General features: G+C 67.7%; 106 protein-coding genes, 3 tRNA genes and 1 riboswitch (1 of these 110 running past the window's edge). Of the genes, 58 read left to right on the top strand and 51 right to left on the bottom strand.

Going from position 1 to position 114,218, the window contains the following annotated elements; translation table 11 throughout:
• The 5 genes in view from IHE47_RS03045 to IHE47_RS03025 are tightly spaced (at most 50 nt apart) and all read right to left on the bottom strand, a layout consistent with a single transcriptional unit that may run on beyond the window.
• Positions 1-174, bottom strand: the 5' end (the start) of a protein-coding gene (locus IHE47_RS03045; RefSeq protein WP_192104090.1) for a response regulator transcription factor. Its footprint begins 429 nt before the window's first position; 174 of the gene's 603 nt are visible here — the first part of the coding sequence; it begins with the start codon at positions 172-174; its stop codon lies beyond the left edge, outside the window.
• On the bottom strand, positions 171-1,379 hold the full coding sequence (locus tag IHE47_RS03040; protein ID WP_192104088.1) for a sensor histidine kinase: 1,209 nt from the start codon (positions 1,377-1,379) through the stop codon (positions 171-173). Before IHE47_RS03040 ends, IHE47_RS03045 begins: the two co-directional genes overlap by 4 nt.
• Positions 1,376-2,569, bottom strand: a complete 1,194-nt coding sequence (locus tag IHE47_RS03035; protein WP_192104086.1) for a sensor histidine kinase — start codon at positions 2,567-2,569, stop codon at positions 1,376-1,378. The genes IHE47_RS03040 and IHE47_RS03035 overlap by 4 nt, the downstream gene beginning before the upstream one ends.
• A 50-nt stretch (positions 2,570-2,619) precedes the next feature.
• Positions 2,620-3,411 carry an ABC transporter permease gene (locus IHE47_RS03030; RefSeq protein ID WP_192104084.1) on the bottom strand — a complete coding sequence of 264 codons (792 nt, stop codon included), beginning with the start codon at positions 3,409-3,411 and terminating at the stop codon, positions 2,620-2,622.
• Entirely contained in the window at positions 3,411-4,319 is a 909-nt protein-coding gene (locus IHE47_RS03025) for an ABC transporter ATP-binding protein (RefSeq protein ID WP_192104082.1), read from the bottom strand. The genes IHE47_RS03030 and IHE47_RS03025 overlap by 1 nt, the downstream gene beginning before the upstream one ends.
• A gap of 362 nt (positions 4,320-4,681) precedes the next feature.
• On the opposite strand from IHE47_RS03025, the gene IHE47_RS03020 reads away from it, so the two are divergent.
• The 4 genes from IHE47_RS03020 to IHE47_RS03005 all read left to right on the top strand — a co-directional run bounded on the left by IHE47_RS03020 (position 4,682) and on the right by IHE47_RS03005 (position 9,129).
• Complete coding sequence (locus IHE47_RS03020) at positions 4,682-6,178, top strand: aminotransferase class III-fold pyridoxal phosphate-dependent enzyme (RefSeq protein WP_192104080.1); 1,497 nt, start codon at positions 4,682-4,684, stop codon at positions 6,176-6,178.
• Between the two features lie 144 nt (positions 6,179-6,322).
• On the top strand, positions 6,323-6,685 hold the full coding sequence (locus tag IHE47_RS03015) for a PsiF family protein (RefSeq protein WP_192104078.1): 363 nt from the start codon (positions 6,323-6,325) through the stop codon (positions 6,683-6,685).
• A 212-nt stretch (positions 6,686-6,897) separates the two neighbouring features.
• Positions 6,898-7,536 (top strand): uracil phosphoribosyltransferase, encoded by a 639-nt coding sequence (upp, locus tag IHE47_RS03010; RefSeq protein WP_192104077.1) that lies wholly within the window; start codon positions 6,898-6,900, stop codon positions 7,534-7,536.
• Entirely contained in the window at positions 7,537-9,129 is a 1,593-nt protein-coding gene (locus IHE47_RS03005) for an FAD-dependent oxidoreductase (RefSeq protein ID WP_192104075.1), read from the top strand. It abuts the gene before it with no gap.
• 4 nt (positions 9,130-9,133) lie between these two features.
• Here IHE47_RS03005 and pip read toward each other — a convergent pair whose 3' ends face one another.
• Positions 9,134-10,093 (bottom strand): prolyl aminopeptidase, encoded by a 960-nt coding sequence (pip, locus tag IHE47_RS03000; protein ID WP_192104073.1) that lies wholly within the window; start codon positions 10,091-10,093, stop codon positions 9,134-9,136.
• Positions 10,094-10,242: 149 nt separating this feature from the next.
• Between pip and bla the strand changes: the two genes are divergently transcribed.
• Positions 10,243-11,253: a class A beta-lactamase gene (bla, locus tag IHE47_RS02995; protein WP_192104071.1), complete on the top strand. Its 1,011-nt coding sequence runs from the start codon at positions 10,243-10,245 to the stop codon at positions 11,251-11,253.
• Between the two features lie 4 nt (positions 11,254-11,257).
• Here bla and IHE47_RS02990 read toward each other — a convergent pair whose 3' ends face one another.
• Positions 11,258-12,646, bottom strand: a complete 1,389-nt coding sequence (locus tag IHE47_RS02990) for an FAD-binding oxidoreductase (protein WP_192104069.1) — start codon at positions 12,644-12,646, stop codon at positions 11,258-11,260.
• A gap of 109 nt (positions 12,647-12,755) precedes the next feature.
• Between IHE47_RS02990 and serA the strand changes: the two genes are divergently transcribed.
• Positions 12,756-13,988: a phosphoglycerate dehydrogenase gene (gene serA, locus IHE47_RS02985; RefSeq protein WP_192104067.1), complete on the top strand. Its 1,233-nt coding sequence runs from the start codon at positions 12,756-12,758 to the stop codon at positions 13,986-13,988.
• Positions 13,989-14,097: 109 nt separating this feature from the next.
• Positions 14,098-15,699, top strand: coding sequence for a methyl-accepting chemotaxis protein (locus IHE47_RS02980; RefSeq protein WP_192104065.1), 1,602 nt, complete (start codon positions 14,098-14,100; stop codon positions 15,697-15,699).
• A 48-nt stretch (positions 15,700-15,747) separates the two neighbouring features.
• Here the strand turns inward: IHE47_RS02980 and IHE47_RS02975 are convergent, their stop codons facing one another.
• The 10 genes from IHE47_RS02975 to thrS form a co-directional block, all read right to left on the bottom strand.
• Positions 15,748-16,467 carry a hypothetical protein gene (locus IHE47_RS02975; RefSeq protein ID WP_192104063.1) on the bottom strand — a complete coding sequence of 240 codons (720 nt, stop codon included), beginning with the start codon at positions 16,465-16,467 and terminating at the stop codon, positions 15,748-15,750.
• 857 nt (positions 16,468-17,324) lie between these two features.
• Positions 17,325-17,401: transfer RNA gene (locus IHE47_RS02970), tRNA-Pro, on the bottom strand.
• Positions 17,402-17,488: 87 nt separating this feature from the next.
• A complete protein-coding gene (locus IHE47_RS02965; RefSeq protein WP_181301494.1) occupies positions 17,489-17,845 on the bottom strand; it encodes a MerR family transcriptional regulator in 357 nt (118 codons plus the stop codon).
• Positions 17,826-18,125 carry an integration host factor subunit alpha gene (gene ihfA / locus IHE47_RS02960; protein ID WP_077481444.1) on the bottom strand — a complete coding sequence of 100 codons (300 nt, stop codon included), beginning with the start codon at positions 18,123-18,125 and terminating at the stop codon, positions 17,826-17,828. Before ihfA ends, IHE47_RS02965 begins: the two co-directional genes overlap by 20 nt.
• A 1-nt stretch (position 18,126) precedes the next feature.
• Positions 18,127-20,517 (bottom strand): phenylalanine--tRNA ligase subunit beta, encoded by a 2,391-nt coding sequence (pheT, locus tag IHE47_RS02955; protein WP_192104061.1) that lies wholly within the window; start codon positions 20,515-20,517, stop codon positions 18,127-18,129.
• Between the two features lie 100 nt (positions 20,518-20,617).
• Positions 20,618-21,613 carry a phenylalanine--tRNA ligase subunit alpha gene (pheS, locus tag IHE47_RS02950; protein WP_192104059.1) on the bottom strand — a complete coding sequence of 332 codons (996 nt, stop codon included), beginning with the start codon at positions 21,611-21,613 and terminating at the stop codon, positions 20,618-20,620.
• A 145-nt stretch (positions 21,614-21,758) separates the two neighbouring features.
• Positions 21,759-22,118 carry a 50S ribosomal protein L20 gene (gene rplT / locus IHE47_RS02945; RefSeq protein WP_077481450.1) on the bottom strand — a complete coding sequence of 120 codons (360 nt, stop codon included), beginning with the start codon at positions 22,116-22,118 and terminating at the stop codon, positions 21,759-21,761.
• Positions 22,119-22,135: 17 nt separating this feature from the next.
• Entirely contained in the window at positions 22,136-22,333 is a 198-nt protein-coding gene (rpmI, locus tag IHE47_RS02940) for a 50S ribosomal protein L35 (protein WP_019467379.1), read from the bottom strand.
• Positions 22,334-22,558: 225 nt separating this feature from the next.
• Positions 22,559-23,086: a translation initiation factor IF-3 gene (gene infC / locus IHE47_RS02935; protein WP_343227425.1), complete on the bottom strand. Its 528-nt coding sequence runs from the start codon at positions 23,084-23,086 to the stop codon at positions 22,559-22,561.
• Positions 23,087-23,254: 168 nt separating this feature from the next.
• A complete protein-coding gene (gene thrS / locus IHE47_RS02930) occupies positions 23,255-25,156 on the bottom strand; it encodes a threonine--tRNA ligase (RefSeq protein WP_192104057.1) in 1,902 nt (633 codons plus the stop codon).
• 321 nt (positions 25,157-25,477) lie between these two features.
• Between thrS and IHE47_RS02925 the strand changes: the two genes are divergently transcribed.
• Positions 25,478-26,485 (top strand): NAD-dependent epimerase, encoded by a 1,008-nt coding sequence (locus IHE47_RS02925; protein ID WP_192104055.1) that lies wholly within the window; start codon positions 25,478-25,480, stop codon positions 26,483-26,485.
• Between the two features lie 106 nt (positions 26,486-26,591).
• On the opposite strand, the gene IHE47_RS02920 is transcribed toward IHE47_RS02925, so the two are convergent.
• A complete protein-coding gene (locus tag IHE47_RS02920; protein WP_192104053.1) occupies positions 26,592-27,041 on the bottom strand; it encodes a CopD family protein in 450 nt (149 codons plus the stop codon).
• Between the two features lie 298 nt (positions 27,042-27,339).
• On the opposite strand from IHE47_RS02920, the gene IHE47_RS02915 reads away from it, so the two are divergent.
• Entirely contained in the window at positions 27,340-28,389 is a 1,050-nt protein-coding gene (locus tag IHE47_RS02915) for a hypothetical protein (protein ID WP_192104051.1), read from the top strand.
• Between the two features lie 101 nt (positions 28,390-28,490).
• Here the strand turns inward: IHE47_RS02915 and IHE47_RS02910 are convergent.
• Together IHE47_RS02910 and uvrB are read right to left on the bottom strand one after the other, a co-directional pair.
• A tRNA-Val gene (locus tag IHE47_RS02910) sits at positions 28,491-28,565 on the bottom strand.
• Between the two features lie 64 nt (positions 28,566-28,629).
• Positions 28,630-30,645, bottom strand: a complete 2,016-nt coding sequence (gene uvrB, locus IHE47_RS02905) for an excinuclease ABC subunit UvrB (RefSeq protein ID WP_192104049.1) — start codon at positions 30,643-30,645, stop codon at positions 28,630-28,632.
• Between the two features lie 152 nt (positions 30,646-30,797).
• Between uvrB and IHE47_RS02900 the strand changes: the two genes are divergently transcribed.
• Entirely contained in the window at positions 30,798-31,343 is a 546-nt protein-coding gene (locus IHE47_RS02900) for a GspH/FimT family pseudopilin (RefSeq protein ID WP_225561581.1), read from the top strand.
• 62 nt (positions 31,344-31,405) lie between these two features.
• A tRNA-Asn gene (locus IHE47_RS02895) sits at positions 31,406-31,482 on the top strand.
• Positions 31,483-31,542: 60 nt separating this feature from the next.
• Here the strand turns inward: IHE47_RS02895 and ppnN are convergent.
• The 6 genes from ppnN to grxD form a co-directional block, all read right to left on the bottom strand.
• A complete protein-coding gene (gene ppnN / locus IHE47_RS02890) occupies positions 31,543-32,943 on the bottom strand; it encodes a nucleotide 5'-monophosphate nucleosidase PpnN (protein ID WP_192104047.1) in 1,401 nt (466 codons plus the stop codon).
• Between the two features lie 241 nt (positions 32,944-33,184).
• Positions 33,185-36,547, bottom strand: coding sequence for a TonB-dependent receptor (locus IHE47_RS02885; protein ID WP_192104045.1), 3,363 nt, complete (start codon positions 36,545-36,547; stop codon positions 33,185-33,187).
• A gap of 320 nt (positions 36,548-36,867) precedes the next feature.
• Entirely contained in the window at positions 36,868-39,360 is a 2,493-nt protein-coding gene (locus IHE47_RS02880) for a TonB-dependent receptor (protein WP_192104043.1), read from the bottom strand.
• A 282-nt stretch (positions 39,361-39,642) separates the two neighbouring features.
• Complete coding sequence (locus tag IHE47_RS02875) at positions 39,643-40,242, bottom strand: YhgN family NAAT transporter (RefSeq protein ID WP_192104144.1); 600 nt, start codon at positions 40,240-40,242, stop codon at positions 39,643-39,645.
• Between the two features lie 11 nt (positions 40,243-40,253).
• Positions 40,254-41,024, bottom strand: a complete 771-nt coding sequence (locus IHE47_RS02870) for an SDR family NAD(P)-dependent oxidoreductase (RefSeq protein ID WP_192104041.1) — start codon at positions 41,022-41,024, stop codon at positions 40,254-40,256.
• A complete protein-coding gene (grxD, locus tag IHE47_RS02865) occupies positions 41,021-41,347 on the bottom strand; it encodes a Grx4 family monothiol glutaredoxin (protein WP_192104142.1) in 327 nt (108 codons plus the stop codon). The genes IHE47_RS02870 and grxD overlap by 4 nt, the downstream gene beginning before the upstream one ends.
• Before the next feature lie 111 nt (positions 41,348-41,458).
• On the opposite strand from grxD, the gene sodB reads away from it, so the two are divergent.
• The 21 genes from sodB (at position 41,459) to IHE47_RS02760 (ending at position 64,155) form a co-directional block, all read left to right on the top strand.
• Complete coding sequence (gene sodB, locus IHE47_RS02860) at positions 41,459-42,037, top strand: superoxide dismutase [Fe] (protein ID WP_192104039.1); 579 nt, start codon at positions 41,459-41,461, stop codon at positions 42,035-42,037.
• A 136-nt stretch (positions 42,038-42,173) separates the two neighbouring features.
• Complete coding sequence (pyrH, locus tag IHE47_RS02855; RefSeq protein WP_192104037.1) at positions 42,174-42,893, top strand: UMP kinase; 720 nt, start codon at positions 42,174-42,176, stop codon at positions 42,891-42,893.
• 67 nt (positions 42,894-42,960) lie between these two features.
• Complete coding sequence (frr, locus tag IHE47_RS02850; RefSeq protein ID WP_192104035.1) at positions 42,961-43,518, top strand: ribosome recycling factor; 558 nt, start codon at positions 42,961-42,963, stop codon at positions 43,516-43,518.
• Positions 43,519-43,719: 201 nt separating this feature from the next.
• A complete protein-coding gene (gene uppS, locus IHE47_RS02845) occupies positions 43,720-44,457 on the top strand; it encodes a polyprenyl diphosphate synthase (RefSeq protein WP_192104033.1) in 738 nt (245 codons plus the stop codon).
• 2 nt (positions 44,458-44,459) lie between these two features.
• A complete protein-coding gene (locus IHE47_RS02840; protein ID WP_192104031.1) occupies positions 44,460-45,278 on the top strand; it encodes a phosphatidate cytidylyltransferase in 819 nt (272 codons plus the stop codon).
• A gap of 1 nt (position 45,279) precedes the next feature.
• A complete protein-coding gene (locus IHE47_RS02835) occupies positions 45,280-46,455 on the top strand; it encodes a 1-deoxy-D-xylulose-5-phosphate reductoisomerase (protein WP_192104029.1) in 1,176 nt (391 codons plus the stop codon).
• A gap of 45 nt (positions 46,456-46,500) precedes the next feature.
• On the top strand, positions 46,501-47,847 hold the full coding sequence (gene rseP, locus IHE47_RS02830) for an RIP metalloprotease RseP (RefSeq protein ID WP_192104026.1): 1,347 nt from the start codon (positions 46,501-46,503) through the stop codon (positions 47,845-47,847).
• A gap of 143 nt (positions 47,848-47,990) precedes the next feature.
• Positions 47,991-50,429 (top strand): outer membrane protein assembly factor BamA, encoded by a 2,439-nt coding sequence (gene bamA / locus IHE47_RS02825; protein WP_192104024.1) that lies wholly within the window; start codon positions 47,991-47,993, stop codon positions 50,427-50,429.
• A 169-nt stretch (positions 50,430-50,598) separates the two neighbouring features.
• Entirely contained in the window at positions 50,599-51,630 is a 1,032-nt protein-coding gene (gene lpxD, locus IHE47_RS02820; RefSeq protein WP_225561580.1) for a UDP-3-O-(3-hydroxymyristoyl)glucosamine N-acyltransferase, read from the top strand.
• Entirely contained in the window at positions 51,623-52,096 is a 474-nt protein-coding gene (fabZ, locus tag IHE47_RS02815) for a 3-hydroxyacyl-ACP dehydratase FabZ (RefSeq protein WP_225561579.1), read from the top strand. The genes lpxD and fabZ overlap by 8 nt, the downstream gene beginning before the upstream one ends.
• Positions 52,093-52,866 carry an acyl-ACP--UDP-N-acetylglucosamine O-acyltransferase gene (gene lpxA / locus IHE47_RS02810; RefSeq protein ID WP_192104023.1) on the top strand — a complete coding sequence of 258 codons (774 nt, stop codon included), beginning with the start codon at positions 52,093-52,095 and terminating at the stop codon, positions 52,864-52,866. Before fabZ ends, lpxA begins: the two co-directional genes overlap by 4 nt.
• 64 nt (positions 52,867-52,930) lie before the next feature.
• Positions 52,931-54,148, top strand: coding sequence for a lipid-A-disaccharide synthase (gene lpxB, locus IHE47_RS02805; protein WP_192104021.1), 1,218 nt, complete (start codon positions 52,931-52,933; stop codon positions 54,146-54,148).
• 163 nt (positions 54,149-54,311) lie between these two features.
• On the top strand, positions 54,312-54,920 hold the full coding sequence (gene rnhB / locus IHE47_RS02800) for a ribonuclease HII (protein WP_192104019.1): 609 nt from the start codon (positions 54,312-54,314) through the stop codon (positions 54,918-54,920).
• Between the two features lie 249 nt (positions 54,921-55,169).
• Complete coding sequence (locus IHE47_RS02795; RefSeq protein ID WP_192104017.1) at positions 55,170-55,370, top strand: hypothetical protein; 201 nt, start codon at positions 55,170-55,172, stop codon at positions 55,368-55,370.
• A gap of 108 nt (positions 55,371-55,478) precedes the next feature.
• Positions 55,479-56,021, top strand: a complete 543-nt coding sequence (locus tag IHE47_RS02790; RefSeq protein ID WP_225561578.1) for a TlpA disulfide reductase family protein — start codon at positions 55,479-55,481, stop codon at positions 56,019-56,021.
• Positions 56,022-56,129: 108 nt separating this feature from the next.
• Positions 56,130-59,762, top strand: a complete 3,633-nt coding sequence (dnaE, locus tag IHE47_RS02785) for a DNA polymerase III subunit alpha (RefSeq protein ID WP_192104013.1) — start codon at positions 56,130-56,132, stop codon at positions 59,760-59,762.
• A 76-nt stretch (positions 59,763-59,838) separates the two neighbouring features.
• Positions 59,839-60,795 (top strand): acetyl-CoA carboxylase carboxyltransferase subunit alpha, encoded by a 957-nt coding sequence (locus IHE47_RS02780; RefSeq protein ID WP_192104011.1) that lies wholly within the window; start codon positions 59,839-59,841, stop codon positions 60,793-60,795.
• A gap of 86 nt (positions 60,796-60,881) precedes the next feature.
• Positions 60,882-61,619, top strand: coding sequence for an NYN domain-containing protein (locus IHE47_RS02775; protein ID WP_192104009.1), 738 nt, complete (start codon positions 60,882-60,884; stop codon positions 61,617-61,619).
• Positions 61,616-62,920 (top strand): tRNA lysidine(34) synthetase TilS, encoded by a 1,305-nt coding sequence (gene tilS, locus IHE47_RS02770; RefSeq protein ID WP_192104007.1) that lies wholly within the window; start codon positions 61,616-61,618, stop codon positions 62,918-62,920. Before IHE47_RS02775 ends, tilS begins: the two co-directional genes overlap by 4 nt.
• 97 nt (positions 62,921-63,017) lie before the next feature.
• Complete coding sequence (locus IHE47_RS02765) at positions 63,018-63,275, top strand: exodeoxyribonuclease VII small subunit (RefSeq protein WP_192104003.1); 258 nt, start codon at positions 63,018-63,020, stop codon at positions 63,273-63,275.
• Positions 63,259-64,155, top strand: a complete 897-nt coding sequence (locus IHE47_RS02760) for a farnesyl diphosphate synthase (RefSeq protein ID WP_192104001.1) — start codon at positions 63,259-63,261, stop codon at positions 64,153-64,155. The genes IHE47_RS02765 and IHE47_RS02760 overlap by 17 nt, the downstream gene beginning before the upstream one ends.
• Positions 64,156-64,282: 127 nt before the next feature.
• Here IHE47_RS02760 and IHE47_RS02755 read toward each other — a convergent pair whose 3' ends face one another.
• Together IHE47_RS02755 and pmbA are read right to left on the bottom strand one after the other, a co-directional pair.
• Positions 64,283-64,684 (bottom strand): DUF4870 domain-containing protein, encoded by a 402-nt coding sequence (locus tag IHE47_RS02755; protein ID WP_192103999.1) that lies wholly within the window; start codon positions 64,682-64,684, stop codon positions 64,283-64,285.
• Between the two features lie 96 nt (positions 64,685-64,780).
• The gene (gene pmbA / locus IHE47_RS02750) at positions 64,781-66,148 is read right to left on the bottom strand and encodes a metalloprotease PmbA (protein ID WP_192103997.1); all 1,368 of its coding nucleotides are present in this window, start codon (positions 66,146-66,148) and stop codon (positions 64,781-64,783) included.
• Positions 66,149-66,266: 118 nt separating this feature from the next.
• Between pmbA and IHE47_RS02745 the strand changes: the two genes are divergently transcribed.
• Together IHE47_RS02745 and yjgA are read left to right on the top strand one after the other, a co-directional pair.
• Complete coding sequence (locus tag IHE47_RS02745) at positions 66,267-66,521, top strand: DUF1653 domain-containing protein (RefSeq protein WP_192103995.1); 255 nt, start codon at positions 66,267-66,269, stop codon at positions 66,519-66,521.
• Positions 66,518-67,051 carry a ribosome biogenesis factor YjgA gene (yjgA, locus tag IHE47_RS02740; protein ID WP_192103993.1) on the top strand — a complete coding sequence of 178 codons (534 nt, stop codon included), beginning with the start codon at positions 66,518-66,520 and terminating at the stop codon, positions 67,049-67,051. Before IHE47_RS02745 ends, yjgA begins: the two co-directional genes overlap by 4 nt.
• Positions 67,052-67,099: 48 nt before the next feature.
• On the opposite strand, the gene IHE47_RS02735 is transcribed toward yjgA, so the two are convergent.
• The 9 genes from IHE47_RS02735 to IHE47_RS02695 form a co-directional block, all read right to left on the bottom strand.
• Positions 67,100-68,833 (bottom strand): GGDEF domain-containing protein, encoded by a 1,734-nt coding sequence (locus tag IHE47_RS02735; protein ID WP_225561577.1) that lies wholly within the window; start codon positions 68,831-68,833, stop codon positions 67,100-67,102.
• A 63-nt stretch (positions 68,834-68,896) separates the two neighbouring features.
• Positions 68,897-69,214, bottom strand: coding sequence for a hypothetical protein (locus IHE47_RS02730; RefSeq protein WP_192103991.1), 318 nt, complete (start codon positions 69,212-69,214; stop codon positions 68,897-68,899).
• 245 nt (positions 69,215-69,459) lie between these two features.
• On the bottom strand, positions 69,460-71,334 hold the full coding sequence (locus IHE47_RS02725; protein ID WP_225561576.1) for a GGDEF domain-containing protein: 1,875 nt from the start codon (positions 71,332-71,334) through the stop codon (positions 69,460-69,462).
• Positions 71,249-71,659 carry a hypothetical protein gene (locus tag IHE47_RS02720; protein ID WP_225561575.1) on the bottom strand — a complete coding sequence of 137 codons (411 nt, stop codon included), beginning with the start codon at positions 71,657-71,659 and terminating at the stop codon, positions 71,249-71,251. Before IHE47_RS02720 ends, IHE47_RS02725 begins: the two co-directional genes overlap by 86 nt.
• Positions 71,660-71,940: 281 nt before the next feature.
• Positions 71,941-73,713, bottom strand: a complete 1,773-nt coding sequence (locus IHE47_RS02715) for a GGDEF domain-containing protein (RefSeq protein ID WP_343227424.1) — start codon at positions 73,711-73,713, stop codon at positions 71,941-71,943.
• A 14-nt stretch (positions 73,714-73,727) separates the two neighbouring features.
• The gene (locus IHE47_RS02710) at positions 73,728-74,036 is read right to left on the bottom strand and encodes a hypothetical protein (protein WP_192103989.1); all 309 of its coding nucleotides are present in this window, start codon (positions 74,034-74,036) and stop codon (positions 73,728-73,730) included.
• Between the two features lie 65 nt (positions 74,037-74,101).
• Entirely contained in the window at positions 74,102-74,938 is an 837-nt protein-coding gene (locus IHE47_RS02705) for an SAM-dependent methyltransferase (RefSeq protein WP_192103987.1), read from the bottom strand.
• A 77-nt stretch (positions 74,939-75,015) separates the two neighbouring features.
• Complete coding sequence (locus IHE47_RS02700; RefSeq protein WP_192103985.1) at positions 75,016-76,785, bottom strand: GGDEF domain-containing protein; 1,770 nt, start codon at positions 76,783-76,785, stop codon at positions 75,016-75,018.
• 381 nt (positions 76,786-77,166) lie between these two features.
• Positions 77,167-78,936: a GGDEF domain-containing protein gene (locus IHE47_RS02695; protein WP_192103983.1), complete on the bottom strand. Its 1,770-nt coding sequence runs from the start codon at positions 78,934-78,936 to the stop codon at positions 77,167-77,169.
• 256 nt (positions 78,937-79,192) lie between these two features.
• Here IHE47_RS02695 and IHE47_RS02690 point away from each other — a divergent pair, with 256 nt between their 5' ends.
• Positions 79,193-80,695, top strand: coding sequence for a peptidase S10 (locus IHE47_RS02690; protein ID WP_192103981.1), 1,503 nt, complete (start codon positions 79,193-79,195; stop codon positions 80,693-80,695).
• Positions 80,696-80,797: 102 nt separating this feature from the next.
• Positions 80,798-81,247, top strand: a complete 450-nt coding sequence (locus IHE47_RS02685; RefSeq protein WP_192103979.1) for a DUF6491 family protein — start codon at positions 80,798-80,800, stop codon at positions 81,245-81,247.
• A gap of 61 nt (positions 81,248-81,308) precedes the next feature.
• Here IHE47_RS02685 and IHE47_RS02680 read toward each other — a convergent pair whose 3' ends face one another.
• The 3 genes from IHE47_RS02680 to IHE47_RS02670 all read right to left on the bottom strand — a co-directional run bounded on the left by IHE47_RS02680 (position 81,309) and on the right by IHE47_RS02670 (position 84,458).
• A complete protein-coding gene (locus IHE47_RS02680) occupies positions 81,309-81,686 on the bottom strand; it encodes a hypothetical protein (RefSeq protein ID WP_192103977.1) in 378 nt (125 codons plus the stop codon).
• Positions 81,687-81,756: 70 nt separating this feature from the next.
• Complete coding sequence (gene rlmKL, locus IHE47_RS02675; protein ID WP_192103975.1) at positions 81,757-83,943, bottom strand: bifunctional 23S rRNA (guanine(2069)-N(7))-methyltransferase RlmK/23S rRNA (guanine(2445)-N(2))-methyltransferase RlmL; 2,187 nt, start codon at positions 83,941-83,943, stop codon at positions 81,757-81,759.
• Positions 83,940-84,458, bottom strand: coding sequence for an alpha/beta fold hydrolase (locus IHE47_RS02670; RefSeq protein ID WP_192103969.1), 519 nt, complete (start codon positions 84,456-84,458; stop codon positions 83,940-83,942). Before IHE47_RS02670 ends, rlmKL begins: the two co-directional genes overlap by 4 nt.
• Before the next feature lie 74 nt (positions 84,459-84,532).
• Between IHE47_RS02670 and IHE47_RS02665 the strand changes: the two genes are divergently transcribed.
• The 4 genes from IHE47_RS02665 to IHE47_RS02650 all read left to right on the top strand — a co-directional run bounded on the left by IHE47_RS02665 (position 84,533) and on the right by IHE47_RS02650 (position 87,271).
• Positions 84,533-85,126 (top strand): N-acetylmuramoyl-L-alanine amidase, encoded by a 594-nt coding sequence (locus IHE47_RS02665; protein WP_192103967.1) that lies wholly within the window; start codon positions 84,533-84,535, stop codon positions 85,124-85,126.
• Positions 85,127-85,237: 111 nt separating this feature from the next.
• Positions 85,238-86,104, top strand: coding sequence for an acyl-CoA thioesterase II (locus IHE47_RS02660; protein WP_192103965.1), 867 nt, complete (start codon positions 85,238-85,240; stop codon positions 86,102-86,104).
• 11 nt (positions 86,105-86,115) lie between these two features.
• Positions 86,116-86,508, top strand: a complete 393-nt coding sequence (locus IHE47_RS02655; RefSeq protein WP_192103963.1) for a DUF2007 domain-containing protein — start codon at positions 86,116-86,118, stop codon at positions 86,506-86,508.
• Between the two features lie 58 nt (positions 86,509-86,566).
• Positions 86,567-87,271 carry an arginyltransferase gene (locus tag IHE47_RS02650; protein ID WP_192103961.1) on the top strand — a complete coding sequence of 235 codons (705 nt, stop codon included), beginning with the start codon at positions 86,567-86,569 and terminating at the stop codon, positions 87,269-87,271.
• Positions 87,272-87,353: 82 nt separating this feature from the next.
• Here the strand turns inward: IHE47_RS02650 and IHE47_RS02645 are convergent, their stop codons facing one another.
• The 4 genes from IHE47_RS02645 to IHE47_RS02630 form a co-directional block, all read right to left on the bottom strand.
• Entirely contained in the window at positions 87,354-88,862 is a 1,509-nt protein-coding gene (locus IHE47_RS02645) for an FMN-binding glutamate synthase family protein (RefSeq protein ID WP_192103960.1), read from the bottom strand.
• 148 nt (positions 88,863-89,010) lie between these two features.
• Positions 89,011-90,192: a formate-dependent phosphoribosylglycinamide formyltransferase gene (gene purT / locus IHE47_RS02640; protein ID WP_192103958.1), complete on the bottom strand. Its 1,182-nt coding sequence runs from the start codon at positions 90,190-90,192 to the stop codon at positions 89,011-89,013.
• A 71-nt stretch (positions 90,193-90,263) separates the two neighbouring features.
• A complete protein-coding gene (locus tag IHE47_RS02635; protein WP_192103956.1) occupies positions 90,264-90,620 on the bottom strand; it encodes a hypothetical protein in 357 nt (118 codons plus the stop codon).
• Positions 90,621-90,668: 48 nt separating this feature from the next.
• Positions 90,669-91,046 carry a DUF423 domain-containing protein gene (locus tag IHE47_RS02630; RefSeq protein WP_225561586.1) on the bottom strand — a complete coding sequence of 126 codons (378 nt, stop codon included), beginning with the start codon at positions 91,044-91,046 and terminating at the stop codon, positions 90,669-90,671.
• 81 nt (positions 91,047-91,127) lie between these two features.
• Here IHE47_RS02630 and IHE47_RS02625 point away from each other — a divergent pair, with 81 nt between their 5' ends.
• A complete protein-coding gene (locus tag IHE47_RS02625; protein WP_192103952.1) occupies positions 91,128-91,742 on the top strand; it encodes an SCO family protein in 615 nt (204 codons plus the stop codon).
• Entirely contained in the window at positions 91,739-92,191 is a 453-nt protein-coding gene (locus IHE47_RS02620) for a copper chaperone PCu(A)C (RefSeq protein ID WP_192103950.1), read from the top strand. Before IHE47_RS02625 ends, IHE47_RS02620 begins: the two co-directional genes overlap by 4 nt.
• A 69-nt stretch (positions 92,192-92,260) precedes the next feature.
• On the opposite strand, the gene IHE47_RS02615 is transcribed toward IHE47_RS02620, so the two are convergent.
• From IHE47_RS02615 to IHE47_RS02585, 7 genes are all read right to left on the bottom strand, one after another.
• The gene (locus tag IHE47_RS02615; protein WP_192103948.1) at positions 92,261-93,112 is read right to left on the bottom strand and encodes a cytochrome c oxidase assembly protein; all 852 of its coding nucleotides are present in this window, start codon (positions 93,110-93,112) and stop codon (positions 92,261-92,263) included.
• A gap of 67 nt (positions 93,113-93,179) precedes the next feature.
• Positions 93,180-95,099 carry a Gldg family protein gene (locus tag IHE47_RS02610; RefSeq protein WP_192103946.1) on the bottom strand — a complete coding sequence of 640 codons (1,920 nt, stop codon included), beginning with the start codon at positions 95,097-95,099 and terminating at the stop codon, positions 93,180-93,182.
• A 1-nt stretch (position 95,100) separates the two neighbouring features.
• Positions 95,101-95,835: an ABC transporter permease subunit gene (locus IHE47_RS02605; protein WP_192103944.1), complete on the bottom strand. Its 735-nt coding sequence runs from the start codon at positions 95,833-95,835 to the stop codon at positions 95,101-95,103.
• Positions 95,832-96,767: an ABC transporter ATP-binding protein gene (locus IHE47_RS02600; protein ID WP_192103942.1), complete on the bottom strand. Its 936-nt coding sequence runs from the start codon at positions 96,765-96,767 to the stop codon at positions 95,832-95,834. Before IHE47_RS02600 ends, IHE47_RS02605 begins: the two co-directional genes overlap by 4 nt.
• Before the next feature lie 121 nt (positions 96,768-96,888).
• Positions 96,889-98,328, bottom strand: a complete 1,440-nt coding sequence (locus IHE47_RS02595) for a polyketide cyclase (RefSeq protein ID WP_225561574.1) — start codon at positions 98,326-98,328, stop codon at positions 96,889-96,891.
• 265 nt (positions 98,329-98,593) lie between these two features.
• Positions 98,594-99,235, bottom strand: a complete 642-nt coding sequence (locus IHE47_RS02590; RefSeq protein ID WP_192103940.1) for a response regulator transcription factor — start codon at positions 99,233-99,235, stop codon at positions 98,594-98,596.
• Positions 99,236-99,355: 120 nt separating this feature from the next.
• Positions 99,356-100,585, bottom strand: a complete 1,230-nt coding sequence (locus tag IHE47_RS02585) for a sensor histidine kinase (protein WP_192103938.1) — start codon at positions 100,583-100,585, stop codon at positions 99,356-99,358.
• 184 nt (positions 100,586-100,769) lie between these two features.
• Here IHE47_RS02585 and IHE47_RS02580 point away from each other — a divergent pair, with 184 nt between their 5' ends.
• The 16 genes from IHE47_RS02580 (at position 100,770) to IHE47_RS02505 (ending at position 114,094) form a co-directional block, all read left to right on the top strand.
• Positions 100,770-101,387 (top strand): GNAT family N-acetyltransferase, encoded by a 618-nt coding sequence (locus IHE47_RS02580; protein WP_192103937.1) that lies wholly within the window; start codon positions 100,770-100,772, stop codon positions 101,385-101,387.
• Positions 101,384-102,151, top strand: a complete 768-nt coding sequence (gene minC / locus IHE47_RS02575) for a septum site-determining protein MinC (protein WP_192103935.1) — start codon at positions 101,384-101,386, stop codon at positions 102,149-102,151. The genes IHE47_RS02580 and minC overlap by 4 nt, the downstream gene beginning before the upstream one ends.
• Before the next feature lie 59 nt (positions 102,152-102,210).
• Entirely contained in the window at positions 102,211-103,029 is an 819-nt protein-coding gene (gene minD, locus IHE47_RS02570; RefSeq protein WP_225561572.1) for a septum site-determining protein MinD, read from the top strand.
• 4 nt (positions 103,030-103,033) lie between these two features.
• The gene (minE, locus tag IHE47_RS02565) at positions 103,034-103,309 is read left to right on the top strand and encodes a cell division topological specificity factor MinE (protein WP_192103931.1); all 276 of its coding nucleotides are present in this window, start codon (positions 103,034-103,036) and stop codon (positions 103,307-103,309) included.
• Positions 103,310-103,482: 173 nt separating this feature from the next.
• Positions 103,483-103,959, top strand: coding sequence for a hypothetical protein (locus IHE47_RS02560; RefSeq protein ID WP_192103929.1), 477 nt, complete (start codon positions 103,483-103,485; stop codon positions 103,957-103,959).
• A gap of 119 nt (positions 103,960-104,078) precedes the next feature.
• Positions 104,079-105,158 carry a glycosyltransferase family 9 protein gene (locus IHE47_RS17950; protein WP_192103927.1) on the top strand — a complete coding sequence of 360 codons (1,080 nt, stop codon included), beginning with the start codon at positions 104,079-104,081 and terminating at the stop codon, positions 105,156-105,158.
• A gap of 154 nt (positions 105,159-105,312) precedes the next feature.
• Positions 105,313-107,100 (top strand): DUF885 domain-containing protein, encoded by a 1,788-nt coding sequence (locus IHE47_RS02550; protein WP_192103925.1) that lies wholly within the window; start codon positions 105,313-105,315, stop codon positions 107,098-107,100.
• 39 nt (positions 107,101-107,139) lie between these two features.
• Positions 107,140-108,243, top strand: coding sequence for a DUF2235 domain-containing protein (locus IHE47_RS02545; protein WP_225561571.1), 1,104 nt, complete (start codon positions 107,140-107,142; stop codon positions 108,241-108,243).
• Positions 108,244-108,286: 43 nt separating this feature from the next.
• A riboswitch (Fluoride riboswitch) is annotated at positions 108,287-108,388 on the top strand.
• Positions 108,389-108,454: 66 nt separating this feature from the next.
• Positions 108,455-108,838, top strand: a complete 384-nt coding sequence (gene crcB / locus IHE47_RS02540; protein ID WP_192103921.1) for a fluoride efflux transporter CrcB — start codon at positions 108,455-108,457, stop codon at positions 108,836-108,838.
• A 27-nt stretch (positions 108,839-108,865) separates the two neighbouring features.
• The gene (gene crcB / locus IHE47_RS02535; RefSeq protein ID WP_192103919.1) at positions 108,866-109,267 is read left to right on the top strand and encodes a fluoride efflux transporter CrcB; all 402 of its coding nucleotides are present in this window, start codon (positions 108,866-108,868) and stop codon (positions 109,265-109,267) included.
• A 15-nt stretch (positions 109,268-109,282) separates the two neighbouring features.
• Entirely contained in the window at positions 109,283-109,630 is a 348-nt protein-coding gene (locus IHE47_RS02530; protein ID WP_192103917.1) for a DUF190 domain-containing protein, read from the top strand.
• The gene (cfa, locus tag IHE47_RS02525; protein WP_192103915.1) at positions 109,627-110,745 is read left to right on the top strand and encodes a cyclopropane fatty acyl phospholipid synthase; all 1,119 of its coding nucleotides are present in this window, start codon (positions 109,627-109,629) and stop codon (positions 110,743-110,745) included. The genes IHE47_RS02530 and cfa overlap by 4 nt, the downstream gene beginning before the upstream one ends.
• A gap of 677 nt (positions 110,746-111,422) precedes the next feature.
• Positions 111,423-111,842, top strand: a complete 420-nt coding sequence (locus IHE47_RS02520; RefSeq protein WP_192103914.1) for a hypothetical protein — start codon at positions 111,423-111,425, stop codon at positions 111,840-111,842.
• Positions 111,843-112,872: 1,030 nt separating this feature from the next.
• Positions 112,873-113,103 (top strand): hypothetical protein, encoded by a 231-nt coding sequence (locus tag IHE47_RS02515; RefSeq protein WP_192103912.1) that lies wholly within the window; start codon positions 112,873-112,875, stop codon positions 113,101-113,103.
• 69 nt (positions 113,104-113,172) lie between these two features.
• Positions 113,173-113,598: a hypothetical protein gene (locus IHE47_RS02510; protein ID WP_192103910.1), complete on the top strand. Its 426-nt coding sequence runs from the start codon at positions 113,173-113,175 to the stop codon at positions 113,596-113,598.
• A 133-nt stretch (positions 113,599-113,731) separates the two neighbouring features.
• The gene (locus IHE47_RS02505) at positions 113,732-114,094 is read left to right on the top strand and encodes a hypothetical protein (protein WP_192103908.1); all 363 of its coding nucleotides are present in this window, start codon (positions 113,732-113,734) and stop codon (positions 114,092-114,094) included.
• Positions 114,095-114,218: the final 124 nt, after the last annotated feature.

Here is a 114,218-nt window from a genome sequence, read left to right as displayed (position 1 = left end):
GGGCATCTCGATGTCGGTGACCAGCACGTCGGGCTTCAGCCGTTGCAGCTCGCGCCAGGCCGCCTCGCCGTCGCAGGCCGAGCCCAGCACCTCGATGTCGGATTCGAGATTCAGCAGCGCGGACAGCGCGCCGCGCACCATCGCCTGGTCCTCGGCCAGCAGCACGCGGATCATGCGGCGCCCCTCTGGCCGGCCAGCGTCGGTGCCGGACGCGCATCCGCAGCCACGGGCCTGGACAGCGCGCGCAGGGGCACCTCGACGTCGAGCGTGGTACCGCGCCGTGCCGGCGAGGCGATCGCCAGCGTGCCGCCCATCGCGCGCACGCGTTCGCGCATGCCGCTGATGCCGTTGCCGTGGGCGGCGAGGCCGCCGTGCCCGTTGTCGCTGATGCGCATGTGGAACCTTTCCGCTTCGCAGGAGAAAACCACGCGTGCCGCCGTGGCGCGCGCGTGGCGATGGATGTTGGTGACCGCCTCGCGCAGCACCAGCGCCAGCGCAGCCTCGGTTTCCGCCGGCAGGTCGAGCACGGACGGCACGGCGACCTCGAACACGATGTTCGAAGCCTCCAGCATCAGCCTGGCCGAGACCAGCTCTGCCGCCAGGTCGCTGCGCCGCATGCCGGTGACGGCGGCACGCACCTCGACCAGGGCATGGCGCGAGACGCGTTCCACTTCTTCCATCTCGCGCTGCGCGCGCGGCGGGTCGGCCAGGGCAAGCTTGCGCGCCAGCTCGGACTTCAGCGTCACCAGCGACAGAGTGTGGCCGAGCAGATCGTGCAGATCGCGGCCGATGCGCTCGCGCTCGGCCAGCACCGCCAGCCGGCGTATCTCCTCCTGCGACAGGCGCAGCGCGGCGTCCCTTTCCTTGTTGATGCGCTCGACCAGCATGATCACGCTGATTACGATGACCGAGGCCGGCATGATCACCAGGATGCTGATCGCGTAGCCGATCCACCACGCCAGCCCCACCAGCATCACGTTGAGCAGCGCCAGCTGGACCAGTTGGGTCCGCAGGCGCATCCGGCACTGGATCAGCATCACGCAGGCGTAGACGAAATAGCTGAGGCCGCTGGGGTACCAGCGCAGCAACGCGAAGCACAGTGCCGCCATGGCCCAGGCATAGCGGTACGCCGTGCGCTGCGGGGCCAGCTGGATCTTGGCGAACAGCAGCAGGAACAGCGGGTAGGACCCCAGCGTGAACAGCAGCCAGGCCCGGGTATAGCCCTTGATGCCATGGTCGAACAGCGGCGTCACGAAGATCCACACCGACCACAGCAGGTGGACGCTGTCGGCCCACGGCGACTTGCCGCAGCGGATGTCGTCGGCCACGCCGGAATCCGGCGCGGGCACCAGCCAGCGGGCGAGGAAGGCGGGAATCATGTGGCGTGCCGCACCCTGGCGGAGGCCGGCACGGCGGCGCCCGGCAGGCCGCTGCCGGCGCGCACCGCGGCCGTGACCGCCAACGGCACGTGGACGTCCACCCGCGTGCCGCCGCCCGGCGGCGAATCCAGTCGCAACGTGCCGCCCAGCGCCTGCACGCGCTCCCGCATGCCGCGCAGGCCATTGCCGGCGGCATGGATGCCGCCATGGCCGTTGTCCTCGATGCACAGCTGCACGCCATCGCCCGCACCGGTGAGCGACACCCGCGCCAGCGTCGCACGCGCATGCCGCGCGACATTCGTCGTCGCCTCGCGCAGGACCAGCGCCAGCGCGCACTCGACCGCTTCAGGCAAGTTGAATGCCTGCAGGTGCTGGTCGAGCTGCACGCCCGACGTGCGCAGCAGCAGGGCCGCCGAAGCCAACTCGGCGGCGAAGCCCGCGGCGCGGATGCCGGTGACCGCCGAGCGCACTTCCGCCAGCGCATGGCGCGCCACTTCCTCCGCCTCGGCCAGTTCGCGCCGCGCCGTGGCCGGGTCGCGCTCGAACAGCCGGCGCGACAACTCCAGCTTCATCGTGATCAGCGACAGGGTATGGCCCAGCAGGTCGTGCAGGTCGCGGCCGATGCGCTCGCGCTCCGCGGTGGCGGCGAGCTGGCGGATCTGCTCGTGCGACAGGCGCAGCTCGGCGTTCTTGTTACGGTTGATGCGCCCCGCCAGCGCGCCGGCGCCCGTGCTGGTGCACACGCCCATGACGATGGGAAAGGTATACCAGGGCCAGTGCAGGAAGATGCCCTCGAGCACCAGCAGCACCTGGATGGTCGCCATCTTGGCCGCGCTGGCGAACCAGGCGCCCTGGTACGGCACCATCGCGCAGGCGAACACCGCATACGTCCACGCCGCCGGGTTCCACGGTATCGACACGGCGGTCAGCAGCACCAGCGCACCGACGTAGGCGTCCTCGTCGCTGGCCGGCCGCACGCACGCCAGCACGTAGATCAGCAGGAAGAGCGGATAGCCCAGCCCCAGCGACCACCAGAACCCTGCGCCCACCTGGTCGGTGAACAGCGCCCCCATGAACACCCAGAACGACCACAGCAGGTTCCACGCACAAGCCCATGGCGAATGCCCATCGGCCACCATGACCGCCGCCCAGGAGCCCGGTGCCGGGCGCAGCCAGGCGGGCCATCGCATGCGTAGGGAACGGTGGTCCAGATCAGTCATGCCGGCATGCTACCGCCAGTTCAGCCGTACCGGCGCAGGCGACGCGCCGCCAGCAGCAGGAACACCACGGCGAAGGCCAGCAGCGCCAGCACGTGGGGCAGCAGCGGGCCGCTGCGCATCCCCACCGCCGACAGGGCGAGCTGGTCGAGGTGATAGCTGGGCCATGCCGGCGCGATCTGTTGCAGGAACTTCGGCAGCATCGAAAGCGGCAGCCACAGGCCGGACAGGAAGGCCATCGGCAGATAGACCAGTTGCAGCAGGACGGGTGCCCCCTGCCCCTTGATTAGCGTGCCGACGAACATGCCCAGCGCGCAGAACGGCAGCACGCCGAACGGGCCGATCGCCAGCATCGCCAGCATGTGCGGCGGGTCCAGCGACACGCCGCCGAAGCCCAGTCCCAGGGCCAGCAGCAGGATCACCACCACGGTGGCGGTGACCATCGCCATCACCATCTTGCCGATCAGGTAGGCGCCCGGCGGCATCGGCAGCGCGCGTTTCAGGGTAAGCAGGCCACCGTCGCGTTCGATCGCCAGCGACACGCCGAAGCCGAACAGGCCCGGCCCCATCACGCCAAAGGCGGTGTAGCTGGCCAGCATGTAGCGCGCGGCGTCGCTGCCGGGATGGTTCGGCAGCACACCGAACATCAGGTAGAACACCGTGGAGAACAGTGTCACCGGCAGCATGAAGCCCGGCGCACGCAGGTAACGCAGGCACTCGCTGCGCGCCTCGGCGAGATAGGCGCCGAGCACGCGGCGCGGGGGCATGGCGGGGGTGGCGGCCGGCGATGCGGCGACTACGGCAACGGTGTCCATCAGGCGGCCTCCTGCTCGGCGGCGGTTTCGCGGGTGAGTTCGGTGAAGGCTTCGGCGAGGCCGGCGCGCTGCACCTCCAGTTCGCTGAGGGCGGGATCGGCATCGAGCAGCCGGCGCACCACCGTCTCGGCCCTGGCGGTGGCGATTCGCAGGTGGCCGTTCTCGCGCGTGGCGGACACCACGGCCGGCCAGGCGGCGATCGCCTCCGCGTCGAGGTCGCTCGCGCAGCGGATGCGGGTGAGCGCCACGCGCCTGCGCAGCTCGTCCACGCTGCCCTCGCTGAGCACGCGGCCCTGGCCCAGCACCACCACGCGCTGCGCCAGCGCCTCGGCCTCCTCGAGGTAATGCGTGGTGAGCACCACGGCGCAGCCTTCGGCGACCAGCGCGCGGATCGCCGCCCACAGCTTCTGCCGTGCCTCGATGTCCATGCCCACGGTGGGTTCGTCGAGGAACAGCAGCTCGGGCCTTCCGCACATCGCCAGCGCGAACTGCACGCGGCGCTGCTGGCCGCCGGAGAGCTTGCCGTAGGGCCGCTTCAGCAGGTCGGCAATGCCGGCCAGCGCGACGGTTTCGTCGTAGCCGCGCGGATCCGGGTAGTAGCTCATGGTGAGGCGCAACAGTTCGCCCACGCGCAAGGTGGGTGGCAGGTTGGCCGATTGCAGCATCACGCCGATGCGTCTGCGCGCCTCGATGCGCTGCGGGTCGAACCCGAACAGTTCGGCGCGGCCCGCGTCGGGGCGGACCAGCCCCAGCAGCAGGCCGATGCTGGTGCTCTTGCCGGCGCCGTTGGGGCCGAGCAGGGCCAGCAGTTCGCCGCGCCGCACGGCGAGGTCCACGCCGTCCAGCGCGGTCAGTGGGCCGTAGCGTTTCGCGGCGGCGGCGAGTCGGGCAACGATGGTGTCGGTCATGGGGTTTCCTCCGTGCAGCGCAGGTTAGGCGGCGCGCCGCGCCGGCCCCAATCGCCACCGTCAGGCATCGGACATGACAAGCGTCACTCGCCCGCATGGGTGCCCCTGGTTTTGCCCGTCATCCCGGCGCGGCGCTTTTCAACAGCCGCAGATCGGCGAATCGGACCTCCCCTAAAGTGTTGCAGTGCAAGGCGTTTTGGCGACCCAGGGGGTACCGGGCAGCCCGCCCCGCGGGTTATCCTTGCGGTTCGTGGATGCGCGCCACCCGCCAAGCCGGGCCACCCCGCCGCACGCGCCACGCAAAACACGTCGGCCTGCTTCGCGCTGGGTGCGAGGCGCCGGCGGATTTCGAGGAGAACACCATGGGTTTGATCGATCAGCTGCGCGAACTGCGCGAATTCGGCGGCAAGCCGCGCACCACCGGCCTGGACGATGCCAGCATCGAACGCATGGCCGCGACCGACACCATGCTCGGTGAAGCCGTGGCCGCTGCGGTGGCGCGCCATCGCGAACTGCGTGCCGAACTGGGCGACTTCCTGAAGCTGGACGAATCCGAACAGCTGGCGCAGGCGCAGGTCGGCTTCGTCAACTTCTACCCCGACGACGCGATCAACCCCTACCTGCCGGCGGCCGCGCGCGGCCCGTGGGTCGTCACGCTGAAGGGCGCGGTGGTGCACGACAACGGCGGCTACGGCATGCTGGGCTTCGGCCACAACCACCCGGCCATCGAGGCCGCGCTGGCGCGTCCGCAGGTGATGGCCAACGTGATGACGCCCAGCATTGCGCAACTGCGCCTGGTGCAGGCGCTGAACCGCGAGCTGGGCCACCACCGCGGCAGCAATCCGTATGCGCACTACCTGTGCCTCAACTCCGGCTCCGAGTCGGTGTCGCTGGCCTGCCGCATCGCCGACGTCAACGCCAAGCTGATGACCGACGCCAGCGGCCGCTACGCCGGCCGCAGCATCAAGCGCCTCGCGGTGAAGGGCGCGTTCCACGGCCGCACCGACAAGCCGGCGCTGTATTCCGATTCCTCGCGCAAGACCTACCAACAGCACCTCGCCAGCTATCGCCACGAGGACAGCCTGCTCACCGTCGAGCCGTACAACGTGGCCCAGCTGGAAGCCGCCTTCGCCGACGCCGACAGGCACGGCTGGTTCATCGAGGCGATGTTCCTGGAGCCGGTGATGGGCGAAGGCGACCCGGGCCGCGCGGTGACGCCGGAGTTCTACGCCGCCGCGCGCAAGCTCACCGAGGCGCACGGCAGCCTGCTGCTGGTCGACTCGATCCAGGCCGGCCTGCGCGCGCACGGCGTGCTGTCGATCACCGACTACCCCGGCTTCGAGAAGCTGCCCGCGCCGGACATGGAGACCTTCTCCAAGGCGCTCAACGCCGGCCAGTACCCGCTGTCGGTGCTGGCCGTGAGCGAGCGTGCCGGCAACCTGTACCGCAAGGGCATCTACGGCAACACCATGACCGCGAACCCCCGTGCGCTGGACGTGGCGCTGGCCACGCTGGGCGAGCTCACCGACGAGGTGCGCGCCAACATCCGCGCCCGCGGCAAGGAATTCGTGGACAAGCTCAACGCGCTGAAGGACGAACTGGGCGGCCTGATCACCAAGGTGCAGGGCACCGGCCTGCTGTTCTCCTGCGAGCTGGCCCCGCAGTTCAAGTGCTACGGCGCCGGCTCCACCGAGGAGTACCTGCGCGAGCGCGGCATCGGCGTGATCCACGGCGGCGTCAACTCGCTGCGCTTCACCCCGCACTTCAACGTCACCAGCGCCGAGGTGGATCTGGTCGTTTCGCATGTGCGCCACGCCCTGCTGGAAGGCCCGCGCAAGAGCGAAAGCAAGGCCGCCTGACCGGCAGGACACGCCCGCGCCCGCCGCCGACCGTGCGGCGGGCGCCGGGCCTACGCCGACCTTCCGTCGTTCAGCTTCAATGCGCCCTCCGCGGCGATAGACTGCGCACGCCGGTAACCGCCGGTCACCTTGGGAGGAATCACCATGACGTTGCGTTTCAGCCAGATCGCCGCCTGCGCCGCCCTCACCTTCGCCACCACCGTCGCGTTCGCCGCCGCACCGCAGGCAGCAACCTCTGGCAAGACCCTCACCCCGCAGCAGCAGCGCATGAGCGACTGCAACAAGCAGGCCACCGGCAAGACCGGCGCCGACCGCAAGACCTTCATGAGCTCCTGCCTCAAGGGCGAAAGCACCGCCGCCGCGCCGGCCGCCAAGACCACGCAGCAGGAAAAAATGAAGAGCTGCAGCGCCGACGCCAAGACCAAGGCGCTCAAGGGCGCCGACCGCAAGACCTTCATGAGCACCTGCCTCAAGGGCGATACCGCCGCGGCTCCCGCCGCACACTGAAGCCGCCGCAGCGTTCCAGCCAAAGCGCCGCCGCGACAAGGCGGCGCTTTGTTTTTGCGATCATCCTTGATCGCGAGAATCAAACGGGCGGGAGTTACCTTTGCGATCATCCCTGATCGCGAAAATCAAACGGGCGGCCATCCATGGCCGCACTCTTCGAAAAGAGTCGTCCTGAATCGCTCATGGCGATTTTCAGCGGCTATGCTTGGCCGATGAAAATCGTCGAAGTCCGCCATCCGCTGATCCAGCACAAGCTCGGCCTGATGCGCCGCGCCGGGATCAGCACCAAGGAGTTCCGCGAGCTGGCCGGCGAGGTCGCCGCCCTGCTCACCTACGAGGCCACCAAGGACCTGGAAACCGTCGAGGAACACATCGAGGGCTGGGCCGGCCCGCTCGTCGTGCAGCGGATCAAGGGCGCCAAGATCACCATCGTGCCGATCCTGCGCGCCGGCCTCGGCATGCTGCCCGGCGTGCTCGACCTGATCCCCGCCGCCAAGGTCAGCGTGGTGGGCCTGCAGCGCGACGAGCAGACGCTCAAGCCGATCGCCTACTACGAAAAGCTCACCGGCCGCATGGACGAGCGCATCGCGCTGATCGTCGACCCCATGCTCGCCACCGCCGGCACCCTGGTCGCCACCGTGGACATGCTCAAGGCCGCCGGCTGCACGCGCATCAAGGGCCTGTTCCTGGTCGCCGCGCCGGAAGGCCTCAAGCGCATCGAGGCCGCACATCCCGACATCGAGATCTACACCGCCGCGATCGACGAACGGCTCAACGAGCACGGCTACATCCTGCCCGGCCTGGGCGACGCGGGCGACAAGATCTTCGGCACGAAACAGTTGCCGGGCTGAATGCGCGGGCCAAGGGGCACCTTCGATTTCATCGTCGTCGGCGGCGGCCCCGCCGGTTGCGCTACCGCGGCGCGGCTGGCCATGCTCAAGCCGGATGCCAGCGTGCTGCTGGTGGAGACCGGCCCCGCGAAAAGCGGCCTGCGTTCCGACGTGCCGTTGGGCATCGCCACGCTGGTGCCGTTCCGCAACGCGCGCAACTACAGCTATCGCACCGTGCCGCAAGCCGGCCTGGACGGGCGCCGCGGCGTGCAGCCGCGCGGCCGCGGCCTGGGCGGCTCCAGCCTGATCAACGCGATGATCTACATCCGTGGCCAGCGCGAGGATTACGACGACTGGGCCCGCGCGGGCGCCACCGGCTGGTCGTGGCGCGACGTGTTCCCCTATTTCCTGCGCAGCGAAGACAACGCGCGCGGCGCGGACGCATGGCACGCCACCGGCGGCCCGCTGGCCGTGGGCGACCTGGCCAGTCCCAGCGACTGCGCGCGCGCCTTCGTGGATGCCGCCGCGCAGTGCGGCCACGCCATCAACCCGGATTTCAACGGTGCGAGCCAGGAAGGCGTGGGCACCTACCAGGTGTACCAGCGCCACGGCCAACGCTGGAATGCCGCGCGCGCCTACCTCGCCGCCCTGGCGCCGAGGAACCTCGCCGTGCTTGCGGAGACAGCGGCGGCGCGCGTGCTGATCGAAGATCGCCGCGCCACCGGCATCGCCTGCACGAATGGCGACCGCTACGCCGCCCGCGCCGAAGTCGTGCTGGCCGCCGGCGCTTTCGGCACGCCGCAATTGCTGATGCTTTCGGGCATCGGCCCGGCCGCGCATCTGCACGAGCTGGGCATCGCGGTACGGCACGACGCGCCCGGCGTGGGCTCCAACCTGCAGGACCACGTGGACTTCGTCATCAGCCGCGCGGTGAACGATCGCGGCCTGTTCGGCACCGTGCCATCCATCGTGCCGCAGGCGCTGCGCGCCATCGCGCCGTTCCGCCGCGGCGCAGGCCTGCTCACCAGCAACGTGGCCGAGGCCGGCGGCTTCCTGCGTACGCGCCCGGAACTGGAACGCCCCGACGTGCAACTGCACCTGTGCATCGGCATCGTGGACAACCACAGCCGCCGCCTGCACGCCACGCGCGGTATGTCGCTGCACACCTGCGTATTGCGTCCGCACAGCCGCGGCAGCGTACGCCTCGCCGGCACCGATGTGCGCAAGGCCCTGCTGATCGACCCAGCCTTCCTCGCCGACCCGCGCGACATGGACACCTTGCTCGCCGGCACCGCGCTCGCGCGCCGCATCCTCGCCGCTCCCGCCTTCGCGCGCTACGCGGGGCCGGCGCTGTACGACGCCGAGACGAGTGACGAATCACGCCTGCGCGAAATCATCCGCCAACACGCCGACACCATCTATCACCCGGTGGGCACCTGCCGCATGGGCGGCGATGCCGCCTCCGTGGTCGATCCCGAACTGCGCGTGCGTGGCGTGGCCGGCCTGCGCGTGGCCGATGCCTCCATCATGCCGACGCTGATTTCGGGCAATACGCAGGCAGCCTGCGCGATGATCGGCGAACGGGCGGCCGAATTCGTCGCGCGCGGCCGGTGACGCCTCAGCCGCGGCCGAAGCGGTCGGTGGCCTCCATCAACTCGTGGATGTTGCCCGGCTCGAACGCCGAATGCCCCGCGTCCTGCACGATACGCAGGTCCGCTTCCGGCCAGGCGCGGTGCAGGTCCCAGGCGCTGCGGATCGGGCAGACCACGTCGTAGCGGCCCTGCACGATCACGGCGGGGATCCTGCGGATGCGCTCCACGTTGCGCAGCAGCTGGTCGTCGTGCGCGAAGAAGCCGCCGTTGACGAAGTAGTGGCACTCGATGCGCGCGAAGGCGAGCGCGAATTCGTCCTCGTCGTGCGCACCGATGCTGGCCGGATCCTGGTGCAGGTAGCTGGTGGAGCCCTCCCACACCGACCATGCCCGCGCCGCGGCCACGCGCACCGCCGGGTCGGCGCTGGTGAGGCGGCGGTGGTAGGCGCTCATCAGGTCGCCGCGTTCCACCTCGGGGATCGCCGCGAGATAGGTTTCCCACGCATCCGGGTACAGCGCGTCGCAGCCCTTCTGGTAGAACCACTCCAGTTCCCAGCGGCGCAGCATGAAGATGCCGCGCAGCACCAGCTCGGCGACCTTGTCGGGATGCGTCTGCGCATAGGCCAGCGCCAGCGTGGAACCCCACGAGCCGCCGAACACCTGCCAGCGGCCGATGGCGAGATGCTCGCGCACGCGCTCGATGTCGGCCACCAGATCCCAGGTGGTGTTCTCGCGCAGTTCCGCATGCGGCGTGGACTGGCCGCAGCCGCGCTGGTCGAACAGCACGATGCGGTACACCGCGGGATCGAAGAAACGCCGGCACTTCGGATTGGTGCCGCCGCCGGGGCCGCCGTGCAGGAACACCACCGGCTTGCCGTCGGGGTTGCCGCACTGCTCGTAGTAAAGCGTGTGCAGCTCCGAGACCCTGAGCATGCCGCGATCGTACGGCTCGATTTCGGGATACAGCGTGCGGCGTTCCTGCGTCATGGTCGTGCTCGCGTCACTAAACATCCCAAAAGGCTAACACGGCGATTGCGGGCCACAACCGTGCGGCGCACCGTCCAGTCATGCACGCGCTACCGCGTTGCCCTTTTCGTCTGGGAGACTGTCGCCCTCCCGCCAACCCAAGCACCCACATGCAAACCACACGCGCCCGTCTGCCTCGACTGCTCGCCCTTGCCCTTGCCCTCGTCTTCGTCGCACCGCTGGCCATGGCGACATCGCAACCAACGGACGTCCATGCAGCACTGCAGGGCAAGCTTGATGCGCTGTCCAGACGCGCGCAGCCCGGCGTGTTCGGCATCATCGTGCTGGACCCGCAGAGCGGAGAGCGCTGGCGCGTCAATGCCGACCGCGCCTACCCGATGATGAGCGTATTCAAGGCACCGGTCGCTGCCGCGGTATTCGCGCAGATCGACAACGGCCAGTTGTCGATGGATCAGACCGTCACCCTGACGCGCGCCGACGTGGTCGGCGGTTCCGCCGTGCCATCCATCGGCGCGCACTTCCATGGCGAGCAGATGATGTTCACCGTGCGCCAACTGCTCACGGCAGCCGTCAAGGACAGCGACAACACCGCCGTCGACGCGCTGTTGAAGCTGGTCCCGCCGCAGGAGGTCACCGCCTTCCTGCGTGCGCACGGCATCACCGGCATGCGCGTGGACATGGGCGAGGCCGGCGTCGACCGCGTATTCGAACAACTGGCATCCGGCCAGCAGCCGCCAGCGAACGAGACGGCACAGGCAGAGGAGGCGCGCCTGCAGCGCGGCTACCGTGCCTATCTCGCCGATCCGCGCAACCGCAGCACGCCGGATGCCGCCGCAGACTTCCTGGACCAGTTGCAGCGCGGCGCCCTGCTCTCACCGTCATCGACGCACGCCTTGCTCGCACTGATGCAGGCGCAGACGCAACCGAACCGCATGCGGCAGGGCCTGCCCCACGACGTGCAACTCGCGGACAAATGCGGCACGTCCTACACGCTGGACGGACTCACCGCCGCCTACAACGACATCGGCATCCTGACCTGGCCCGACGGCCACAGCGTGATCGTGGCGGCCTTCCTCACGACTTCGACCGCCTCGAAAGCCGAGCGCGACGCGCTGTTTGCCGACCTGGCACGCACGGTCGCAGGCACGCTGCGTCCCTGAGCGTTCACTCCGCCTCGAGCAGCTTGCCCGGATTGAGGATGCCATTCGGGTCGAACACCTTGCGCACGCCGCGCATCAACGCGATCTCTGCTGCGCTGCGCGTGCTGTCGAGGTAGGGCTGCTTGACCAGGCCGATGCCGTGCTCGGCGGAGATGCTGCCGCCGTGTTCCTTCAGCGTGGCGGCCAGCAGCTTGGTGACGTGCTCGCATTGCGCGATGAAATCCGCATCCGCCATGGCAGCGGGCTTGAGCACGTTGATGTGCAGGTTGCCGTCGCCGATGTGGCCGAACCACACCACTTCGATGTGCGGATACTCGCGCGCCAGCAGCGCCTGCATCGCATGCAGGAAGGCCGGCACCACGCCAATGCGCACCGACACGTCGTTCTTGTACGGCTTGTGCGGTGCCAGGCTCTCGGTGATGCCTTCGCGCAGCCGCCACAACGCGGCGGCCTGCGCCTCGCTCTGCGCGATCGTTCCGTCCACGATCCAGCCCTGCTCCATGCCTTCGCCCAGCACCGCCAGCGCGGCGTCCTGCGCGGCTTCGTCCGGCGCGTCGAACTCGGTGACCACGTAGTAGGGATGCTCGCCGTCCAGCGCGCGCTGCGCGCCGTGCGCCAGCACGTGCTTCAGCGCGATGTCGGTGAAAAACTCGAAGGCCTGCAGCGCCAGCTTCGCGCGGAACAGGCCGAACACGGACAACACCGCGTCCATGTCCGGCAGCGCCAGCAGCATGGTCTGCGCGGGCGGCGGCGGATCGGTGAGCCTGAGCGTGGCTTCCACCACGATGCCCAGCGTGCCTTCCGAGCCGATCATCAACTGGCGGAAGTCGTAGCCGCTGGAGTTCTTCACCAGCGCGCGGTTGAGGTCGAGCAGTTCACCGTTGCCGGCCACCACCTTGAGTCCGGCGATCCACTCGCGGGTGTTGCCGTAGCGGATCACCCGGATGCCGCCGGCGTTGGTGGCGATGTTGCCGCCGATGGAGCACGAACCGCGCGCGGCGAAGTCCACCGGGTAGATCAACCCCTGCTCACGCGCCGCCGCGTGCACGGCCTCCAGCGGCATGCCCGGCTGCACGGTGAGCGTGCGGTCGGCGGCATCGAAGCCCAGCACGCGGCTCATCCGCTCCAGGCTGAGCACCAGCTCGCCGTGCGCCGCCACCGCGCCGCCGGAAAGCCCGGTGCGCCCGCCCGAGGGCACGAGGGCCACGCCATGCTCGTTGGCCCAGCGCACGATGCCCTGCACTTCCTCCACCGTGGCCGGCAGCGCGATGGCCAGCGGCGCGGGCGTCCAGCGGCGCGTCCAGTCGCGGCCGTAGTGCTCCAGGTCGCCGGGTTCGGAAAGCAGGCGCAGCCCGGGCAGGCGGCGGGCGAGATCGTCCAGGGCGTCGCTCATGGGGTCTCCGGTGGGTTATGCCTCGTGTGGCGTTCGGACGTCCAAACGACCATGTGCTGCGTTGCCGCAATTCTGGCATAGTAGCAGTTCATTCCACCCCGGAGCCCCCATGAAGACCTCGTTCCCACGGCAAGACATCAAGGTGCTGCTGCTGGAGGGCGTGAGTCGCACCGCGGTGGAGGTCTTCGAGCGGGCCGGCTACAGCAACATCGAGTACCACGAGAAGTCGCTGCCCGAGGCGCAGTTGCTGGAGCGCATCGCCGACGCCCACATCGTGGGGCTGCGCTCGCGCACCCAGCTCACCGCCGCGGTGCTGCGCAACGCCAAGCGGCTGATCGCGGCGGGCTGCTTCTGCATCGGCACCAACCAGGTCGACCTGGGCGAGGCGGAACGGCTGGGCGTGCCGGTGTTCAACGCGCCCTACTCCAACACCCGCAGCGTGGCCGAGCTGGTGATCGCCGAGGCGATCATGCTGCTGCGTGGCATCCCGCAGCGCAGCGCGCAATGCCACCGCGGCGGCTGGAGCAAGTCCGCCGCCGGCAGCTACGAGGCGCGCGGCAAGGTGCTGGGCGTGATCGGCTACGGCCACATCGGCACCCAGGTCGGCGTGCTGGCCGAGAGCCTGGGCATGCGCGTGATCTTCCACGACGTGGAGACCAAGCTGGCGCTGGGCAACGCCCAGGCCGCCGCCAGCCTGCACGACCTGCTGCAGCGCTCCGACGTGGTGACTCTGCACGTGCCGGAGACGCCGGCCACCAAGCTGATGTTCGGCGCCGCGGAAATCGCCGCGATGCGCAATGGCGCGGTGCTGATCAACGCCTCGCGCGGCAGCGTGGTGGAGATCGACGCGCTGGCGGACGCGCTGCGTTCCGGGCACGTCGCCGGCGCCGCGGTGGACGTGTTCCCGGTGGAGCCGAAGGGCAACGACGACCCGTTCGTGTCGCCGCTGATCGGCCTGGACAACGTGATCCTCACCCCGCATATCGGCGGCAGCACGCTGGAGGCGCAGGACAACATCGGCATCGAGGTGGCCAGCAAGCTGGTGCGCTACAGCGACAACGGCTCCACCCTGTCGGCGGTGAACTTCCCGGAAGTGTCGCTGCCGGAACACCCGAGGAGCCGCCGCCTGCTGCACATCCACCGCAACGTGCCCGGCGTGCTGTCGCGCATCAACGAACTGTTTTCGGCCGGCAACATCAACATCGACGCGCAGTTCCTGCAGACCGACGCGGAAGTGGGCTATGTGGTGATCGACGTGTCGGCCGACGAGGCCCAGGCCAACGCCTTGAAGGACAAGCTGGTGGCCATCCAGGGGACCTTGCGCACCCGCGTGCTGTACTGACGGCAGCGCCGGCTTCCGGCGCCACAAGACCTGCCGATGCCGGGGCGGGGCTCAAGCCACCGCCCTGGCTTGCCGATAGCCCGGAATCCCGTCCAGCCTGGGTATCGCCATGACGTTCCGGTTACGCGACTTGCGCATCGCCCTGCGGCTCGGCCTGCTCGGCTTCATCATGCTGCTGGCCACCGCCGTGGTCGGCTTCGGCGGCTGGCAGGGCCTGCAACGCACCCACGAACTGCAGATCCGCGCCACCCAGACGGCCACTGCCTTCGCTGCAGCCGCGGACACGGCGCGCGTGGCCCAGGTCGACTTCAAGAAGCAGGTGCAGAACTGGAAGGACACCCTGCTGCGCGGCGCGGCGCCCGAGGCCTTCAAGAAGTATCACGACCAGTTCACCGCCGGCAGCCAGGCGGTGGACCGGGACCTGGCCTCCCTCAAGCAGCAGATGGCCGCGCTCGGACTGGACACCCGCGGCGTCGACACCGCGCTGTCCACCCATGCCGAACTGCAGAAGCGCTACGACGATGCCCTGCAGAAGTACAACGGCAGCAAGCCGGACAGCGTGCACGTGGTGGATGCCCTGGTGGCCGGCATGGACCGCCCGCCGACCGACGCCATCGACGGACTGGTGGCGGGCATGAAGGACCAGGCCGCCGCCGAGGGCCGCAGCATCGACGCGGAGAGCGAAAGCGCCTATCGCAGCGCCTGGCACCTGCTGGCCGCGGTGGTGCTTTGCGCGCTGGTCGCCTGCACGCTGCTGATCTGGCTGCTGGCCTACAGCATCACCATGCCGATCCATCGCGCGGTGAAGGTGGCCGAGGCCGTGGCGGACGGCGACCTGCGCACGCGCATCGAGGCCGTCAGCCGCGACGAGACCGGCCAGTTGCTCGGCGCCCTGGACCGCATGAACCGCCAATTGCTCCAGGTCGTCGGCACGATCCGCAAGGGCTCGCACGAGATTTCGTCCTCCACGAACCAGATCGCCAGCGGCAACCACGACCTTTCCGCGCGCACCAGCGAACAGGCGGCGGCGCTGGAGGAAACCGCCGCGTCGATGCAGGAGTTCACCGAGAGCGTCAACGCAAATGCCATGCGCGCGCAGCAGGCCGCCCAGCTGGCGGCCGGGGCCTCCGACGTGGCGCGCGAAAGCGGCGCCGCCATGAGCGAGGCGGTCAAGGCGATGGAACGCGTCCAGGACGTCTCCGGCCGCATCAACGAGATCACCGAAACCATGGCGCGCATCGCGACCCAGACCCACATCCTGGCGATCAACGCCTCCGTGGAAGCGGCCCACGCAGGCGAAGCCGGCAAGGGATTCAACGTGGTGGCGTCCGAAGTGCAGTCCCTGGCACGCAACTCGCGCGCGGCATCCGACCAGATCCGTGCGTTGATCGAGGAGTCGATATCCATCATCAACGGCAGCACGCAGCGGATCGGCCATGCCGAAGCCATGGTCGGCAAGCTGCTCGGCAGCGTGGAAGAGGTCGTCGACACCGTCAACTCGATCGCCCTGCAGAGCCGCGAGCAGGCGACCGGCATCCAGCAGGTCAACCAGGCGGTGAGCCAGATGGACGAGGTCACGCAGAGCAACGCCGCGCTGGTGGAAGAGGCCGCCGCCGCCACCGAGGCCGTGCAGACGCGCGCCGGGTCGCTGGTCCAGAGCGTGGCCTTCTTCAAGATGGACGACGACGGGGAACTGGCGGAAGCCGCCTGAACCGGCGGGGCCCGCCGCGAAAGCGGCGCCCCTCGCCCGGGAACCGGCTCAGTCCCGCCCGGCTGTTCGACGATCCGGGCTGCGCGACGATTTCGTCGCCTTGCCCGTCGCCGATTTCTTCGGCGCCGCTTTCTTCGGTGCGGCCGCCGCGGGCTTGTGCCTGGCCTGCCTCCGCTCCGTTTCATGCTGCTCGCGGAACGCGGCGGCATAGGACTTCAGTTCGTCCCTGAACTTCGCGCCCAAGCCGGGCGTGTGCTCCATGTGCTGCTCCATCCGCTGCAGCAGGTCGTAGTCGTGGTAGTCGCGGTAGGGCTTCAGGTCGAGGTCGGCCGGCACCTTCTGCAGGCGCTCGTCACCGATCGACTTCACGTACTTCTGCATGAAGCGGTCGTAGGCCTTCCAGGTGACGCGCTGCGCGTTCACCGCCGCCTCCTCGGCGCGCGTGGCGATCTGGTGCGCGTGCAGGTAGTGCAGGTCGAGCTGGTCGATCAGGGTCTTCTCCACTTCCTCGTGCAGGATCAGGAAGCGGTCCACCTCGATGGTGCGGCCGCGGAACGTGAAGCTCTTCGGCAGGTGGCGGTCGATGTAGATGGTCTTGCCGTCGCGGCTGTAGCCGGCGAGGTAGGGGATGTCGTGTTCGCGGTCGAGCTTCCTCACGCGGCGCAGGACCGCGTCCAGCGCGCGATCCATCATCAGCGCCGAGACGTACCAGTCGGGCGCCTTGAGCTTCTCGTGCGGGGCGTTCGGGTGGCAGTTGTTCGACGACATGCGGCATCTCCTGGCATGGGCAAACCCGGTGCGCGCAGCCTAGCCTCCCCGCGGTGCAATTTCCTGCGCCCGCAGCAAGCACGCAAACGCGCACGGCGCCTCTCGGCGCCGTCGATGTTTCCGGCCAGGTGGTCGGGTGGCCTCTGCCGGACCATGCCTTGCAGGCTTCGCACCACAACGACTCGAGATCGAGGACGCAGCCAACCGCCCCAACCGTGCGCGGCACCCGTCAACGCGGCACGCGAAGCGAGGACCCGCGCAGCGCCTCCTCGTGCGCCAACTCCTCGGCGCAGTCGGTGGCCTCGCCGTCCAGATCGCACGGTGAAGGCTTGGGCATGTGCCCGGTGCGGGGTGGCTGGTCAGCGTCTGCCTGCCGGTCTGTCGAGGTCATTCAATCGGTCTCGGGTCGTGGGCTGGATGATTGAGTCTCCAGGATGTTAGCGCGGGCCCAGGCCGTCAGGCGTCAGCCGACGCGCGCAAGTTGGGCGCGGGTCGATGGCCGGGATTCTTCGCGCCAATCCAGCTCATCCGGCCATAGCTCATGGCCCGAGCGCAGCACGCCGAGAAATGGGCGTCGCGTACGCTCTGGAAACCCGACAAGACGTAGGTGGCTTCGTTGAACACTTCTTGCCCAAAGGACGCTCCGAAAATCCCCCGCCTGGCATCCAGCCTGGAAACGTCCTGCACGAGACGCGCACCTGCCTTTGGGGATACGGCACCATTCGGAGGGTTTCGTCTCCCCCCGGAATTGGGAACGCTCAAGGGAAGCGCCGGGACGTTACGGATAATGCAGCCAACAAAAAACCGCGCCAGAGCGCGGTTTTCGGGATATCCAGGGTTGCCTGGAGTCATCCAATTGGTCGGGGCGGCCGGATTCGAACCGACGACCCTTTGCCCCCCAGGCAAATGCGCTACCAGGCTGCGCTACGCCCCGACTTGGACTGGAAAGGCGGCAACGTGGCCGCCTTTCGTGCTCTCGATCATGCGATCGGGAAGCGCGAACTATAACAGAGGAATGCGCTCAGCGGCGCAGCAGGGCGAGGACTTCTTCCAGCTCCAGGCGTACCTGGTGCACGATCTGGTGCGACATGCTCGCCTCGACACGCGCCTGCGGGCCTTCCAGCCGGGCGCGCGCGCCGGTGATGGTGAAACCTTCGTCGTACAGCAGCGCGCGGATCTGGCGGATCATCAGCACGTCGTGGCGCTGGTAGTAGCGGCGGTTGCCGCGACGCTTCACCGGGTTCAGCGCGGGGAACTCCTGCTCCCAGTAGCGCAGCACGTGCGGTTTCACACCGCACAACTCGCCCACCTCACCGATGGTGAAGTAGCGCTTGGCCGGGATGGGCGGCAGTTCGGTGTTATTCCCTTGGTCCAGCATAGCCCTCGACTCGCACCTTGAGTTTCTGACCCGGACGGAACGTCACCACCCGCCGCGCCGAGATCGGAATCTCTTCGCCGGTCTTCGGGTTGCGCCCGGGCCGCTGGTTCTTCTCGCGCAGGTCGAAGTTGCCGAAACCGGACAGCTTCACCTGCTCCCCCCGCTCCAAGGCCTCGCGGACCACCTCGAAACAGGCGTCCACGAACTCCTTGGCTTCCCGCTTGTTCAGGCCCACGTCGAGGAAAAGCCGCTCGGCCATATCCGCCTTGGTCAGAGCCATCTCATCCTCGCAACTTGGCCTTGCACGTTTGCTCCAGTGCGGCGATCGCCTGCCGCACGCAACGGTCTGCGTCTTCGTCGGTAAGGGTGCGTGAAGCATCCTGCAAAATCAAGCCCATAGCGAGACTTTTTCGGCCCACTTCGACCCCCTTGCCGCTGTAGCGGTCGAACAGCCGCAGCTCCGCCAGCACCTCGCCAAGGCTGCCGCCAACCGCCTGCTCGATCCGTGACCAGGTCACCTCTTCGGGCACTTCGACGGCGATATCGCGGCGCACCGAGGGGAAACGCGCCACCGGCTGCGCCCTGGGCAGGCGGCGGGCCAGCAGCGGTTCCAGCGCCAGTTCCAGCACGTGCACGTCCGGCCCCAGGTCCAGCACCTTGGCCAGTTGCGGATGCAGGGCGCCCAGCCAGCCGGCCGTCCGGCCATCGCGCGCGAGCCGCGCGCCACGGCCCGGATGCAGCCACGCCGGCAGGCTGTCGGCATGCACCGTCCAGCGATGCGGCTCGCCGCCCCAGGCAAGCAGCGCGTCCAGGTCGCCCTTGAGATCAAAGAAATCCAGCGCCCGGGACGGCTCGCCCCACTGCACGGCGTGCGCGTTGCCGCTGGCGACGATGGCCAGGCTCGGGGTTTCCACGGGCGGATTGCCCGCCGCGAACACACGGGCGACCTCGAACAGCCGCACCCGCTCCTGCTGGCGCGCACGGTTGTGGCGCAAGGCCTCCACCAGACCCGGCAACAGCGAGGGGCGCATCACCGCCAGGTCGGCCGACAGCGGGTTGGCCAACGGCACGCCCTGCCCTTCGAGACCCCAGCGCGCCAGCAGCCCGGCGGAGACGAAGGACAGGTTCACCGCCTCGTAGTAACCCCGCGCTGCGAGTTGCTCGCGCAATGCCAGCTCCCCGATGCGCGCTTCCGGCTCGGCCACCAGGGTCAACGCGCCCGCCGGCGTCGCGGTGGGGATGCGGTCGTAACCGAAGATGCGCGCGACTTCCTCGATCAAGTCCTCCTCGCGTTCGATGTCGAAGCGGCGGCTGGGGGCGGTGACCCGCCACCCTTCGGCCAGCGGCTCGACCTGCATGCCCAGCGCCGTGAAGATGCGCACGACCTCGGCATCGGCCACCGGCAGGCCGAGCACGCGCAGTAGCCGCGCACGCCGAAGCAGGATCGGTTGAGGTGCCTGCACCTGCCCGGGCAGGGTGACGTCGAGCAGCGGTCCGGCCACGCCGCCGGCGATGTCGAGGATCAGCCGGGTTGCGTACTCGATGGCGATGGGCGGCAGCTCCGGATCGACGCCGCGCTCGAAACGGTGCCCGGCGTCGGTATGCATGCCGAGCCGGCGGCTGCGGCCGATGATGGCCGACGGAATCCAGTGCGCGGCTTCCAGGAATACGTTGACGGTGGCCTCGGTGACGCGCGTTTCGGAGCCGCCCATGATCCCGCCCAGCGCGACCGCGCGTTCGCCCCGGCCGCCATGGCCGTCGGCGACGACGAGGAAATCCGCATCCAGCTCGACGGTGCGGCCGTCGAGCAATTGCAGCGACTCGCCGGCGCGTGCCGGACGCACGACAACGCCGCCTTCCAGCTTGTCCTTGTCGAAGGCATGCATCGGCTGGCCCAGTTCCAGCATCACGTACTGGGTGACGTCGACCAGGAAGCTGATCGGGCGCAGGCCGCTGCGGCGCAGGCGCTCGGCCATCCACACCGGCGTCGCCACGCGGGCGTCCACGCCGTCGATCACGCGACCGGCGAAGCGCGGTACGCGCGGGCCGGCTTCCAGGGCGATCTCCAGCCTGGCATCGCTGCCGGCCGGTACCGGTGCGGCATCCAGCGGCAGCACCTCGCCGCCCAGCGCGGCGGCGACGTCGAACGCGATACCGCGCACGCTGAAGCAGTCAGCACGGTTGGGCGTGAGCTTGATCTCGATGCTGGCATCCGGCAGGCCGAGGTAGGCCGCGAGCGGCGTGCCCACCGGGGCATCGGTCGGGAGTTCGAGCAGGCCTGAGGCATCCGGATCGATGCCCAGTTCCTTGGCCGAACACAGCATGCCGGACGACTCGACGCCGCGCAGCTTCGCCGCCTTGATGGCGATACCGCCCGGCAAGGTCGCGCCCACGGTCGCGAGCGGCGCCACCAGGCCCGCACGCGCGTTGGGCGCGCCGCAGACGATCTGCACGGTGCCGTTGCCCGTATCCACCTCGCATACCTGCAGGCGGTCGGCCTCGGGGTGCTTCAGTGCGCTGACGATGCGCGCCACCACCACGCCGGCCAGCGAGTCGCCCAGCGCGGTGACGTCCTCGACCTCCAGGCCGATGGCGGTCAGCGTCGCGGAAAGTTCGTCGCGCGAGGCCTTGGTCGGCACATGCTGGCGCAGCCAGTTCTCGGAGAATTTCATGGTTGAAGTCCGGGATTCGGGATTGGGGATTCGGGATTCGGAAAAGCTGCGGAACCGAGGCTCTTGCGAATCCCGAATCCCCAATCCCGAATCCCGTTTCTCAGGCAAACTGCCTGAGGAACCTCAGGTCGTTCTCGAAGAACGCGCGCAGGTCGGAGACGCCGTAGCGCAGCATCGCGAAACGCTCCACGCCCAGGCCGAAGGCGAAGCCGGTGTAGCGCTCCGGGTCGATGCCGCAGTTCGCCAGCACGTTCGGGTGCACCATGCCGCAGCCCAGCACTTCCAGCCAGCGCGACTCGCCATCCTTCGTCTCCCAGCGGATGTCCACTTCGGCCGAAGGCTCGGTGAAGGGGAAATAGCTGGGGCGGAAGCGCATCTCGAAATCGCGCTCGAAGAACGCACGGATGAACTCGGCCAGCGTGCCCTTGAGGTCGGCGAAGCTGGAGGTCTCGTCCACCAGCAGGCCCTCGATCTGGTGGAACATCGGCGAGTGCGTCTGGTCCGAGTCGCTGCGGTAGACCTTGCCCGGCGCGATGATGCGGATGGGCGGCTGGCGCCCCTTCATCGAGCGGATCTGCACCGGCGAGGTATGCGTGCGCAGCAGGCGGCCGTCGCCGAAGTAGAAGGTGTCGTGCATGGCGCGCGCCGGATGGTGCGGCGGGAAATTCAGCGCCTCGAAGTTGTGCCAGTCGTCCTCGATCTCGGGACCGTCGGCGCGCTGGTAGCCCAGCCGCGCGAAGATCGCGGCGATGCGCTCCAGCGCGCGGGTGATCGGGTGGATGCCGCCGCGCTCGCCGTCGCGGCCGGGCAGCGAGATGTCGATGGTCTCGGAAGCGAGCCGGCGATCCAGCTCGGCCTGCTCCAGCGTGGCCTTGCGCGCGGCCAGCGCATCGGCCAGGCGCTCCTTGACGCGGTTCACTTCGGCGCCACGCGCCTTTTTCTCTTCCGGCGGCAACGAGCCCAGCGTCTTCAGCGCGGCGGTGACGATGCCGCTCTTGCCGAGCAGGCCGACGCGCAGTGCCTCCAGCGCGTCCAGCGTATCGGTCTTGTCGATTTCAGCCTGCGCTTGCGCGGCGCGGCTTTCCAAGTCGTCCATCAATGCGATCCCGGTCTGGAAGTCACAAATAAAAACGGGGAGGAGGCTTTAGGCCTCCTCCCCGCAGACGTTACGCGCATCCCTTGAAGAGTGCGGCCATGGATGGCCGCTTCTTGATCTTCGCGATCAAGGATGAGCGCACAGATTACGCTGCCAGTGCGGCCTTCGCCTTTTCCGCGATGGCACCAAACGCCTTGATGTCGTGCACGGCGATGTCGGCCAGCACCTTGCGGTCGACCGTGATGCCGGCCTTCAGCAGGCCGTTGATGAGGCGGCTGTAGGACAAGCCGAACTGACGGGCAGCGGCATTGATACGCACGATCCACAGGGCGCGGAACTGGCGCTTCTTCTGCTTGCGGCCGATGTACGCGTACTGGCCGGCCTTGATGACGGCCTGGTTGGCTACGCGGAAAACCTTGCGACGGGCGTTGTAGTAGCCCTTCGCGCGGCCGATGATCTTCTTGTGACGACGACGGGCGGTAACGCCACGCTTGACACGAGCCATGGTCTAGTCCTCCCGGTTCAGAGATACGGCAACATGCGAGCCACACCCTTGGTGTCGCACGCCTTGACGTGGTTGGTGGCGCGCAGGTTGCGCTTACGCTTGGTCGACTTCTTGGTCAGGATGTGCGACTTGAAGGCGTGACCGGCCTTGAACTTGCCGGAAGCGGTCTTGCGAAAACGCTTCGCCGCCGCCCGGTTGGTCTTGATCTTGGGCATCTGGATGCTCCTTGATGGGGCTGCACCCTCTACGAGAGCAGCCGGTTTCTGACTGATTCGGCGGCGACCACAAGGCCGCGCTTTCCATCCTGCCGACATCGGTTCACGACCCTTCCTGGCGGGTCGAACTGCCAATTGTACGGGGAAAACGGGACCGGCGCCAGCCTGTGGCGCTACCCTCGAAACCTGCCCGCCCGCATGCGCAGCGGCAGCCCGCAGGCCGCCTTACTGCTTCTTCCTGGGGCCGATCATCATGACCATCTGGCGGCCTTCCAGACGCGGGAAGGACTCGACCACGCCGTTTTCGCCCACGTCCTCCTGGATCTTCTTGGCCAGGTTCTGGCCCAGATCCTGATGGGACATTTCGCGGCCGCGGAAGCGGATGGTGACCTTGACCTTGTCGCCTTCCTCGAGGAAGCGGAGCATGTTGCGCAGCTTGATCTGGTAGTCGCCCACGTCCGTGACCGGACGGAACTTCACTTCCTTGATCTCGACCTGCTTCTGCTTCTTCTTGGCAGCCTGGGCCTTCTTCTGGGCTTCGAACTTGAACTTGCCGTAGTCCATGATGCGGCAGACCGGCGGATCGCCGTTCGGCTGGATCTCGACCAGGTCGAGGCCTGCCTCTTCGGCAGCGCGGAGCGCCTCGTCGCGGGTCAGGATGCCTAGCTGCTCGGAATCCGGGCCGATCACGCGCACGCGCGGCACGCGGATCTCATGGTTGCGGCGATTGCCCTTGGTTTCTGTAGTGGCGATACCACTATCCTCCAGAAGATGTTTATCGATGTGTCGAAAAAGCGCTTTCCTGCGCTTTTCTCGACTCGCCAGGCTCGGCACATGCCGGGTCCAGCTCCGACGAAACCGGCCTTGAGGGACCAGTTCCGCAGCAGGTCATCCTTGACCTGCCAGTTGGCCAACGCGGCATCAGCGCCGCGTTTCGGCCTCCAGGCGCTCGATGAAGCTGGCCAGCGGCATGCTGCCCAGGTCTTCGCCCGAACGGGTACGCACGGAAACCGCCCCGGACTCCTTCTCGCGATCTCCGACGACAAGCAGGTAGGGCACTTTCTGCAACGTATGCTCGCGGATTTTATAGCCGACCTTCTCGTTGCGCAAATCCGCCTCGACCCGGAAGCCTTTGTCGACAAGGGTTTGCGTGACCTCGCGGACGTAACCGGCCTGGGCGTCGGTGATGCTGAACACCATCGCCTGCACCGGGGCCAGCCACGGCGGCAGCAGGCCGGCGTGGTGCTCGATCAGGATGCCGATGAAGCGCTCCATCGAGCCCACGATGGCCCGGTGCAGCATCACCGGGTGCTGGCGCTGGCTGTGTTCGTCCACGTACTCGGCGCCGAGGCGCTCGGGCATCATGAAATCCACCTGCATCGTGCCGACCTGCCAGGCGCGGCCAATCGAGTCCTTCATGTGGTACTCGATCTTGGGGCCGTAGAAGGCGCCCTCGCCCGGCAGCTCCTCCCACTCGACGCCGGCGGCGCGCAGCGCGGAACGCAGCGCGGCCTCGGCCTTGTCCCACACTTCCTCGGCGCCGATGCGCTTGTCCGGACGCAGCGCGATCTTCAGCGCGATGTTGTCGAAGCCGAAGTCCGTGTAGACCTTCATCGCCTGGGCGTGGAAGGCCGTCACTTCCGGCTCGATCTGCTCGGGCGTGCAGAAGATGTGGCCGTCGTCCTGCGTGAACGCGCGCACGCGCATGATGCCGTGCAGGGCGCCGGACGGCTCGTTGCGGTGGCAGCCGCCGAATTCGCCGTAGCGGACCGGCAGGTCGCGGTAGCTGTGCAGGCCGGTGTTGAACACCTGGATGTGGCCCGGGCAGTTCATCGGCTTCAGCGCGAACGTGTGCTTCTCCGACTCGGTGAAGAACATGTTCTCCTGGTAGTTGTCCCAGTGGCCGGACTTCTTCCACAGCGACACGTCCAGTACCTGCGGGCAGCGCACTTCCTGGTAGCCGCTCTTCCTGTACACGCCGCGCATGTACTGCTCCACCTGCTGCCAGATCGCCCAGCCGCGCGGGTGCCAGAACACCATGCCCGGGCCTTCCTCCTGCTGGTGGAACAGGTCGAGCGCCTTGCCGATCTTGCGGTGGTCGCGCTTCTCGGCCTCTTCCAGCTGGTGCAGCCAGGCCTTCAGATCCTTGTCGTTCAACCACGCCGTGCCGTAGATGCGCGTCAGCATCGCGTTGTTGGAATCGCCGCGCCAATAGGCACCAGCCACCTTCATCAGCTTGAACGCGCGCAACCTGCCCGTGTTCGGCACGTGCGGGCCGCGGCACAGATCGGTGAACTCGCCCTGCGTGTAGAGCGACAGCGCCTCGTTGGCCGGGATGCTTTCGATGATCTCGGCCTTGTAGTTTTCGCCCAGCCCGCGGAAGAACGCCACCGCGTCGTCGCGCGACTTCACGCTGCGCGTCACCGGCAGCGCCTCCTTGACGATCTTTTCCATCTCCGCCTCGATCTTCGCCAGGTCGTCGGGCGTGAACGGGCGCTCGTAGGCGAAGTCGTAGTAGAAGCCGTTGTCGATCACCGGGCCGATCGTGACCTGCGCGCCCGGATACAGGCGCTGCACGGCCTGCGCCAGCAGGTGCGCGGTGGAATGGCGCAGGATTTCCAGCGCCTCCGGGCTTTTCTCGGTGACGATTTCCAGGCTGGCGTCATGGTCGATGGGGAAGCTGGCATCCACCAGCTTGCCGTCCACCTTGCCGGCGAGGGTGGCCTTGGCCAGGCCGGCGCCGATGGAGGCGGCCACGTCCTGCACGGACACGGGGTGGTCGAACGGGCGCTTGCTGCCGTCGGGTAGCGTGATTTCGATCATGGCTTGTTCCTGCTGCGACGCTTCGATACGGCGCCGCTTTTCATTTGGGAGCCCGGCCACTGCTGGCCGGTTTTGCCGCCGTCCGCCCGGATGGCGGACAAAAGCAAGGGCGCCGCAGCGCCCTTTCAACAAGGTGAGGCTCGGCGAGGTTTCAACGTGGGCGATTGGTAGTGGACATGTCGCACACTCGGCCGGCGCTTGCGCACGGGCCACCTTGGCTCTGGAAAGTTAGCGGAAACGTAGTCTAGCGCCGCACGCGCCGTCAATCGAGCCGTGATCGCAGCCGCTACAATGCCGCCCTCCCCCGCGAAGGAACCCGCCATGCGCATCCTCGTCACCGGCACCGCCGGCTTCATCGGCGCCGCGCTGGCCGAACGCCTGCTGGCACGCGGCGACGAAGTGCTGGGCATCGACAACCACAACGACTACTACGACCCGGCACTGAAGGAAGCGCGACTCGCCCGCTTCGCCAACCACGCCGGCTACGCCCATCGCCGCGCCGACCTGGCCGACGCCGCCGCGGTGAACGACGCCTTCGCCCGCTTCGAGCCGCAGCGCGTGGTGAACCTGGCCGCGCAGGCCGGCGTGCGCTATTCGCTGCAGAACCCGCAGGCCTACGTGCAGAGCAACCTGGTCGGCTTCGGCAACATCCTCGAAGCCTGCCGCCATGGCGGCGTCGGGCACCTGGTCTATGCCTCGTCCAGTTCGGTCTATGGCGACAACCGCAAGCTGCCGTTCGCGGTGGAAGACGCCGTGGACCACCCAGTGAGCCTGTACGCCGCGACGAAGAAGGCCAACGAACTGATGGCGCACAGCTACAGCCATCTCTACAGCCTGCCCACCACCGGCCTGCGCTTCTTCACCGTGTACGGGCCGTGGGGGCGGCCGGACATGTCGCCGATGCTGTTCGCCGACCGCATCAGCCGCGGCGAGGCCATCGACGTGTTCAACTTCGGCAACCACAGCCGCGACTTCACCTACGTCGACGACATCGTGGAAGGCGTGATCCGCACGCTCGACCACCCGGCCACGCCCGACCCGGCCTACGACGCGAAGTCGCCGAACCCCGGCACATCGAACGCGCCCTACCGCGTCTACAACATCGGCAACGACCAGCCGGTGCAGTTGCTGCGGTTCATCGAGCTGCTCGAGCAACACCTGGGCCGCACGGTGGAGAAGAACCTGCTGCCGATGCAGCCGGGCGACGTACCGGACACCTGGGCCGACGTTTCGGCGCTGCGGCGCGACGTGGGCTACGCGCCGGACACCTCGATCGAGGAAGGCGTGGCGCGCTTCGTGGCGTGGTACCGCGACTACTTCAAGCGCTGACCAGACAGCGACGGCCCGTGTAGGAGCGCACCCTGTGCGCGATGGCCTCGCGCTCCGATCGAAGCACAGAGCCATCGCGCACAGGGTGCGCCTACGTGGATCGAGGCTAGAAAGGCTTGGCCAGCACCAGGAAGATCACGCCCAGCAGCAACAGCACGGGCAGTTCGTTGAGCAAGCGCAGCGCCTTCGCGGATGGCAGCGCCGCGCCCCGCTCGCAGCGCTTGAGCATGCGGCCCGCCCACACGAAATAGGCCAGCAACACGGCCACCAGGGTGAGCTTGGCGTCGATCCAGTGCAGGCCCGCGGTCACGTCCGGCAACTTCGACGGGAACACCCGCCACCCTTGCCACAACGTCAGGCCGAACAGGAAGGCGATGCCGAACATGTTGTGGCCGAACCTGTACAGCCGCCGCCCCATCAGCAGCAAACGCGCCTTCACCGCGGGCTCGTCGCCGGCCTCGGCCAGGTTCACCAGGATGCGCGGCAGGTAGAACACCGTGGCCATCCAGGCGATCACGAACAGCACGTGGAAGCTCTTGACCCACAGGTAGACCATCGCAGCACCCCGGCAAAAAGAAAGGCGCGGGGCAGAGTCCGCGCCGCTGCATGGTATCCGGTGGACGGCACAGGATCGAATTCGTGCCGGGCCCCGGCCAATCGCCCGGCTCCGGCGTGCATCGCCTCGCGCCCGGCATCACGCCGCCTCCTTGCGATCGCCGACTTCCCGAACACCGCGATGTAACCAACAAGGCAGGCCATTCGAATAAGCAGTGACCAGCGCGCGCGGTCATTGGTGGCGATTTGTCGCGGCAACGCCTGTTGCCGCATACCCATGCCCATAACGAGGAATGACCATGAAAAAGACGATCCTTGGATCGGCCCTGCTTGGATTGATGGTGGCGGGAACCGTCAACGCGCAGGCCACCGCCCGCTGGAACAATGGCGACCTGGTGGTGACGTCATCGAACACGGCCAACAACGAACTGCTTGTCTACGACACCCGCGGCATGCTGGTCGAACAGTCCCCGACCGGGGGATCGGGCGGGGTCGCCGGCAATGCCGGCGGCATCGCGCAGGATCGTGACCGCCTCGCCGTGGTCAATTTCGGGTCGGGCAACGTCTCGGTCTTCCGGAAGGGCGGAGCCGGCATTCCGCTGCAACTGGAGAAGCTCGTCCCAGCCATCAACAACCCGGTCAGCGTGGCCTTCGGCCACGATCATCTCTACATCCTGACCGCCACCTACATCGAATCGCACCCGATCACCCGGGATGGCGTGAGCTCCATCGCCGACGGCAAGGCGAGGCTGGCCGTTGCCGACGGCTCCGCCGCCCAGGTGGGCGTCATCGGCGGACAGCTCGTCATCAGCGAAAAGAGCAATGCCATCGAAACGGTCGACCTCGCAGGCCGGGGCAGCGTGTCGGGCACGGCCAGGCTGGTGGCGAACATTCCCGCCAACGTCAATGCACCCTTCGGGCTTGCCACACGTGGCAACGATGCCTACGTCACCATCGCCCACGCGAACGAGATCAGCCTCGTGCGCGACGATGCGGTGCTGACGGTCACCGGCTCCGGCACCCAGATGGCACCCTGCTGGGTCACCCTGGACGGGCCGTTCCTGTTCTCGTCCAACTCGCCCAGCCACTCCGTGTCCCGCTACCTCGTGTACGGCCGCAAGATCGTCCAGGACGCAGCGGTGGTGGCATCGTTCGATGGCGCCCCGACCGACATCGCCTACCGCGACGGCCTCGCCGCGGTCATCGACGGCACCGGATCGGCCTCGCACGTCTCCATCTTCGGCGTGGACGGCGATGGGAACTTCAATCTTGAAAGCGTCGTCACCATCGACAGCGGCAGCACCAACGGCGTGGCGATCGTGCGGGGCGACGGCGGCTTCGGCCACTGACCGACCGACGCCCCGGGCCCCGTGGGACGACGCGGGGCCTGCCTAGGCCCGGAAACGACAACGGCGCGTGCCCGAAGGCCGCGCCGTTGCCGGATTCGAATTGGTGGGCGGTACAAGGATCGAACTTGTGACCCCTACCATGTCAAGGTAGTGCTCTACCGCTGAGCTAACCGCCCGGTTCGCACGGCTACAGGCCGCGCGAGCCGCGCAGTATAGGCGACTCCATGCTCCGCGACAAGCTCAACGCAGGGCCCGCTCGCGCAACTGGTGGATCTGGTCGCGCAACTGGGCGGCCGCCTCGAACTCCAGGTTCTGGGCGTGCTTGTACATCTGCGCCTCCAGCTTCTTGATGGCGGCGGCGGCCTTGGCCGGATCCATCGCCTCGTAGTTCGCCGGCGACTCGGCCACGGCGCGCGCCTTGGCCTTGCCGCCACGGCTTCGCGGCGACTCGCTGCGCGCGCCCTCCATGATGTCGGCGATACGGCGCTCCACCGTCTTCGGCGTGATGCCATGCGCCTCGTTGTATACCAGCTGCTTCTCGCGGCGGCGCGCGGTCTCGTCCATCGCCGCCTGCATCGAACGCGTCACTTCGTCGGCGTAGAGGATGGCCTTGCCGCGCACGTTGCGGGCGGCGCGGCCGATGGTCTGGATCAGCGAGCCGGTGGAGCGCAGGAAGCCTTCCTTGTCGGCATCGAGCACCGCCACCAGCGACACCTCGGGCATGTCCAGGCCCTCGCGCAGCAGGTTGATGCCCACCAGCACGTCGAATTCGCCCAGGCGCAGGTCGCGGATGATCTCGCTGCGCTCCACCGTCTCGATGTCCGAGTGCAGGTAGCGCACCTTCACGCCGTGTTCGGAGAGGTATTCGGTGAGGTTCTCGGCCATGCGCTTGGTCAGCGTGGTGACCAGCACGCGGTCGCCCATCGCGATGCGCTTGTTCGCCTCGCCGAGCAGGTCGTCCACCTGGGTGCGCACCGGGCGCACTTCCACCTCGGGATCGACCAGGCCGGTGGGGCGCACCACCAGTTCGACGATGGCGTCGCCGGATTTCTGCAGCTCGTACTCGCGCGGCGTGGCGGAGACGTAGATCGCGCGCGGCACCCGCGCTTCCCATTCCTCGAAGCGCAACGGGCGGTTGTCCAGCGCGGACGGCAGGCGGAAGCCGAATTCCACCAGGGTTTCCTTGCGCGAACGGTCGCCCTTGTACATCGCGCCGACCTGCGGCACGGTGACGTGCGACTCGTCCACCACCAGCAGGCCGTCCGCCGGCAGGTAATCGAACAGCGTGGGCGGCGGCTCGCCCGGCGCGCGGCGGGAAAGGTGGCGCGAGTAGTTCTCGATGCCCTGGCAGTAACCCACCTCGGCCATCATCTCCACGTCGTAGCGGGTGCGCTGGTCCAGCCGCTGCGCCTCGACCAGCTTGTTGTCGCGGTACAGCACTTCCAGCCGGTCCTTCAATTCGTCCTTGATCGTGTCGATGGCGTTGAGCACGCTCTCGCGCGTGGAGGCGTAATGCGTGCGCGGATAGACCGTGTAGCGCGGCACCTTGCGCACGGTTTCGCCGGTGAGCGGGTCGAACAGCGAAAGCCCTTCCACCTCGCCGTCGAACAGTTCGATGCGCAACGCTTCGGTTTCCGATTCGGCAGGGAACACGTCGATGATCTCGCCGCGCACGCGATAGGTGCCGCGGCGCAGCTCCATCTCGTTGCGGCTGTACTGCAGCTCGGTGAGCTGGCGGATCAGCTGGCGCTGCTCGATGCGCTCGCCCTTGGCCAGGATCAGGCGCAGCGACAGGTAGTCCTCGGGATTGCCCAGGCCGTAGATCGCCGACACCGTGGCCACGATGATCGCGTCGCGCCGCGACAGCAGCGCCTTGGTGGCGGCCAGCCGCATCTGCTCGATATGGTCGTTGATCGAGGCGTCCTTCTCGATGAAGGTGTCGGACGCCACCACGTAGGCTTCCGGCTGGTAGTAGTCGTAGTAGCTGACGAAGTACTCCACCGCGTTGTTCGGGAAGAACTCGCGGAACTCGCCGTACAACTGCGCCGCCAGCGTCTTGTTCGGCGCCATCACGATGGTGGGCCGCTGCACCTGCTGGATCACGTTGGCGATGGTGTAGGTCTTGCCCGAACCGGTGACGCCGAGCAGGGTCTGCGCGGCCAGGCCCGCCTCGAAGCCTTCGCTGAGGCGACGGATCGCCTCGGGCTGGTCGCCGGCGGGCTGGTAGGGCGCGACGAGTTCGAATCTATCGGTCATGGCTGGCGAGATGCGGGCAGATGCCGGCATTTTAAATCGTCGCTGCTGACATCCCTTGTCAGCAGCGTCCGACGCTTCGCCCCGCCGGTAGACGGCAGGCCACCCGAACACGCCTCCCTAGCATGGCCTTCCCGCCCATGCAGGAGCGCGCCATGGCGATGCGACCGGCTGACAACCAGAGCGGCATCACGCTTGTCGAACAGATCATGGTCGTGGCCATCCTCGGCGTGCTCGCGGCCATGGCCTTGCCACCGCTGGCCCGATTGCTCCAGCGCGACCGGGTCCGGGTCGCGCAGACGGATTTCATCGCCGCCTTGCAACACGCGCGCGGCATCGCCATCACCACCGGCAGGCCCACCCTGTTCTGCCCCAGCCGCAACGGCGCGCAGTGCAGCAGTGAAACGCGCTGGGAGTCCGGCTGGCTGATCGGCCACGACCGGGACCGCGACGGCCAGCCCGACGCAAGCCCGTTGCGCACCCAGTCCGGCTATGCCGGCATCACCATCCTCGGCGACAGCGGCCGTCCCCTGGTGCGCTTCCGCGGCGACGGCAGCGCCAGCGGCACGACCAACACCCTGCGCTTCTGCAGCCGCAGCGAACCCGGACAGGTATTGCTGGTGGTGATCTCCAACACCGGCCGCATTCGCGGCGCCCCCGCCAGCATGGAGGACGCCACCAGTTGCACCGCAGCGCAGTGATCCGGACTGGCGGGCCGCATGCTTGACAGCCCGCGATCCGATCGACAAACTACGCAGCTCCCGCCCGAATAGCTCAGCCGGTTAGAGCACTTGACTGTTAATCAGGGGGTCGTTGGTTCGAGTCCAACTTCGGGCGCCAGATTCATGAAAAGGCCGGCAGCGATGCCGGCCTTTTTGCATGCAATCCCCGACGTCGCCGTCAGCCGGTGATCACGCGATAGCACGGCACGTAGGCCGCGCCACCAGGCAGCTTCATGCGGTGCTGTTCCACGAAGGCCTGCAGCAGCTTGTCCAGCGCCTGCATGATGTCGCGGTCGCCGTCGATGTCGAACGGGCCGTTCTGCTCGATCGCCTGCACGCCCTCCTCCTTCACGTTGCCGGCCACGATGCCGGAGAACGCGCGACGCAGGTCGGCCGCCAGCTCGTGCAGCGGTCGGCCATGGTGGAGCTGCAGGCCGCGCATCGCCTCGTGGGTGGGGCGGAACGGGGTCTGGAACTCCAGCGGGATGCGCAGCGCCCAGTTGAAGAAGAACGCGTCCTTGGTGTCGAGGCGGTTGTTGCGCACCTTGTCGATGCCCTTGGCCATCGCCTTCGCCACCGCGGCCGGATCGTCCACGATGATCTGGTAGTGCGCGGCCACCGCATCGCCCAGCGCGAGGCGGAGGAACTTGTCGATCTGCTCGAAATACGCAGCCGACTGCCCCGGCCCGGTGAGGATCAGCGGGAACGGCGTGCCCGCGTTTTCCGGGTGCAGCAGGATGCCGAGCAGGTAGAGGATCTCCTCCGCCGTGCCCACGCCGCCGGGGAACACGATGATGCCGTGGCCCATGCGGACGAAGGCTTCGAGGCGCTTCTCGATGTCCGGCATGATGACCAGCTGGTTGACGATGGGGTTCGGCGACTCGGCCGCGATGATGCCCGGCTCGGTGATGCCGATGTAGCGGTTGTTGCGGTGCCGCTGCTTGGCGTGCGCGATGGTGGCGCCCTTCATCGGCCCCTTCATCGCGCCGGGGCCGCAGCCGGTGCAGATGTCCATGCCGCGCAGGCCCAGCTGGTAGCCCACCGCCTTGGTGTACTCGTACTCGTCGCGCGAGATCGAGTGGCCGCCCCAGCACACCACCAGGTTGGGGTCGATGTTCGGCTTGAGGATGCGCGCGTTGCGCAGGATCTCGAACACCGCCTGGGTCAACGCATCGGAGGGCCCGAGGTCGCTGCCGGGCTGTTCCAGCTGCGTGGACACGTACACGATGTCGCGCACCACCGCCACCAGCAGCTCGTTGATGCCGCGGATGATCTGGCCGTCCACGAAGGCCTGTGCCGGCGCCTTGGTCAACTCGATCTTGATGCCACGGTCCTGCTGCAGCACCTGGATGTCGAAGTCCGGATACTGCTCGAGGATCGCCCGCGGATCGTCGCTGATCGCGCCCGAGGTCAGCACCGCCAGCGCGCAGCGGCGCAGCAGGCCGTGCAGGCCCGAGTCGCTGGCGCCGCGCAGGCGCGCGACCTCGTGGCGGGAAAGAATGTCCAGGCCGCCAGCGGGCGAAATACGCGCGCTCACGGTGGCGTTGCGGCCGGCAGCACCGGCACCTGCATCGTTCATCGGTATCTCCATGCCACTGTCCCGCGGGCACATGCCCACGCGGATGCGGCGACCGGGAAGCTTCCCGCCTAGGCCGCGGCGCAGTCAAGACAGACGAGCCGCGTGATTCGCGCCATGACAGGACGCCTGGATCGCCACCGCATGCCCATGGATCGCCCGCGCAGCGGCGTACGGGAATGCACATCATGAAAAAGCCGGCGCCCTCGCGGGCGCCGGCTTCCGAGGACACGCCGGGGCGCGCTCAGAACGTGTAACGAACCGTCAACATCGCCGACCAGCGCGACACCACATTGGTCTTGGTGTAGGTGCCGGCGTCGTACACCGTGTACTGCTCCGGCTGGTAATTGCCGGCCTTGTCCGTGTACAGCTTGTAGATGTACTTGCCGTCGGCGCCCACGCCGGCATAGTCGGCGAGGTTGCGCGTCTGGTAGAAGCCCAGGTCGTGTTCCTGCCCCCAGCGCTTGTTGACCAGGTTCAGCACGTTGTAGACATCCAGGCGGACTTCGCCCTTGTTGCCCTTGAAGATGCCCGGGACCTCCTGGCGGAAGCTCATGTCCAGATCGTTGACCCAGGCGGCCGTGGCCGCGTTGCGCTGGGCGATCTGGCCCTGGTGCTTGCTCAGGTACTTGTCGCTGTGGATGTAGCTGTAGAACTGCTGGATCTGCGTGGCGGTGGCCGGCTGGCCGTTCGGCTGGATCAGGGTCACTTCGCCGTTGCGCGGGATGTAGACCAGGTCGGTGCCGTTGCCGAAGCCGTCGCCATTGGCGTCGTTGCCGAAGGTCCAGCTGTACGGCTGGCCGGTATGGCCGTCGTAGAACGCACTGATGCTGGTGACGTAGTCGCCGAAGAAGCGGTGCTGCCACGTGACCGACGCATTGACGCGCTGGCGCACCGCGCGGTTGGAACGCGCCACCGTCTCGTCGTTCGGGTTCACCCAGGCGTTGTTGGACAGGTTCGAGCTGGCTTGGCTGGAAGTACCGGGGTTCACCTCGGTGGAATCGCCGAAGGTCACGCCCAGGCTGCCGAACCAGTTGTCGGAGAACGGCTTCTTCAACGACAGGGTCAGCGCTTCGGCATGACCCTTGTGGGTGTTGGTGAGGTAGGTGGAGTTGTAGGTGAAGCTCTTGCTCGCGTTGGCTCGCGCATCGGCGCTGGCGCCGGCCTCGCCCGGCGTCTTCCAGTACTGCTCGCGGCCATCGGGCATGGTGCCGGTGGGCGAACCGAGGTTGAGCATCTGGTACCAGATGCCGTTGCGCACCTTGACGTACTGGTACTCGGCCGAGAACACGGTGCCCCACCACGGCAGCTCGCGATCGAACGCCAGGCTGTACTTCCACACGGAAGGCAGCTTGAAGTTGCGGTCGATGGTGTCCACGCTCATCGAGCTGCTCGACGGCGGCGGCAGGCTCTGGCCGAACGGATCCGGGCTGAACACCGGCAGGCTGTTGCCTTGCCCCGGCTGCAGGCCGTAGTCGTTGTACACCTGGTACACGGTGGTGGTGATGCCGTTGTTCTGGAACGGGTTGGTCATCCACACCGTCGGCGGGTTGGACTGGAACAGGCCGAAACCGCCGCGCAGCTGCATCATGCGCTCGCCGTCGAAGGCGTAGTTGAACGACACGCGCGGCTCGACGATGCGCAGGCCGTCGATGGTGCTGTCGTTGCGCAGCGGGGTGACGTTGCTGCCCGGCTGGTAATTGACCACGATCTGGCCGTCCGGATCGACACCGAAGGTCTTGCTCACCACCGGGTTGTAAGCCGGGCGATCGCCCGTGTTGGCCTGGTCGATGCGCATGCCGTACTGCAGCGACAGGTTGTTGTTCACCTGCCATGTGTCCTGCAGGAACAGGCTGGTCTGGCGCAACGTCCACTTCGCCGCCACGTCGCCGAGCGTATAGCCCGGCGAAGGCTGGTAGATGTTGTACGAGTCGTAGATGCCCTTCTCGAAGTTGTCGATGCCGAAGAAGGTATAGGCGCCGAACTCGGTGCGGCCGAACAGGTTGTAGATCTTGTTCTGCTGGAAATCGATGCCGCCCTTCACGGTGTGGTCGCCCAGGTACAGGGTGGCCGCCTCGAACAGGTTCCAGGTCTTGATGTTCAGCACGTTGTAGTGGCTGTACTGGTCCTCGCCCAGGTCGACATACGGCGTGGAGCCGGTCTGCTTGCCCGTCGTCGCGTTCTGGCTGAAGCCGACGTCCACGTACACCTGCGGCTGCTGGTCGGCCACGGTGCGGATCTGCGAGAACTGGCGGTAACCGAGCTTGGTCTCGGTGGAGAAGATGTCGCTCCAGTCGTCGAACAGCTGCAGCACCATGTTCTTGGTGTCGCTGTTCTTGGTGTACCAGTAGCTGGTCAGGCCGATCGCGTTGCTGGAATTGCCCTGCACGATGGGCTGGGTTTCCTTGGTGCGCTGGTAGCTGAAGCTGGCGCGGTGGTCGTTGGTGATGTTCCAGTCCAGCTTGACCAGGTAGCGCTGGTCACCCAGGTCCACGTTGCCGCCGCTGAAGTTGCCGGGCTTCAGGCCCAGCGCCTTGGCGGCGTTGATGATGCGCTGCAGGTCGCCCGGCGACACCTTGTTCGAGGTGGAGGGGCCGTTGCCGAGGGTGGAGTCGAGGCCGTTGGCCGAGTCGGCGCCCAGGCCGATGGTCTTCTCCTTCTCGTAGTTGACGAAGAAGAACAGCTTGTCCTGCACGATGGGGCCGCCCAGCGTGGCGCCGGCGGTCCAGTCGCGCTTGTAGCCGGCGTAGTCGTAACCCGGCTGGTCCTTGTTCAACCAGCCGGCCGTGCCGACCAGCTTGTCGGCGTTGCGGTAGGCGTAATACACCGAGCCGTGGAAGTCGTTGGTGCCGCTCTTGGTGACCGCATTGATGTTGGCGCCCACGGTATCGGAGGCCACGTCGAAGTTCGCCGTCGAGATGTTGTACTCCTCGATGGTGTCGGCCGAGATCGGCGAGCCGATGTAGGGCATGCCATTGGAGTTCAGGCCGAACGGATCGCCCACGCCGGCGCCGTCCACGGTGATCGCGTTGTAGCGGTTGTTCATGCCCATCGTGGAGATCGCGCCTTCGCCGCGATCGGAGATCGACACGCGCGGATCGAGGCGGGCGATGTCGGCGATCGAACGGCCCGGCGAGGGTGCGGCCTGCAACTCGCGCTGCGAGACATTGGTGGACATGCCCTTGTTGTCCGGCGTGAAGGTCTGCGCCAGCGCGCTGGCCGACACGGTGACCCCGCCGAGTTCCTTCGCCATCCTGGCCTGCTCGGTGCCCATCGTCAGGTTGACCGCGGTGTCCTGCGCCAGCTGCAGGTACACGTTCTTCTGCTCGCCCTGGGCCATGCCGGCCTTGGACACGGTGACGTCGAACGGGCCACCCACGCGCAGGCCCTGCGCCGAATAGCGGCCGTTGGCATCGGTGGTGGCGATCTTGGTGGTACCGGACGGCTCGTGCACGATCTGCACGGTGGCGCCCGCGATCGGCTGGCCATTGCCGTCGAGCACACGGCCGCTGATCGAGGACGAAGTGTCCTGCGCCAGCACCGGCGAGGAAGCCAGCAGCGTGGCAATGGCCACCGACAGCAATTTGGCACGATTGGTGTGTTTCATAGAGACATCGACCCCCAGGGCGGTTCGCAACAAACAACGGAATCAGGGCAACAGGCCGGACCATCTGCCGCCCTTGTCGCGCCGGGCGTGGCGGTGGTTCTTCTGGTGTTCCCTGGAATGAAGCGGCCGGGCCAAGCTGCCTTGGCCACGCCCGCGACGCAAAAAGTTACGCGAATGGTATTACAGATTCGTAACAATTTGCCCTTGTCGCGATTTGCTGCAGCCCGGACGGGGCGATGCCGACAACAAAAAAGCCGGCACCCGAAGGTGCCGGCCTTGAAATCCCGCGCCGTGCCAGCCGCGGGCCGATGGTCGCCGTATCAGTTGAACGAGGCGCCGAAGGTGATCATGTAGGTACGCGGCTGCAGCAGGCCGTAGTAAGGCGTGCTGGCGTAATAGCCGGCCGCGTACAGGGCCTTGCCCGAGGCCGCCAGCAGCGGTGCGCTGCCCACGTAGCTGTACGCCTCCTTGTTGGTGAGGTTGTAGGCGTTGACCTTGATGTACGGCTTGAAGCCGCCGTAGTTGTCGAACTTGTAGCCCGCACCGAGGCTGTAGGTGGTGAAACCACCCACCCGCTCGGTATTGAGGTAGTCGCCGTACAGCGAGCTGGTGGCGCGAGCATTCAGGTTGGCCCAGAGGTGCCCGTCGTCATAGCCCAGCGACAGGTTGCCCATGTTGCGCGGCGTATCCGGCATGGTCTTGCCGTTGGTCGGATAGGGGGCGCCGTCGGTGCTGTTGTCGCCACCGGCGTTGATCGCGCCCTCGATGAGGGACTGGGTATAGGTGTAGGAGCCGTACAGTTTCCAGTGCTCGGCGAACTTCCAGCTGGCCTCTCCGTTGAAGCCGCGCATGTTCATGTGCGGGATCGCGGTGTAGTACGAGACGCTGCAGCTGCTGCCGCCCGCCGGGACGAAGCAGGCCGACTCCTGCTTGTTGAAGTAGTTGCTGTGATAGATGTCCGCGCTGGCCGACACGGCATCACCGTAGAAACGCCAGCCGAGGTCGGTGTTCCACGAGGTCTCGGGCTTGTTGACGGCCGCATTGTCGACGACCGCGCCGCCCGGGGCCGCCGCCGCCAGGATGCCGAAGATCGCCGCCGTGTTCGTCGGCACACGGAAGGTCTCGCCGCTGCCGATGTAGAACTGGTTCTGGTCGTTCAGCTGGTACTTGATACCTGCCATCGGCAGGAACTTGTGCCAGTTGTTGCTGAAGGACTGCGACGCGCCGGGGGCCGGCGTCTGCGTGGTGGAACCGGGATAGTCGACCGCGCTGCCGGTACGGTCGGCGTACAGGTAGCTGAGGCCGGCCTGCAGGGTCCACTGGTCGTTCGGCGTCCAGGTGTCGGTGACGAAGCCCTTCTTCAGCTCGGTGATGGTGTATTCGTCGTAGTAGATCTGCGACTGGCCATCCGGATAGGTCAGCCAGCTCGAGGTGCCCCACATGTTGGCCGGCGCGCCGGTCTCGGGATTCACCAGCCCGTAGGTGTCGTTCTGGCTCTTGCGCGAGCGCTCGTACCAGAAGCCGTATTCCAGGCTGTTGTCGAGGCCGAAGTCCTGGTTGAAGCGCGCCACCACGCCCGGGCGGTAGGTGGTCGCCATGCTGAAGGAGTACACCACGCCCTGGGAACCGTTCACCACGCTGCCGTCGCCATTGAGGTCAACGTTGGCGTAGAGGTACTTGTTGATGAGCGAGGTGCTCTCGGTGGCGGTCTGGCCCGCGCCGCCGCCGCCGCTGCCGTACCAGAAGTACGGGATCACCGACAGGTGCAGGCTGTCGGCCAGCTTGAACTCGCCGTCCATGCTGTACATCCAGCTTTGGTAAGGCTGGGTGGCCAGGCCCTGGTAGTACTTGTCCGTCGACACCGCATTCTTCAACGCCGTGCCGGTCAGGCCGGTCAGCGGAATCCAGGAGGTGTTGTAGTTGTAGTCGTAACCATACTGCGCGACGTTCTGCTTGCTGACGGTGTCGTACTGGTAGTTGCTCTGGCGGCTGTACTGCAGCGAGGCGCTGATCGAGTTGTCGTCGTCGATCGTCCAGATCGACTTGCCGTCGACCTTGGAAACCTTCAGCGTGCCATTGCCGCGCCAGAAGTCGGCGGAATTGTCGGAATAGGAGATCCACGAACGCACCGGGCCGAGATCGCCGGTGTTCAGGCGCACGAAGGTGCGGTGATAGTCATTGGTACCGAGGGTTTCCGTGATGTCCACACCACCCTCGTGCGGCGGATCGATGGTGGCCCAGCCGATGTGGCCGCCGCTGGCGCCGGAATCGGGCATGTCCACATCCGGGATGCCCTGCAGCACCGTGATGTCGCCCATGTTCTCGCTGTCGCCGTACTCGGTGCCGTACACCGAATAGCTGCCGGTGTCGGTGATCGGCGCACCGTTCACGGTCATGCCGATGTCGGACGAGTCGTAGCCGCGCATGCTGTAGTGGCCGTTGGCCAGGCCGGTGGCGTCGTCGGTGGCGGAGTTGACGCCCGGGATGGAGCCGATCATCTGCGTGAAGTTGCTGCCCGGGCTGGCCTGCTCGATGGCTTCGCGGGTGATCGTGGACACGGCCTTCGGGGCAGTCTGCACCGACATCAGGCCACCGCCCAGCGACAGCGACTGCGCCGTCACCTGCACCGTGCTCAGCTGCTTGGCGCTGCGCTTGGTGTCGTTCGCGGTGGTGGTGTTGGAGGTGCTCGACGCATTGACGCGCTGACCCTGAGTGGCCGCGGCGGATTGCCCGCTGGCGTCCTGCGCCAGCGTCACCGACGACACCAGGCCAAGGGACAGCGCGATCGCGGCAGACAGATAGACTCGTTTCATGTGTGTACCTCTGGAGTGCAAATTCAGATTGAAGCGGATAGTGGTCGATTCGCGGCAGCTGACAAATGCGACAATCGCAAGAAAAAACGAAAACTCAGGGCACAAAAAAGCCCGGCCTCCGTTAGAGCCGAGCCAGTGAATCCGGGTTTCGGATTATTTTGCGATGCCGATTGAGTTGCGTCGTCCCGCCGTCGAAACCCTGCGTATTGTTTCTGGCTTATTTTACAGCATTTTTACACCGTCGCCAGCTTTTCCATCCGCCAGCGAATGGCGCGAACGCCGTCAAAGCGACAGATGCAGGAAAGCCGCCACCCCGGCCAGGAACATCTGCACCGACAGGGCGATCAGCAGCATGCCCATGACACGTTCCAGCGCGGTCAGCACGCTCTCGCCCAGCCAGCGGAACAGGTAGGTGGAAAACAGCAGGATGATCGCGGTGGCCGACCAGGCGCCGACCAGCGCAACAGCCCATTCCGCGGTGCGCCCCGGCTGGGTGTTGGTGAGCAGCAGCAGCGCGGCCATCGCCGAGGGCCCGGCCACGCCGGGTATCGCCATCGGCACGATGAAGGGCTCGCCGCCGCTGGACTTGCCGAAGATGCCGCCGCCATCCGCCGGCGGGAACACCATGCGGATGCCGATCAGGAACAGCACGATGCCGCCGGCGATGCTGATCGAATCCGGCTTGAGCTGCAGCAGGCTCAGCAGGTGCTGGCCGCCGACCAGGAAGCCCAGCAGCACGCCCAGCGCGATCAGCAGTTCGCGCACCATCACGCGGCGGCGGCGCTTGGGCGGCACGTCCTTGAGCAGGCTGAGGAACAGCGGGATGTTGCCCAGCGGATCCATGATGAGGAACAGCATGATCGCCGCCGACAAGGTGGTCATCTGCGCTTCCATCAGTGCTCCTCCCGCAGGTCGAGCACATGGCCGCGCGCGGGCAGGCCCTGCGCGCCGAGCAGCCAGACCACGGCCTCCGCCGTGGCATCCGGCAGCGGATGCCGCAGGGTGTCCTCGCCGAAGTAGGCCTGCCGGCGCAGCCGGGTGCGCATCGGCGCGGGCAGCAGGGCATGCACGCGCAGCGGGCTTTCGTCGACCTCTTCATGCAGCACGGCGGCGAAGCGCTCCAGCGCCGCCTTCGAGGCGCCATAGGCGCCCCAGTGCGCACGCGCCAGCCGCTGCGGATCGTCCAGCACGAACACCACCGCGCTGTCGGCCGCTTCCTGCAGCAGCGGCAGGCAGGCCTGGGTGAGCGCGAACGGGGCGTTGACGTTGACGTGCATCGCGCGCAACCAGTCGTCCGGCTTGTGCATGGCGACCGGCGTGAGCCCGGCGAAGCTGGCCGCGCAGTGCGCGATGCCGTCCAGGCGGCCGAAGTCGTGGCGCAGGCCGTCGGCCAGCGCGACGTATTCGCGCGGCGTGGCGGTCTCCATGTCCAGCGGATGGATCACCGGTTCGGCCAGGCCTTCGGCCAGCATGGCGTCGTACAACTGTTCCAGCTGGCGCTTGCGCTTGCCGCTGACGACGACGGTGGCGCCGGCGCGTGCGGCCGCGCGCGCCACCGCGCCGCCGAGGCCGCCATAGGCGCCGGTGACCAGCACCACGCGACCGGCCAGTGTGTCGCTGGCGGGCGTCCAGCCCGCGGGGAACCGCGCAGTCGGCAACGTCATTCGCGCCCGGCTCCGCTCACGTCGCCGGCCATGCGCGCCAGCTCGCCGGACGCCTCGAGATCGACGACGATGTCACAGCCGCCGATCAGTTCACCCTCGATGAACAGCTGCGGGAAGGTCGGCCAGTTCGCGTAGTGCGGCAGCGCGGAGCGGATTTCCGGGTCGGCCAGCACGTTCACCGCATGGAACGGTGCGCCGGCCTGCTGCAATGCCTGCGCGGCACGGCTGGAGAAGCCGCACATCGGGAATTCCGGCGTGCCCTTCATGAAGAGCACGATGGGATGCGCAGCGAGCAGCGACTTGATTCGCTCGTTTACGTCCATAGGTCGGGTGTTCGTCTTTACAATGCGGACAGACCGGTATTGTATCAGTCGACCATCGGCGGCCACCGGCCGTCGCGATCCCTATCCCCAGCCACCGTCAAGGAGCCACTCATGGCGATCGAACTTCCCGCCCTGCCCTACGAAAAGAACGCGCTCGAACCGCACATCTCCGCCGAGACGCTGGAATTCCACTACGGCAAGCACCACCAGGCCTACGTGACCAACCTCAACAACCTGATCGCCGGCACCGAGTTCGAGGGCGCCGCGCTGGAAGACATCATCCGGAAGTCCTCCGGCGGCGTGTTCAACAACGCCGCGCAGGTCTGGAACCACACCTTCTACTGGCACTCGCTGAGCCCGAAGGGCGGCAAGGAGCCCACCGGCAAGCTGGCCGACGCGATCGACAAGGCGTTCGGTTCGTTCGAGAAGTTCAAGGAGGAGTTCAGCAAGTCCGCCGTCGGCAACTTCGGCTCGGGCTGGACCTGGCTGGTGCAGCGCCCGGACGGCACGCTGGGCATCGTCAACACCTCCAACGCGGCCACGCCGATCACCGGCAGCGACAAGCCGCTGCTCACCGTGGACGTGTGGGAACACGCCTACTACATCGACTACCGCAACGCCCGCCCGAAGTACCTCGAGGCGTTCTGGAACCTGGTCAACTGGGAATTCGCGGCGAAGAACCTCGCCTGATTTGCCTGGCGCGCCACCCCAAGGCGGGGCCCTCGCGGCTCCGCCTTTTTCGTGCCTGCCCGCCGGCCCCCGGCTCGCTGCGTTCAGCCGCAATCGCTACAATGCGGCGGTTTGCCCCACACAATCCGGAGATCCCATGAGCGACCAGCCCAAGTACCGCCGCATCCTGCTCAAGCTCTCCGGCGAGGCGCTGATGGGCGAGGCCGATTACGGCATCGATCCCAACGTGATCGGCCGGCTGGCCAACGAGATCATCGAGGTCAACAAGGCCGGCGTGAACATCGGCGTGGTGATCGGCGGCGGCAACATCTTCCGCGGCGCGGGCCTCGCCGCCGCCGGCATGGATCGCGTCACGGGCGACCACATGGGCATGCTGGCCACCGTGATGAACGCGCTGGCGATGGCCGACGCCATCGAGAAGCGCGGCGGCTACGCCCGCGTGATGAGCGCGATCCAGATCCACGACGTGGCCGAGGACTTCATCCGCCGCCGCGCAATCCGCCACATCGAGAAGGGCCGCATCGCGCTGTTCGCCGCCGGCACCGGCAACCCGTTCTTCACCACCGACTCGGCCGCCGCCCTGCGCGCGGTGGAGATCGGCGCCGACCTGCTGCTCAAGGCCACCAAGGTGGACGGCGTGTACACCGCCGACCCGGCCAAGCACCCCGAGGCCACCCGCTACGACCAGCTCAGCTACGACGAGGTGATCCAGCGCAACCTGCAGGTGATGGACACCGCCGCCATCGCGCTGTGCCGCGACCACCGCATGCCGCTGCGCATCTACGACATGACCGTGCCGGGCAACCTGCTGCGCATCATGCAGGGCGAGCCGGTGGGCACCCTGGTGCACAACTGAGGCGCGCCCGAGCCATCGACCCGCGCTGCTATACTCGGCGGCTAGCCAGATCTTCCGGGAAACGCCCATGATCAACGACATCAAGACCGATGCCCAGACCCGCATGGGCAAGAGCATCGACGCGCTCAGGCACGAGCTCACCCGCCTGCGCACCGGCCGCGCCAGCACCGCGCTGGTGGACGGCATCCGCGTGCCGGCCTACGGCTCGGAAATGCCGTTGAACCAGGTGGCCACGGTGGCGCTGGGCGACGCCCGCTCCATCGTCATCACGCCGTTCGACAAGACCCTGGTCGGCCCGGTCGAGAAGGCCATCCTGGGCTCGGACATCGGCGTCACCCCGACCACCGCCGGCACCGTGATCCGCCTCAACCTGCCGCCGCTCACCGAGGAGCGTCGCCGCGAGCTGGCCAAGCACGTGTCGCACGAGGGCGAGAACGCGAAGATCGCGATCCGCAACGTGCGCCGCGACGCCATGCAGAAGGTGAAGGACCTGCTCAAGGACAAGCAGATCAGCGAGGACGAGGAGCGCCGCGCCGACGACGAGATCCAGAAGCTCACCGACCGCTTCGTGAAGGACGTGGACGGCGTGGTGAAGGCCAAGGAAGAAGAATTGATGTCCATGTGATGCGTGCTGCGGCAAAACCGCACGCCGCGCATTCCCCCTCTCTCCTCCGGGGAGAGGGCCAGGGTGAGGGGCCAAGCTTGCGACACCCTCGCAATTCAAGCTCGCTCTGATGCAGCATCACCGCGAGCACCCGCCCCTCATCCGCCCCTCCGGGGCACCTTCTCCCCGCAGGGGAGAAGGAGACAAAAGCCCCTCCCGCCGATGACCAAGACTCCCGCCCGTCCCCGCCACATCGCCATCGTGATGGATGGCAACGGCCGCTGGGCCAAGGCACGCCATCGCCCGCGCAGCTTCGGCCACAACGCCGGCCGCAAGGCGGTGCGCGAGGTGGTGGAAGGCTGCCTGCGCGAAGGCGTCGAGGCGCTCACCCTGTTCGCCTTCTCCAGCGAGAACTGGCGGCGCCCCGAGGAGGAAGTCGGCGCGCTGATGGCCTTGTTCGTGCGTGCGCTGGACAAGGAAACCGACGAACTGCATGCGCAGGGCGTGCGGATGCGCTTCACCGGCGACCTCGCCGCCTTCGACGAGCCGCTGCGCGAGCGCATGCAGGCGGCGATGGCGCGCACCACCGGCAACCACAAGCTGCATCTCAACATCGCGGTGAACTACGGCGGCCGCTGGGACATCGTGCAGGCCGCGCGCGACGCCGCGGCCGCGGTGGCGCGCGGCGAGCTGCGCGCCGAGGCCATCGACGAGGCCGAACTGGGCCGCCGCATGTGCCTGGCCGGGCTGCCGCCGCTGGACCTGTTCATCCGCACCGGTGGCGAGTGCCGGCTCAGCAACTTCCTGTTGTGGCAGGCGGCCTATGCCGAACTGCATTTCACCGATACCCTGTGGCCTGACTTCGACCAGGCCAGCCTGCACCAGGCGATCGAGGACTACGGCCGGCGCGAACGCCGCTACGGCCGCACCGGCGATCAGGTCGCCACGGACAAGGGGTAAGCATGTTGCAACAGCGCGTCCTCACCGCCTTGCTGCTCGCGCCGCTGGCGATCGCCATCATCCTGCTGCTGCCCACGCCATGGATCGCCCTGGTGGCCGCGGCGGTGTTCCTCGGCGCGATGGAGGAATGGACCCGTCTCGCCAACGTGCAGCAGCCGGCCCTGCGCACGGCCGTGCTGGTGGCCGCCGCCTTGCTGTTCGCCCTGCTGTGGACGGCGCATCCCGGCGTGTCGACGTCGTTGCTGCTGGCGCTGGGCGTGGCGTGGTGGCTGGTGGCCTGCCTGTGGCTGCGGCATTTCGCCTTCGGCGCCGCCCCCACGCCGGAAAACCGCACGCTGAAGCTCGTGGCCGGCGCCTTCGTGATGTTCCCCGCGTGGATCGCGCTGATCGCGCTGCACGGCCGCGAACCGCATGGCCACTGGTGGCTGCTGCTGGCGCTGGTGATCGTGTGGGCCGCCGACATCGGCGCGTATTTCAGCGGGCGCACCTTCGGCAGGCGCAAGCTGGCGCCGCAGATCAGCCCCGGCAAGACCTGGGCCGGCGCGTACGGCGCGCTGGTCGCCGGCGTGCTGGTGGCGCTGGCCGGCGGCTGGTTGCTGGGCGTGCGCGGCGCGGCGCTGCTCGGCCTCGGTGTGCTGGCTGTGCTGACAGTCGCCCTCTCCATCGTGGGCGACCTGCTGGAGAGCCTGATGAAGCGCCATGCCGGCATCAAGGACTCGGGCACCATCTTCCCCGGCCACGGCGGCCTGCTGGACCGGCTGGACAGCGTGTTCGCGGCGTTGCCGGTGTTCGCGCTCGGCCTGCAGTTGCTGGGTCCGTGACATGAAGAACGTCGCCGTCCTCGGCGCAACCGGCTCGATCGGCGCCAGCACGCTGGACGTGATCGCGCGGCACCCGGACCGCTTCCGTGCCAGCGTGCTGAGCGCGCACCGCAACGTGGCCGCGCTGGCCGCGCTGTGCGAGCGCTTCCGCCCCGCCCTGGCGGTGATCGCCGATCCCGCGCTGGAAGGCGAGCTGGCGCGCCGGCTCGCCGCTGCCGGCGTGCATTGCGAAGTGGCCAGCGGCCAGCCTGCGCTGGCCGCCGCCGCGTCCGGCGCCTCATGCGACATCGTGGTGGCCGCCATCGTCGGCGCCGCGGGGCTGGACTCCACCCTCGCCGCCGCGCACGCAGGCAAGCGCCTGCTGCTGGCGAACAAGGAGTCCATCGTGCTGGGCGGCCCGCTGCTGCTGGAGGCGCTGCGCACCGGTGGCGGCGAGCTGATCCCGGTCGATTCCGAGCACAACGCGATCTTCCAGTGTCTGCCCGGCGGCCGTCCTGACCTGGCCAGGAGTGGCGTGCGCCGGCTCGTCCTCACCGCCTCCGGCGGCCCGTTCCGCGGCCGCTCGCGCGCCGACCTGGCCGCGGTGACGCCCGAGCAGGCCTGCAAGCACCCGAAATGGTCGATGGGCCGCAAGATCTCGGTGGACTCGGCCACCCTGATGAACAAGGGCCTCGAGGTAATCGAGGCGCACCACCTGTTCGGCGCGCCGGCCGCGGCGATCGACGTGCTGGTGCACCCGCAGAGCCTGGTGCACTCGCTGGTGGAGTACGTGGACGGCTCGGTGCTGGCCCAGCTCGGCAACCCGGACATGCGCACCGCCATCGCCCACGCCCTGGCCTGGCCGGAACGCGTCGAGGCCGGCGTGCCCGCGCTGGACCTCGCCACCGCCGGTGCGCTGCAGTTCGAGGCGCCGGACCTGGACACCTTCCGCTGCCTTGCCCTCGCCTTCCAGGCGCTGCGCGCCGGCGGCGACGCCCCCGCGATCCTGAATGCGGCGAACGAGGTGGCGGTGGAAGCCTTCCTGGCCGGCACCCTGCCCTTCCTCGCCATCGCCGAGGTGGTGGAGGCCGTGCTCGCGGAACTGCCGGCGCAGGCCGTGGTCGATGTGGAGTCCCTGGTCGCGCGCGACGGTGAGGCGCGGGCCGCGGCCTGGCGCCAGCTGCGGCGGGCCTGCTGACTTCCCTGTTATCCTGTCCACGATAGATTCCTGCCTCGGCGTTTGATGACTTCCTTCTTCGGCTCGGTGTTCTGGTTGCTGGTCACGCTGGGCGTGCTGGTGACCTTCCATGAGTTCGGCCACTACTGGGTCGCGCGCCGCTGCGGCGTCAAGGTGCTGCGCTTCTCGGTGGGTTTCGGCAACGCGATCTGGAGTCGCATCGGCCGCGACGGCTGCGAATACCGGATCGCCGCGATCCCGCTGGGCGGCTACGTCAAGATGCTGGACGCGCGCGAAGGCGTGGTGCCGCCGCAGTTCCGCGATCAGGAGTTCACCGGCCAGCCGGTGTGGAAGCGCATCCTGATCGTGCTGGCGGGGCCGGGCTTCAACCTGATCTTCACCGTGGCCGCGCTGTGGCTGATGTTCATGCTGGGCCGGCCCGACACGGCGCCCGTCGTCACCGCCCAGCCGCAGAGCATGGCGGCCGCGGCGGGCATCCGGCCGGGCGACCGCATCCTCAGCATCGGCGGCCGCGACGTGACCACCTGGAGCGATTCGCTGGATGCGGTGGACAACGCCATGCTGGATCGCAGCCCGTTGCCGCTGACCGTGCGCGATGCCGCGGGCACGCAACGGCAGCTGGTGTTGCCGCTGGACAAGCTGCCGCCCGGCCAGACCATCGACCAGTACGGCACGATCCTGGGCCTGGAACTGGCGCCCCCTCCCGCGCTGGCCGCCACCGTGCTGCCCGGCCAGCCCGCGGCGCTGGGCGGCATGCAGGCGGGCGACCGCATCCTCAGCATCGGTGGCAAGCCGGTGCCGGATTACGACGCGGTGGGCAAGCTGGTGCGGCAGGACGCGGTCGCGTCGCCGCAGCTGGCGATCGTGGTCGAGCGCAACGGCAAGACGATACCGCTGCAGGTCGTGGCCAAGCACGAATCGCTGCAGGGCCAGCCGCCGAACTGGGTGATCGGCATCGGCGCACAGCCGCCGGAAGCCGCCACGCTGCGCTATGGCCCGCTGCGCGCGCTGCGCGAAGCGCTGGTCGGCACCTGGCACGACCTCGCACAGACCTTCGGCATGGTCGGCAAGATGCTGGGCGGCGAGGCCTCGCCCAGGAACCTGTCCAGCGTGATCGGCATCGCCCAGATCGCCAACGCCACCGCCCAGATGGGCCCTGCGTGGTTCCTGTGGTTCCTCGCCACGGTGTCGCTGAGCCTGGCGGTGCTGAACCTTCTGCCCATCCCCATCTTGGATGGCGGGCACCTGCTGTATTACCTTATCGAGTTGCTCAAGGGCAGCCCGCTCAGCGAACAGGCCATGGTCATCGGCCAGTACATAGGATTCGTGCTGCTGTTCAGCCTGATGGGCTTGGTGTTCTACAACGACATCCATCGCCTGCTGTTGTCGTGACGCCGACGACCCGCCCCCACGGTTCGACGACGCCACATCGGGTGCCCTCGCGGGCGCTTGTCTTTTCTCGCGTCGGGGCGCAACCCCGGCGCGTGCCTTGATCGGGCCGGCGGCCTGATCGAAACCACCCACCGGAACCGACGATGAAGCGTATCGCCGCCCTGCTGCTGCTTGCCTCCCTCTCTGCCAAGGCGCTCGCCTTCGACCCGTTCGTCATCTCGGACATCCGCATCGACGGCCTCACCCGCATCTCCGCGGGCACCGTGTTCAACTATCTGCCGGTCAGCCGCGGCGACCAGATGACCGACGCCATGGCGCAGCGGGCGGTTCGCGCGCTCTACCAGACCAAGTTCTTCAGCGACGTGGAGCTGGAGCGCGACGGCAACATCCTGGTCATCAAGGTGGTGGAACGCCCCTCGATCGCCAAGCTGACCATCCGCGGCAACAAGGACATCAAGACCGAGGACCTGCAGAAGGGCCTGAAGTCGATCGGCCTGGCCGAGGGCGAGACCTTCGACCGGCTGGCGCTGGACAACGTGCAGCAGGAGCTGATCCACCAGTACTACAACCGCGGCAAGTACAGCGTCTCGGTGATCCCGCACGTGGTGAAGCTGGACCGCAACCGCGTGGCGATCGACATCGAGATCCGCGAAGGCCAGGTGGCGAAGATCAAGGAGATCAACATCGTCGGCAACCACGCGTTCACCGACAAGGCGATCCGCGACGACTTCGAGCTGGGCACGCCGAACTGGATGTCCTGGTACTCCAAGAACGACCAGTACTCGCAGGAGAAGCTCTCCGGCGACCTGGAGAAGCTGCAGTCCTACTACATGAACCGCGGCTACGCCGACTTCGGCGTCGACTCCACCCAGGTGTCGATCGCGCCGGACAAGCAGTCGATGTACATCGCCGCCGACGTGAAGGAAGGCGATGTCTACAAGATCGCCGACGTGAAGCTGCTCGGCACCCTGGTGCTGCCGGAGAGCACGCTGCGCCAGCTGGTATTCGTCAAGCCGGGCGAAGTGTTCAACCGCAGCGCCATCGAGGCCAGCACCAAGTCGATCAAGGCGCTGCTGGCCAACATCGGCTACGCCTTCGCCAAGGTCACGCCGTATCCCAAGCTGGACAAGGACAAGCGCACCGTCGACCTCACGCTCTACATCGAGCCGGGCCAGCGCGTGTACGTGCGCCGCGTGATCTTCCAGGGCAACACGCTCACCGAGGACAACGTGCTGCGCCGCGAGATGCGCCAGCTCGAGGGCGCCTGGTACTCGCAGGCCATCATCGACCGTTCCAAGAACCGCCTGCAGCAGCTGGGCTACTTCAAGAAGGTCGACGTCGACAAGAAGAAGGTGCCGGGTTCCGACGACCAGGTGGACGTCACCGTCAAGGTCGAGGAGCAGTCCGCCGGCAGCCTGCAGTTCGGCATCGGCTACTCGCAGTACTCGGGCATCATCCTGTCCGCCTCGGTGTCGGAGCGCAACCTGTTCGGCAGCGGCGACACCGTGTCGGTGGGCGGCGAGCGCAGCGCGTACTACACCCGCTACAACGCCAACTACTACAACCCCTACCTCACCGACAACGGCGTGGGCATCGGCTACAACCTCACCTACTCGAAGACCGACTACAACAACGTGGACAACGGCGAGTTCGCCGACTACTCCACCAGCCAGCGCGCGTTCTCCACCTACCTCGGCATCCCGATCACCGACTACCAGAGCCTGCGCGCCGGCATCGGCCTCAGCAGCAACAAGGTCAACTCCATCCCCGGCTACACGCCGCAGCAGCTGATCGACTACCAGGACGAGATCGGCCACTACACGATCCATTCGACGATCGGCACCTTCGGCTGGAGCATGAACACCCAGAACGGCTACTGGGCGCCCACCCGCGGCGGCCAGCTGTCGTTGAACAGCGAGGTGGGCCTGCCCGGCTCCACCGTCAAGTACTGGAAGCTGAGCGGCCAGGCGGACCACTACTGGCCGGTCGGCGGCGGCTTCGTGCTCTACCTCAAGGGCTTCCTCGGCTACGGCAAGACCTACGGCCAGAACGGCATCAGCGACAGCGACCTCGAAGCGTTGCAGAAGGCCAGCCTGGCGGCCGACCCGACGCACATCGTCACCGACATGCGCAACGACTTCCCGTTCTGGGACAACTTCTACTCCGGCGGCGTGAGCGACGTGCGCGGCTTCCAGGACAACACCCTGGGCCCGCGCCTGTGCGGCGGCAGCGGCACGATCGCCGCGAGCAGCGGCAGCTACTGCAACAACAGCTACTACAACTACGCACAGCCCGTGGGCGGCGCGATGAAGGTGCTGGGCACGGCCGAGCTGTACCTGCCACTACCCTTCCTCAAGGACGTCAACACCGCGCGCGTCTCCTGGTTCGTGGACACCGGCAACGCCTACGCGAACTGGGGCAGCTTCTCCGCCAGCACGCTGCGCGCGTCCACCGGCCTGTCGCTGCACTGGCAGTCGCCGATGGGCCCGATGATCATCAACTTCGCGTTGCCGTTCCGCACCCAGCCGGGCGACGGCTACTACGAGGAGCGCATCCAGTTCACCTTCGGCTCCACGTTCTGACCGGAAGCGAACCTCCGCACGGCGAAAAGCGCGGCTTGCCGCGCTTTTCGCGTTCTGGCGCCAGGAGCCTGCGCGACGGGAAGATCCGGGGCGGGCCTTGCGGCCCGGATGATTCCTGCCGCGCCGGCCCCCGGGCCGATACAATGGCCGACCCGCCGAGGAGCCCACCTTGAGCCAGCCACCCAGCCACACCCTCGCCGAACTGGCCGAACGCTTCGGCCTGCGCATGCGCGGCGACGGCAACCGCCGCATCGACGGCATCGCCACGCTGGCGAACGCCGGCAACGGCCAGCTGGCCTTCCTTTCCAACAGCAAGTACGCCGCGCAACTGGCCGCGACCGGCGCCGGCGCGGTGATCCTGCGCGAGGAGAACCTCGCCGACTGCCCGGTCGACGCGCTGGTCGCCGCCGATCCCTACGTGACCTACGCCAAGATCGCCGCACTGTTCGAACGCCTGCCCGCCAGCGCGCCCGGCATCCACCCCAGCGCCGTGGTGGACGCCAGCGCAAGAGTCAGCGCAGGCGCGAGCGTCGGCCCGTGCTGCGTGGTCGAACGCGGCGCCGTGGTCGAGGACGGCGCCGTGCTCGGCCCGCACTGCATCGTGGGCGAAGGCTGCACGGTGGGCGCGCAATCGCGGCTGGTGGCGCGCGTGACGCTGGTGACGCGGGTGACGCTGGGCAGGCGCGTGCTGGTGCATCCCGGCGCGGTGATCGGCTCGGACGGCTTCGGCCTCGCCTTCGAACGCGACCACTGGGTGAAGATCCCCCAGCTCGGCGGCGTGCGCATCGGCGACGACTGCGAGATCGGCGCGAACACCACCATCGACCGCGGCGCGCTGGACGACACCGTGCTGGAAGAGGACGTGCGGCTGGACAACCAGATCCAGATCGCCCACAACGTAACCATCGGCGCGCACACCGCGTTGGCCGGCTGCGCCGCGGTGGCCGGCAGTGCGAAGATCGGCCGTTACTGCATGATCGGCGGCAACGCCGGCGTGCTGGGCCATCTGGAAGTGGCCGACCGGGTTACCATTACCGCCAAGAGCCTGGTCACGCATTCGATACGCGAACCCGGCGAGTATTCCTCCGGCACACCGCTGCAGGACAACCGCAGCTGGCGCAAGAACGCCGCCCGCTTCAAGCACCTGGACGATTTCGCGCGCCGGCTCGCGGCGCTGGAGAAGGACAAGAACGATGAGTGATGCCCCCGCCCCCGTGACCCTGCCGGTGAACGTGGAACAGATCCAGCAGTTGTTGCCGCACCGCTATCCGTTCCTGCTGGTGGACCGTGTGGTCGAGCTGGTGCCCGACCAGAGCGTGGTGGCGTTGAAAAACGTCACCATCAACGAACCGTTCTTCAACGGCCACTTCCCCGGCCACCCGGTGATGCCGGGCGTGCTGATCGTGGAGGCGATGGCGCAGGCGGCCGGCCTGCTCACGCAGATCAGCAACCGCATCAAGGGCAATACCGGCAACCCGCTGTTCTACCTGGTCAAGGTGGACAACGCGCGCTTCAGCGCGCCGGTGGTGCCGGGCGACCAGCTGCGGCTGGAGGTCTCGGTGAAGCGCGTGATGCGCGGCATGGGCCTGTTCGCCGCACGCACCCTGGTGGATGGCAAGGAAGTGGCGAGTTGCGAACTGATGTGCGCGGCGAGGTCGGACAAATGATCCACGCCACCGCGCAGATCGACCCGTCGGCCAGGATCGGCGCCAACGTCAGCATCGGCGCCTACAGCGTGATCGGCGCCGAGGTGGAAATCGGCGACGGCACGGTGGTCGGCCCGCACGTGGTGATCGACGGTCCGACGAGGATCGGCCGCGACAACCGCATCGCGCAGTTCGCCTCGCTGGGCGGCAATCCGCAGGACAAGAAGTGGAAAGGCGAGCGCACCGAATTGGTGATCGGCGACCGCAACCTGATCCGCGAGTTCGTCACCGTCAACCGCGGCACCGGCGAAGGCGGCGGCATCACCCGCATCGGCAACGACAACTGGCTGCTGGCCTACGTGCACGTCGCGCACGACTGCCAGATCGGCAACCACGTGGTGTTCTCCAACTACTCGGCGCTGGCCGGCCACGTGGAAATCGGCGACTGGGTGATCATCTCCGGCTACGCCGGCGTGCACCAGTTCGGCAAGGTGGGCGCGCATGCCTTCATCGCGATGGGCTGCCTGGTCGGCGCCGACGTGCCGCCGTTCCTGATGATGGCGAACGAGCAGACCGGCCGCCCGCGCGGCATCAACAGCGAAGGCCTGAAGCGCCGCGGCTTCGACAGCACGCGCCTCGCCGCGATCAAGCGCGCCTACCGCACGCTGTACATGGCCGGCCTGTCGCAGGCCGAGGCGCGCGAGCAGCTCGCCACGCAGGCGCAGGACAGCCCCGACGTGCGCGCGATGCTGGATTTCATCGAGCGCAGCGAGCGATCGCTTGCCCGATAAGCGTCGCCGATATGCGCCCCGCATATCGGCAAATCAGGCACGGGCCTTTGCTCCTGCTCCAAGCATGACCAACACACAGCCACATCTCATTGCCCTCTTGGCCGGCGAAGACTCCGGCGACCAGCTCGGCGCCGACCTGATCGCCGCGTTGCGCGCCCGCTACCCGCTCGCCCGCTTCGTCGGCATCGGCGGCAAGCGCATGCAGGCGCAGGGCTTCGAGTCCTGGTACGACATCCACGAACTGTCGCTGTTCGGCTTCGCCGAGGTGGTATCGCACCTGCCGCGCCTGCTCAGGCTGCGCAGGGAACTGGTCGCCCGCCTGGTCGCCGCGCAGCCGGCGCTGGTGGTCGGCATCGACGCGCCGGACTTCAACCTGGGCGTGGAAGAGCGGCTGCGAAAGGCCGGCCTGCGCACCGTGCACTACGTCAGCCCTTCGGTGTGGGCGTGGCGCGAAAAGCGCGCCGGGAAGATCGGCCGCTCGGCCGACCGCGTGCTGTGCCTGTTCCCGATGGAGCCCGCGATCTACGCGAAGCACGGCGTCGATGCGCGCTTCACCGGCCACCCGCTGGCCGACCGCTTCCCGCTGGTGTCCGACCGCGCCGCCGCGCGCGAGGCGCTGCAGCTGCCGCAGGGCGTGCCGGTGCTGGCCGTGCTGCCCGGCAGCCGCGGCAGCGAGCTGGCGCGCCTGGGCGAGCTCTTCCTCGACGCCGCGCGACGCGTCGCCGCCGCCCTGCCCGGCCTGCGCGTGGTGATACCCGCCGCCAACCCGCGCATGCTGGAGTCGCTGCGCACCCTGCTCGCGAGGATGCCGCAGGACGCCCACGCGCCGCTGCTGCTGGATGGCCATGCCCACGAAGCCATGCAGGCCGCCGACGTGGTGTTGCTCGCCTCCGGCACCGCCACGCTGGAAGCGATGCTGGCCAAGCGCCCCATGGTGGTGGGCTACCGCGTCTCGCCGGCGAGCTATCGCATCGCGAAGCTGCTGCGCATGCTCAAGACCGACGTCTATGCGCTGCCCAACATCCTCGCCCGCGCCTGCGGCATGGGCGAACGCGCCATGCTGGCGCCCGAGCTGATGCAGGACGACTGCACCGCCGCGAAGCTCGCCGATGCCGTGCTCGCGCTGTTCAACGACAGCGAGCGCCGCGGTGCCATCGTGGCGGCGTTCGAGCATCTGCACCGGGCCTTGCGGGTGGACCTGGATGGCAGCGCGGCGGATGCGGCGGCAGGGGCAATCGCGGAGTTGCTGGAAGCACCTTCCTCCCACTCCCCGCCGGGGTGAGGGTTGGGATGAGGGGCGGGTGCCCGCGCTGAAGCTGCATCGAAGCGCGCTTCGAACAACATGGCCGCAAGCCTCGCCTCCCCCTCTCCTCAATCCTCTCCCGCAGGCGGGAGAGGAGGCGAACGTGCCTTGCGGTTTCGCTCCATCGACACCTCTGCAGCCAATGAGTACTTCGACTTTGCCAAACCAGGTTTTTTTAAGAGCGGGGGTGGACGAAGCCGGCCGCGGCCCGCTCGCCGGCCCGGTGGTGGTGGCCGCGGTGATCCTCGACCCCATGCGCCCCATCGCCGGCCTCGACGACTCCAAGAAACTGAGCGAGAAGAAGCGCGAAGCGCTGTTCCCGCAGATCGTCGAACGCGCCCTGGCGCATTGCATCGTGGTGGTGGAAGCGGAGGAGATCGACCGCCGCAACATCTTCCAGGCCACCATGGCCGGCATGAGCCGCGCCGTGGCCGGCCTCGCGCCGGCCGCGCAGGAAGCCCTGGTGGACGGCAACAAGCTGCCCAAGGACCTGCCCTGCCCCGGCCGCGCCATCGTGGGCGGCGATGCGCTGGAACCGGCGATCAGCGCCGCGTCCATCCTCGCCAAGGTCACCCGCGACCGGCTGATGGTGGCGCTGGAGGCCGTCCACCCGGGCTACGGTTTCGCCGTGCACAAGGGCTACCCCACGCCAGCCCACCTCGCCGCGCTGCAGGAGCTCGGGCCCTGCGTGCAGCACCGGCGCAGCTTCGCGCCGGTACGCCGGTTGCTCGATCAGGGCGTGCTGTCCTGAGAGCCTACCCACGCCCCGCGGGTGATGTGGCGATCGTGGACAGGCCGCGCGGATCCCACCGGCACGCCTGCCCGTGCGAAACACCGCGCCGGAAAAGGGGAACAGTGCGCAAAAATCGCATGCAACCTTCCCCCGATCGGGCGCATCATAGTCACCGGGATCATCGCCCGCATGGACGCACCGGCCATGCCGACGGCAAGCACTGCCACCGCATGGCCATCCGCGCCAACGAACCGCAGGAGCCGTGCCATGATGCTTCCGATCGATCGACTGTCCATCGAGCCGACGCCGCCCGGCTCCCCTTCGCCTGCCGGCAAGATCGCCACCGCTGCCGACACCGACGGCAACCCGACCCCGCCGCACTCCGACTACAACCACCAGCCACTGTTGGTGAGCGGCCTCGAGCATTACCTGAAGCCCGAACAGGACGAACGTTTCCACGTGAGCTGAGGCGACGCCGCGCCTCCCGTGCGAACATCGTTTCCCGGAAGCGGCGGGTACCGATCCGCATGCCGGCCGCCATGGCCGGCCACTACAGGGAGAGAACGGATGCGCGCAATGATTGCCCTGCTCTGCGGTCTGCTGGCCAGCACCGGCCTCATGGCCGAGGCAAAACCGGGCGACCTGCCGCCCGACCTGCTGGGCCGGACCCTGGACGGGCAGACCGTCACGGCATCCGCGCTGCATGGCAAGGTGGTGGTGCTCGGCTTCTGGGCGACCTGGTGCAAGTACTGCATGAAGGAGATGCCCATACTCGCCGGGTTGCAGACCCTCGCGACCGACCGCCGCCTCCCGCTCCAGGTCGTCTACGTCAACAGCAAGGAAGACCGCCCGGTCTTCGTGCGTGCCTCGCGGGTCCTCAACAGGCGCATGCCCGGGCTGCTGATCACCTGGGACGAGCACGGCAGCATCGGCGAGCCCTACGGCGCCAGCCGCATGCTTCCGGTCATGGTGCTGTTGCACAAGAACGGCAGCATCGCCGACATCCGGGTCGGCTATGGCGAAAGCGACCTGGACGAACTCGTCGCCGAGATCAACACCCTGATGGCCGAGGCGACGGCGCCCGCCGCAGACGTTCCGACCGGCGCAGCCACGCAGTGAATGCGCCGCGCCGCGCTGCCTTCCGGCGGAGCATTGCACCGGCGACTGTCAAGCTTGTGAGCAGGTCCCGCCACGGTTAGCCTTCCAAGGCTTGCCTGATGAGTCCGCATGTCCGCCCGCTTCGTCCACACCCACCTGCACAGCGAGTACTCGCTGGTCGATTCGACCATCCGCATCAAGGCGATGGTCGCCGCCTGCGCGCAGGCGGGCATGCCCGCGGTGGCGCTCACCGACGAATGCAACATGTTCGCGCTGGTGAAGTTCTACAAGGCCTGCCACGCGGCGGGAGTCAAGCCGATCTGCGGCAGCGACCTGTGGATCGGTGCGGCGGACGACCCGCGCCCGTGGCGGCTCACCCTGCTGTGCCAGCACCGCGAGGGTTACCTCAACCTGTCGCGCCTGGTCTCGCGCGCGTGGCAGGAAGGCCAGCACGGCGGCCGCGCCCTGGTCGAGTCCGGCTGGCTCACCACCACCACGACGGCTGGCCTGATCGCCCTGCTCGGCCGCGAGAGCGAGGTGGCGCGCATCGCGTTGGCGCAGGGCCATGACGCCGCGCTGGCGCGGCTGCGCCCGCTGGCGCGGCTGTTCCCGGAGCGCCTGTATCTCGAACTCGTCCGCTGCGGCCGCGAAGGCGAGGAGGCCTGGAACTCGGCCGCGCTGGCGCTGGCCGCCGAACTCGAACTGCCGGTGGTCGCCAGCAACGACGTGCGCTTCCTCAAGCGCGACGACTTCGAGGCGCACGAGGCGCGCGTCTGCATCCACCAGGGCCGCGTGCTGGCCGACCCCAAGCGCCCGCGCGACTACAGCGACCAGCAATACCTGAAATCCCCCGGGGAAATGGCCGAGCTGTTCGCGGACATTCCCGAGGCGCTGGAAAACACCGTCGAACTGGCCAGGCGCTGCAACCTCGAACTGGAGTTCGGCAAGTATTACCTGCCCGACTTCCCGGTGCCCGCGGGCTACGACCTCGACAGCCACATCCGCGAGCTGTCACGGCAGGGCCTGCAGGAGCGCCTCGCCGCCGCGCCGCTGGCCGCGGGCTACAGCCGCGCCGACTACGAGGCGCGGCTGGAACGCGAGCTGGACGTCATCATCAAGATGGGCTTCCCCGGCTACTTCCTGATCGTGGCGGACTTCATCAACTGGGGCAAACAGAACGGCATCCCGGTGGGCCCGGGCCGCGGCTCGGGCGCGGGCTCGCTGGTGGCCTGGGTGCTGAAGATCACCGACCTCGACCCGCTGCAGTTCAACCTGCTGTTCGAGCGCTTCCTCAACCCCGAACGCGTGTCGATGCCCGACTTCGACATCGACTTCTGCATGGACCGCCGCGACGAGGTGATCGACTATGTGTCGCGCAAGTACGGCCGCGACCACGTCAGCCAGATCATCACCTACGGCTCGATGGCGGCGAAAGCGGTGCTGCGCGACTCCGGCCGCGTGCTCGGCATGGGCTACGGCGCGGTGGACAAGATCGCCAAGCTGATCCCGTCGCGCCCGCTCGACCTCACGCTGTCCGACGCGCTGGGCCGCACGGAAAAATCGAAGAAGGAACCCGAGCGCGTCGTCAAGGAATTCTGCGAGCTGTACGAACAGGACGAGGACGAGGCGCGCCCGCTGATCGACCTCGCGCTGAAGCTGGAAAGCCTCACCCGCAACGTGGGCAAGCACGCCGGCGGCGTGGTGATCGGCCAGCAGACGCTCACCGAATACGCGCCGCTGTACTGCGAAGCGGGCGGCGGCGGCGTGGTCACCCAGTACGACAAGGACGACGTCGAAGCCGTCGGCCTGGTGAAGTTCGACTTCCTCGGCCTGCGCACGCTCACCATCATCGACTGGGCGGTGAAGGCGATCAACGCGCGCCGCGCGCAAGAGCGACCCCACCCGCCCTCCGGGCAGCTTCCCCAGCAAGCAGGGGAAGGAAATCCGCAGCAGCCTGCGGTTGCCTACGATCCCCTGGGCGAAGAGCCGCTGGACATCGCCAAGCTGCCGCTGGACGACGCCACCACCTACGCCGAGATCTTCGCCAAGGCGAAGACCGTGGCGATCTTCCAGTTCGAATCCTCGGGCATGCAGCGCATGCTGAAGGACGCCAAACCCGACCGCTTCGACGACCTCATCGCGCTGGGCGCGCTGTACCGCCCCGGCCCGATGGACCTGATCCCCAACTTCGTGGCGCGCAAGCACGGCCGCGAGGAGGTGGTGTACCCCGACCCGCGCGTCGAGCCGATCCTGAAAGAGACCTACGGCATCATGGTCTACCAGGAGCAGGTGATGCAGATGGCGCAGATCGTGGGCGGCTACACGCTCGGCGGCGCCGACCTGCTGCGCCGCGCGATGGGCAAGAAGAAAGTCGAGGAGATGGCGAAGGAGCGCGCCAAGTTCCGCGAGGGCGCGGCGAAGGACGGTGTGGGCGGCGACAAGGCAGACGAGATCTTCGACGTGATGGAGAAGTTCGCCGGCTACGGCTTCAACAAGTCGCACGCCGCCGCCTACGCGCTGGTCTCCTACCAGACCGCATGGCTGAAGGCGCACTACCCCGCCGAGTTCATGGCCGCGACGATCTCGTCGGACATGGACAACACCGACAAGGCGGTGACCTTCATCGAGGAATCCAGGGCGATCGGCCTCACCGTGCTGCCGCCGGACGTAAACGCCTCGGACTACATGTTCGTCGCCGTCGAACCCAAGGTCATCCGCTACGGCTTGGGCGCGATCAAGGGCGTGGGCCAGGGCGCCTGCGAGTCCATCGTCGCGGAACGCCAGCGCGGCGGCGCGTACAAGGACCTCGCCGATTTCTGCCGCCGCGTCGACCCCACCAAGCTCAACCGGCGCGTGCTCGAAGCGCTGATCCTCTCCGGCTCGCTGGACGCGCTGGCGCCCAACCGCGCCAGCCTGATGCTGCAGCTGCCGGACGCGATCAAGGCCGCCGAGCAGCACCTGCGCGACCGCCAGTCCGGCCAGAACGACATGTTCGGCGCCGCCATGGGCGCGTCCACGCCGGTGGTGCAGATCGAGCTGCCCACCGCGCCCGACTGGCCGCTGGAACAGAAGCTGCAAGGCGAGCGCGACACGCTGGGCCACTACCTCTCCGGCCATCCCGTCGATCCCTGGCGCGAGGAGCTGGCCCAGCTCGCCACCTGCCCGCTGGGCGAGATCGTCGACCGCTATCAGCCGCCGAAGCCGCGCAAGAGCGACGGCGACGACGGCAACCGCTTCCGCCGCGGCCCGGATACGCCGTGGACGGCCGCCGGCATGGTGGTCGCCGTGCGCAAGCGCGGCGACAGCGACGCCTTCGTGCGACTGGAGGACGGCACCGGCGCGATCGAGGTGAGCTTCTTCGGCGAGCTGTACCAGCAGGTCGCTCCGCTGCTGGTGCGCGACGAGATGCTGATCGTCGAGGGCGGCCTGCGCATCGACGAATTCTCCGGCGGCGGTTTCCAGATCCGCGCCAGGAGCGCCACCACCCTGGCCGACGCCTGCCGCCGCCATGCGCGCCTGCTGCAATTGAAATTGAACGGCATCGACGCCGGCTTCGCCGCGCAGTTGCGCCAGACCCTGGCCGGCTTCCGCGGTGGCCGCGCCAGCGTCACCCTGCACGGCTACCACAACGCCAACGCGCAGGCCGATCTCGAGCTGGGCGAGGAATGGCGCGTGGAAGCCATCCCCGACCTGCTGCGTGCGGTGCGCGCGCTGCCGGGCGTGCAGGCCGCCAGGCTGCGGCTGGTGCGTAGCGAGGGCTGAGGCCCATACGCCCCCGTCCACCCGTTTTCCGCGCGCCCGCTATACTTCCGCGCTTCCATGCCCTGAACCTCGGCGAATGAATCCCAACTTCCTCGAATTCGAACAACCCATCGCCGAACTCGAAGCGAAGATCGAGGAGCTGCGCCACACCAGCCACGGCCAGGCGCTGAACATCGACGAGGAAGTCGGCCGGCTGCGCGAGAAGCTCAAGCTCAAGACCAACGACATCTTCAGGAACCTCAGCCCGTGGCAGGTCGCGCAGATGTCGCGCCATCCGGCACGCCCGTACACGCTCGACTACATCGGCGTGATGTGCGAGGAATTCCACGAGCTGGCCGGCGACCGCATGTACGCCGACGACGGCGCCATCGTGGGCGGCCTGGGTCGCATCAACGGCCGGCCGGTGATGATCGTGGGCCACCAGAAGGCACGTGACACCAAGGGCAAGCTCCGGCGCAACTTCGGCATGCCGCGCCCCGAGGGCTACCGCAAGGCGCTGCGCCTGATGAAGATGGCCGAGCGCTTCGGCCTGCCCGTGCTCACCCTGATCGACACCATGGGCGCCTACCCCGGCATCGGCGCCGAGGAACGCGGCCAGAGCGAGGCGATCGCCCGCAACCTGCTGGAGATGGCCGACCTCAGGACGCCGATCATCTGCACCGTGATCGGCGAAGGCGGCTCCGGCGGCGCGCTGGCGATCGGCGTGGGCGACCGCACCAACATGCTGCAGTACTCGACCTATTCCGTGATCACCCCGGAAGGCTGCGCCACCATCCTCTGGCGCAGCGCCGAGCGCGCCAAGGACGCCGCCGAGGCGCTGGGCCTCACCGCGCCGCGCCTGCTGGAGCTGGGCCTGATCGACAAGGTGATCCGCGAACCGCTGGGCGGCGCCCACCGCAACCCGCGCTCGATGGCGATCCGCCTCAAGGCCGTGCTGATGAACCAGCTCGACGAACTCGCGGCGCTGCCTGTCGATGCCTTGCTGGAACAGCGCTACCAGCGACTGCGCCGCTACGGCGCGTTCCAGGAATAAGGCCCGTCCGAGGGTTGCTGCTCCCGACGCATGGCCGCGCAGCCGGAGCTACCATCGGCAGCACCATCACGCTGCCGGGAACCGCCATGGCCCACGACAAGCTCGCCGTGCTGATCGACGCCGACAACGCCCGCCCGGCCATCGTCGAGGGCCTGCTGGCCGAGGTGGCGAAGTACGGCACCGCGCACGTCAAGCGTATCTATGGCGACTGGACCAAGCCCGATCTCAACGGCTGGAAGGAGGCGCTGCTGCGCCACTCGATCCAGCCGATCCAGCAGTTCCGCTACACCGTGGGCAAGAACGCCACCGACTCGGCGATGATCATCGACGCGATGGACCTGCTCTACGGCGGCCGCTTCGACGGCTTCTGCATCGTCTCCAGCGACAGCGACTTCACCCGGCTCGCCTCGCGCATCCGCGAGTCCGGGCTCACCGTGTACGGCTTCGGCGAGAAGAAGACCCCCGAACCGTTCCGCACCGCCTGCGACAAGTTCATCTACACCGAGGTGCTGGCCGGCGTCGCCGAGGCCGAACCCGCGGGCGCGCCGAAACCGCGCTCGGCGAAGGAGCTGCGCGGCGACACCCGCCTGGTGAACCTGCTGCGCAACGCCATCGACGCCACCTCGGACGACGACACCGGCTGGGCGCAGCTCGCCCGCATCGGCCAGATCATCAGCAAGCAGTCGCCCGACTTCGACTCGCGCAACTACGGCTACGCCAAGCTCAGCGGCCTGATCAAGGGCATCGGCCTGTTCGAGACCGAAGAACGCCAGATCGGCAACGGCAAGCACCTCTACGTGCGCCCGCGCGCCGGCAAGAAGTGAGCGACGCACTGCGCGCACACCTGCGATCCGCCCTGGCCGACGCGGCACCGGCGCCATTGTGCGTGGCGTACAGCGGCGGCCCGGACTCCACCGCCCTGTTGCACGCGCTGGCGCAACTGCCCGAGGCGCGTGCATGCGGCCTGCGCGCGTTGCACGTCGACCACGGCCTGCACGCGGGCAGCGCGGCATGGGCCGCGCATTGCCGGCGCTTCTGCGCGGGTCTCGACGTGGACTGCGAAGCGGTGCACGTACAGGTCGAAACGCAGCGCGGCGAAGGCATCGAAGCCGCCGCGCGCCACGCGCGCTACGCCGCCTTCGAGAACCGCCTTCGCCCCGGCGAAATCCTGCTGCTGGCCCATCACCGCGACGACCAGGCCGAGACCGTGCTGCTGAAACTGCTGCGCGGCGCCGGGCCGGAGGGGCTGGGCGGCATGCGCGAACGCCGCCCGCTGGGCCGCGGCGCATTGTGGCGGCCGCTGCTGCGCGACATCACGCGCGCGCAACTGCGCGATTACGTCGCCCTGCACGGATTGTCCTGCATCGACGACCCGTCGAACGGCGACACCCGGCTCGCGCGCAACCATCTGCGCCACGAAATCCTGCCGCGCATGGCGGCGCATTGGCCGCAGGCGGTGGATTCGATCCTGCACAGCGCCGCGCTCAGCCGCGCCGCGGCCGACGCGCTGCGCGGGCGATGGCTGGCGGCCTTCGACACCCTGCACGACGGCACCCGGGGCAGCCTGGACGCCGCAGGCTGGCTCGCGCTCGAACCGGCGCTGCGGGAGCCGCTGCTGGCCCACTGGCTGCACGCACGCGGCCTGCCCGCGCCCACCACCGCGCAACGCACGCAGGTCGAACGCCAGTGCGGCGCGCGCCCCGGCCAGTCGCCCTGCATCCGCTGGCCCGGGGCGGAGGTGCATGTCTGGAAGGGGCGCCTGTGGTCGCGCGCGCCGCGGCCGGCCGTCGATCCATCCTGGCAGGCGCCTTGGCTGGGCGAGCCACTGGCGCTGCCCGACGGCGGGCAACTCGTGCTGCACGACGGGCAGGCACGCCTGTCCGCGCCGCTCACCGTGCGCCTGCGCCAGGGCGGCGAACGCATCCGGCCCGACGGCGACGCGCACACCCGCGAGTTGCGCGACCTGTTCCAGCAGGCCGCCCTGCCGCCATGGCAGCGCGGCGCCTGCCCGTTGCTGTACGAAGGCGGGACGCTGGTGGCCGTGGCGGATCGCTGGTGCAACACGCGCGGCGCGGCACTCTTCCGGCAAGCCGGCAGCCGGCCGTGCTGGCGGCCGGCAGCCTGAACGCCGCCGCGGTCCCGGCCAGGATCGTGGCAACGACGGCCAGGGCCGCCACCGCGATCATTGATTCCGTGCAGGGCCTGCGCTAGTTTTGCGGCCCATGGCCAAGACCGCTTCCACCGCCGCCAAGACGCCCCCGGCCGCCGATTTCGAGCACTCGCTGGACGAGCTCGAGCAACTGGTGGCGAAGATGGAAGGCGGCCAGCAGAGCCTGGACGAGTCGCTGGCCTCCTTCGAGCGCGGCATCGGCCTGTACCGCCATTGCCAGCAGGCGCTGGAGCAAGCCGAACTGCGCGTGCGCCTGCTGCTCGACCCCGAAGCCCCCGACCGCGCCGAACCGTTTGAACCCGAACACTGAACTGGGGCCGGCACTGCAAACGCTGATCCGCCGCGCCGAACAGGCGCTGGACGCGCGGTTGCCCGATGCCGGACAGCCGCCCGTCGAACTGCATCGCGCGATGCGCTACGCCGTGCTCGGCGGCGGCAAGCGCCTGCGCCCGTTGCTGGTCTATGCCGCGGCCCACGCGCTGGGCCGCGACGATGCCGCGCTCGACGCATCCGCCTGCGCGGTGGAACTGATCCACGCCTATTCGCTGGTGCACGATGACCTGCCCGCGATGGACGACGACGACCTGCGCCGCGGCCGCCCCACCTGCCACATCGTGTTCGGCGAGGCGATGGCGATACTCGCGGGCGACGCGCTGCAGGCGCTGGCCTTCGAGCTGCTCACCGTGCCCGATGCCGCGCCCGACCCCGCCGCCGGCATGCGCATGCTGCATGCCCTGGGCCGCGCCTGCGGCGCCGAGGGCATGGCCGGCGGCCAGGCGCTGGATCTCGCCGCGGTGGGCAGGAGGCTCACCCTGGCCGAACTGGAACACATGCACGCCTGCAAGACCGGCGCGCTGATCCAGGCCTCGGTGCAACTCGGCGCGCTCGCCGCCGGCGCGGACCACGCCACGCTCGCCGCGCTGGACCGCTACGCCAGCGCAGTGGGCCTGGCCTTCCAGGTGCGCGACGACATCCTCGACGTGGAAGGCGACTCCGCGGTGATCGGCAAGACCGCCGGCAAGGACGCCGCCGCCGACAAGCCCACCTTCCCCTCGATCATCGGCCTCGATGCCTCGCGCGCGCGGCTGGCCGAACTCACCGCCACGGCGCTCGACGCCATCGCGCCGCTGGGGCCACGCGGCGGACTGCTGGCCGAGCTGGCGCACTACGCCGCGCAGCGCCATCGCTGAAAACCGTCCGGCCGGTCTCCGCCATCGCGCCGGGGCCGGCCCGGAGAGCGACAGCCACAAGCTATGGGTCATCACAAACGAAAAGCCCGCATTGCCGCGGGCTTTTTCGTCTCGACATCGCAACGGCTCAGTTCACCAGCCGCAAGGCGAACGGGTAACGGAAGGCCGTGCCCTCGTTTGCCTTGATCGTGCCGACGATCACAAACACCAGCCACAGGATCACCAGCACCGCCAGCAGCAGGAACCCGATCAGCACGAAGCACAGGATCCACGACACCGCCGCCGCGATGGCCACAGTGATGTTGAAGTTCAGCGCCTCCTTGCCCTGGTCGTCGACGAACGGCATGGTGTCCTTCTTGATCAGCCAGATCACCAGCGGGCCGATGATGCTGCCCAATGGGATGACGAGGCCGACCAGCGCCGACAGGTGCGCGAACATCGCCCACTGACGCTCCTCGACGCTCGGTACACCATCCAGCGGATTGCCGCCGGGCGGCGGCGGTACGGCGGAATCAGGGGGAACGCTCATGCGCATCTCCTCGGTGCATCGAAAGTCGCCGGCCGATCGCCGGTAATCCGCATGCTAGCAAGCCAAACACCGCAAAGCCGCAAGAATTTGCCGGACTTACCCGCCGGCCACCGTCATCTTTTCCACCAGGATCGAGCCGCACAGGATGTGCGAGCGCGGGTCGACGTCCGCACCGACGGCGCGGATACCGGCGTACATGTCGCGCAGGTTGGCGGCGATGGTGATCTCCTCGACCGGGTAGGCGATCGCGCCGTCCTCCACCCAGAAGCCCGCCGCGCCGCGCGAGTAGTCGCCGGTGATGGTGTTCACACCCTGCCCCATCACCTCGGTGACCAGCAGCCCCGTGCCCAGCCGGCGCAGCATGCCGGCGAAGTCGCTGGCCTCGCCATCGGCCGCACCGGCCGTCACCTGCAGGTTGTGGATGCCGCCGGCGTTGCCGGTGGATTGCAGGCCCAGCTTGCGTGCCGAATAGCTGCCCAGCACGTAGCGCGCCAGCACGCCGCCCGTCACCAGGGCGCTGTCGCGCGTGGCCACGCCTTCCGCGTCGAAGTTGCCCGAGGCATGGCCGCGCTGCAGGTGCGGCTTTTCGTCGATGTGCAGCCACGCCGGCATGATCGCCTTGCCGGCATGGTCGAGCAGGAAGCTGGCGCGGCGATACAGCGCGCCGCCGCTCACCGCGCCGACGAGGTGGCCGACCAGCCCGCGCGCGATCTCCGGCGCGAACAGCACCGGGCATTCGCGCGTGGCGAGGCTGCGCGCGTCCAGCCGCGCCAGCGTGCGCTGGGCGGCCTTGTCGCCCAGTGCCTCGGCACTCATGAAATCGCCGGCGTCGCGCACGCTGTCGTACCAGTAGTCGCGCTGCATGCGCTCGCCTTCGCCGGCGATCAGCGACAGCGACAGCGAATGCCGCGTGCCGCGCTCGCGGCCAAGGAAACCGTGCGAGTTCGCGTATACCGACAGGCTCTCGCCGGCCTGCACGCCGGCGCCGTCGGAGTTGGCGATGCCCGCATGCGCGCGGCCGGCGTCCTCGATGCGCCGGCCCAGGTCGATGGCGCCCGCGGTGTCGATCGCCCACGGATGCCACAGGTCGAGGTCGGGGAAATCCCTGGCCATGCGTGCGGCGTCGGCCAGCCCCGCGGCGGGATCCTCCTCGGTGAACCTGGCGATGGCACAGGCCTGGTCCAGCGTGGCCTGGATCGAATCGGGGTTGAGGTCGGCGGTGCTGGCCGAGCCCTTGCGCTGGCCGAAGTACACGGTGAGTCCGAAACCGCGGTCGCGGGTGTGCTCCACCGTCTCCACTTCGCCCAGCCGCACGTTGACGTTGAGGCCGGTGTCGATGCTGGCGGCCACCTCGGCGGCGCTGGCCCCGGCCGCACGGGCGCGACGGATCACGTCCCCGGCGAGGTTGGCGAGGCGGTCCAGTTCCTCAAGGCTGCGGTCGGTGCGGGTGGCGATCTCGCTCACGGGAAACTCTCGGTCAAGTCAACGAACAGGATTCAAACGGGTAGAATGCACGATCCGCGCCGTGCCGTCTCCACATGGGGACGCCGCGGCCCACCCGCAACGCATCGCGGAGCAGCACATGTCGGTCGTCCCCGGCCTCTACCGCCACTACAAGGGCCAGCGCTACCGCGTGCTGGGCACTGCGCGCCACAGCGAGACGGAAGAACCGCTGGTGGTGTACCAGGCGCTGTACGGCGAACACGGCCTGTGGGTGCGCCCCGCGGCGATGTTCGCCGAAACCGTGACCGTGGATGGCGCGCGCGTGCCCCGCTTCGCGCTGGAACAGGCCGAACCCGGCCTGTTCGAACACCCGGGCCTGCTGGAAAACCCATGAACCGCAACTACACCGACGACCCCGACCACGACTACGGTCCCACCCGCACCCAGCAGCGCCGCGACGCGCTGGCCGTGCTGGAACTGGCCAACCAGCTGGTCGAACTGCCGCCGACGCGACTGGCGAAGCTGGAGCTGCCCGAGGACGTGCGCAACGAGATCGCCCACGTGCGCCGCATCACCTCGCACATCGCGCGCAAGCGTGAGCTGGCCTTCCTCGCCAAGCTGATGCGCCGCCACGACAGCGAAGCCTTCGACGCGGTACGCGCCGCGCTGGGCGAGAACCGCGATCGCCAGCGGCAGGAAACCGCCGCGATGCACCGCATGGAAGCGTTGCGCGAGCGCCTGCTGGGCGACGACGGCGATGCGGCGGCGTCGGAACTGATCGAGCGGCACCCCAGCGTGGACCGCCAGCACCTGCGCGCCCTGATCCGCCAGGCGCGCGTCGAGAAGGCCACGCCGAACAAGCCGCCGCGCGCGTTCCGCGAGCTGTTCCAACTGCTCAAGTCGCTGCAGGGCGACGAAGCGTAGGCGGCTTGTCCGGCTGGCCGCATGCGCTGGCCGGGTCGCGACGGCGGATCAAGCCACGCTGAGGCCTTCCACGCCCGCCATCACGCGATTGCGGCCGCCGCGCTTGGCGCCATACAGCGCGGCGTCGGCCTCGGTGCACAGGCGGCGCAGGTCGTGGCCGGCGACGTCGGTGAACGCCAGGCCGATGCTGGTGGACACCGCCACGACCACGCCGTCGAGTTCCACCGCGGTGGCTTCGATGGTGCTGCGGATGCGTTCGGCAATCGCCGTACCCTGCCCGCGCGAGCAATCCACCAGCAGGATGCCGAACTCCTCCCCGCCGAGGCGGCCGAACAGGTCGACGGCGCGCAGGTGCTCCTTGCAGGCGCCGACCACGCGGCACAGCACTTCGTCGCCCATGGCATGACCATACGTGTCGTTGATGCTCTTGAAATGGTCGAGGTCGATGATGGCCACGCAGGCCGCACCCTTCCGCTTCTCCAGCTGATGCAACATGCGCCCGGCTTCACCCATGAAATGCTGGCGGTTATAGATGGCGGTCAGGCCATCGAGGTGCGACAGCCGCTTGAAGCGCAGTTGCGAGTGCTTGAGCCGCAGCATCAACAGGGCGGCGAGACCCAAGGCCATGAGCAGCAGCACGAGGTAGAGCCGGTTGGCCTCGGCCGTCTTGGCGTCCAGTTTCTGCCGCGCGCGCAGCGCGGCGTTCTGCTCGCTCAGCCGTTCCGTATCCAGCTTCTGTGCCAGCACGTGCTGCTGCACTGCCTCGTAGGCCAGCGCACGTGCGTGGATGTCGTCGAGGTAGGCCTTGTCCAGCGCGGCGAATTTCTCGTGATAGTCGAGTGCTGTGGCGGCGTGCCCCTGCTTTTTCTCGATGCGGTAAAGCACTTCGTAGGCGTCTTTCAGCCACGCATCGATATCGCCCGACTTGTTCCTGGCGACCACGGCCAGCGCCGCCCGCTTGGCGGCATCGTCGTCGCCCAGGGCAGCCAGCGCCTGCGCCCTGCTGACCAGGGCCGACAACTTGGCTGGAACATAACCGTTGGTATCGAGGGAGGGTTCGATCCGGTCGAGCAGGGCCAGCGCCTTGCGCGGTTGCCCCCCATTCGCATACAAGTCGGCGAGCGTGGACATCAGGACCATGTTGTACACCGGCTCGCTGGCCGCCGGGCAGGCATCGAAAGCCTGTTGCAATTCCGGGGTGTCGGGCTTGAGCCGGTGGCCGTTGTAGAGCGCCGAGACCAGGAAGGCGGCGGAAGAGCACGAATCCTGCTTCTCTCCCGCTGGAGCGGCGGCCATTGCCATGCGCGCGTAATGCACGGCCAGATCGGTCTGCCCGGCCAGACCCAACGTACTCGACAGATACACCAGCAACAATGAACGGTTTTTCGCATCCGTCACCTTCGGCAAACGTGCCGTGAGGCGATTGGCCAGCTCGAATGCCTCCGGGTAGCGCCGGGTGAGCCCGAGCTGGCCCAACAACAAGGCGGATGCGTGATCGACCAGCGCCGGATCGCCAGAGTGCTGGATGATGTCCTGGAACAGGGCTTCCGACTTGGCGTAATCGCCTTCGTACATGGCCTGCCATGCATTCAATTGCTGCAGGTGCCACCACTGGTTCGGCGTCAACCGGGAAGCCTGCTGGTTGAGCTGGGCCAGCCGCTCGAGGAACCGCGGGTGATCCGTCAGTTGCAATTGAGCGGTCTGCTTGAGGAAGGCATCCGGATCGACGATGGGGGTCGAGGCGAGAACAACCTGCCAGCACAGGCCACTGGCAAGGCCCATGCCCGTGGCCCATCTCCGCAGGCTGCGCAACCACCGGGACATGAATCGCGCGTCCGCCAACGGTCAGTGCGATGAATCCCGCTTGTGGGGATGAGGCGGCGTATGGCCGGGCTGGCGACGCTCAGGCTGGTGAACGACTCCCTCGTCATCCTCGTCATCATCCCCGTGCCCGGGATCATGGGTCGGCGCCTGAGGCGTTTGCGGCGCCTGGTGAAGCCCCAGTTCATCGCGCAACGGTGCACCATCGCCTGCCACCACCGCCATGGTGAGTTCGACGCTCGCCTGCACCTGCTCCAGCACGCCCTTCAACTCATCCGCCGGCGCGTAACGCAGCGATGCATCGCTGCCGATGGCTTCCAGCAACTCGATCGTATCGGTCATGTGTCCCCCTGTCCCCTGATCGCATCGGCGCCATCGGCACCGCCCCCGAACCAGGCCATGGCGTCGGCCTTGGCCACCGAATCCAACGCCTGCAGGCCCTTCCAGCATGGCACGGTTCAGTTGCAAGGTCACGACGGGCGGGATCACCGCGGTTTTCCGACATGCCACGGCAACTTTGCCCAGTGTTCTTTTACCTGCTTGCAAGAGACCGAGAAGGGACAGGCCCTCCCAGCACATCATGCGCGTCAGGCCACCGCGAGATCTTCGACGCCGGCCATCACGCGGTTGCGGCCACCACGTTTCGCGCCATACAGCGCGGCGTCGGCCTCGCTGCACAGGCGGCGCAAGTCGTGGCCGGCGACATCGGTGAAGGCCAGGCCGATGCTGGTGGATACCGTCACGACCACGCCGTCGAGCTCCACGGCGGTGGCTTCGATGGTGGCACGCATGCGTTCGGCGATCGCCATGCCCTGTTCGCGCGAGCAATCCGTCAGCAGGATGCCGAACTCCTCCCCACCGAGGCGGCCGAACAGGTCGACGGGACGCAGGTGCTGCTTGCAGGCGCCGACCACGCGGCACAGCACCTCGTCGCCCATCGCATGGCCGTGGCTGTCGTTGATTCGCTTGAAGTGGTCGAGGTCGATGATGGCCAGGCAGGCCATGCCTTTGCGACGTTCCAGTTGATGCAGCAGGCGCCCGGCCTCGTCCATGAAATGTTGGCGGTTGTAGATGGCGGTCAGGCCGTCGAGGTGCGACAGCCGCTTGAAGCGCAGTTGCGAGTGCTTGAGCCGAAGCATCAACAGGGCGGCGAGACCCAAGGCCATGAGCAGCAGCACGAGGTAGAGCCGGTTGGCCTCGGCCGTCTTGGCGTCCAGCTTCTGCTGGGCGCGCAACCCGGCGTTCTGCTCGCCCAGCCTTTCCGTATCCAGCTTCTGCGCCAGCACGTGCTGCTGCACCGCTTCGTAGGCCAGCGCACGCGCGTGGATGTCATCGAGGTAGGCCTTGTCCAGCGCGGCGAATTTCTCGTGATAGTCGAGTGCGGCGGCGGTGTTGCCCAGCTTCTTCTCGACGCGGTAGAGCACTTCGTAGGGTTCTTTCAGGAACTCACCGAAGTCGCCGGATCGGGCTTGGGCAACGACGGCCAACGCCGCCTGCCTGGCGGCATCGTTCTCGCCCAGTTCGGCCAATGCCCACGCCCGATCCCCCAGCGCACTCAGCTTGTTGGGGACGTAGCCGTTGGCCTCGACGCTGGACTGGAGCCGGTCGAGCAGCGCCAGCGCCTCGCGCGGCTGCCCACCGTGCGCATACAGGTCGGCAAGCGTGAGCATGAGGTCAGTGTGGTACACCGGCTCCGAAGCCGCGGGACAGGCAGCCAGTGCCTGTTGCAGTTCCCGGCTGTCGGGCTGGAGCCTGTGGCCGTTGAAGAGCACATCGACCAGTTCGGAGACGGGATAGCACAGGTGGCCATCAACCGGAACGGCAGCCATCGCCATGTGCGCATAGTGCACTGCCAGATCGATCTGCCCGGCGGAACCCATCGCTTGCGACAGGTTCAGCAATAGCGCGAAGCGCACTTGGGCATCCGTAATCTGCGGCAGACGGGTTGCAAGGCGATCAGCCAGCTCGAACGCCTCCGTATAGCGGCGGGTAAGTCCATACTGGCTCAACAGCATGGACGACGCGCGATCCGCCAACCGCGAATTGCCGGAATGCCGGATGATGTCCTGAAATAGCGCTTCCGACTTGGCGTAGTCGCCTTCGTACATGGCTTCCCATGCATTCGAATAGCGCAGATGCCATCGCTGATCCGGCGTCAGCCCGGGCGCCTCTTGATTGAGCAACGCCAACTGCCGCAGGAAACGCGGATGATCCACGGTTGCCAGCACCTGGGTTTGCTCGATGAAGGCATCCGGGGTGGCAATGGCCACAACAGCGTAGGCCATCTTCCAGCACAAGCACCCCGCAAACGCCATTCCCGCAGGCCTGCGCCGCCGGCTGCCTCCCCACTGGACCATGTCGCGAGCCCGCCAGCCGTCAGTGCGAAGAATCTCGCTTGGGCTCCGGCGAGTGCTTGGGATGATGACGATCCGGCTGTGGAACGTCGCCTTCGCCGTCCTCATCGTCCCCGTGGCCAGGTGCATTCGACTGAGGGGTCTGCGGCATCTGCTGAAGCCCGAATTCATCCCGCAATGGCGCGCTGTCGCCCAAGGTTACCGCCGCCTTGAGTTCGGCACTCGCCTGCGTCTGTTCCAGCACGGCCTGCAACTCGCCGGCCTGCGCATAGCGCAGCGACGCATCGCTGCCGATGGCTTCCAGCAATTCGATCGTATCCGTCATGTCGTCCCCCTGCCCTTTTGATCGTACCGGTGCCTCACGGCGCCACCGGAACCAGACCACGGTATCGGCCTGAGCCGCCGTATCATGAATCTGCAGCCGCATCAGCATGGCACGGTTCGGTTGCGCAAGGTCACGACGAGGAGCCGAACGGCTTCTTCGGCGGCCAGAAGCGCTTTTGGCAAGCCCGTACAGGGTTGGGGACGCGCGGCCACCCGACGGGGAATATGGTGCCCAGGCAGACGATTTCGTGCTCTGGCGGGCAATCACGCCAGGCCGTCGCAGTGTCGGAACACCCCGCAAGACCGGGGCCCACGACGGTCTCAGCCAACTGTCCCTTCGCCACCTGAAAGAGACTGGGAATGGGCATGCCCTCCAGCCCACTCCATGCATCAGGCCACTGCGAGGCCTTCAGCGCCAGCCATCACGCGGTTGCGACCACCGCGCTTGGCGCCGTACAGCGCGGCATCGGCCTCGGTGCACAGACGGCGCAGGTCGTGACCGGCGGCGTCGGTGAAGGCGAGGCCGATGCTGGTGGATACCGTCACGACCACGCTGTCGAGTTCCACTGAAGTGGCTTCGATGGCCGCGCGGATCCGTTCGGCGATCGCCATGCCCTGCTCGCGCGAGCAATCCACCAGCAGGATGCCGAACTCCTCGCCGCCGAGGCGGCCGAACAGGTCGACGGGACGCAGGTGCTGCTTGCAGGCATCGACCACGCGGTGCAGCACCTCGTCGCCCATGGCATGACCATGGGTATCGTTGATGCTCTTGAAGTGGTCGAGGTCGATGATGGCCACGCAGGCCACGCCCTTCCGCTTCTCCAGCTGGTGCAACACGCGCCCGGCCTCACCCATGAAGTGCTGGCGGTTGTAGATGGCGGTCAGGCCATCGAGGTGCGACAAGTGCTTGAAGCGCAGCTGCGAGCGCTTGAGCCGGAACATCGCCAGGGCACCGAAACCCAGCGCCATGAGCAGCAGCACGAGGTAGAGCCGGTTGGCTTCGGCCGTCTTGGCGTCCAGCCTCTGCCGCGCGCGCAACCCGGCGTTCTGCTCGCTCAGCTTTTCGGTCTCCAGCTTCTGTGCCAGCACGTGTTGCTGCACCGCTTCGTAGGCCAGCGCACGCGCGTGGATGTCGTCGAGGTAGGCCTTGTCCAGCGCGGCGAACTTCTCGTGATAGTCGAGTGCGGCGGCGGTGTTTCCCTGCTTCTTTTCGATGCGGTACAGCACCTCATAGGCCTCTTTCAACCAGTCGCCCGAATCACCCGATGGCCCTGCGGCGATGGCAGCCAGGGCGGCCTTTCTGGCCGCATCGTCTTCGCCCACGGCAGCCAGTGCCTTCGCCTTTTCCAGCAGTGCCGCCAGTTTGTAGGCCAAATAGCCGTTGACCTCGAGTTCGGGCGCGATTCGGTCGAGCAGGGCCAGTGCCTTGCGCGGCTGCCCTTCCTGTACATACAGGTCGGTGAGCCTGAGCCACAGACTCACGTTGAACACTGGCTCAGTGGTCGCCGGACAGGCATCGAAGGCCTGTTGCAGCTCCGGGGTGTCAGACTTGAGTCGATGACCGCTGAAGAGCGCCTCGACCAGAGCTGACGCGGCGTAGCACGGACTATCTCCGGCAGGGACAGTAGCCATCGCCATGCGCGCGTAGTGCACGGCCAAGTCGGTCTGGCCGGCCAAACCCAGCGCCACTGACAAGTTCAGCAGCAGCGGCAAGCGAACCTTCGCATCCCTGACCTGCGGCAAATGTGCCGCGACGCGACCAGCCAGCTCGAACGCCTCCGTGTATTGCCTGGTGATCCCGAGCTGGCTGAGCAGCATGGCGGACGCACGGTCGGCCAAGGCGGGATTGCCGGAGTGCTGGATAATGTCCTGAAACAGCACTTCCGACTTGGCATAGTCGCTTTCATACATGGCCTCCCACGCGTTCGAGTACCGCAGGTGCCACATCTGATCCGGCGTCAGCTTGGATGCCTCCCGGTTGAGTAACGCCAATCGTTGCAGGAAGAGCGGATGATCCGTGGTTGCCAGAGTCTGGGTCTGCTCGAGATAGGCATCCAAGTCGGCAATGGGCGTGGCGGCCAGACCAGCCCGCCAGCACAGGCAGCCGGCGAAGCCCACCCATACGACCCATTTCCGCAGGTTGTTCGGCCAACGGAGCGCCACTACACCCTTCTCCCTCAGCGCGCGAGGACTTGCCCGGCAAGGGGGGAGAGCGCGCGATCGGGTTGGGACGGCACTGGTTGGGGTGCGTCGGTTTCTTCTTCCTCTTCGTCCCCGTGGCCGGGCGAATTCATTTGAGGCGTTTCCGACATTTGCGGAAGACCCAGTTCGTGGCGCAACGACACCCCATCGCCCAATGCAACCGCTGTCGTGAGTCCAGCACTCGCCCGCGCCTCTTCCAGCACGCCCATCAACTCGTCGGTCTGCGCATAGCGCAGCGATGCGTCGCTGCCGATGGCTTCCAGCAATTCGATCGTATCGGTCATATGTTCCCCCCCAGCACCCTGTTTCCACATACTCAAGCGGCATCGGCGTGCCGCACCGCTTCGCTTCAGGCCACGGCGCCCTGCTTTTCCCTTGCATCCAGCGCCTGCAATCGTTCCAGCATGGCATGGTTCGGCTGCAAGGTCACGGCGGGCGGCAGCACCACGGTTTCCTCGGCGGTCAGCGGCACCTCGGCCAGCTCGCGCAAGGTGATGCGCTGGATGCGCGGCCGCTCGATGGGCAGCGTGGCGCCGCGGTAGACGATGACTTCATGGTCCAGCGGGTAATCCTGTCCCAGCCGCTCCACCAACAGTGCACGGTAGGCCGGCCCGGTGTCGAAACGCCCCACCGAGCGGTTGCCGACCACCCCCACCTGCCACAGCACCAGGTAACCGGCGGGATCGATGCGCCGCTCGCAGTACAGCAGCTGGCTGGCCTCGAAGTGCTGGCAGCCGTAGCGGCCGGGATCGAAGCCGAGGTCGGCGTACAGGCAGTCCTCGGCGGAGATGCCCGGCTCCATGTGCGCCTCGTAGCCTTCCGCACGGGCCTGCTCGATGACCTTGTGCGGCGACCACGCGAAGATGCCGGGATGGCCGTAGAACACGCCGCAGACCCGCTTGCCGGCGCGCAGCTCGTCCATCATCAACGCCACCCATTCGCGGTAGGTCTTCATGCGCGGCTTGCCCTCGGCATAGTAGGGCTGCAGGCTGCGCACGTCCGGGTGCAGGCGCTTGAGCCATTCTTCCGCGATGGCGTCGGAGAGCGCGGCGAACACCACGTCCGCCTGCACGATGTGGCTGCGCGCCAGCGGGGTGAGATGGGAGCCCAGCGTCATGCCCAGGCCCACGCAGGCCAGGCGGCCGCGGCCGGGAACGCTCAAGGAAGAGAGAATGGCGTTGTTCATCCGGCGATCTTAGCGAACTTCCCGTCCCCTGCTTGCAGGAGGCGCAGGGAGCACGCCCCGCCATCGCAGCTGGCGCATCAGGCCGTCACCAGACACCCGGCGCCAGTCATCACCCGGTTCCGCCCGTCGTGCTTGGCGCGGTACAGCGCGGCATCGGCCTCGGTGCACAGGCGATGCAGGTCGTGGCCGATGCTGTCGGTGAAGGCCAGGCCGATGCTGGTGGACACCGCCGCCACCGCGCCGTCGAGTTCCACCGCGGTGGCTTCGATGGCGGCGCGCATGCGTTCGGCAATCGCCATGCCCTGTTCACGCGAGCAATCCGCCAGCAGGATGCCGAACTCCTCGCCGCCGAGGCGGCCGAACAGGTCGGCGCTGCGCAGGTGCTCCTTGCAGGCGCCGACCACGCGGCGCAGCACCTCGTCGCCCATGGCATGCCCATGGGTGTCGTTGACGTGCTTGAAGTGATCGAGGTCGATGATGGCCAGGCAGGCCGCGCCCTTCCGTTTCTCCAGCTGGTGCAACACGCGCCCGGCTTCGCCCATGAAGTGCTGTCGGTTGTAGATGGCGGTCAGGCCATCGAAGTGCGACAGGCGCTTGAAGCCCAGCTGCGAACGCTTGAGCCGGTACATCGCCAGGGCGCCGAAGCCCAGTGCCATGAACAGCAGCACGAAGTAAAGCCGGATGGCTTCGGCCGACTTGGCATCCAGCTTCCGCTGCGCACGCAGGCCGGCGTTCTGCTTGCTCAGCTTTTCCGTCTCCAGCTTCTGCATCAGCACGTGCTGCTGCATCGTTTCGTAGGCCAGCGTGCGTGCGTTGATGTCATCGAGGTAGGCCTTGTCCAGCGCCGCGAACTTCTCGTAGTAACCGAGCGCGGCGGCGGCGTTCCCTTGCTCTTTCTCGATGCGGTAGAGCACCTGGTAGGCGTCTTTCAGCGACAGGTCGAAACCGCTTGAGGCTGCTGCCGCGATGACCGCAAGCGCCGCCTTCCGGGCGGCATCGCCGTCCCCCAGGGCGGCCAGCGCCCATGCCCGGGTTTCCAGCACGCCCAGCTTGCTGGAGGCCTCACCAGCGGCGTCCACGCGTGGCTGGAGCTCGTCGAGCAGGGTCAATGCCTTGCGCGGCTGTCCTTCATGCGCATACAGGTCGGCCAGGTCGAGGGCAATGCCCGTATTGAAGAGCGGCTCCGTGGCCAGCGGACAGGCCTCGAATGCCTGCTGCAATTCCGGGCTGTCGGGTTTCAGCCTGTGGCCGCTGAAGAGCACATCCACCAGGATGCCGGCGGCATAACAACGGCTTTCCGCGGCATGGTCGGCATCCATCGCCATGTGTGCATAACGTACGGCCAGGTTCGTCTGGCCGGCCAGACCCATCGCCTGCGACAGGTTCAGCAGCAACGCATAGCGGACCTTCGCGTCCGCGACCTGCGGCAGCCTTGCCGTGAGACGGTTTGCCAGGTCGAACGCATCGACGTAGCGCCGGGTGGCTCCGTACTGGCTCAGCAGCATGGCGGAGGCGCGATCCGCCAGCTTCGGATCGCCGGAGTGCAGGGCGATGTCCTTGAACAGCGCCTCCGACCTGCCGTAGTCACCCTCGTACTTGGCTTCCCACGCGTTCATGAGGCGCAGGTGCCATTGTTGATCCGGAGTCAGGCTGGCAGCGCTCCGATTGAGCTGGGCCAGCAATTGCAGGGAACGCGGGTGATCCGTGACCTGCAGGTCCCAGGTCTGTTTGAGCAAGGTGTCCGGATCGGCGATGGCAGTGGCGGCATGCGCCGCCTGCAGGCACAGGCTGCCTGCGAAAGCCGCGCCTGCAAACCATCGTCCCGTACTGCCCGGTCGCCAGAGCATGCGACTTCACCTGCCGGGCTTCGGCCCGATCGGATTTCCTGGCGGGTGGAGGCGATGGCGACGCACCGGGTCGGCAATGCCCCGGTCCGGGGAGGTCACGTTCGTCTTCGTTGCCACCCTCATTGTCTGGCGCCTGTCCAGTACTTGCGTTGCCTGCTGGAGCCCCCGTTCCTTGCTCGACGGCATGCCATCCCCCGGGACCATCGCTTCCGTGAGTCCGACGCTCACCTGAGTCCACTCCAGCATGGCATGGTTCGGCGACAAGGTCACGGCGGGCAGCAACACGGCTTCCCCGAGTCCCGAGGCGCTTCGGCGAGCTGGCGCGAAGCATCTTCACCGACCGCCTGCGGAAGGGTGAACTCCGGCATCTCGGGGCACGGGTCAGGCCGTCACGAAATACCCGGCACCGGTCATCACGCGATTGCGCCCGTCATGCTTGGCGCGGTACAGCGCGGCATCGGCCTCGGTGCACAGGCGATGCAGGTCGTGGCCGATGCTGTCGGTGAAGGCCAGGCCGATGCTGGTGGACACCGTCACCACCACGCCGTCACGCTCCGCCACTGTGGCCTCGATGGCCGCGCGGATGCGTTCTGCAATCGCCATGCCCTGCTCGCGCGAGCAATCCACCAGCAGGATGCCGAACTCCTCGCCACCGAGGCGACCGAACAGGTCGACGCCGCGCAGGTGCTGCTTGCAGGCTGCGACCACGCGGCGCAGCACCTCGTCGCCCATGGCATGGCCATAGGTATCGTTGATGCTCTTGAAGTGGTCGAGGTCGATGATGGCCACGCAGGCCATACCCTTCCGCTTCTCCAGTTGGTGCAGCGCGCGCCCGGCCTCGCCCATGAAGTGCTGGCGGTTGTAGATAGCGGTCAGGCCATCGAGGTGCGACAAGCGCTTGAAGCGCAGCTGCGAGCGCTTGAGCCGGAACATCGCCAGGGCGCCGAAGCCCAGCGCCATGAGCAGCAGCGCGAGATAGAGCCGGTTGGCTTCGGCCGTCTTGGCATCCAGTTGCCGCTGCGCACGCAGGTCGGTGTTCTGCTTGCCCAGCCTTTCCGTCTCCAGCTTCTGCGCCAGCATGTGCTGCTGCACTGCTTCATAGGCCAACGCACGCGCGTGGATGTCGTCGAGGTAGGCCTTGTCCAGCGCGGCGAACTTCTCGTAGTAACCGAGCGCGGCAGAGGCATTCCCCTGCCTCTTCTCGACGTGGTAGAGCACCTCGTAGGCCTCTTTCAGCCATGCATCAATGTCGCCCGATTTCCCGTTGGCGGCGACCGCCAGCGCCATCCGCCTGGCGGCGCCATCGTCGCCCAGGGCAGCCATGGCCGATGCCCTGTCCACCAGGGCCGACAACCGGGCCGGAACATAGCCGTTGGCATCGACGCTGCGCTGGATCCGGTCGAGCAGGGCCAGCGCCTTGCGCGGCTGCCCTTCCTGCAGCAGCAGGTCGACGAGTATGAGGTGCAGATTGGTGTTGTACAGCGACACCTTGTCCGCCGGGCATGCCTCGAAACCCTGCTGCAGCTCCGGGCTTTCGGATTTGAGCCGCTTGCCGTAGTAAAGCACCTCGACCAGGATCGACGTGGGGTAGCACTGGTCCTCGCCGGCAGGAACGGTCGCCATCGACATGCGTGCGTAGTGCACGGCCAGGTCGGTCTGGCCGGCGGACCCCATCACCTGCGACAGGGTGGACAGCAGCAGGCGGCGTTCCTTGGCATCCGTGACCTGCGGCAAGCGCGCCGCGATACGGTTGGCCAGCTCGAACGCCTCGGTGTAATGCCTGGCGGCCCCGAGCTGGCTCAGCAGCACGGCAGAAGCATGATTCGCCAGGTGCGGGTTGCCGGAGCGCTCGATGACATCGTCGAGCATGGCTTCCGACCTGGCGTAGTCGCCCTGGTACATGGCCTCCCAGGCGTCGAGGTAGCGCATCTGCCATTGCTGGGCGGGCGTGAGGCTGGCCGCCAGTTGGTCGAGCTGGGCCAATACCTGCAAGGACCGCGCATGATCCGTGACCTGCAGGGCATAGATCTGCCTGATCAGGGCATCCGGGTCGGCCACGGGCGTGGCGGCAAGGCCGGCCCGCCAGCACAGGCAACCGGCGAGGCCCACCCAGGCGAGCCGCCTTCCGATGCTGCCGAATACCCAAGACATGCCCTTTCCCCTGCAAACCCGTGCAACGACATGCAACACCCGGCCTCCGGCCGCAGCAGCCATCCGTTGCCCGCCTCCTCACCCGCGCAAGCATGGCACGGTTACGCCGCAAGATCATCGCACGCTCATCGGCACCACTTCGGAGCCCGTCCACAGAAGACAACGCGACCGCTGGCCCTGCCATCCATGCCATCAGGCACAGTTGCGCCACACCGCAGCTCGCTAGGCTTGGGTTTTCCCACGCGAGGACACATCCGTGCGCAAGCCGCTGCAAACGAGCTTGCTGGCAGCCCTGCTGCTGGCCGGTTTCCACCACCCGGCACTGGCCGCCGACAAGAAATCGCCCGCGGCGGAAGCACTGGGCACCGGCGACGGCTACCAGTTGCCGCCCTTCCCCGCCGACGCCCACGTGTCGCAGTCCACCACGGCGGGGGGCCGCACGCTGTCGTACACCGCCACCGTGGGCTCGCTGCCTGTGCGCGACGACACGGGCAAGGTGATCGCTCAAGTGATGTTCACCGCCTACACCATGCCCGGCAAAAATCGCCCGGTGACCTTCGCGCTGAATGGCGGCCCGGGCGCCTCCTCGGTGTACCTCAACCTCGGCGCCATCGGCCCGAAGAAGGTGAACTTCGGCGTGGAAGGCGACAACCCGTCCGACCCCGCCATGCTGCATGACAACCCCGGCACCTGGCTGGGCTTCACCGATCTGGTGTTCATCGACCCGGTAGGCACCGGCTTCAGTCGCGCGCTGGTGGACGACAAGGAAGCCACCAAGGATTTCTACAGCACCAACAGCGACATCCATTACCTCTCGCGCATCATCTACGACTGGCTGCTCAAGAACGGCCGCATGGAGTCGCGCAAGTACCTGGTGGGCGAGAGCTACGGCGGCTTCCGCGGCCCGCGCATCACCGACTATCTGCAGACCCAGTTGGGCGTGGCGATGAACGGCGTGGTGCTGCTGTCGCCCTATCTCGATCCAGCAGCATCGGACGACGAGAATGTCTCGCCGCTGCCGTGGATGCTCACCCTGCCCTCGATCGCCGCCGCGCACCTGGAGCGCCAGGGCAAGCTCGACGCGCAGTCCATGCAGTCCATCATCGACTACACGCGCACCACCTACGCCAGCACGCTGATGCAGGGCCGCGCGAACCCGGCCGCCACGCAGGCGATGATCCAGAAGGTCAGCGAGCTCACCGGGCTCGACCCGGTGTTCGTGCAGCGCTCCGGCGGCCGGCTGGAAACCCAGGCCTACCTGCGCGAGGTATACCGCGCCGAGGGCAAGCTGGGCAGCCGCTACGACTCCAACGTCACCGCCTGGGATCCTTTCCCCTACGCGCCGCACCAGCGCTCCGGCGACCCCATCCTCAACGGCATCATCGCGCCCACCACCACGGCGATGGTCAACTTCATCACCCAGACCGTGGGCTGGAAGTACGACGGCCGCTACGGCGCACTCAGCTACGACGTGGGCCGGCTGTGGCACGACGACGACGACGCCAACAGCGGCTCGGTGGCGCAACTGCGCGAGGCAGTGGCGAATGATCCCGGCCTGCGCGTGCTGATCGCCCACGGCTGGGACGACCTCTCCTGCCCGTTCATGGCCTCGGTGCTGATCGTCGACCAGATGCCCGCGATGGGCGACCCCACCCGCGTGCAGGTGAAGGAATATCCCGGCGGCCACATGTTCTACGCGCGGCCGTCCAGCCAGGCGGATTTGCTGCACGACGTGAAGGCGTTGTACGGGGTGAACTGAACGCACCGGCGCCCTCTCCCGCGTGCGGGGGATGGCGTCCTTCACGCCAGCCGCCACACCCGTGCTCGATAATCACCGCCAACATCCGCGATGAGGTGCACCATGAAGCCCGTCACCGTCAGCCTGCTCGCGTTGTCCTTCACGGCGCTCGCGACCGCCGCATCCGCACAGGCGAAACCGCACGCTCCCGCCTATGCGCCGCTGCGCCCGGTCGCCGACTGCCTGCGCACCGATCGGATCACCGAGTGGCACGTGGTGGACCCGCGCACGATCACCACGCGCAATGGCCCGAACCGGTTCCTGGTGAAACTGCGGGCCGCTTGCCCGCAGCTGGGCTACGGGCCGCCCATCCTGCGGTTCGAGAGCAGCCCCGCGAACCGGGGGACAGCTCCCTTCAGCATCTGCGGCGAGGTCGGCGAGTCGGTGCGCTCGACGCAGCCGCCCTCCTGCCCGATCCAGTCGGTGCGCCCGATCGACAAGGCCACGTTCGACAAGCTCAGCGCACACGCGAGGCGCAACGGCAGCGGCGCGGACCAGTCCACGCAGCCCTGAACCCCTGAAAGCAGAGAGCCCGGCGAATGCCGGGCTCTCCGTTTGCCTCGCGACCTGACGATCAGTTGCCGTAGTAGGGCGCGCTGCCCACGTACTGCGTGGGATAGCCGTTGCTGTACACCACCGTGGCCGGCGGCGGGGCGGCCTGGTACACCACCGTGGCGGGCGGACCGTACACCACCGGGGCCGGCGCGTAGTACACCGGGGGCGGGGGCGCCAGCACGCTGCCCACGACACCGGCCACGGCACCCGCGACGATCGCACCGGCGATCCAGCGACCGCCCACCCAATGGCCGCCGCCGTGGTAGTAGCCACCATGGTAGCCACCGTAGTAACCACCATGGCCCCAGCCGTGCGCCGACGCGCTCAGCGGCATCGCCACCGCCGCGGCAACAGCCATACCGATAGCCAGAACCTTGCCGACATTACGCTTGGACATGGGGAAGAACCCTCCTGTTGATCTGCGGGACAAATGCTCGGACTTCCGCACTTAATCCGAACTGAAGGGTTCAAGATTTCGGACGCGCCTCGCTCCACGGATTGAACCCGCCTTCAGGCTTGCGATGGCGCAGCAGCCAGCAGCCGTGGATGTCGGCGCGGCGGGCGAAATCGAACGGGATGCTGGCGGCGCTCCAGTCCTCGATGTCGAAGCGCTCCGCCAGCGCGGCTTCGTCCAGCTTGAAGCGGCGGAAGTTGTTGGAAAACACGATCACGCCGTCGTTGGTCAGCCGCTCGGCGCAGGCTTCCAGCAAGGCCACGTGGTCGCGCTGTACGTCGAAGTCGTCGGCGCGCTTGGAGTTGGAGAAGGTCGGCGGATCGACGTAGATCAGGCCGTAGTGCGCACGATCCTGGCGCAGGAAAGCCACCGCGTCGGCCTGCATCAGCCGATGCCGGGCGCCGGTGAAGCCGTTGAGCGCGAGGTTGCGCGAAGCCCATTCGAGATAGGTGGCCGACAGGTCCACGCTGGTGGTGTCACGCGCGCCGCCCGCCGCCGCGTACACGCTGGCGGTGGCGGTGTAGGCGAACAGGTTGAGGAAGCGCCTGTTCGCCGCCAGCTCGCGCAACCTGGCGCGCACCAGGCGATGGTCGAGGAACAGCCCGGTATCGAGGTAGTCGGTGAGGTTGACCAGGAACCGCAGCCCGCCCTCTTCCACTTCCACGAACTCGCCGCGCTGGTCGAACTGGCCGTACTTGGAGCCGCCCTTGCCGCGCTCGCGCATCTTCAGCGCGATGCGCTCGCGCGGCACCGCGAACACTTCGCCGGCCACGCGGGCGATCTCGCGCATGCGCTGGCGCGCCACGTCGGCGGGCACGTCGGCGGGGGCGCGGTATTCCTGCACGTGCAGCCAGGTATCGCCACCCTCGCACGCATAGACGTCGATGGCGGCGGCGTATTCGGGCAGGTCCTGGTCGTAGGCGCGCCAGCACTGGATGCCTTCGCGCGCGAGCCGCTTGCGCAGGTGGCGCAGGTTCTTCTCCAGCCGGTTCTTCAGCATCTGCGCGCCGGCGGAAAGCGGCTTCTGTTCGCGTGGCGCCTCGTCGCGCCGGCGGATCTCGAATGTGAGCAACTGGGTTTCCAGCGCACCGTTGTACAGCGCGTATTTCTTCTCCGCGTGCAGGCCCAGCGCGCGACCCAGTTCCGCATCGCCCGCCAGCACGGCGGCGCGCCAGCCTGCGAACTGCGTGCGCAAGCGCTCGCCCAGCGCGTGGTACAGCGCAGGCATCTGCGCGCGCTCGCCCAGGCGCTCGCCGTACGGCGGGTTGGTGATGACCAGGCCGCGCGCCACCCCCGCCGGCGGTTCGGCATGCGCCATGTCGCGCTTCTCCAGCGCGAGGAAGCCGGCCACGCCCGCCTCCTGCGCGTTGCGCTTGGCGGTCTGCACCATGCGTGGATCGGCGTCGCTACCGAAGAAGCAGGGGCGCAGTTGCTTCAGGCCGGTTTCGGCGCGTTGGCGCGCCTCGTCCAGCAGGCCGCGCCACAGCGCGATGTCGTGCTGCTGCCAGCCGAGGAAGCCGTAGTAGTCACGGCGCCAGCCCGGCGCCACGTCGGCGGCGATCAGCGCGGCCTCGACCAGCAGGGTGCCCGAGCCGCACATCGGGTCGAGCAAGGCGCCACCTTCCGCATAGATTTCCGGCCAGCGCGCGCGCAGCAGCATGGCGGCGGCGAGGTTTTCCTTCAGCGGCGCCTCGCCCTGCAGCTCGCGCCAGCCGCGGCGATGCAGCGGCGAGCCGGCAAGGTCCAGCGACAGCGTGGCGCGGTCGCGCTTGAGGCGCAGGTTGAGGCGTACGTCGGGTTCGTCGGTATCCACGCCGGGACGCGTGCCGCCCTGCTGGCGGAACTGGTCGACCACGGCGTCCTTCACGCGCTGGGCGATGAACTGGCTGTGGGTGAGTTTGCTCTGCGCGGTGTGCGCATCCACCGCCAGCGTGGCGTGCGCGGCGAGGTGCTGCGACCAGTCGATGGCCTGCACGCCGGCGTACAGGGCATCGTCCGTCGCGGCGTCGAACTCGGCCAGCGGCAGCAGGATGCGGCTGGCGAGGCGCGACCATAGGCAGGCGCGATACGCGGTTTCCAGCGGACCGGTGAAATGCACGCCGGCCAGCGCCTCGCGCACGTCCTGCGCGCCCAGCGCGACCAGCTCGTCGCGCAGCAGGTATTCCAGCCCCTTGGGACAGGTGGCGAACCAGCGATTCATGCCAAGGCTCCCAGCAATGCGTCGAGCTGCGCGGTGATCGACCCCATGCTGGCGAGCAGGCGGTGGTCGTCGTCCAGCAGCAACAGCGGCAGCCGGCGCTGCGCGGCGAACGCCTGCACCGCCGATGCCGGGCACACTTCGTCGCGCCAGCCGTGGACCAGCACCGCGGGCACGCCCGCGCGCACATCCAGCACCTGCGCGACACCTGGAACCAGTGGCGGGGTGGCGAGCAGGAACAGCGCCGCCACCGGCGCTTCCAGCGACGCCAACGCGGAGGCGAACGCCCCCATGCTCGATCCCACCAGCACCGGCGGGGTGTCGCATGACGCCATGGCCTCCCGCAACTGCCGCACGCGCGGCACGACCGCATCCGCGTAGCCGTTGCCGTCGTGGGCGCGGAAATCCGGGCGCTGCGTGCGCCAGCCCTGCGCCTCGGCGCGCGCCGCCAGGGCACTGATCTTGGTCGCGTCCGGGCTCGAATCCAGGCCGTGCGAGAGGATGATGTGGCCGCGCATCGCGGTCTCCGTAAGTCGTTGGCACCGCGTACTGCGGTTGTCCATGATAGCGGGCCGCATGCGAGACTCCCCGCATGAACGCCCTTACCATCCACGACCAGCCCCTGCCCTACGTGGCGAAACTGCCCGAACGGCCTGCCGACGCGGTGACCCTGGCGGTGATCCACTGCACGGAGCTGCCCGACCTGGCCACGGCGCGCGAATACGGCGAAAAAGTGCTGTACGACAGCGGCGCCGGCAACAGTGGCCATTACTACGTCGACCGCGACGGCACGGTGTACCGCTACGTGCCCGGCACCCGCGTGGCGCACCATGTGCGCGGCTGGAACCCGTCCTCGATCGGCATCGAGCTGGTGAACCGCGGGCGCTACCCCGACTGGTTCGGCTCGGGCAACCAGACCATGACCGAGCCCTACCCCGCCGCGCAGATCGCCGCCCTGCGCGCGCTGCTGGCGCAACTGCGCCTCGACTTCCCCCGCCTGTGCGAGATCGCCGGCCACGAGGACCTGGACACCGCCCGCGTGGCGGCCAGCGACGATCCGGCGCTGACCGTGCCGCGCAAGCTCGATCCCGGACCGTTGTTTCCGTGGAATGAAGTGCTGGTGGGATGCGGGCTGGTGCGCATCGCCCCTCCCCCTGCGACGCAGGGGGAGGCTGGGAGGGGGTAGCTTTTCACCCCGCGCAAAAAGCACCCCACCCCAGCCCTCCCCTGCACGCAGGGGAGGGAGGCATGCTGCCCCGCTATAATGGGCGTTCCCCCACGCCCGAAACACGCCCGCATGCGCGAAGCACACGTCAACGAACTGGTCGAGCTGCTGCAGCTCGAACGGCTGGAGGACAACCTGTTCCGCGGCCAGAGCCGCGACATCGGCACGCGCTTCGTGTTCGGCGGACAGGTGCTGGGGCAGGCGCTGTCGGCGGCGCAGCAGACCGTCGATCCCTCGCGCGAGGCGCATTCGCTGCACGCCTACTTCCTGCGCGCCGGCGACATCGACGCGCCCATCGTGTACAGCGTGGAGCGCGCACGCGACGGCGGCACGTTCTCCTCGCGACGGGTGCTGGCGATCCAGCACGGCCAGCCCATCCTGAACGGCTCGATCTCGTTCCAGGTGCCGGAAAAGGGTTTCGAGCACCAGACCGCGATGCCCGAAGTACCGGCGCCGGAAGACGTGGAGCCGATGCGGCCGCTGCCTGCGGACGAACTGTCCAAGCTGCCGGTGAAGCTGCAGCGCTGGCTGGGCATCGATGGTCCGTTCGAATTCCGCCTGGTATGGCCGCGCGACGAGATGCACCCGGTGAAGCGGCCGCCGATCCAGCACATCTGGTTCCGGCTCGCCGCGCCGATCAGCGACTCGCCGGTGCTGCACCGCGCCCTGCTCGCCTACGCCTCCGACTTCCACCTGATCGGCACCGCCACGCTGCCGCACGGCATCTCCTACCTCACCCACAACGTGCAGATGGCCAGCCTCGACCATGCGCTGTGGTTCCACCGCCCGTTCCGGGTGGACGACTGGCTGCTGTATTCCTTCGACAGTCCCACCGCCCAGGGCGGCCGCGGGCTGGCGCGCGGGCAGATCTTCGACCGCGCCGGCCGGCTGGTGGCCTCCACCGCGCAGGAAGGCCTGATCCGCCTGCGCGGCGAATAAGGGAACCACGCATGCGCCAGATCTACACTTCCCCCCGCCCCGGCAACATCGACCGCGTGGTCGCCCTGATGGCCGAGCACGGCATCGCCACCCAGGTGGAGAACCGCTCGAGCTGGCGCACGCAGGGCCATCGCCGCTTCAGCTACCAGGAACCGGACAGCGCGCGCGACCACTGGGAGCAGGTGTGGATCACCCACGCCGACGACTACACCCGCGCCCGCGAACTGATGCGCGAGCTGGGCATCGAACCGGTGGTGCGCTTCGGGCAGGACCTGGCCGCGGCGCGCAACCCGTCGCCGCAGGCCCGGCGCAAGTACACCGTGACGCGCGTGCGCCGCATCGTGATGCTGGCCATCCTGGGCGCCATTGCGCTGCTGGCGTTGCGCAACATGGGCGTGATCTGAGCCGCCCGTCCGCAGTGCGGCATGCGCACCGCATGATTTTCCGGCCTAGAATCGGGCCATGCGCTCCGAACAAGTCCGCCTGTTCCAGACCCTGCCGCACGCCTGCGGCTACTACGCCGAACGCACGGCGCAGAACCTGGTGCTCGACCCGGCGGCGCCGCAGCTGGACCGGCTGTACGGACCGGCGCTGGAACGCGGCTTCCGCCGCGCCGGCGGGCACCTGTACTTCCCGCACTGCCCGGAATGCAGGGCCTGCAAGCCCTGCCGCATCGACGCGCTGCACTTCGAGCCGGACCGCGCGCAGCGGCGCTGCCTGAAGCGCAACGCCGACATCACGGTCACCGAGTGCCAGGCCGGCTACAACGCCGAGCGCCACGCGCTGTACGAGAAATACCTGCGCCAGCGCCACCCCGGCGGCGGCATGGACGAAGCGGACGCCAGCGACTTCCGCCGCTTCCTCACCGCGCCGTGGAGCCCCACCGTGTTCCTGGAGTTCCGCCTGCACGGGCGCCTGCTCGGCGTGGCGGTCACCGACGTCTGCCGCAGCGCCCTGTCCGCCGTCTACACCTTCTACGACCCCGACGAGGAAACCCGCGGCCTCGGCACCCTCGCCATCCTCAAGCAGGTGGAGCTGGCGCGCAGCCGCCAGTTGTCCTGGGTCTACCTGGGCTTCTGGATCGAAGGGCATCCGAAGATGGACTACAAGCGGCGCTTCCGGCCGCTGCAGCTGCGTACGGCGGAAGGCTGGATCCCGATGCCTTGATGTAGGCGCACCCTGTGTGCGATTGCCTTGCGCCCCGATCGAAGCGCGAGGCAATCGCACACAGGGTGCGCTCCTTACCGGTTCAGGACTTGCGTGTTCGCGGGTACGGAAACAGCTTCTCCAGTGGCACCGAAATCCCGTCGTCGCCGACCACGCGGCAATGGCTGCGGTCGAGCTGGCGCGGGTCGTCCACGCCGCAGCTGTGGGCGATGATGCCCACTTCGTGCATCACGTTCTTCGCGTAGTTCGCCACCTTCTCGCTCTTGTCGGTGACCACCAGGCCGCGCTGCAGCTTGGGGTTCTGCGTGGTGATGCCGGTGGGGCAGGTATTGCGGTTGCACTGCAGCGACTGGATGCAGCCCAGCGCCAGCATGAAGCCGCGCGCGGAGTTGACGAAGTCCGCGCCCATCGACAACGCCCAGGCCACGTCGTAGGCGGTGATCCGCTTGCCCGAGCAGACCACCTTGATGCGCTCGCGCAGGCCCTTGACGACCAGGGTGTCGACCAGCGCCGGCAAGGCCTCGTGCAGCGGCAGGCCCACGCCTTCCATCAGGGTCTGCGGGGCCGCGCCGGTGCCGCCTTCGGAACCGTCCACGATGATGAAGTCCGGCGCGCTCTCGATGCCGCGCTTCCACACCTCGTCGCACAGTTCGTCGATCCACTCCATGCCGCCGAACACCGCCTTGAAGCCGGTGGGCTTGCCGGTGAGGTCGCGGATGTGCGCGATGGCATCCAGCAGCTGCGGCACGTTGGCGATGTCGAGGTGGCGGTTCGGGCTCTGCGAATCCTGCCCCACCGGGATGCCGCGGATCGCGGCGATTTCCGGCGTCACCTTGGCCGCCGGCAGCAGGCCGCCCATGCCCGGCTTGGCGCCCTGCCCGAGCTTGATGCTGACCATCTTCACCTGCGGGTGCGCGCAGATCGCCAGCAGCTTCTGGTCGTCCAGCCGGCCATCCGGCGTGCGCACGCCGTACTTGGCGGTACCGATCTCGAACACGATGTCGCAACCGCCCTCGAGGTGGTACGGCGCGAGGCCACCCTCGCCGGTATCCATCCAGATGCCGGCCTTGGCCGCGCCATGCGACAGCGCGCGCACGGCAGGCGCGGACAGCGCACCGAAACTCATCGCCGAGATGTTGAAGAACGCGGCGTGGTCGTAGGGCTGGCGCGCATGCGGTCCGATGCGCACCGGCTTCGGCTGCACGTGGTGGTCGCCCAGCGCCGGGAACGGCGCGTTGACGAAGAACGGCACGCCCTCGCCGCGCAGGTCGCGGGTGGAGCCGAACGCGTTGGTGTTTTCCGCGTTCTTCGCCGCGCGGTAAACCCATACGCGCTGGGCGCGGTTGAACGGCAGCTCCTCGCGATCGCTGGAGAACAGGTACTGGCGGAAGAACTCGCCCAGGCGCAGGAAGCCGTAGCGGAAGTGGCCGATCACCGGGAAGTTGCGCAGCACGGCGTTGGCCGTCTGGTTGCGGTCCACCACCCATACCACCGCGACCACCACCACGGTCAACGCCAGCAGCAGGAGGAACAGCGCTGCGAACGTCTCCACCAGCACCACCAACCAGTGCGAAAAACCCGTCGATTGCATGAGCGGCTCCTGTGTCGTGGGTCAAACAAAAGTGGGGGCTGAGCGGCGCTGCCTTTCTTCCCATCCCCGCTGAGGCGAAGGAGTCAAGGAGCCTCTGATTTTGCTCGTCATCCCAGCTTTCGCTTGGACGACGAGCAGAAAGGCCTTCCTAAAGCTCCACGCGCAACTGCGCCGCCGCGCGCACGGCCTTGGCGCGCGCCGCGTCGACATCGACGTCGCGCGCCAGCGTCACCGCCATGCGCCGCCGCCCCTTCACCTCGGGCTTGCCGAACACGCGCAACTGCGTATCCGCCTCGGCCAGTGCCGCCGCCACGCCGTGGTAGCGCGGCGCGCGGCCCTCGCCTTCCACCAGCACCGCGCACGAGGCGGAGGGGCCGAACTGGCGGATCACGGGGATCGGCAGGCCGAGGATCGCCCGCGCGTGCAGCGCGAACTCCGACAGGTCCTGCGAGATCAGCGTGACCAGCCCGGTGTCGTGCGGACGCGGACTGACCTCGGAGAAGATCACCGCGTCGCCCTTGACGAAGAACTCCATGCCGAACACGCCCCAGCCGCCCAGCGCGTTGGACACCGCCGCGGCCTGGCGCTGCGCCTCGGCCAGCGCCTTGTCGCTCATCGCCTGCGGCTGCCACGACTCGCGGTAGTCGCCGTCCTCCTGGCGGTGGCCGATCGGCGCGCAGAAACTGGTGCCGTCGCGATGGCGCACGGTGAGCAGGGTGATCTCGAAATCGAAATCGACGAAGCCCTCGACGATCACCCTGCCCTTGCCGGCGCGGCCGCCGGACTGCGCGTAGTCCCAGGCGTGCTGCAGCTCCGGCTCGCCGCGCACCACGCTCTGGCCCTTGCCCGAGGAGCTCATCACCGGCTTGATCACGAACGGATAGCCGATGTCGGCCACCGCACGGCGGTAGTCGGCCTCGTTGTCGCAGAAGCGGTACGGCGAGGTGGGCAGCTCCAGCTCCTGCGCGGCGAGCCGGCGGATGCCTTCGCGGTCCATCGTCAGCCACGCGGCGCGCGCGGTGGGGATCACGTGCAAGCCTTCGCGCTCCATCTCCACCAGGGTGGGCGTGTGGATCGCCTCGATCTCCGGCACCACCAGGTCGGGCTTCTCCTGCTCGATCAGCGCGCGCAACGCCTTGCCGTCCAGCATGTCGATGACGTGGCTGCGGTGCGCCACCTGCATCGCCGGAGCATCGGCGTAGCGGTCCACCGCGATCACCTCGACGGCGTAACGCTGCAGCTCGATCGCCACTTCCTTGCCCAGCTCGCCGGAGCCCAGCAACAGCACACGTATGGCATGGTCGGAATGGGGGGTGCCGAACGGCTTCATCGGATTCTCCGGCGCAGGCAAAGCGGCATTGTAGCGGCCGCGGAGCCACGTCCGGATCCATTCGACCTGCCTCAACGAGCGCCGTTGGCCGCCAGTCCCGATGGCGGCGTTGCGGACCCGCCGCGCGTGCCGTCGCCGGAGATCACGAACACGCGCCCTTCATGCCGGGCCAGCATCGCGGCCGCGGCGTCGGCATCGAGCTGGCGCAGCGGGCGCCCACTGGCGGCGTCGTAGACAGTCAACCGGTCGGCCTGGCGGTCGACCACGAGCAGCCGGTCGTAGCCGGCATCGCGTCCGTACCAGGGCATGCCGGATCCCGGCCATTGCCGGGCCAGGCCGAAGCCGTTCGACGCGGCCAGCACCAGCATCGCCAGCATCGCGGCGACCAGCCATCGCGGATGGGAATGCGGGATCGTGGCAAGCCTCATGCGCGCATGCTGCCCCGGCGGCGTGACAGGCCAATGACGGGGCGGCAGTCAATCCGCGCGCGGGCGCAGCGCCAGGCCCAGTGCGATCCAGCCGGCCACGAAGGCCACGCCGCCGAACGGCGTGACGATGCCGGTCCAGCGCGGCGCGCCCAACGCCAGTGCGTACAGGCTGCCGCTGAACAACACGATGCCCAGCACGAACGCGGACACCGCGCAGCGGCCTGCACGCCCGCGGCCCAGGCCTGCCGCCAGCACCAGGGCCAGCGCGTGCCACGCGTGGTATTCCACCGCCGTGTGCCACAGCTCGCGATGCGCCGGGTCGAGCATATCGCGCAAGGCGTGCGCACCGAATGCGCCAAGCAGCACCGCGCTGGCGCCGGCGATGCCGGCAAGCAGGCCGGCGCGGGATCGGGCAATTTGTCGCAGCATGGGCAGGCTCCGGAAGCAGGCATCGCCCGGCGCGATCGCTGGCGTATGCTTGGACGGTTGCAGTCCACGGATTCTCACATGAAGCTCCTGCGCGCCTCGCGCCTTGCCTTGCTCCTGCCGTCGCTGGCGGCCAGCTTGCTGCTGGCCGCCTGCCAGCACGGCAACGACCTGCCGTTCAAGCTCACCGACATCGGCGGGCACATGCCGGACCTGCAGTTCCAGCTCACCGACGACAACGGCAAGGCCGCGACCGCCGCCGACTATCGCGGCAAGGTGGTGCTGCTGTACTTCGGCTACACGCATTGCCCCGACGTCTGCCCGCTGACGCTGGCGCAGTTGCACGCGGCGCTGCAGAAGCTGGGCAAGCCGGCCGACGACGTGCGCATCCTGTTCGTCAGCGTCGACCCCGCGCGCGACACGCCGGCCGTGATGCATGCCTACGTCGGCGCCTTCGACCGGCGCGCGGTGGGCCTCACCGGCAGCCCGGCCGCGATCGAGGCATTGAGCAAGCGCTACCGCTCGGGCTTCACCCGCGAACCCGCCAGCGACGGCGGCAACTACGAAGTCACCCACAGCTCGGCGATCTACGTGTTCGACCGCAACGGCCATGCGCGCGTACTCGACGCCAATGCGCCGCAGGAGGACCTGGTGCACGACCTCGGCCTGCTGCTGGGCAACGGAGCCTCGCCATGAAACGCGCCGCCGTGCTGCTCGCCGGCCTGCTCGGCATCGGGCTCGCGCATGCCGGCGCAACGGCCCGCATCGACGCCAGCCACGCGTGGATACGCGTGCTGCCCGGCACGCTGCCGGCCGGCGCCTACGTCGTGCTGCGCAACGATGGCGACCAGCCCGTCGCGCTGACCGGCGCCGACAGCCCCGCCTACGGCATGGCGATGCTGCACCGGAGCACGCAGGCTGGCGGCAACAGCCGCATGGCGATGGTCGATGCGTTGACGATCCCCGCCCATGGCACGCAGGCGCTCGCACCCGGCGGCTACCACCTGATGCTGATGGACGCGAAGCACCCGGTACGGCCCGGAGACACCGTGCGCATCACGCTGCGATTCGACGACGGCGACACGCTGCCGGTGGATTTCATCGCGCGGCCGGCCAGCGCCCTCGGCGACCAGGGCCAGCCGTAGGAGCACCCTGTGCGCGAGTGCCTTGCGCTTCGACCAAGGCGAAAGGCCATCGCGCACAGGGCGCGCTCCTTACGACGTCGCCGCTGTGCGCGTCTGCCACGTCCTGCGCGGCAGGCGTCCGCTGCGCGACAGGCGCAGCCACTGCCGCAGCGCCAGCAACGCGCCTGCGGATTCCAGCAACGCCGCCGGCACCCAGGTGATCACGCCGCCGACCATCTGCCCGGTGAGCACGTTGAAGGTGAAGGCACGGCCGCAGATCTCGAAGATCGGATAGAGGTCGCTGCGCGAGAACGTGACGATGGCGCCCGCCAGGATCTGCGGCGCCATGGTGATGCCCGGTGACAGCACGCGCAGGCCCGCGCCCATGCGCCCCGGCGGATGCGGGCGATGGTCGAGGACCAGCGACCAGTAGACGAAGCCCGAAAGCAGCATCGTCCAGTTCATGAAGCGGTAGACGCGCCAGTCCAGCATGGCCAGCGTCTGCATGGCCGGCACCAGCCAGACCAGCACGAAGAACACGAACAGCAGCGACGCCAGCGCCGGCTGGAACAGCACGCCGCTGGCCACGCGCCACGGCCACGAGCGCCGCAGCGGCTTCAGCCAGCGCAGCCGCCAGCGCAGCGGCAAGCCGGCGCGCAGCACGCTGGCCGGGTACGAGGCGCAGATCAGCAGCGGCGTCAGGTGGTGCAGCAGCAGTTGCTGCAGGCGATGCACGAGGAATTCGTGTTCCGCGTAGAAATCCAGGTAGGTCTGCAGCGTGAGCCAGATGATGGCCATGCCGGTCCAGAACGCCACGCGCCGGCCGAGCGCCACATGGATGCGCCGGCTGCCGCGCCAGTACAGCACGGCGGCCACGAGGAAGCACGCGAGGAACACCCACGAGAACTCCCACGGCACGATCCATTTCAGCAGCGTCGTCATCGGCCCAGCATAGCCTTCGCCATGACGCGCGCCTTGCGGCGGATTGCCGCCCGGGCCGGCGTCGCCATCACCTGCGCCGCCGGTTGCGGCGGGCCCGGCGCCAGCCGTACAGCAGGCCGAGCAGGGCCACCAGCGCAGGCACCAGCACGATGTTGATGACCTTCAGGCGCGCGCCCAGCGCATCGATCTCGGCGTTGAGCTGGTGCTGCACGTCGCGCAGTTCCTTGTTGATCGCCAGCTGGCGCTGGCGGAACTGCTCGATCTCCTGGCGCTGCTCGGCGCCGACGTTGCCGGCATTGGTGCCGCCCTTGCCCGGTTGCAGTTCCTCCAGCCGCTGCCGCGTTTCGGCCAGCTCGCGCTCCAGCTCCTGCTCCTTCTGCAGGAACTTCTGGTCGGCCACGCTGCGCAACGCGTCCACGCGCGTGAACGGGCGCTGCGAGGTGGAACGCCCGCGGATGGAGAGCAGCGCCGAGGAACCGCTGAGGTTGTCGACCAGGTTGCCGAGGAAATCGCCGTTGTTGGCGAACGGCCGCATCATGGTCTGGCCGAGGACGGTCTGCGGCTCCACCCACAGGCGGTCGCTGAGCAGGTCGGTGTCGGCGACCAGGATCACCTCGTCGCCCGGCGCGGATCGCGCCAGGTGGCCGGGTTGCCGCGCGCGCTCCGGGAACGCGCTGGCGAAGCCGCCGCGCAGGCGCGCGGCGAACACGTAGTTGACGTTGTCCGGCTTGTAGTCCTGCAGCAGCAGCGAAGGGTTGTCGCCCGCCTGTTGCACGCGCTGCACCGGCACCGCCTCCGCATCGGCACTGCTCTGCAGCAACGGGACCAGTCGCGCAACCGCGTTCGGCGCGAGGTCGAAATGCCCCGCGCTGGAAAGGTCGAGGCGCTGCAGGCTCGCGGTGACCACGTCGTCGTGGTTGAGCTGCTGCGCATCCAGCCAGAGCATGGCGGGATGGCTGACGCTGTTGCCGCCCAGCTCGACGCTGAGCGCATGCGAGCGGTCCAGCACCACCTCGTGCGGGTCGTAGCGCACGCCCCAGGCCGCGAACAGCCGCGGCAGGTCGGAACTGTGGTCGGGCAGCGCGCCGGTGGCGGGATCGCCCGGCGTGTCGTCCAGTTCCGCGTCGGGATCGACGAACACCACCAGGTGGCCGCCGCGCAGCACGTACTGGTCGATGGCGTACAGCGCGTCGTCCGGCAGGTTCTTGGGATGGATCAGCAACAGCACGCGGATGTCGGCGCCGACCTGCTTGAGGTTGCCGGGATCCAGCGCCTTCACGTCGAACAACTGGTCCAGTTGCTGCAGCGCCACCCACGGCTGCTGGCCCAGCACCGGATTGCCCTCCACCGGCAACGAGCTGATCACGCCGATGCGCGGCTTGCTGCCCTGGTTCAACTCGTACAGCAGCTTGGCGATGTCGTACTCGAGGAACGACTCGCGCGCCGGGTCGAAGAACGGGATCGCCAGCGAACGCTCGGGCGCCACGTTCTCGGCCGCCTCGCCCTCGACGCCGGCGGGGAATGCACCGCCGGCGAGGCCGAAGAACACGCGCTCGCCGTTGCTGCCGCCGTTGGCCGGGGCGAGGCCGGCGCCCTCGGCGCTCGCCTCGTCGTCGGAATACGGCACCGGGTCGATCACCGACAGCTGCACCCGCCCGTGCGAACGGGCGGCGATCTCCTGCAGGATGTCGCGCACGCGCTGCTCGTAGCTGCGCAGCTTGGGCAGGTCGCGGGTGGCGTGCTCGGAGAAATACAGGGTGAGCCGCAACGGTCGTTGCAAGCCGTCGACGATCTTCAGGGTGCCGGGCGAGAGCGTGTACAGCTTGTCGGCGGTGAGGTCGATGCGCCGCGCGCGCAGCCAGTGCCCGCTGGACACGACCAGCGACACGGTGGCCACGGTCAGCAGCGCCAGCGCGACGTAGATCACCACGCGCCTGCCCTTGCGCAAGGACCTGGTGAACGGCTCGGGCAACTTCAGGCGCGCCATCTCAACGCACCCGCTTCAGTTCGAGCAGCAGCACGCCGGCGAGCAGCCAGCCGAGCGTGCTCAGCAGGAAATAGGCCAGGTCGCGCAGGTCCAGCACGCCGCGCGCGATCGCCTCGAAGTGCCGCAGCATGCTGAGGTAGGCCAGCGCGTTGATGAGCCGGCGCGGCAGCGCGCCGGAGAAGAAGTCCAGCACCTGCGGCTGCCCGGCCAGGATCAGCAGCACGCAGACCACCGCGGTGAGCACGAAGGCCACCACCTGGCTGCGCGTGAGCGCGGACAGGCAGGCGCCGATCGCCACGAAGCTGCCGGCCATCAGCCAGCTGGCGAGGTAGCCCGCGAGGATCACGCCGTTGTCGGGCGAGCCCAGGTAGTTCACGGTGAGCCAGATCGGGAAGGTCAGCGCCAACGCCAGCCCCATGAACAGCCACGCGGCGAGGAACTTGCCGAGCATCGCCTGCCACAGCGTCACCGGCAGGGACAGCAGCAGCTCCAGCGTGCCGCCCTTGGCCTCCTCCGCCCACATGCGCATGGTGACCGCGGGCACCAGGATCAGGTACAGCCACGGGTGCATCGCGAAGAACGGCTGCAGGTCGGCCTGGCCGCGCTCGTAGAAATCGCCCGCGTAGAAGGTGAGGATGCCCGCCAGCACCAGGAAGATCACCAGGAACACCCAGGCCATCGGCGTCACGAAAAAGCTGCGCAGCTCGCGCCGCATCACCGCGTTGACCGGGCTCATGCATCCGCTCCGGGTTGCGCCGTGGTGATCTGGCGGAACACCTCGTCCAGCCGGCCGCGCTCGAGCTGGATCTCGGAGACCTCCAGCCCCTGCTCGCGCAGCAGCTGTTCCACCGGCTCCAGGATGCGCGCACCGGGCTTCGGGAAGACGGTGATGCGGCCATCCAGCGGATCCACCTCGATCGCGGACACCTGCGGCAACCGCCCCAGCATCTCCTGCGACACGCCGCTGCCCGGCGCGCTGAACGACACCGCGCCGTGGTAGCGCGAGCGCGCCTCCAGCTCGGCCGGCGTGGCGTCGGCCTGCAACCGGCCGTGCGCGAGGATCACCACGCGGTTGCACAGTGCGTGCACTTCCTCCAGCAGGTGCGTGGAGATCAGGATGGTGCGCTCGCGCGCCATCGCGTCGATCAGCTGGCGCACCGTGTGCTTCTGGTTCGGATCGAGGCCATCGGTGGGTTCGTCCAGCATCAGTACCGGCGGATTGTGCAGGATCGCCTGCGCCAGGCCCACGCGCCGGCGCAGTCCCTTGGACAGCGTATCGATGCTGGCCTCCAGCACGTCCTCCAGTTGCAGCCGGCCGACCACCTCGTCGAAGCGGCGACGGCCCACGTCGGCGCCCAGCTTGCGCATGCGCGCGATGAACACCAGGAACTCGCGTACCGTCATCTCGCCGTAGCTGGGCGCCCCCTCGGGCAGGTAGCCCAGTGCGCGACGCGCGGCCAGCGGCTCGCGCTGCACGTCGTGCCCGCACACGCGCGCGGTGCCCTCGCTGGGCGCCAGGAAGCCCGCGATCATGCGCATCGCGGTGGACTTGCCCGCACCGTTGGGACCGAGCAGCCCCAGCACCTGGCCGGGCTCGGCGCGGATGCTCAGCGCATCCACCGCGGTGAGGTTGCCATAGCGGCGGGTGAGTCGTTCGGTTTCGATCATGGATGCACGGACGAAAGGATCACCGCAATGTACCGCATGAGGCGCGGAAGGTTCCTTCGCCCCGGCCCGCAAACAAAAAGGCCCTTCGCGGGGAAGGGCCTTTCGTTGGAGCGGAAGCGCTTCAGTGCTTGCCGTGGTGCTTGGCCGGGTGCTTGGCCTCAGGCTTGGCCGCGGGAGCGGGAGCCGCCGCCGGAGCCGCCGCCGTGCTCGCCGGGGCCGGTGCGCTGCCGGCATCGGCCGGGGCCGGCGCACTGCCGGAGCTGGCCGGGGCCGCCACGTCCAGCGTCGGCTGCTTGATGCCGGCCGCCTGCTCCGGGGTCTGGTCCGGCGCATTGGTGATCGGCAGGTACACGTCGTATTCGGCGTAGCTGGTGATGTTGCCCTGCGCGTCCTTCACGTCGGGCTTGGCGAGGATGTCGTAGCTGCGGTTCACCACGTCGTCGAACTTGTAGCCGTGGGTCAGCGCATAGGCCTTCAGCTCGTCGCGCGTCTGCGGCACGCCGGCGGCGGTGCCGTTCCACACGCCTTCCAGCGCGGCGCCGCCGAAGGCCAGCGTGGCGCGCACGTCGCCGTCGACCACGAGGCGGCCCAGGCTGTCATGGTCGCCCGGGTTCAGCGCGGCGGGAGCAGCCGGGGCGGCGGCGGTGCCGGCATCGGCCGGCAGGGTGTTCGCGGCCGGCGGGGTCGGCGGGGTGAGCTGCTGGGCCTGCCCGTTGACATTGATGCTGCTCGAGTCGATCGGCATCGCCACATCGAAGCTGTAGGTGGTGTCGCCGTAGTTGGTGGTGAAGACGATGCGCGGACCGGTGACGTTCACGCCCAGCTTCTTCGCCGTGGTCAGGATCTGCGTCACGGCCTTGCCGATGGCATCGTTGAGGCCATCGATGCCGTCCTTGCGCTGGATCGAGGTCGACACCAGCAGCACCGGGGCCGGCTCGGTCTGGCGGATGTACGGGATCAGGTCGCCATAGTTGACGTTCGGCACCGAGGCCAGCACGTTCTGCAGGCTGTTCAGGCCGAACTCGATGAAGGAATCGGGATCGCCGTGGATGTACAGGTTGGCGAAGCGGTTCACCAAGTTCCAGCCGTACTTCACGTCGTAGGACCAGGTGATGTTGGTCAGCTGGTTGCGGCTGCCCTGGCGCTCGAGGTCGAAGGTGAAGGTCTTGTCGTAGCCCTTCCAGCCGTTCTCGATGTCCCACACGACGTGCGCGTCCTTGGCGGTGCCGTCGACCTTGCTGAAGTCCGGGGTGGCGCTGTCGATGGTCAGCGAGCCGTTGCCCACGGTGGGATCGCCGCTGGCCCAGCTCACCTCGGCACCGGGGCCGTAGGCCTTGCCGGACCAGGTGTACTTGATCTGCGGGTCACGCGAGGTCATCACCGAGAATTCGGGCAGGCGACGCAGGTTGGCGACCACGTCGTAGACCTGGCGCATGTCCTTGCCGACCACCAGCGAACGCTCGATATGGCCACTGCCAGGCATCACCACCGCGGCGAGCACGCCGACGCCGACGACGATGGCGCACGCCGCCAGGAATTCAAGAACACGAACACGCATCATTACAGGGTCTCCGAGCGTCTGTTACGCGGTACTCAGGTATGGCCCCAGCCATCGCGTGAGCCAGACGGCAGCTCGTTCGCAGGGGAGATGGCGGGGGTCGGCACGCGCCGAAGGCTTGGATGTTACTTGTTCAAGCGCTGGAACGCCATCGGGTTCCGGAGAGCCGCCCAGACGGCCATAAGGCCTTGCCGCAGAAGGCTTGCCCTGCCCCCGCCGCCCCTCGGGACACGGCATCCGCCGGCGCATGGAGGGACGCCCGGCGCGCTCAGACGATGCCCAGCTCCAGCGCCTTCAGCACGGCGCGGGTGCGGTCGCGCACGCCCAGCTTGGAGAGGATGTTGGAGACGTGGTTCTTCACCGTGCCCTCGGCCACCTTGAGCGAGTTGGCGATCTCCTTGTTGGAGTAGCCGCCGGAGAGCAGGCGCAGGATCTCGGTCTCGCGCTCGGTCAGCGGGTCGGGCTGCTCCAGGCTGGTGAACTGGTTCTGCATGCGACCGACGCCGGCCAGCAGGCGCTGGGTGACCATCGGCGCCACCAGCGAGCCGCCCGCGGCGACGGTGCGCACCGCCTCCACCAGCTGCTCCAGCGAGACGTCCTTCAGCAGGTAGCCGCGCGCGCCGGCCTTCAGGCCCTGCAGCACCAGCTGGTCGTCGTCGAAGGTGGTGAGGATGATGGTGGGCGGCAACTCGTTGCGCACGGACAGCGCCTGCAGCACTTCCAGCCCGCTCATGTTGGGCATGCGCAGGTCGAGCAGCACCACGTCGGGCTTCACCCGCGGGATGTCCACCACCGCCTGGGCGCCGTCGGCGCATTCGGCCACCACGCGGATGTCCTGCGCCAGGTCGAGCAGCGAGCGCACGCCCTGGCGCACCAGGTTCTGGTCATCGACGAGACAAACGGAAATCATCGCGGATCCTCGAAACGGTCGTCGTGCCGACGCGGCGGTGGATGACGAAGGGAGCAGGGCGGTGTCCGAACCGGAACATTCTGGCATGCGGAAACCGTGCGGCGCGATCGGGGGTGGGCATCACGGCACACTCAGGGCAGGCGGCACGCCGCGCGACGGTGCGTGGGCCAGTTCCGGCTGCTCGCCCAGCGGCAGTCGCACGGTGAGCGCGAAGCCCTCGCCCGGCGCGGTTTCCAGCACCAGGCTGCCGCCGAACTCGGCCAGCCGCTCGCGCATGCCGGAGAGGCCGTTGCCCGCCGCCGGCCGGGCGGCGCCGCGGCCGTCGTCGCGCGCATGCAGGCCCAGCAGGCTGGGGCCGGCATAAGCGAAGGTCAGCCACAGGTTGCGCGCGCCGGAATGCCTGGCGGCATTGGTGATGATTTCCTGCGCGCAACGCAGCAGCACCTGCGCGCGGCGCGGATCCTCCACGCTGAAGCGCGGCGGCATCGACACCTGCACGTCCAGCCCCGGCACGCCTTCGGTGAGGCTGCGCAGGGCCTGGGTGAGGTCGATGGCGTCGTCCTGGCGCAGCTCGCTCACCGCCTCGCGCACGTCGGCCAGCAGGTGCTTGGCGGTGGCCTGCGCCTTGCGCACGTGGTCGACGGCGGCGGCATCGCAGACGTGGCTGGCCACTTCCAGGTTCAGGCTCAGCGCGGTGAGGTGGTGACCGATCAGGTCGTGCAGCTCGCGCGCGATGCGCATGCGCTCGGCCAGCCGGCTGGACTCGGCCAGCAGCGCGCGGGTGGCGCGCAGCTCGGAGTTGAGCCGGCGCAGCGCCTCGCGTTCGTCGGTCTGCCGGCTGGCCACCATCGACACGACGAAGGCCAGCGCGCAGATGCCCAGGTAGATGATGGTCTGCAGGAAGGCCAACGCCAGCGTGGGGTATTCCGGGAAGCGCGTGAACACCGCCACCAGGCAGGCGTTCTGCAGCACCATGCACAGCACGCCGAGCCAGAACGGCAGCAGCCACGGCAGCACCATCGCCATCACCGCCAGGAACATCGCGGTGAGGCCGCTGTGGCTGTACCAGCCGATCGCCAGCGACGCCAGCGTCATCAGCATCAGGCCGAGCAGGCGCAGGCCGAGGTGGCGCCGCGAACCGAGGTCGTAGGTCACCGCCCAGTACAGCACGCCGAACACCAGGTAGCAGACCGACCACAGCAGCAAGGCGAGATCGGAACGATGCAGCAGGTTCAGGCGATCGGTCGCCCACGGCGTGAGCAACGGCGCACCCACGCACAGGTAGGTGAACAAACCGGCATAGCGCAGCAGCCGGATGTGGCTGAAATTGACCTGGGGCATGCCGCGCATGATTGGGCACGCGCCGGGCGCGCGCAATGCGCGGGAAGTCATCCATGACGAATGGCCCGGTACGGCTTTACGACACCTTTACATGTGGCGGCGCGGGGTGTGCCCCCGGCGGGTGCATGCCATAATGCGCACTTGCCGCGAGGCCAACTGGCCCTGGCCCATCCTCATTCCTGCGGAGCAACGAATGGCCCTCGCCATCCGCGACGTCAGCGAGCACGACCTGGACGCCGTGCTGGCCCTCAACAACGCCGGCGGTCAATCCATCATCGCCCTCGACGCCGTGCAGCTGCGCTACTTCTTCGAGCGCGCCGACTACTTCCGCGTGGCCGAGATCGATGGCCACCTCGCCGGCTTCCTGATCGGGCTGCGCGAAGGCGGCGACTACCAGAGCCCGAACTACCGCTGGTTCAGCGGACGCTACCCGTCGTTCCTGTACATCGACCGCATCGTGATCGCCAACGCCTACCGCCGCCACGGACTGGGGCGCATCTTCTACTGCGACGTCACCAGCTATGCCGAAGTGCGCGTGCCGAAGCTCACCTGCGAGGTGTTCCTGGAACCGCGCGACGACGTGATCGTGCTGTTCCACGGCACCTACGGCTTCCAGGAAGTCGGCCAGCAACGCATGGGGCCGAAGGGCCGCCAGGTGAGCCTGCTCGCCAAGGACCTGCCCAGCTACGCCTACGTGCGCGAGACCTGGCTGGCGCACGGCGGCCTGCCCGACGTGCCCTGGCTGGCCGAACGCCTGCGCCCCACCCCGACACCCAGCCCGCGCCGCATCGCCGGGGAACGCCACCAGTGAATGCAAGAATGGATACCGCCGACGCCTGCGACCTGCGCTTCGGCCAGGTCGGCATCGCCAACGTGCGCATCAAGCGCGTGGACGCCGCCGCACTCTGCGAGGAACTGGAGCGCCGCGTGCGCACCGCACCGCAGCTGTTCGCCCGCGCCGCCGTGGTGCTGGACCTCAGCCCGCTGCTGAAGCTGCCCGACGACGGCACCGTCGACGCGCTGCTGGAGGCCGTGCGCAGCGCCGGCATGCTGCCGGTGGGGCTGGCCTACGGCACCAGCGAGACCGAGGCGCTGGCCAGGCGCATGGGCCTGCCGCTGATCGCCAAGTTCCGCGCCGCCTACGAACCGGCCGACGGCGCCCCGGCGCCGGCAGCGGCGCCCGCACCGGCACCGGCACACGAAGCGGTGCGTGAAGCGGCGCCCGCCGAACCCGCCGCCGGGCGGACGGCGGGCACGCTGCACCACGACGGCACCGTGCGTTCCGGCCAGCAGGTCTACGCACGCGACCGCGACCTGGTGGTCACCGGCGCCGTCGCCAACGCCGCCGAGGTGATCGCCGACGGCGACATCCACATCTACGGCAGCCTGCGCGGCCGCGCCATGGCCGGCGCGCAGGGCGACGCCGACGCGCGCATCTTCGTGCACGACTTCCGCGCCGAGCTGGTGGCCATCGCCGGCCACTACCGCGTGTTCGAACAGATTCCCAAGGACCTCGAAGGCCAGTCCGTGCGATGCTGGCTGGAAGGCGAAAAACTGCTGCTGGCCAGGCTCTGACCGGCCGCGAACGCAACAACCACAACGACAATAAACAAACGCAACCGGGAGATGGTTCCTTGACCGCAGAAATCATAGTTGTCACTTCGGGCAAGGGCGGCGTCGGCAAGACCACGACCAGCGCCTCGCTCGCCACCGGCCTCGCGATGGCCGGCAAGAAGGTCGCGGTGATCGACTTCGACGTCGGCCTGCGCAACCTCGACCTCATCATGGGCTGCGAGCGCCGCGTGGTGTACGACTTCGTCAACGTCGTGCACGGCGAGGCCACGCTGAAGCAGGCGCTGATCAAGGACAAGCGCCACGAGAACCTGTTCGTGCTGGCCGCCAGCCAGACCCGCGACAAGGACGCGCTGACCCAGGAGGGCGTGGAGAAAGTGCTAGACGGCCTGTCCGAGGACGGCTTCGACTACATCGTCTGCGACTCGCCCGCCGGCATCGAGAAGGGCGCGCACCTGGCGATGTACTTCGCCGACATGGCGGTGGTGGTGGTGAACCCCGAGGTGTCCTCGGTGCGCGACTCCGACCGCATCCTCGGCCTGCTCGCCAGCAAGACGCGGCACGCCGAACGCGCCGACGGCACCACCGTCAAGCAGCACCTGCTGCTGACCCGCTACAACCCGGCGCGCGTGGCCAGCGGCGACATGCTCAGCGTGAAGGACGTCGAGGAGATCCTCGGCATCACCGTGGTGGGCGTGATCCCGGAATCGGAACAGGTGCTGGCCGCCTCCAACTCGGGCGTGCCGGTGATCCTCGACGAAGCCTCCAACGCGGGCCACGCCTACCACGACACCGTGGCCCGCATCCTCGGCGAGGAGCGAGCCCTGCGCTTCCTCGAAGTGCCGAAGAAGGGCTTCCTGCAGCGCGTATTCGGAGGCTGAGCCGATGGGCATTCTCGACTTCCTGAAACGCAAGCCCGAACCCACCGCCGGCGTCGCCAAGGAGCGCCTGCGCATCATCGTGGCGCAGGAGCGCTCCACCCGCGGCAGCCCCGACTACCTGGCACGCATGCGCAACGAGCTGCTTGAAGTCATCAAGAAATACGTGAACGTCGACATCGACGCGATCAACATCAACGTCGAGCGCGACGGCGGGCACGAGGTGCTGGAGCTCTCGGTGGCGCTGCCCGAAGGCAAGGCCGCGTCCACGCCCGCGGCTTGAGAGGCTTCCCCCACCTCTCCCCGCGGGGAGAGGGCCGGGGTGAGGGGCCTCGCCGGCCCCGCCCCGGCGGTTGTCGCGCCGAACGTGTTTTGCCTTCCAAGGCATCCAAGGATCCGCCTTCCCGCCATCGACCCCTCACCCCAACCCTCTCCCCGAAGGGGAGCGGGGGCGCCATGTCCAATTCCGTATTACGCCTCGCCGACATCGACGCCACCGCCGTCGAATCCCTGCTCGCCCGCCACGGCCTCGCCCTGCAGAGCGTGGCCGACGGCATGCCGATTCCCGGCAGCTACTGGGGCGACGAGGAGGCCGGCATCATCGGCCACGCCGTGTACGCGCGCGGCGACACGCCGGTGCACTCGCTGCTGCACGAGGCCTGCCACCTGATCGTGCTGCCGCCGCAGCGGCGCGCCGCCGTGCACACCGACGCCACCGACTCCATCGAGGAGGAGGACGCCACCTGCTACCTGCAGATCGTGCTGGCCGACGAACTGCCCGACGTGGGAGGCGCCCGCCTGATGGCGGACATGGACGCCTGGGGCTACAGCTTCCGGCTGGGCTCCACCCGCGCCTGGTTCGAACAGGACGCGGAGAACGCACGACGCTGGCTGCTCGAGCGCGGGTTGCTCACGCCCGACGGCAAGCCATAGATGATCCCCAGACACCCCGTGTCGTCGCGCGGCCGTCAGCCTGGCGATCATGGACGGGCGCGCTGACGCTACGATGCGCGCTGCCGACTGATTCCATCCCCTCCACCTGCAGGCCCACCGTGGCGCGATCAACGCACGACTCCTTCGACCTCGACCACCTGCGCCGCCGCATGGCGCGCGGCCTGATGCGCCTGCTGTTCGGCAGGCCCGCCGAGCCCAGCGGCGAGCCGCTGCCGCGCCGCGGCATCCATCGCATCCTGGTCTGCCACATCAGCCACACGCTGGGCAATGCACTGCTGCTGACGCCGCTGATCCAGGAACTGGAGGCCACCTGGCCCGGCGCCGAGATCGACATCGTCACGCGCAGCCAGGTGGGCGGGCTGCTGTACGGCCACTACGCGCGCGTGAACCAGGTGTTCCAGTTGCCCTCGCATGGCTTTGGCCATCCGGTGCAGTGGCTGCGCGGGCTGCGCGGCATGCGCAAGGCGCACTACGACCTGGCGATCGACGTCGACCCGCAATCGCAGACCGGCCGCCTGCTGCTGCTGAAGGCGCGCGCCACCTGGACGCTGGGTTTCAGCGGCCGCAAGAAGAGCGGCAGCGTGACCCACGCGGTCGAAGTGCCCGAACACGTGCAGAACAAGGGCCAGCGCCCGGTCTACCTGCTGCGCAAGGCGCTGGGCGCCGGCACCGAGGCCGACTATCCCGTGCCCGACCTCCGCCTCGACGAGGCCGAACGCGCACGGGGCCGGCGCGTGCTCGACCGCGTGCTCGCCACCGCCCCGGCCGATGCGGCGCAGCGCAAGGTGGTCGGCGTGTTCGCCAACGCCACCGGCACCAAGCTGCTCGGCAAGGACTGGTGGAACCCGCTGCTGGCGACGCTGGAACAACTGCGCCCGGACTGCCGGCTGGTGGAGATCGTGCCGATGACCGGCCGCTCCATGCTGGACTCGCGCTACCCCAGCTACTTCTCCACCGACCTGCGCCAGCTCGGCGGCGTGCTCGCCAACCTCGACGCCTACCTCAGCCTCGACTGCGGCATCATGCACCTCGCCAATGCCTCGCGCGTGCCCACCCTGGGCATCTTCACCATCACGCGCGCCGACGAATGGGGCCCGTACGGCCCGGGCAACCACGTGATCGCCGCCTACGACCTCGCGCCCGAAGCGGTGGCGCGGGAGCTCGCCGCGCGAATGTAGGAGCACCCTGTGCGCGAATGCTGTTGGCTTTGATCGAAGCATCAGGGCATTCGCGCCCAGGGGTCGCTCCTACGCTGCCCCATGCTGCGCTAGTCTTCCCGTGTCGCCGTGCCGCCACCTGCGGATGCGGCCCACCACGCCACGGGAAGCTTCAATGAAACCGCTCAGCCGGATCGCCTGCGCCATTGCCCTCGCCCTGCCGCTGGGCAGCACCGCCTTCGCCGCGCAGCCCTTGCCGGCCAATGCCGCATCGGCACCGACGACGGCGGCCGACCAGGCCTTCACGCAGCTGGCCGACCAGTACTTCGACACCTACTACTTCCCCACCAACCCCAGCACCGCCACCTCCGACGGTTTCCATACGTGGGACGGCAAGCTGGAGGATTACTCGCGCGCCGGCGTGGATGCCAACATCAAGGCGCTGCAGCAGTGGCAAGGGCGCGTGTCGGCCGTCGATCCGAAGACGCTCGGCCCCTTCGTGCAGGGCGACCGCGAACTGCTGCTCAACAACATCCGCAGCACCCTGCTCACGCTGCAGACCATCAAGCCGTGGCAGAAGAATCCCGACAACTATTCCAGCGGCATCACCAGCAGCGCTTTCACCCTGATGGAACGCAAGTTCGCCTCGCCCGAGACGCGGCTGCGCGCGCTGATCGCCCGCGAAAAGCAGATGCCCGCCGCCCTCGCCGACGCGCGCAAGAACCTCGACAACCCACCGCGGATCTTCACGCAGATCGCGCTGGAGCAGTTGCCCGGCCTGGTGGACTTCTTCCAGCACGACGTGCCCTCCGCCTTCGCCGACGTCAGCGATGCGGACCTCAAGCAGCAGTTCGCCGCCAGCAATGGCGCGGTGATCAAGGCCCTGCAGGACTACCAGGCGTGGCTGAAGTCCGACCTGCTGCCGCGCTCGCACGGCGACTTCCGCCTCGGCGCGCAGGCCTACCGCGACAAGCTGAAGTACGACGAGATGGTCACCCTGCCGCTCGATCGACTGCTTGCCATCGACACCGCGAACATGCGCGCGAACCAGCAGCAGTTCGCCAAGGTGGCGCACGAGCTCGACCCCACCAAGACACCGCAGCAGGTGCTGGCCGAACTGGCCGCCGACCATCCCGCGCCGGACCAGCTGCTGACCGTATTCCGCGACAGCCTCGGCAAGCTGGTGGCCTTCATCCGGCAGCAGCACATCATCACCATTCCCTCGGACGTGCTGCCCCTCGTGGAGGAGACGCCGCCCTTCATGCGCGCCACCACCTTCGCCTCGATGGACACGCCCGGGCCGTACGAGACGGTGGCGAAGGAGGCCTACCTCAACGTCACCCTGCCCGATCCGTCGTGGGACAAGCAGCACACCGACGAATTCATGGCGCAGTTCAGCTATCCGGTGATCAACAGCGTGGCGACGCACGAGGCCTATCCGGGCCATTACGTGCAGTTCCTGTGGATGCACCATCTCGACGACCGCGTGCGCAAGCTGCTGGGCGCGAACACCAACGTGGAAGGCTGGGCGCACTACTGCGAACAGATGATGCTGGACGAGGGGCTGGCGCAATACCTCTATCCAAACGACCGCCGCCAGCAATTGCTGCTGCGCCTCGGCCAGTTGCAGGATGCTCTGCTGCGCAACGCGCGCTTCATCGTCGGCATCAAGCTGCACACCGGCCAGATGACGATGGACCAGGCCATCGATTTCTTCGTCAAGGAAGGCTACCAGTCGCGCGCCGTGGGCGAAGTGGAAACCAAGCGCGGCACCGGCGACCCCACCTACCTCTACTACACGCTGGGCAAGCTGGAGATCCTCAAGCTGCGCGCCGACGTGGAGAAGAAGCAGGGCAAGGACTTCAATCTCGAACGCTTCCATGACGCCTTCATGCAGCAGGGTTTCGCGCCCATCGCGATCGTGCGCAAGGCGATGCTGGGAGACGATTCGCCGGTGCTTTGACGCGGCACGCCGCCGCACCACTCCGGAGGACGAATGGGCATGCGCAGGCTGGTCGCACTGTTCGACGGCACCTGGGAAAAACCGGAATCGTGCACCAACGTGGAGCGGCTGCGCCGATTGATCGCGCCACGCGACGCAGCAGGTGCCGAGCAACGGGTCGAATATTTCGCCGGCGTCGGGGTCGGCGTGATGTCCAGGCTGGCCCATCTGCTGGGTGGCGCGTTCGGCTACGGCTTCGCCGGCACCGTGAAGGACGGCTATCGCTGGCTGTGCCGGCAATGGCAACCCGGCGACCAGATCTGGCTGTTCGGCTTCAGCCGCGGCGCCTATACCGCGCGCAGCCTCGCCGGGATGATCCGCAAATGCGGCCTGCTGCGCCGCGATGGCGACGGCGGGATCGGCCACGCTGCCGTCGCGGCGGCCTACGCGTTCTATCGCAACTGCGCGATCAAGCCTGGCGATGCCGCCGCCATCGCCTGGCGCGCCGCATGCTCGGTGGAAACGGACATCCATTTCATCGGCGCATGGGACACCGTGGGCGCGCTCGGCATCCCGCACACCGCTGCATGGTTCCCGTTCGCCCGCACGCGCTACGAGTTCCACGACACCGAGCTCAGCCACATCGTCAAGCACGCCTACCAGGCGCTGGCGCTGGACGAGCATCGCGCCGACCTCGCGCCGACCAAGTGGACGCGCAACCCGGCCACGCTGGCCCCCGGCGAATCCCGCACCGACAAGAAGGCCGGACAGCTCGACATGGAGCAGCGCTGGTTCGTGGGCGCGCACGGCGACATCGGCGGCAGCTACCTGCACGACGGTGCCGGCCGCACGTCCGACCCGCTGTCCGACCTCGCGCTGGCATGGCTGCAGCACAAGGCGATCGCGGCCGGGCTGGCCTGCAGCGAGACCTTCCTGCCGCCGCCCGACGCCGAGCTCGGCACGCCGCGCGACTCCTACGCCGAGTTCATGTTCGGCCTCTACAAACTGTTCCGGCCGCCGTACGACCGCGTGCTCGGCGGCGGCGTCAACGAGACGCTGGACAGCTCGGTATGGCGGCACGCCAGCCGCACCGACTACCGCTCGCCCACGCTGGAGCAGGCGCTGCGCAACGATGTGATCCCGGCTCCGCCGGGCGTCGCCTGATGGCCCCGCTGGGCAGCGTGGCGGCGCATCGGCTAGCATGCCGGTCCATGCGGGAGATGGCATGCCTCCCGTTCCAGCGCAGCATGGCTGCCGGAACGAACCGCCCAAGTGCGAAAGCGCCGAAGCTGATGATGCCTGCACCACCGGACCCCGGCGGCGCAGGCGTGCCTGTCGCTGCGAACCATCGCCACGCAGACAGGAGATGCCAACCGTGAGTCTTGCTGGATTCGTTGCCGTGGGCCTGGGCGGCATGCTGGGCTGCTGGCTGCGCTGGATGCTCGGCGTGCTGCTGAACCCGGTGTTCCCCACCCTGCCACTGGGCACGCTGGCCGCCAACCTGATCGGCGGCATCGTGATGGGCCTGGTGATGGCCGTGTTCGCCCACTACCCGGCGATACCGCCGGCGGTGCAGCTGTTCGCCACCACCGGCTTCCTCGGCGGCCTGACCACCTTCTCCACCTTCTCGGCCGAGGCCAACACGCTGCTGCTGCGCCGGCAGTCGTTGTGGACCTTCATCCACGTGATGGCGCACCTGGCCGGCACGCTGGCGCTGACCATGCTCGGCATCGTGCTCGTGCGCAGCGTGCTGCACTGACATGCGCCATCGACAGGAGACAACATCGTGAACCTCCCCGGATTCCTCGCCGTGGGCCTGGGCGGCCTGCTGGGTTGCTGGCTGCGCTGGGTGCTGGCCGTGCTGCTCAACCACCTCTTCCCCGACCTGCCGCCCGGCACACTGGCCGCCAACCTCATCGGCGGCCTGCTGATGGGCTGCCTGATGGGCGTGTTCGAGCGCTTCCAGACCCTGCCGCCGGCCGTGCGCCTGTTCGCCGCCACCGGCTTCCTCGGCGGCCTCACCACTTTCTCCACCTTCTCGGCCGAAGCCAATACCTTGATCCTGCGTGGACAGTACCTGTGGTTTGGTCTGCACGTGGCGGCCCACCTCTTCGGCACCCTGGCCCTCACCCTGTTCGGCATCTTCCTCGTGCGAAGCCTCCTGCGCCGCCGCGCAGGCGCATACTGATTCGAAGGAGACGACATGAGTTCGGAAACCCTGATCGACGGCGTCTACCTGCGCTTCTACACGCACGCGCATGCGCGGCACGACGGCCTGCTGTTGTCCGAATGGTTGCTGGAACAGGCCAGGAAGCACAAGCTCGGCGGCGGCTCGGTGTTCCGCGCCATCGCCGGCTTCGGCCGCCACGGCGTGCTGCACCAGGAAGCCTTCTTCGAACTGGCCGACGACCTGCCGGTGAAGATCGAGTTCCTGCTGCGCGGGAGCGAGGCCGACACCCTGCTCGAGCTGGTGCGCCAGGCCAAGGTGGAGCTGGTCTATGCCCGCGAACCCGCCCGCATCGGCGTGCTCGGCAAGGAGCGCTCGGCATGAGCCAGGATTCGCTGCAGCAACGCGCCGCCGACCTGCTGCAACACGCCGGCATCCGCATCGATGGCGACGCGCCCACCGACATCCGCGTGCACGACGAGCGCATCTACGCGCGCGTGTTCGCGCACGGCTCGCTGGGCCTGGGCGAGGCCTACATGGACGGCTGGTGGGATGCGGACGACCTGCCCGGCCTGATGACCCGGCTGCTCACCTCGCGCCTCGACGAACACCTCAGGACGCTGGACACCCTGATCGCCCACTTCAAGGCGCGCTTCGTCAACCTGCAACGCGGCGAGCACAGCTTCGAGATCGGCAAGGCGCACTACGACCTCGGCAACGACCTGTTCCAGGCCATGCTGGGCAAGCGGCTGGTGTACTCCTGCGGCTACTGGGCGCACGCCGACAACCTCGACGACGCGCAGGCGGCCAAGCTCGACCTCGTCTGCCGCAAGCTGCAACTGCGGCGCGGCCAGCGCGTGCTGGACATCGGCTGCGGCTGGGGCGAGGCGCTGAAGTACGCGGCGGAAAACTACGGCATCGAGGGCGTGGGCATCACCGTCTCGGAACAGCAGGCCGAATTCGCCCGCGAACTGTGCAGGGGCCTGCCGATCGAGATCCGCCTGCAGGACTACCACGAGCTCGACGAGCGCTTCGACGCGGTGTACTCCATCGGCATGTTCGAGCACGTGGGCGGCCGCAACTACCGCGCCTATTTCGAAACCGTGCGGCGCTGCCTGAAGGATGGCGGCCTCTCGCTGTTGCATTGCATCGGCAGCAACAACACGCCGGCGCGGCCCGATCCATGGATCGAGAAATACATCTTCCCCAACTCGATGATCCCCGCCGCCAGCCAGGTGACGGCCGCGCTGGAAGGCCTGTTCGTGGTCGAGGACTGGCACAACTTCGGGCCCGACTACGACCGCACGCTAAGCGCCTGGCGCGCCAACTTCGACGCAGCCTGGCCGCAACTCGCCGCGGATTACGACGAGCGGTTTCGGCGCATGTGGCATTACTACCTTGCCGCTTCCACCGCGGTGTTTCGCAGCCGGCGTGATCAGTTGTGGCAGTTGGTGCTCAGCCCCGACGGCGTGCCGGGCGGATTGCGCGTGCCGCGCTGAGGAAAGGCTTGATTTTGCCCGTCATCCCGGCGAACGTTGGACAAGCACGCAGTGTGCAGAACGCCCGCAGGGCGGCCCCGGAGAGGCGAACGCAACGAGTCATCCAGTGCCTCCAATTCCTCGCGCAAGAAACAAAGCCGTTTCGTGCGCCTGTCGGCGCCCGAGTTACTTTTCTCTTGCGTGGCCAAGAGAAAAGTAACCGAAAGAGAAGGCCACACCGCGGCGGCGCTCTCCGGGCATTCCCGGATCAGGTCCGGGACAGGCTCTGCCCTCCGAGTCCGTGAGGCGTGGCCGGGCTTTTCGGCCGGACTCCTGTCCGGTCGAAAAGGCATCGCCATCCCTGGCGATGCCCGCTGCGCGGCCTGATCGTCCACGCCTCACCGCCGCCGAGGGGCCCCGAACAGCAGGCGCGCATCCTGCGCGCCAGAAGCCAAACGCAACAGACCGCACGCATCGGCAAGATGTGCATATCCGCTTTTTCGAGGTGATAAGACATACAAGCCTCGTTCTGCGAGATACGCACACGAGCGCGCCCCGTGTGGCACCGGAAGGAGCCGGGCAAGTGCATGATTGCTTACAGGATTTCACCGCTTGACGAGTTGAAGACAAGCGCGGAGCATCCGTGCGTATGCCCCGATCCGGGGTCTACTTAGCGTTAGGCATCCAGCATGCATCCCATGAACCCGATAGAAATTATCCTCGCATTGCTTGGACTTATTGGCATCGGGGGCATCATCGCGAATGTTCAAACCAAGCATAAAGAACTTTCGTTCAAGGCCTTAGAGAACAAGGAGCGTCGTTACAAATCCTGCCTGCTATACATGGATGTCTACTTCAACCCATCGAACATCAAGTATCTGTCTAGTCGGCAACCGGACATCCATTCCTCTTCGGACGTCATTGAGTACCTGAGAGCCGAATACCACGAGATGATTCTCTACGCTGCCAAGCCCGTCATACTCAGCGTCAAGGCATTTATCGAACATCCCAGCAGAGACAACTTTTTGGCGTCAGTTCTCGCCATGCGTCAAGACCTTTGGACAAAGCAATCCAATCTAACAATCGGCGACGTTGCCTTGGCAAAAGGCGATGCCTAACATTTCGTCCAAGGCGGACGCCTCCGGCGCCGCTTAACTCCAGCGTTAGGGCCCATGACACAATTCTTCGGCTATCTCAGTCTCGGGCTAGGAGCTGCAGTCGTCGCTCTGCTTGTTGCATGCCGTGTCGTTGCCAATCGCTTCTTCGACCAACTCATTGCTACTCACCCCGAGTTGCTAGAGTCACTACCTGACAGCCCACCAATAATCCTTGGATCCCGCTACGGACCGCTCCAATCGTCATACATGAAGTATCTAAAGGAGCACCGCTATAGCCTCCTCGCGGAACCAGATCTCCGCACGAAGGGATATCGCTCTTGGGTTCTCGTTGCCTCATACGCCGCTGTGTTCGTTGCATTTCTAATTTCCCTGTTGTTGTGGAACTACTTCCGCAACAATGGGCCCTAACAATTCGTTCAAGGCGGACGGCTTCGCCGCCGCTTAACTCCAGCGTTAGGCATCACCAGGGAGAATGATGTGACTTCGGAAATGCTTCTTGGTTGGGCCACCTGGGGCGCCATCGCTGGCTTGCTTTTCGGCTTGGTCCCACTGGCTGCCGGCCTCTATCGGCGCAGGCCAAAGAGTGCACTTATTTCCTTCATTGTCTGCGTCGCAGTGGGTGCGGCGTTCGGCTCATATGGCGCGCTACCTGCCGGCCTTATGCTGGCTGCACATATTTGGCGCGGCAAGCCTATCAGAGGTGCTTCTGGCGAGGTGCCACAATGATGCCTAACATTTCGTTCAAGGCGGACGGCTTCGCCGCCGCTTAACTCCGGCGTTAGGCCTTTGCTTGTGTGGCAACGCGGCTAGGTGGGTTTCGTTCTTCAGCGCGTTGTCGTGTAGTGTTTCGCTTCGGCAAGTCTGCTTGTGGTGTTTGCGGCAAGCCGTCAAGTTTCAAAGCGTGGGGTTTGTGGCTCGTTGCTGTTGCACGGCGTCGTGTGGTTTGCCTTGGCACGCTCGGGCAGCAAATCCCTAACCAGTCATTCAAGCGGACGGCTCCGCCGCCGCTTAATTCCAGCGTTAGGCCACTATGCGCATCCCCCTCGATACCATCGGAGAAATCCGTAACAGCGAAAAGGCCGAGCATCGAGTGCTGGTCTCGGGTGATACCGAGAGTACGGATGGCTTGTTTATTTACGAGTGGTGGGTTGGTTCAAACGGCCCCAATGCGAACAATGCGTTCGATTCTTGGGTCGCTGATCGGCAAGAGCTCCAACAATTTTTTAAGGAGGCCGGCTGGGATGTTGCGTGGCCGGCCTAACATCTCGTTCAAGGCGGACGGCTTCGCCGCCGCTTAACTCTAGCGTTAGACGTTTCTTGGAGGTACTCCGTGAAATCTGACAACCTCTTTGTTGCTACTCTTGTTGCCTTTGTGGTCGGCATTTTGCAAATGGTTTTCCTGCTTTATGCTTGGGCCTACATCGCAGTCCACTCACCAATTCCTTCTTGGCTAGCCACGCATGGCGTCACGGGCCTTTCCTGGAAAGCAGTCGTTTACGCGCAGGATTGGCTAATCAATATTGCGCTCTGTCTGCCAGCCGCCTATGTTCTATGCAAGTTGCGTCCGCGCAAGCTCTTCATTTATTTAATTCTTGCAGTCGTACCAAGCCTTCTCTGGCAGTACCGCCTCGCCTTCTTTGACCCTCAGGCATTTAGTAATTTCACAGCTTTTCTTCCTGGCGCATTGCTAGCAGTATTCATGCTGCCGGCCGCCACTGCCATCGTACGCTTGGCTCAACGCCACGGAAACGTCTAACTATTCGTTCAAGGCGGACGGCTTCGCCGCCGCTTAACTCAAGCGTTAGGCCGTCATACAAATGCGAATTGGGAAAGTAATTCTTGCAGCATCTCTCTTGGCGTGCCCACGTGCACAGGCTTCTGCCGGTGACTTGAAGCAATGTCGTGGTAACCCGGTGGTAGCTGGCCCATGCTTTGCGGTACATGGACGCATCGGACGCTATTTTGGGAATCCCGAATGGCGTATTTGGCCTGTTGGCACGCAACGGCTGCTTGGTGTAGTGCCGGACCCCGTGGAGTCTGGAAATCCAGAAGTCGTAGCACTGGGAAGAAAACTGCAGGAAGATCGAGTTTATGTGGCATTTGCCGACTTCCAAGTTTGCCCGCTTGAAAAGGAAGTTCTGGGTTCGCTACAGGATGTATGTATCGAGAGAATCCAGAAAATTTCAATAAAAGTCTGCGAGCCCGACGCCAAAAATTGTCATATCGAGCGCTGGCATGATGTTGTGCGTTAGCAGGCTGTTGAGAAGCGACATCTTTCGCGCTACGCGATAGCTTTCATAGATCGTGCAGCGCCATCCTTGGCGGTTTCACGTCAACCTTGCCCTTCTTCCGGACGCACGTTTCCTCAAGTCGGTG

It is taken from the genome of Rhodanobacter sp. DHB23, from assembly GCF_014842975.1.
GTDB lineage: Bacteria > Pseudomonadota > Gammaproteobacteria > Xanthomonadales > Rhodanobacteraceae > Rhodanobacter_A.
Note: the sequence above shows the minus strand (reverse complement) of the source record. Positions and strands in the feature narration are given on the sequence as shown.

Coding starts and splice junctions, on each gene's coding strand:
- IHE47_RS02610 (WP_192103946.1), bottom strand. CDS start 95,099: ATGGCGCGCCTGAAGTTGCCCGAGCCGTTCACCAGGTCCTTGCGCAAG.
- uppS (WP_192104033.1), top strand. CDS start 43,720: ATGACCAAGACTCCCGCCCGTCCCCGCCACATCGCCATCGTGATGGAT.
- rnhB (WP_192104019.1), top strand. CDS start 54,312: ATGAGTACTTCGACTTTGCCAAACCAGGTTTTTTTAAGAGCGGGGGTG.
- rseP (WP_192104026.1), top strand. CDS start 46,501: ATGACTTCCTTCTTCGGCTCGGTGTTCTGGTTGCTGGTCACGCTGGGC.
- IHE47_RS02670 (WP_192103969.1), bottom strand. CDS start 84,458: ATGCGCGGCCACATCATCCTCTCGCACGGCCTGGATTCGAGCCCGGAC.
- IHE47_RS02545 (WP_225561571.1), top strand. CDS start 107,140: ATGCGCAGGCTGGTCGCACTGTTCGACGGCACCTGGGAAAAACCGGAA.
- cfa (WP_192103915.1), top strand. CDS start 109,627: ATGAGCCAGGATTCGCTGCAGCAACGCGCCGCCGACCTGCTGCAACAC.
- IHE47_RS02730 (WP_192103991.1), bottom strand. CDS start 69,214: ATGACCGATACGATCGAGTTGCTGGAAGCCATCGGCAGCGATGCATCG.
- bla (WP_192104071.1), top strand. CDS start 10,243: ATGCAAACCACACGCGCCCGTCTGCCTCGACTGCTCGCCCTTGCCCTT.
- IHE47_RS02700 (WP_192103985.1), bottom strand. CDS start 76,785: ATGCTCTGGCGACCGGGCAGTACGGGACGATGGTTTGCAGGCGCGGCT.
- IHE47_RS02900 (WP_225561581.1), top strand. CDS start 30,798: ATGGCGATGCGACCGGCTGACAACCAGAGCGGCATCACGCTTGTCGAA.
- thrS (WP_192104057.1), bottom strand. CDS start 25,156: ATGATCGAAATCACGCTACCCGACGGCAGCAAGCGCCCGTTCGACCAC.
- uvrB (WP_192104049.1), bottom strand. CDS start 30,645: ATGACCGATAGATTCGAACTCGTCGCGCCCTACCAGCCCGCCGGCGAC.
- IHE47_RS02695 (WP_192103983.1), bottom strand. CDS start 78,936: ATGTCTTGGGTATTCGGCAGCATCGGAAGGCGGCTCGCCTGGGTGGGC.
- IHE47_RS02835 (WP_192104029.1), top strand. CDS start 45,280: ATGAAGAACGTCGCCGTCCTCGGCGCAACCGGCTCGATCGGCGCCAGC.
- IHE47_RS02625 (WP_192103952.1), top strand. CDS start 91,128: ATGAAGCTCCTGCGCGCCTCGCGCCTTGCCTTGCTCCTGCCGTCGCTG.
- IHE47_RS02530 (WP_192103917.1), top strand. CDS start 109,283: ATGAGTTCGGAAACCCTGATCGACGGCGTCTACCTGCGCTTCTACACG.
- IHE47_RS02650 (WP_192103961.1), top strand. CDS start 86,567: ATGCGCTCCGAACAAGTCCGCCTGTTCCAGACCCTGCCGCACGCCTGC.
- IHE47_RS02790 (WP_225561578.1), top strand. CDS start 55,479: ATGATTGCCCTGCTCTGCGGTCTGCTGGCCAGCACCGGCCTCATGGCC.
- serA (WP_192104067.1), top strand. CDS start 12,756: ATGAAGACCTCGTTCCCACGGCAAGACATCAAGGTGCTGCTGCTGGAG.
- IHE47_RS02635 (WP_192103956.1), bottom strand. CDS start 90,620: ATGAGGCTTGCCACGATCCCGCATTCCCATCCGCGATGGCTGGTCGCC.
- pip (WP_192104073.1), bottom strand. CDS start 10,093: ATGACGCAGGAACGCCGCACGCTGTATCCCGAAATCGAGCCGTACGAT.
- frr (WP_192104035.1), top strand. CDS start 42,961: ATGATCAACGACATCAAGACCGATGCCCAGACCCGCATGGGCAAGAGC.
- IHE47_RS02875 (WP_192104144.1), bottom strand. CDS start 40,242: ATGACCACCTTGTCGGCGGCGATCATGCTGTTCCTCATCATGGATCCG.
- IHE47_RS02620 (WP_192103950.1), top strand. CDS start 91,739: ATGAAACGCGCCGCCGTGCTGCTCGCCGGCCTGCTCGGCATCGGGCTC.
- IHE47_RS02755 (WP_192103999.1), bottom strand. CDS start 64,684: ATGAGCGTTCCCCCTGATTCCGCCGTACCGCCGCCGCCCGGCGGCAAT.
- bamA (WP_192104024.1), top strand. CDS start 47,991: ATGAAGCGTATCGCCGCCCTGCTGCTGCTTGCCTCCCTCTCTGCCAAG.
- IHE47_RS02980 (WP_192104065.1), top strand. CDS start 14,098: ATGACGTTCCGGTTACGCGACTTGCGCATCGCCCTGCGGCTCGGCCTG.
- IHE47_RS03040 (WP_192104088.1), bottom strand. CDS start 1,379: ATGATTCCCGCCTTCCTCGCCCGCTGGCTGGTGCCCGCGCCGGATTCC.
- lpxA (WP_192104023.1), top strand. CDS start 52,093: ATGATCCACGCCACCGCGCAGATCGACCCGTCGGCCAGGATCGGCGCC.
- IHE47_RS02840 (WP_192104031.1), top strand. CDS start 44,460: ATGTTGCAACAGCGCGTCCTCACCGCCTTGCTGCTCGCGCCGCTGGCG.
- IHE47_RS02520 (WP_192103914.1), top strand. CDS start 111,423: ATGAACCCGATAGAAATTATCCTCGCATTGCTTGGACTTATTGGCATC.
- IHE47_RS03035 (WP_192104086.1), bottom strand. CDS start 2,569: ATGCGATGGCCCGCCTGGCTGCGCCCGGCACCGGGCTCCTGGGCGGCG.
- IHE47_RS02765 (WP_192104003.1), top strand. CDS start 63,018: ATGGCCAAGACCGCTTCCACCGCCGCCAAGACGCCCCCGGCCGCCGAT.
- IHE47_RS03015 (WP_192104078.1), top strand. CDS start 6,323: ATGACGTTGCGTTTCAGCCAGATCGCCGCCTGCGCCGCCCTCACCTTC.
- IHE47_RS02915 (WP_192104051.1), top strand. CDS start 27,340: ATGAAAAAGACGATCCTTGGATCGGCCCTGCTTGGATTGATGGTGGCG.
- IHE47_RS02585 (WP_192103938.1), bottom strand. CDS start 100,585: ATGCGCGGCATGCCCCAGGTCAATTTCAGCCACATCCGGCTGCTGCGC.
- IHE47_RS02880 (WP_192104043.1), bottom strand. CDS start 39,360: ATGAAACGAGTCTATCTGTCTGCCGCGATCGCGCTGTCCCTTGGCCTG.
- purT (WP_192103958.1), bottom strand. CDS start 90,192: ATGAAGCCGTTCGGCACCCCCCATTCCGACCATGCCATACGTGTGCTG.
- IHE47_RS03030 (WP_192104084.1), bottom strand. CDS start 3,411: ATGGACACCGTTGCCGTAGTCGCCGCATCGCCGGCCGCCACCCCCGCC.
- IHE47_RS03025 (WP_192104082.1), bottom strand. CDS start 4,319: ATGACCGACACCATCGTTGCCCGACTCGCCGCCGCCGCGAAACGCTAC.
- dnaE (WP_192104013.1), top strand. CDS start 56,130: ATGTCCGCCCGCTTCGTCCACACCCACCTGCACAGCGAGTACTCGCTG.
- IHE47_RS03020 (WP_192104080.1), top strand. CDS start 4,682: ATGGGTTTGATCGATCAGCTGCGCGAACTGCGCGAATTCGGCGGCAAG.
- IHE47_RS02920 (WP_192104053.1), bottom strand. CDS start 27,041: ATGGTCTACCTGTGGGTCAAGAGCTTCCACGTGCTGTTCGTGATCGCC.
- IHE47_RS02795 (WP_192104017.1), top strand. CDS start 55,170: ATGATGCTTCCGATCGATCGACTGTCCATCGAGCCGACGCCGCCCGGC.
- IHE47_RS02775 (WP_192104009.1), top strand. CDS start 60,882: ATGGCCCACGACAAGCTCGCCGTGCTGATCGACGCCGACAACGCCCGC.
- IHE47_RS02590 (WP_192103940.1), bottom strand. CDS start 99,235: ATGATTTCCGTTTGTCTCGTCGATGACCAGAACCTGGTGCGCCAGGGC.
- fabZ (WP_225561579.1), top strand. CDS start 51,623: ATGAGTGATGCCCCCGCCCCCGTGACCCTGCCGGTGAACGTGGAACAG.
- IHE47_RS02595 (WP_225561574.1), bottom strand. CDS start 98,328: ATGATGCGTGTTCGTGTTCTTGAATTCCTGGCGGCGTGCGCCATCGTC.
- lpxB (WP_192104021.1), top strand. CDS start 52,931: ATGACCAACACACAGCCACATCTCATTGCCCTCTTGGCCGGCGAAGAC.
- IHE47_RS02600 (WP_192103942.1), bottom strand. CDS start 96,767: ATGATCGAAACCGAACGACTCACCCGCCGCTATGGCAACCTCACCGCG.
- IHE47_RS02515 (WP_192103912.1), top strand. CDS start 112,873: ATGCGCATCCCCCTCGATACCATCGGAGAAATCCGTAACAGCGAAAAG.
- IHE47_RS02680 (WP_192103977.1), bottom strand. CDS start 81,686: ATGTCCAAGCGTAATGTCGGCAAGGTTCTGGCTATCGGTATGGCTGTT.
- IHE47_RS02710 (WP_192103989.1), bottom strand. CDS start 74,036: ATGACCGATACGATCGAATTGCTGGAAGCCATCGGCAGCGACGCATCG.
- IHE47_RS02665 (WP_192103967.1), top strand. CDS start 84,533: ATGAACGCCCTTACCATCCACGACCAGCCCCTGCCCTACGTGGCGAAA.
- rlmKL (WP_192103975.1), bottom strand. CDS start 83,943: ATGAATCGCTGGTTCGCCACCTGTCCCAAGGGGCTGGAATACCTGCTG.
- IHE47_RS02645 (WP_192103960.1), bottom strand. CDS start 88,862: ATGCAATCGACGGGTTTTTCGCACTGGTTGGTGGTGCTGGTGGAGACG.
- rplT (WP_077481450.1), bottom strand. CDS start 22,118: ATGGCTCGTGTCAAGCGTGGCGTTACCGCCCGTCGTCGTCACAAGAAG.
- IHE47_RS02660 (WP_192103965.1), top strand. CDS start 85,238: ATGCGCGAAGCACACGTCAACGAACTGGTCGAGCTGCTGCAGCTCGAA.
- IHE47_RS03005 (WP_192104075.1), top strand. CDS start 7,537: ATGCGCGGGCCAAGGGGCACCTTCGATTTCATCGTCGTCGGCGGCGGC.
- IHE47_RS02870 (WP_192104041.1), bottom strand. CDS start 41,024: ATGACGTTGCCGACTGCGCGGTTCCCCGCGGGCTGGACGCCCGCCAGC.
- IHE47_RS02560 (WP_192103929.1), top strand. CDS start 103,483: ATGTCCAATTCCGTATTACGCCTCGCCGACATCGACGCCACCGCCGTC.
- IHE47_RS02735 (WP_225561577.1), bottom strand. CDS start 68,833: ATGGGCCTTGCCAGTGGCCTGTGCTGGCAGGTTGTTCTCGCCTCGACC.
- IHE47_RS02720 (WP_225561575.1), bottom strand. CDS start 71,659: ATGCTGATGCGGCTGCAGATTCATGATACGGCGGCTCAGGCCGATACC.
- yjgA (WP_192103993.1), top strand. CDS start 66,518: ATGAACCGCAACTACACCGACGACCCCGACCACGACTACGGTCCCACC.
- sodB (WP_192104039.1), top strand. CDS start 41,459: ATGGCGATCGAACTTCCCGCCCTGCCCTACGAAAAGAACGCGCTCGAA.
- IHE47_RS02745 (WP_192103995.1), top strand. CDS start 66,267: ATGTCGGTCGTCCCCGGCCTCTACCGCCACTACAAGGGCCAGCGCTAC.
- IHE47_RS02965 (WP_181301494.1), bottom strand. CDS start 17,845: ATGCTGGACCAAGGGAATAACACCGAACTGCCGCCCATCCCGGCCAAG.
- IHE47_RS02685 (WP_192103979.1), top strand. CDS start 80,798: ATGAAGCCCGTCACCGTCAGCCTGCTCGCGTTGTCCTTCACGGCGCTC.
- IHE47_RS02780 (WP_192104011.1), top strand. CDS start 59,839: ATGAATCCCAACTTCCTCGAATTCGAACAACCCATCGCCGAACTCGAA.
- pheS (WP_192104059.1), bottom strand. CDS start 21,613: ATGGACGACTTGGAAAGCCGCGCCGCGCAAGCGCAGGCTGAAATCGAC.
- pheT (WP_192104061.1), bottom strand. CDS start 20,517: ATGAAATTCTCCGAGAACTGGCTGCGCCAGCATGTGCCGACCAAGGCC.
- IHE47_RS02885 (WP_192104045.1), bottom strand. CDS start 36,547: ATGAAACACACCAATCGTGCCAAATTGCTGTCGGTGGCCATTGCCACG.
- IHE47_RS02705 (WP_192103987.1), bottom strand. CDS start 74,938: ATGAACAACGCCATTCTCTCTTCCTTGAGCGTTCCCGGCCGCGGCCGC.
- ihfA (WP_077481444.1), bottom strand. CDS start 18,125: ATGGCTCTGACCAAGGCGGATATGGCCGAGCGGCTTTTCCTCGACGTG.
- IHE47_RS02580 (WP_192103937.1), top strand. CDS start 100,770: ATGGCCCTCGCCATCCGCGACGTCAGCGAGCACGACCTGGACGCCGTG.
- IHE47_RS02655 (WP_192103963.1), top strand. CDS start 86,116: ATGCGCCAGATCTACACTTCCCCCCGCCCCGGCAACATCGACCGCGTG.
- upp (WP_192104077.1), top strand. CDS start 6,898: ATGAAAATCGTCGAAGTCCGCCATCCGCTGATCCAGCACAAGCTCGGC.
- IHE47_RS02725 (WP_225561576.1), bottom strand. CDS start 71,334: ATGAGGACGGCGAAGGCGACGTTCCACAGCCGGATCGTCATCATCCCA.
- pyrH (WP_192104037.1), top strand. CDS start 42,174: ATGAGCGACCAGCCCAAGTACCGCCGCATCCTGCTCAAGCTCTCCGGC.
- IHE47_RS02975 (WP_192104063.1), bottom strand. CDS start 16,467: ATGTCGTCGAACAACTGCCACCCGAACGCCCCGCACGAGAAGCTCAAG.
- minE (WP_192103931.1), top strand. CDS start 103,034: ATGGGCATTCTCGACTTCCTGAAACGCAAGCCCGAACCCACCGCCGGC.
- IHE47_RS02615 (WP_192103948.1), bottom strand. CDS start 93,112: ATGACGACGCTGCTGAAATGGATCGTGCCGTGGGAGTTCTCGTGGGTG.
- rpmI (WP_019467379.1), bottom strand. CDS start 22,333: ATGCCCAAGATCAAGACCAACCGGGCGGCGGCGAAGCGTTTTCGCAAG.
- IHE47_RS02550 (WP_192103925.1), top strand. CDS start 105,313: ATGAAACCGCTCAGCCGGATCGCCTGCGCCATTGCCCTCGCCCTGCCG.
- ppnN (WP_192104047.1), bottom strand. CDS start 32,943: ATGAACGATGCAGGTGCCGGTGCTGCCGGCCGCAACGCCACCGTGAGC.
- IHE47_RS02990 (WP_192104069.1), bottom strand. CDS start 12,646: ATGAGCGACGCCCTGGACGATCTCGCCCGCCGCCTGCCCGGGCTGCGC.
- IHE47_RS02925 (WP_192104055.1), top strand. CDS start 25,478: ATGCGCATCCTCGTCACCGGCACCGCCGGCTTCATCGGCGCCGCGCTG.
- IHE47_RS02605 (WP_192103944.1), bottom strand. CDS start 95,835: ATGAGCCCGGTCAACGCGGTGATGCGGCGCGAGCTGCGCAGCTTTTTC.
- grxD (WP_192104142.1), bottom strand. CDS start 41,347: ATGGACGTAAACGAGCGAATCAAGTCGCTGCTCGCTGCGCATCCCATC.